This window comes from Spirosoma montaniterrae (genome assembly GCF_001988955.1).
Lineage (GTDB): Bacteria > Bacteroidota > Bacteroidia > Cytophagales > Spirosomataceae > Spirosoma > Spirosoma montaniterrae.
Window position 1 is genome coordinate 3,070,001 of the sequence record NZ_CP014263.1, and the last position, 115,343, is coordinate 3,185,343.

General features: G+C 52.5%; 92 protein-coding genes and 2 pseudogenes (2 of these 94 running past the window's edge). 54 read left to right on the top strand and 40 right to left on the bottom strand.

Features of this window, described 5'->3' with window-relative positions; genetic code table 11:
• The 3 genes from tyrS to AWR27_RS13295 form a co-directional block, all read right to left on the bottom strand.
• Nucleotides 1-519, bottom strand: the 5' portion of a protein-coding gene (tyrS, locus tag AWR27_RS13285; protein ID WP_077131607.1) for a tyrosine--tRNA ligase. It extends 777 nt beyond the left edge of the window; 519 of the gene's 1,296 nt are visible here — the first part of the coding sequence; its start codon is at nt 517-519; the stop codon falls past the left edge of the window.
• Between the two features lie 69 nt (nt 520-588).
• Nucleotides 589-1,824 (bottom strand): S-adenosylmethionine:tRNA ribosyltransferase-isomerase, encoded by a 1,236-nt coding sequence (locus tag AWR27_RS13290; protein WP_077131608.1) that lies wholly within the window; start codon nt 1,822-1,824, stop codon nt 589-591.
• Entirely contained in the window at nt 1,817-2,326 is a 510-nt protein-coding gene (locus AWR27_RS13295) for a hypothetical protein (protein WP_077131609.1), read from the bottom strand. The genes AWR27_RS13290 and AWR27_RS13295 overlap by 8 nt, the downstream gene beginning before the upstream one ends.
• Before the next feature lie 159 nt (nt 2,327-2,485).
• Here AWR27_RS13295 and AWR27_RS13300 point away from each other — a divergent pair, with 159 nt between their 5' ends.
• From AWR27_RS13300 to AWR27_RS13315, 4 genes and pseudogenes are all read left to right on the top strand, one after another.
• On the top strand, nt 2,486-3,037 hold the full coding sequence (locus AWR27_RS13300; RefSeq protein WP_077131610.1) for a cob(I)yrinic acid a,c-diamide adenosyltransferase: 552 nt from the start codon (nt 2,486-2,488) through the stop codon (nt 3,035-3,037).
• 96 nt (nt 3,038-3,133) lie between these two features.
• A pseudogene (locus AWR27_RS13305) lies at nt 3,134-4,203 on the top strand (branched-chain amino acid aminotransferase).
• Between the two features lie 88 nt (nt 4,204-4,291).
• On the top strand, nt 4,292-4,492 hold the full coding sequence (locus AWR27_RS13310) for a hypothetical protein (RefSeq protein WP_077131611.1): 201 nt from the start codon (nt 4,292-4,294) through the stop codon (nt 4,490-4,492).
• Nucleotides 4,470-4,901, top strand: a complete 432-nt coding sequence (locus tag AWR27_RS13315) for a putative toxin-antitoxin system toxin component, PIN family (RefSeq protein ID WP_083732843.1) — start codon at nt 4,470-4,472, stop codon at nt 4,899-4,901. The genes AWR27_RS13310 and AWR27_RS13315 overlap by 23 nt, the downstream gene beginning before the upstream one ends.
• A gap of 6 nt (nt 4,902-4,907) precedes the next feature.
• On the opposite strand, the gene AWR27_RS13320 is transcribed toward AWR27_RS13315, so the two are convergent.
• Entirely contained in the window at nt 4,908-5,474 is a 567-nt protein-coding gene (locus AWR27_RS13320; protein WP_077131613.1) for a hypothetical protein, read from the bottom strand.
• Between the two features lie 142 nt (nt 5,475-5,616).
• Between AWR27_RS13320 and AWR27_RS13325 the strand changes: the two genes are divergently transcribed.
• The 3 genes from AWR27_RS13325 (at nt 5,617) to AWR27_RS13335 (ending at nt 9,574) form a co-directional block, all read left to right on the top strand.
• Entirely contained in the window at nt 5,617-6,951 is a 1,335-nt protein-coding gene (locus tag AWR27_RS13325) for an MFS transporter (RefSeq protein ID WP_077131614.1), read from the top strand.
• A 9-nt stretch (nt 6,952-6,960) separates the two neighbouring features.
• Nucleotides 6,961-7,968 carry a sugar kinase gene (locus AWR27_RS13330; RefSeq protein WP_077131615.1) on the top strand — a complete coding sequence of 336 codons (1,008 nt, stop codon included), beginning with the start codon at nt 6,961-6,963 and terminating at the stop codon, nt 7,966-7,968.
• Between the two features lie 103 nt (nt 7,969-8,071).
• Nucleotides 8,072-9,574: a tagaturonate reductase gene (locus AWR27_RS13335; RefSeq protein ID WP_077131616.1), complete on the top strand. Its 1,503-nt coding sequence runs from the start codon at nt 8,072-8,074 to the stop codon at nt 9,572-9,574.
• A 32-nt stretch (nt 9,575-9,606) separates the two neighbouring features.
• Here AWR27_RS13335 and AWR27_RS13340 read toward each other — a convergent pair whose 3' ends face one another.
• From AWR27_RS13340 to AWR27_RS13370, 7 genes are read right to left on the bottom strand one after another with little or no spacing between them, the layout of a single operon-like run.
• Nucleotides 9,607-11,037: a DUF3526 domain-containing protein gene (locus AWR27_RS13340; RefSeq protein WP_077131617.1), complete on the bottom strand. Its 1,431-nt coding sequence runs from the start codon at nt 11,035-11,037 to the stop codon at nt 9,607-9,609.
• A 4-nt stretch (nt 11,038-11,041) separates the two neighbouring features.
• Complete coding sequence (locus AWR27_RS13345; RefSeq protein WP_077131618.1) at nt 11,042-12,460, bottom strand: DUF3526 domain-containing protein; 1,419 nt, start codon at nt 12,458-12,460, stop codon at nt 11,042-11,044.
• A 5-nt stretch (nt 12,461-12,465) separates the two neighbouring features.
• Complete coding sequence (locus AWR27_RS13350) at nt 12,466-13,182, bottom strand: ABC transporter ATP-binding protein (RefSeq protein ID WP_077131619.1); 717 nt, start codon at nt 13,180-13,182, stop codon at nt 12,466-12,468.
• 54 nt (nt 13,183-13,236) lie between these two features.
• Complete coding sequence (locus AWR27_RS13355) at nt 13,237-15,603, bottom strand: TonB-dependent receptor (protein ID WP_077131620.1); 2,367 nt, start codon at nt 15,601-15,603, stop codon at nt 13,237-13,239.
• Between the two features lie 53 nt (nt 15,604-15,656).
• Nucleotides 15,657-16,949 (bottom strand): tetratricopeptide repeat protein, encoded by a 1,293-nt coding sequence (locus AWR27_RS13360; protein ID WP_077131621.1) that lies wholly within the window; start codon nt 16,947-16,949, stop codon nt 15,657-15,659.
• Between the two features lie 54 nt (nt 16,950-17,003).
• Nucleotides 17,004-19,049, bottom strand: coding sequence for a DUF4331 domain-containing protein (locus AWR27_RS13365; protein WP_077131622.1), 2,046 nt, complete (start codon nt 19,047-19,049; stop codon nt 17,004-17,006).
• A gap of 22 nt (nt 19,050-19,071) precedes the next feature.
• The gene (locus tag AWR27_RS13370) at nt 19,072-20,814 is read right to left on the bottom strand and encodes a DUF4331 domain-containing protein (RefSeq protein ID WP_077131623.1); all 1,743 of its coding nucleotides are present in this window, start codon (nt 20,812-20,814) and stop codon (nt 19,072-19,074) included.
• 466 nt (nt 20,815-21,280) lie between these two features.
• On the opposite strand from AWR27_RS13370, the gene AWR27_RS13375 reads away from it, so the two are divergent.
• The 10 genes and pseudogenes from AWR27_RS13375 to AWR27_RS13420 all read left to right on the top strand — a co-directional run bounded on the left by AWR27_RS13375 (nt 21,281) and on the right by AWR27_RS13420 (nt 34,704).
• The gene (locus tag AWR27_RS13375) at nt 21,281-21,880 is read left to right on the top strand and encodes an RNA polymerase sigma factor (RefSeq protein WP_077131624.1); all 600 of its coding nucleotides are present in this window, start codon (nt 21,281-21,283) and stop codon (nt 21,878-21,880) included.
• 47 nt (nt 21,881-21,927) lie between these two features.
• Nucleotides 21,928-23,013 carry a FecR family protein gene (locus AWR27_RS13380; RefSeq protein ID WP_077131625.1) on the top strand — a complete coding sequence of 362 codons (1,086 nt, stop codon included), beginning with the start codon at nt 21,928-21,930 and terminating at the stop codon, nt 23,011-23,013.
• 106 nt (nt 23,014-23,119) lie between these two features.
• A pseudogene (locus AWR27_RS13385) lies at nt 23,120-26,565 on the top strand (SusC/RagA family TonB-linked outer membrane protein).
• 47 nt (nt 26,566-26,612) lie between these two features.
• A complete protein-coding gene (locus tag AWR27_RS13390; protein ID WP_077131626.1) occupies nt 26,613-28,142 on the top strand; it encodes a SusD/RagB family nutrient-binding outer membrane lipoprotein in 1,530 nt (509 codons plus the stop codon).
• 11 nt (nt 28,143-28,153) lie between these two features.
• Complete coding sequence (locus AWR27_RS13395) at nt 28,154-29,122, top strand: amidohydrolase family protein (RefSeq protein ID WP_077131627.1); 969 nt, start codon at nt 28,154-28,156, stop codon at nt 29,120-29,122.
• The gene (locus tag AWR27_RS13400; protein WP_077131628.1) at nt 29,122-29,892 is read left to right on the top strand and encodes an HpcH/HpaI aldolase family protein; all 771 of its coding nucleotides are present in this window, start codon (nt 29,122-29,124) and stop codon (nt 29,890-29,892) included. The genes AWR27_RS13395 and AWR27_RS13400 overlap by 1 nt, the downstream gene beginning before the upstream one ends.
• Before the next feature lie 52 nt (nt 29,893-29,944).
• Nucleotides 29,945-31,375 (top strand): GntP family permease, encoded by a 1,431-nt coding sequence (locus tag AWR27_RS13405; RefSeq protein WP_077133985.1) that lies wholly within the window; start codon nt 29,945-29,947, stop codon nt 31,373-31,375.
• A 20-nt stretch (nt 31,376-31,395) separates the two neighbouring features.
• A complete protein-coding gene (locus AWR27_RS13410; protein WP_077131629.1) occupies nt 31,396-32,274 on the top strand; it encodes a 2-hydroxy-3-oxopropionate reductase in 879 nt (292 codons plus the stop codon).
• Complete coding sequence (locus tag AWR27_RS13415; protein ID WP_077131630.1) at nt 32,271-33,389, top strand: mannonate dehydratase; 1,119 nt, start codon at nt 32,271-32,273, stop codon at nt 33,387-33,389. Before AWR27_RS13410 ends, AWR27_RS13415 begins: the two co-directional genes overlap by 4 nt.
• Nucleotides 33,376-34,704, top strand: coding sequence for an enolase C-terminal domain-like protein (locus AWR27_RS13420; protein WP_077131631.1), 1,329 nt, complete (start codon nt 33,376-33,378; stop codon nt 34,702-34,704). Before AWR27_RS13415 ends, AWR27_RS13420 begins: the two co-directional genes overlap by 14 nt.
• A gap of 31 nt (nt 34,705-34,735) precedes the next feature.
• Here the strand turns inward: AWR27_RS13420 and AWR27_RS13425 are convergent, their stop codons facing one another.
• Genes AWR27_RS13425 through AWR27_RS13435 form a run of 3 tightly spaced genes read right to left on the bottom strand, consistent with a single transcriptional unit; the run spans nt 34,736 to nt 37,629 of the window.
• On the bottom strand, nt 34,736-35,872 hold the full coding sequence (locus AWR27_RS13425) for an amidohydrolase family protein (protein ID WP_077133986.1): 1,137 nt from the start codon (nt 35,870-35,872) through the stop codon (nt 34,736-34,738).
• A 26-nt stretch (nt 35,873-35,898) separates the two neighbouring features.
• Nucleotides 35,899-36,381, bottom strand: a complete 483-nt coding sequence (gene ispF / locus AWR27_RS13430) for a 2-C-methyl-D-erythritol 2,4-cyclodiphosphate synthase (protein WP_077131632.1) — start codon at nt 36,379-36,381, stop codon at nt 35,899-35,901.
• 9 nt (nt 36,382-36,390) lie between these two features.
• On the bottom strand, nt 36,391-37,629 hold the full coding sequence (locus AWR27_RS13435; protein WP_077131633.1) for a M16 family metallopeptidase: 1,239 nt from the start codon (nt 37,627-37,629) through the stop codon (nt 36,391-36,393).
• A 185-nt stretch (nt 37,630-37,814) separates the two neighbouring features.
• Between AWR27_RS13435 and AWR27_RS13440 the strand changes: the two genes are divergently transcribed.
• The 6 genes from AWR27_RS13440 (at nt 37,815) to AWR27_RS13465 (ending at nt 45,981) form a co-directional block, all read left to right on the top strand.
• Nucleotides 37,815-38,858 carry a hypothetical protein gene (locus tag AWR27_RS13440; protein ID WP_232325829.1) on the top strand — a complete coding sequence of 348 codons (1,044 nt, stop codon included), beginning with the start codon at nt 37,815-37,817 and terminating at the stop codon, nt 38,856-38,858.
• A gap of 2 nt (nt 38,859-38,860) precedes the next feature.
• Entirely contained in the window at nt 38,861-39,859 is a 999-nt protein-coding gene (locus AWR27_RS13445; protein WP_077131635.1) for a phosphotriesterase family protein, read from the top strand.
• Between the two features lie 39 nt (nt 39,860-39,898).
• Entirely contained in the window at nt 39,899-40,489 is a 591-nt protein-coding gene (locus tag AWR27_RS13450) for a hypothetical protein (RefSeq protein ID WP_077131636.1), read from the top strand.
• Between the two features lie 99 nt (nt 40,490-40,588).
• The gene (locus AWR27_RS25510) at nt 40,589-42,670 is read left to right on the top strand and encodes a DUF5723 family protein (RefSeq protein WP_077131637.1); all 2,082 of its coding nucleotides are present in this window, start codon (nt 40,589-40,591) and stop codon (nt 42,668-42,670) included.
• A 134-nt stretch (nt 42,671-42,804) separates the two neighbouring features.
• Nucleotides 42,805-45,132 (top strand): OmpA family protein, encoded by a 2,328-nt coding sequence (locus AWR27_RS13460; protein WP_077131638.1) that lies wholly within the window; start codon nt 42,805-42,807, stop codon nt 45,130-45,132.
• A 189-nt stretch (nt 45,133-45,321) separates the two neighbouring features.
• Nucleotides 45,322-45,981, top strand: coding sequence for a DUF3267 domain-containing protein (locus AWR27_RS13465; RefSeq protein ID WP_077131639.1), 660 nt, complete (start codon nt 45,322-45,324; stop codon nt 45,979-45,981).
• Between the two features lie 142 nt (nt 45,982-46,123).
• Here the strand turns inward: AWR27_RS13465 and AWR27_RS13470 are convergent, their stop codons facing one another.
• Nucleotides 46,124-46,885 carry an NIPSNAP family protein gene (locus AWR27_RS13470; protein ID WP_077131640.1) on the bottom strand — a complete coding sequence of 254 codons (762 nt, stop codon included), beginning with the start codon at nt 46,883-46,885 and terminating at the stop codon, nt 46,124-46,126.
• A gap of 163 nt (nt 46,886-47,048) precedes the next feature.
• On the opposite strand from AWR27_RS13470, the gene AWR27_RS13475 reads away from it, so the two are divergent.
• The 10 genes from AWR27_RS13475 (at nt 47,049) to AWR27_RS25515 (ending at nt 58,504) form a co-directional block, all read left to right on the top strand.
• A complete protein-coding gene (locus AWR27_RS13475) occupies nt 47,049-48,014 on the top strand; it encodes an alpha-E domain-containing protein (protein WP_077131641.1) in 966 nt (321 codons plus the stop codon).
• Nucleotides 48,015-48,161: 147 nt separating this feature from the next.
• Nucleotides 48,162-48,269, top strand: coding sequence for a hypothetical protein (locus tag AWR27_RS13480; protein WP_269466606.1), 108 nt, complete (start codon nt 48,162-48,164; stop codon nt 48,267-48,269).
• 623 nt (nt 48,270-48,892) lie between these two features.
• Nucleotides 48,893-49,480 carry a TIR domain-containing protein gene (locus AWR27_RS13490; protein ID WP_077131643.1) on the top strand — a complete coding sequence of 196 codons (588 nt, stop codon included), beginning with the start codon at nt 48,893-48,895 and terminating at the stop codon, nt 49,478-49,480.
• Nucleotides 49,481-49,490: 10 nt separating this feature from the next.
• Nucleotides 49,491-50,399 carry a DUF4231 domain-containing protein gene (locus tag AWR27_RS13495; RefSeq protein ID WP_077131644.1) on the top strand — a complete coding sequence of 303 codons (909 nt, stop codon included), beginning with the start codon at nt 49,491-49,493 and terminating at the stop codon, nt 50,397-50,399.
• Between the two features lie 314 nt (nt 50,400-50,713).
• On the top strand, nt 50,714-51,883 hold the full coding sequence (locus AWR27_RS13500; RefSeq protein ID WP_077131645.1) for a hypothetical protein: 1,170 nt from the start codon (nt 50,714-50,716) through the stop codon (nt 51,881-51,883).
• 975 nt (nt 51,884-52,858) lie between these two features.
• Entirely contained in the window at nt 52,859-53,524 is a 666-nt protein-coding gene (locus tag AWR27_RS13505; RefSeq protein WP_157579210.1) for a hypothetical protein, read from the top strand.
• A gap of 970 nt (nt 53,525-54,494) precedes the next feature.
• On the top strand, nt 54,495-55,805 hold the full coding sequence (locus AWR27_RS13510) for a hypothetical protein (protein WP_077131647.1): 1,311 nt from the start codon (nt 54,495-54,497) through the stop codon (nt 55,803-55,805).
• 35 nt (nt 55,806-55,840) lie between these two features.
• Nucleotides 55,841-56,587 (top strand): TauD/TfdA family dioxygenase, encoded by a 747-nt coding sequence (locus AWR27_RS13515; protein WP_077131648.1) that lies wholly within the window; start codon nt 55,841-55,843, stop codon nt 56,585-56,587.
• 1,294 nt (nt 56,588-57,881) lie between these two features.
• Nucleotides 57,882-58,328 (top strand): DUF6934 family protein, encoded by a 447-nt coding sequence (locus tag AWR27_RS13525; RefSeq protein ID WP_077131650.1) that lies wholly within the window; start codon nt 57,882-57,884, stop codon nt 58,326-58,328.
• Between the two features lie 11 nt (nt 58,329-58,339).
• Nucleotides 58,340-58,504 carry a hypothetical protein gene (locus AWR27_RS25515; protein ID WP_198044997.1) on the top strand — a complete coding sequence of 55 codons (165 nt, stop codon included), beginning with the start codon at nt 58,340-58,342 and terminating at the stop codon, nt 58,502-58,504.
• A gap of 166 nt (nt 58,505-58,670) precedes the next feature.
• Here AWR27_RS25515 and AWR27_RS13530 read toward each other — a convergent pair whose 3' ends face one another.
• Complete coding sequence (locus AWR27_RS13530) at nt 58,671-59,195, bottom strand: hypothetical protein (protein ID WP_077131651.1); 525 nt, start codon at nt 59,193-59,195, stop codon at nt 58,671-58,673.
• Between the two features lie 645 nt (nt 59,196-59,840).
• Between AWR27_RS13530 and AWR27_RS13535 the strand changes: the two genes are divergently transcribed.
• A complete protein-coding gene (locus AWR27_RS13535) occupies nt 59,841-60,221 on the top strand; it encodes a nuclear transport factor 2 family protein (RefSeq protein ID WP_077131652.1) in 381 nt (126 codons plus the stop codon).
• Between the two features lie 23 nt (nt 60,222-60,244).
• Here the strand turns inward: AWR27_RS13535 and AWR27_RS13540 are convergent, their stop codons facing one another.
• A complete protein-coding gene (locus AWR27_RS13540; protein ID WP_077131653.1) occupies nt 60,245-61,030 on the bottom strand; it encodes a polysaccharide deacetylase family protein in 786 nt (261 codons plus the stop codon).
• Nucleotides 60,982-61,980, bottom strand: a complete 999-nt coding sequence (locus tag AWR27_RS13545) for a glycosyltransferase family 2 protein (RefSeq protein WP_077131654.1) — start codon at nt 61,978-61,980, stop codon at nt 60,982-60,984. Before AWR27_RS13545 ends, AWR27_RS13540 begins: the two co-directional genes overlap by 49 nt.
• Nucleotides 61,981-62,126: 146 nt before the next feature.
• Here AWR27_RS13545 and AWR27_RS13550 point away from each other — a divergent pair, with 146 nt between their 5' ends.
• From AWR27_RS13550 to AWR27_RS13565, 4 genes are all read left to right on the top strand, one after another.
• Complete coding sequence (locus AWR27_RS13550; protein WP_083732846.1) at nt 62,127-63,134, top strand: ion channel; 1,008 nt, start codon at nt 62,127-62,129, stop codon at nt 63,132-63,134.
• Between the two features lie 76 nt (nt 63,135-63,210).
• Nucleotides 63,211-64,128 carry a S66 peptidase family protein gene (locus AWR27_RS13555; protein ID WP_077133988.1) on the top strand — a complete coding sequence of 306 codons (918 nt, stop codon included), beginning with the start codon at nt 63,211-63,213 and terminating at the stop codon, nt 64,126-64,128.
• Nucleotides 64,129-64,222: 94 nt separating this feature from the next.
• Nucleotides 64,223-65,017: an SDR family oxidoreductase gene (locus AWR27_RS13560; protein WP_077131655.1), complete on the top strand. Its 795-nt coding sequence runs from the start codon at nt 64,223-64,225 to the stop codon at nt 65,015-65,017.
• 27 nt (nt 65,018-65,044) lie between these two features.
• A complete protein-coding gene (locus tag AWR27_RS13565) occupies nt 65,045-67,228 on the top strand; it encodes a S9 family peptidase (RefSeq protein ID WP_077131656.1) in 2,184 nt (727 codons plus the stop codon).
• A gap of 98 nt (nt 67,229-67,326) precedes the next feature.
• Here the strand turns inward: AWR27_RS13565 and AWR27_RS13570 are convergent, their stop codons facing one another.
• The 3 genes from AWR27_RS13570 to AWR27_RS13580 form a co-directional block, all read right to left on the bottom strand.
• Nucleotides 67,327-67,731 (bottom strand): Dabb family protein, encoded by a 405-nt coding sequence (locus tag AWR27_RS13570; RefSeq protein ID WP_077131657.1) that lies wholly within the window; start codon nt 67,729-67,731, stop codon nt 67,327-67,329.
• A 162-nt stretch (nt 67,732-67,893) separates the two neighbouring features.
• The gene (locus AWR27_RS13575; RefSeq protein WP_077131658.1) at nt 67,894-68,175 is read right to left on the bottom strand and encodes a hypothetical protein; all 282 of its coding nucleotides are present in this window, start codon (nt 68,173-68,175) and stop codon (nt 67,894-67,896) included.
• 113 nt (nt 68,176-68,288) lie between these two features.
• The gene (locus AWR27_RS13580; protein WP_077131659.1) at nt 68,289-69,506 is read right to left on the bottom strand and encodes an NADP-dependent isocitrate dehydrogenase; all 1,218 of its coding nucleotides are present in this window, start codon (nt 69,504-69,506) and stop codon (nt 68,289-68,291) included.
• 142 nt (nt 69,507-69,648) lie between these two features.
• Here AWR27_RS13580 and AWR27_RS13585 point away from each other — a divergent pair, with 142 nt between their 5' ends.
• Nucleotides 69,649-71,310, top strand: coding sequence for an amidohydrolase (locus AWR27_RS13585; protein ID WP_077131660.1), 1,662 nt, complete (start codon nt 69,649-69,651; stop codon nt 71,308-71,310).
• Between the two features lie 14 nt (nt 71,311-71,324).
• Here the strand turns inward: AWR27_RS13585 and AWR27_RS25295 are convergent, their stop codons facing one another.
• Complete coding sequence (locus AWR27_RS25295; RefSeq protein WP_157579211.1) at nt 71,325-71,543, bottom strand: hypothetical protein; 219 nt, start codon at nt 71,541-71,543, stop codon at nt 71,325-71,327.
• Nucleotides 71,544-72,064: 521 nt separating this feature from the next.
• Here AWR27_RS25295 and AWR27_RS13590 point away from each other — a divergent pair.
• The 4 genes from AWR27_RS13590 (at nt 72,065) to AWR27_RS13605 (ending at nt 76,438) form a co-directional block, all read left to right on the top strand.
• Nucleotides 72,065-72,832, top strand: a complete 768-nt coding sequence (locus AWR27_RS13590; protein ID WP_257788516.1) for an FKBP-type peptidyl-prolyl cis-trans isomerase — start codon at nt 72,065-72,067, stop codon at nt 72,830-72,832.
• A 118-nt stretch (nt 72,833-72,950) separates the two neighbouring features.
• Nucleotides 72,951-75,035 carry a carboxy terminal-processing peptidase gene (locus AWR27_RS13595; RefSeq protein ID WP_077131662.1) on the top strand — a complete coding sequence of 695 codons (2,085 nt, stop codon included), beginning with the start codon at nt 72,951-72,953 and terminating at the stop codon, nt 75,033-75,035.
• Between the two features lie 105 nt (nt 75,036-75,140).
• A complete protein-coding gene (locus AWR27_RS13600; protein WP_077131663.1) occupies nt 75,141-75,380 on the top strand; it encodes a hypothetical protein in 240 nt (79 codons plus the stop codon).
• 212 nt (nt 75,381-75,592) lie between these two features.
• Complete coding sequence (locus AWR27_RS13605; protein ID WP_077131664.1) at nt 75,593-76,438, top strand: helix-turn-helix transcriptional regulator; 846 nt, start codon at nt 75,593-75,595, stop codon at nt 76,436-76,438.
• A 3-nt stretch (nt 76,439-76,441) separates the two neighbouring features.
• On the opposite strand, the gene AWR27_RS13610 is transcribed toward AWR27_RS13605, so the two are convergent.
• Nucleotides 76,442-77,815 (bottom strand): MATE family efflux transporter, encoded by a 1,374-nt coding sequence (locus tag AWR27_RS13610; protein ID WP_077131665.1) that lies wholly within the window; start codon nt 77,813-77,815, stop codon nt 76,442-76,444.
• A 208-nt stretch (nt 77,816-78,023) separates the two neighbouring features.
• Here AWR27_RS13610 and AWR27_RS13615 point away from each other — a divergent pair, with 208 nt between their 5' ends.
• Nucleotides 78,024-78,764 carry a DUF4290 domain-containing protein gene (locus tag AWR27_RS13615; protein WP_077133989.1) on the top strand — a complete coding sequence of 247 codons (741 nt, stop codon included), beginning with the start codon at nt 78,024-78,026 and terminating at the stop codon, nt 78,762-78,764.
• A 128-nt stretch (nt 78,765-78,892) separates the two neighbouring features.
• A complete protein-coding gene (murA, locus tag AWR27_RS13620; protein ID WP_077131666.1) occupies nt 78,893-80,200 on the top strand; it encodes a UDP-N-acetylglucosamine 1-carboxyvinyltransferase in 1,308 nt (435 codons plus the stop codon).
• Between the two features lie 72 nt (nt 80,201-80,272).
• Here the strand turns inward: murA and AWR27_RS13625 are convergent, their stop codons facing one another.
• Complete coding sequence (locus AWR27_RS13625; protein WP_077131667.1) at nt 80,273-80,830, bottom strand: hypothetical protein; 558 nt, start codon at nt 80,828-80,830, stop codon at nt 80,273-80,275.
• 198 nt (nt 80,831-81,028) lie between these two features.
• Between AWR27_RS13625 and recQ the strand changes: the two genes are divergently transcribed.
• From recQ to AWR27_RS13645, 4 genes are all read left to right on the top strand, one after another.
• Nucleotides 81,029-83,182, top strand: coding sequence for a DNA helicase RecQ (gene recQ, locus AWR27_RS13630; RefSeq protein WP_077131668.1), 2,154 nt, complete (start codon nt 81,029-81,031; stop codon nt 83,180-83,182).
• 183 nt (nt 83,183-83,365) lie between these two features.
• Entirely contained in the window at nt 83,366-84,418 is a 1,053-nt protein-coding gene (locus AWR27_RS13635; protein ID WP_077131669.1) for a lytic transglycosylase domain-containing protein, read from the top strand.
• Between the two features lie 164 nt (nt 84,419-84,582).
• Nucleotides 84,583-85,818, top strand: coding sequence for a lytic transglycosylase domain-containing protein (locus AWR27_RS13640; protein WP_077131670.1), 1,236 nt, complete (start codon nt 84,583-84,585; stop codon nt 85,816-85,818).
• Nucleotides 85,819-85,906: 88 nt separating this feature from the next.
• Nucleotides 85,907-87,154, top strand: coding sequence for a lytic transglycosylase domain-containing protein (locus AWR27_RS13645; protein ID WP_077131671.1), 1,248 nt, complete (start codon nt 85,907-85,909; stop codon nt 87,152-87,154).
• 10 nt (nt 87,155-87,164) lie between these two features.
• Here the strand turns inward: AWR27_RS13645 and AWR27_RS13650 are convergent, their stop codons facing one another.
• From AWR27_RS13650 to AWR27_RS13665, 4 genes are all read right to left on the bottom strand, one after another.
• Complete coding sequence (locus AWR27_RS13650; protein WP_077131672.1) at nt 87,165-88,199, bottom strand: DUF4249 domain-containing protein; 1,035 nt, start codon at nt 88,197-88,199, stop codon at nt 87,165-87,167.
• A gap of 3 nt (nt 88,200-88,202) precedes the next feature.
• On the bottom strand, nt 88,203-90,560 hold the full coding sequence (locus AWR27_RS13655; RefSeq protein WP_077133990.1) for a TonB-dependent receptor: 2,358 nt from the start codon (nt 90,558-90,560) through the stop codon (nt 88,203-88,205).
• A 96-nt stretch (nt 90,561-90,656) separates the two neighbouring features.
• Entirely contained in the window at nt 90,657-91,961 is a 1,305-nt protein-coding gene (locus AWR27_RS13660) for a cryptochrome/photolyase family protein (protein ID WP_077131673.1), read from the bottom strand.
• Nucleotides 91,962-92,109: 148 nt separating this feature from the next.
• Nucleotides 92,110-92,454 carry a hypothetical protein gene (locus AWR27_RS13665; protein ID WP_077131674.1) on the bottom strand — a complete coding sequence of 115 codons (345 nt, stop codon included), beginning with the start codon at nt 92,452-92,454 and terminating at the stop codon, nt 92,110-92,112.
• A 394-nt stretch (nt 92,455-92,848) separates the two neighbouring features.
• Between AWR27_RS13665 and AWR27_RS13670 the strand changes: the two genes are divergently transcribed.
• Nucleotides 92,849-94,915, top strand: coding sequence for a penicillin acylase family protein (locus tag AWR27_RS13670; RefSeq protein WP_077131675.1), 2,067 nt, complete (start codon nt 92,849-92,851; stop codon nt 94,913-94,915).
• A 121-nt stretch (nt 94,916-95,036) separates the two neighbouring features.
• On the opposite strand, the gene AWR27_RS13675 is transcribed toward AWR27_RS13670, so the two are convergent.
• The 3 genes from AWR27_RS13675 to AWR27_RS13685 all read right to left on the bottom strand — a co-directional run bounded on the left by AWR27_RS13675 (nt 95,037) and on the right by AWR27_RS13685 (nt 97,397).
• Nucleotides 95,037-95,726, bottom strand: coding sequence for a pirin family protein (locus tag AWR27_RS13675; RefSeq protein WP_077131676.1), 690 nt, complete (start codon nt 95,724-95,726; stop codon nt 95,037-95,039).
• A gap of 2 nt (nt 95,727-95,728) precedes the next feature.
• Entirely contained in the window at nt 95,729-96,466 is a 738-nt protein-coding gene (locus tag AWR27_RS13680) for a dioxygenase family protein (RefSeq protein ID WP_077131677.1), read from the bottom strand.
• A gap of 211 nt (nt 96,467-96,677) precedes the next feature.
• Nucleotides 96,678-97,397, bottom strand: a complete 720-nt coding sequence (locus AWR27_RS13685) for a GNAT family N-acetyltransferase (RefSeq protein ID WP_077133991.1) — start codon at nt 97,395-97,397, stop codon at nt 96,678-96,680.
• 361 nt (nt 97,398-97,758) lie between these two features.
• On the opposite strand from AWR27_RS13685, the gene AWR27_RS13690 reads away from it, so the two are divergent.
• Nucleotides 97,759-99,093: an MFS transporter gene (locus AWR27_RS13690; protein ID WP_077131678.1), complete on the top strand. Its 1,335-nt coding sequence runs from the start codon at nt 97,759-97,761 to the stop codon at nt 99,091-99,093.
• Between the two features lie 38 nt (nt 99,094-99,131).
• Nucleotides 99,132-99,938 (top strand): ion transporter, encoded by an 807-nt coding sequence (locus tag AWR27_RS13695; RefSeq protein ID WP_077131679.1) that lies wholly within the window; start codon nt 99,132-99,134, stop codon nt 99,936-99,938.
• Between the two features lie 145 nt (nt 99,939-100,083).
• On the opposite strand, the gene AWR27_RS13700 is transcribed toward AWR27_RS13695, so the two are convergent.
• The 7 genes from AWR27_RS13700 to AWR27_RS13730 all read right to left on the bottom strand — a co-directional run bounded on the left by AWR27_RS13700 (nt 100,084) and on the right by AWR27_RS13730 (nt 110,669).
• Complete coding sequence (locus tag AWR27_RS13700) at nt 100,084-101,361, bottom strand: glycoside hydrolase family protein (protein WP_077131680.1); 1,278 nt, start codon at nt 101,359-101,361, stop codon at nt 100,084-100,086.
• Nucleotides 101,362-101,507: 146 nt separating this feature from the next.
• A complete protein-coding gene (locus AWR27_RS13705) occupies nt 101,508-102,314 on the bottom strand; it encodes a carbohydrate ABC transporter permease (protein ID WP_232325830.1) in 807 nt (268 codons plus the stop codon).
• 114 nt (nt 102,315-102,428) lie between these two features.
• A complete protein-coding gene (locus AWR27_RS13710; RefSeq protein ID WP_077131682.1) occupies nt 102,429-103,283 on the bottom strand; it encodes a carbohydrate ABC transporter permease in 855 nt (284 codons plus the stop codon).
• Nucleotides 103,284-103,410: 127 nt separating this feature from the next.
• Nucleotides 103,411-104,718 carry an extracellular solute-binding protein gene (locus AWR27_RS13715; RefSeq protein ID WP_232325831.1) on the bottom strand — a complete coding sequence of 436 codons (1,308 nt, stop codon included), beginning with the start codon at nt 104,716-104,718 and terminating at the stop codon, nt 103,411-103,413.
• A 53-nt stretch (nt 104,719-104,771) separates the two neighbouring features.
• Nucleotides 104,772-105,866, bottom strand: a complete 1,095-nt coding sequence (locus AWR27_RS13720) for a LamG domain-containing protein (protein ID WP_077131683.1) — start codon at nt 105,864-105,866, stop codon at nt 104,772-104,774.
• A 63-nt stretch (nt 105,867-105,929) separates the two neighbouring features.
• Nucleotides 105,930-107,432, bottom strand: a complete 1,503-nt coding sequence (locus AWR27_RS13725) for a RagB/SusD family nutrient uptake outer membrane protein (protein ID WP_077131684.1) — start codon at nt 107,430-107,432, stop codon at nt 105,930-105,932.
• A 114-nt stretch (nt 107,433-107,546) separates the two neighbouring features.
• A complete protein-coding gene (locus AWR27_RS13730; RefSeq protein WP_077131685.1) occupies nt 107,547-110,669 on the bottom strand; it encodes a SusC/RagA family TonB-linked outer membrane protein in 3,123 nt (1,040 codons plus the stop codon).
• A 281-nt stretch (nt 110,670-110,950) separates the two neighbouring features.
• Here AWR27_RS13730 and AWR27_RS13735 point away from each other — a divergent pair, with 281 nt between their 5' ends.
• Nucleotides 110,951-112,813: a DNA polymerase III subunit gamma/tau gene (locus AWR27_RS13735; protein WP_077131686.1), complete on the top strand. Its 1,863-nt coding sequence runs from the start codon at nt 110,951-110,953 to the stop codon at nt 112,811-112,813.
• 38 nt (nt 112,814-112,851) lie between these two features.
• On the opposite strand, the gene AWR27_RS13740 is transcribed toward AWR27_RS13735, so the two are convergent.
• The gene (locus AWR27_RS13740) at nt 112,852-113,532 is read right to left on the bottom strand and encodes a hypothetical protein (protein WP_157579212.1); all 681 of its coding nucleotides are present in this window, start codon (nt 113,530-113,532) and stop codon (nt 112,852-112,854) included.
• Nucleotides 113,533-113,570: 38 nt separating this feature from the next.
• Complete coding sequence (locus AWR27_RS13745; RefSeq protein ID WP_077131688.1) at nt 113,571-114,323, bottom strand: SDR family NAD(P)-dependent oxidoreductase; 753 nt, start codon at nt 114,321-114,323, stop codon at nt 113,571-113,573.
• Between the two features lie 161 nt (nt 114,324-114,484).
• On the opposite strand from AWR27_RS13745, the gene AWR27_RS13750 reads away from it, so the two are divergent.
• On the top strand, nt 114,485-115,343 hold the 5' portion of the coding sequence (locus AWR27_RS13750; protein ID WP_077131689.1) for a glycosyltransferase family 2 protein. 131 nt of this gene lie beyond the right edge of the window; only the first 859 of its 990 coding nucleotides appear in the window; its start codon is at nt 114,485-114,487; its stop codon lies off the right edge, out of view.

Sequence of the window (115,343 nt, forward strand, 5' to 3'; positions counted from 1 at the left end):
GTAGCCCTGTAAAAGCTGGTACGAAAATTCGGTGAATGAAATTCCGGTCTCGAGCCGTTTCTTCACGGAATCTTTCGCCATCATATAATTGACAGTGATATGTTTGCCCGCTTCGCGCAGGAAACCAAGAAACGAAATTTCCCTGAACCAGTCGTAATTATTGACCATTTCGGCAGAATTGGGCCCGCAGTCGAAATCCAGAAACTTTTCTAACTGCCGACGAATACCATCCTGATTTCGACGTAGGGTATCTTCCGACAAAAATTCGCGCTCGGCGGCCTTGCCCGACGGGTCGCCAATCATGCCGGTAGCTCCGCCCACGAGCGCGAATGGTTTGTGACCGGCGCGTTGCAGATGCACCAGGAGCATAATGGTAGCAAGATTACCAATGTGCAGCGACGCGGCTGTTGGGTCGAAACCAATATAACCAGCCGTCATTTCTCTGCTTAACTGTTCTTCAGTACCAGGGGTCATGTCGTGGAGCATACCACGCCAGCGGAGTTCGTCAATAAAATTCATAGTAAAAGAGTGAAAGAGTGAAAGAGCGAAAGAGTAAAAGGGTGCAGAACTGACAACAGAACCGCCCTTTCACTCTTTCGCTCTTTCACTCTTTGGAATTAAGAGCGATGAATCGCCGTAGCTTAGAAAACGGTAATTTGTGCGTAGAGCCTCATCGTAAACGGCACGCCAGTTGTTGCCAATCAATGCGCTGATCAGTAGAATCAGGGTTGAGCCGGGCTGGTGGAAATTTGTGATGATGCCTTTACAAAGTTTCATTGCATAACCCGGCGTAATATAAATACCCGTATGCGCTATGATGGTCTCCTGTCGGGTGTTTATCAAGTGCTGCAACACGGCCTGCACCGCTTCTTCGGGCGTTGGCTGATACTCGGCAGGAAGCCAGTAGGCGTATTCCTGATCGAGCAGAAACGGGTTAGCCTCGTCGCGCAGAAGTTTTACCCCCATCCAGTACAAACTCTCCAATGCCCGCATCGAGGTTGTGCCAATCGGGATAATGCGCCCCAGATTAGCTACTATGTTTCGCACGTTCTGCTGCGAATACACCACTTGCTCCGTGTGCATCAGATGCTGCCGAACGTCGTCGGTTTTGATGGGCTGGAATGTTCCTGCCCCAACGTGCAGCGTGAGATAGTCGTGACCGATGCCCCGGCGATTCAGATTATCAAAAACAGCTTCGGTAAAATGCAGCCCGGCAGTGGGCGCGGCTACGGCTCCTTCCTTTTCCGAATAAACGGTCTGGTAGGTGTCGCGGTCGGCGTCGATGGGGTCGCGTTTCAGGTATGGCGGTAATGGAATCTCGCCCGCGTACTGAATCAGTTGCGCGAATGTCAGGTTGGTGGGTTGCCAGCTTAGCCGCACCACCGACTGTTCGGAATCGTGCCAGGCTACGGTCAACACAACGTCGCCGGTTGGCGTCGGGATAACGGTTTCGAGGGTTTCGTCGGGCTTCCAGCGTTTACGGTTGCCGATCATACCCTGCCATATGGCCGAGCCGGTAGCCTCCATTGCCTGCGTAATGGGCTGTTCTGCCGGAAATGGGTTCAGCAAAAACAGTTCGATAATGGCTCCGGTTGCCCGCGTAAAGTGCAGCCGCGCCGGAATCACTTTCGTGTTATTAAAGAACAGAAAGCTATCGGACGGTAGTTGGTCGGGCAGATCATAAAAATGCGCGTGGCTGATTTCTCCGGCGCGATAGACGAGCAGTTTCGACGCGTCGCGCCGGGTGAGTGGGAAACGGGCGATTCGGTCATCGGGCAGGTCGTATTGAAACTGCTGCAACGACAAAATTTGCGTGTCAGTCATCGGCAGTTGGTTTTACGAACAAACGAATCGGCAGTGCAACCAGCACTGTCACCAGAATGACCGTGCTAAGGGGCAGCAGCCAGGCATAATCCATTGCCATCTGACTGCGGTCGGAGCGGTTCAGAAACGAAAGCACCATCAGGCCCAATGCGAGAATGGTGTTCACGGCGGCCATCAGAGCTGTAAACCAGTTGGTTACGTTCTCGTTCAGTTGGTCGCGGTGGTGTATCCAAACAGCCTGATTCGGCACCGGCACCTGCGCTGATGGCAACCGAACGAACAGCCGCGATACTAAGTTGACGAGTGTGTTATTCAACAGGAAAATACCAATTGCGAGGTAGAACAACACTTCGCGGTCAATGTATTGAATGGCATAGCCGATGCTGTCGAACCGAACGGCTACTTCATTCGGATACGATATATAGCTGTTGAAGAGCGAAAATAGAAATCCGAAAATGGACAGTACGCGCCACGTTCGGACAAAAAATGTACCGACTTTCATTGTTGAATTGGTGAATGATTGACTGATTGAATGGTTCTGGCATTCATCACTCTACGAAATCAGGCCGCAAAGGTACGGCTGATTCGGTTGTGTTAGGTAGTTTAGCCGTTTGTTTAGGAAAATGGTTTCGTCTTCGTCAGAACGACATAAAATACTACGATGAAAATATACACGAAAACGGGTGATAAGGGCCAAACCGCCCTCATTGGCGGACGCCGGGTGAGTAAAGCTGATTTGCGAATCGATAGCTACGGCACAGTCGATGAGCTAAATTCCTGGATTGGTCTGGTACGCGATCAGGCCGTAAATAGCAACCGCCGGGATTTGCTGAAGGAAATACAGGATCGGCTTTTTACGGTTGGGGCTGAGCTGGCTACCGACCCTGGAAAAGCACCTAAACAGAAAATGCCCGCCATTGTGTCCAACGATGTGAAACTGCTGGAAAATGCGATGGATACGATGGATGCCGAATTACCCGAACTGCGGGCGTTTGTGCTGCCGGGTGGTCATGAAGCCGTATCATACTGCCACCTCGCCCGCACCGTTTGCCGACGTGCCGAACGGCTGGTAATTACCCTGAACGAATCGTCGCCGGTCGATGAACTCGTATTGCAGTACCTCAACCGGCTATCAGATTATCTGTTTGTGTTAAGCCGTAAAATGGCACAGGAATTGAACGCTGAGGAAGTAGCCTGGCAACCGCGTTTGTAAAAAACTTGTCTTGACAACTATCTTTACTCAATTGAAATCCTTAGCTTTGCCACAGCGCGTACAACACCATATAACGCATTAACCAATAGCCTGATTATGACTACGGACGTCTTGCAAATTGAACTGCGGAGAGCCGAATATTCCCGCATTCACGAGGTCGATTTCAACCATCTGCCTTTCGGAAAACACTTCTCAGACCATATGTTCGTGGCTGATTTCATAGACGGTCAGTGGCAGAATCAGATGGTTGTGCCGTTCGACAATTTTACGATCAGCCCGGCCCTATCGTCGCTGCATTATGGGCAGGCGATTTTTGAGGGCATGAAAGCCTACAAAAACGAAGCAGGCGAAGTGCTGTTGTTCCGGCCTTTCGCCAACTTCGAGCGTATGAACGAGTCGGCCCGGCGGATGTGCATGGCAACGCTGACCGAAGATGTGTTTATGGGTGGGCTGGAGAGCCTGCTCCGTATCGATGCCGATTGGGTGCCTACCACGCCCGACAGTTCGCTGTACATTCGTCCGTATATGTTTGCTACGGATACGTTTCTGGGCGTAGCTCCGTCAAAAACGTATCGGTTCTGCATTTTCACCTGTCCGGTGGGCAAATACTACGCTACCCCACCGAAACTGAAAGTTGAAACCGAATATATTCGGTCGGCTCCGGGGGGTGTTGGCTATGCCAAGTGCGCCGGTAACTACGCCGGTTCGATGTACCCAACGATGCTGGCGCAGCAACAGGGCTACGACCAACTGATCTGGACCGACGCCCGCGAGCACAAATACATCGAAGAATCGGGTACGATGAACATTATGTTCGTAATCGACGGTAAGCTGATTACCCCGCCACGTCTGACTCGATTCTGAAAGGCGTAACGCGCGATAGCATTCTGCAAATTGCCCGCTCGTGGGGCATAACCGTAGAAGAGCGGCCCGTGTCGATTGACGAAGTTATCAACGGCATCGAATCGGGTCGGCTGACCGAAGCGTTTGGCGCAGGTACGGCGGTGGTGGTATCGCCTTATTCATTGATTGGCTACAACGGTCACGATTATATGCTACCCGAACACGCCGACGACAGTTCTTTCTCGACCCGCGTTAAAAATTACCTGACTGACCTTCGCACGGGCAAAATTGCCGACGAATTCGGCTGGATGCATACGGTATAGCATCTTTTTTTAGGAATCTGAAACGCCCGGTAACACATGATATTGGGCGTTTTATTTATATTTATATCCGCAATTTCAGACAAATACTATGACGCGTACTGAGTTCATCAACACATTTAACTCGTTTCCGGCTCGCGACCGGCTACTGATTGCCAAGCAGATCCAAACGGAAATGGCAGATCAGCTATTTGAGGAACTTGATAGCGAGCTACCTGACGAAACCATAAGTATGGCTGATATCATGAAAGAGGTAAAAGCGTATCGGAATGCCCGTAAAAAGAAAGATTAATGTAGTATTGGATGCCAATTGGTTCGTGTCGGCGTGCATAAGCCGCAACTCACGGCGAACGGTATACTATAAAATTCTGCGTAATGATCGATTACGGGCGTATTATTCATCAGAACTCGTAGAAGAGTTTCGGGGAGTTATCAGTCGGCGTAAGTTCGCTAAAAAAATTACGATGGCGCAAGTCAACCGCTTCCAATCATTGGCTCAGCTTTTCATGAGACACATTGATGGATTACCTGTAACGGGTGTGGTTCGTGACAAGAACGATGACTATTTATTAGGGGTATGTAAGGCTTGTCATGCTGATTTTTTAATAACAGGCGATGATGACCTGTTAATAGTGGGTACGTTTGAGCAAACAACTATTCTGAGCATGGGGCAATTCCTGCAAATTCTACCCCTGTTGTAAGCTAAATCATCTCCCTCGAAATTCACCACCTACAATACTGATCTTCAAGCCGTAATCTTTTCCCTTCGACACGTCGCGCAGCGTAACAGTTTTGCCGGAGGCCGACCACGACAGGCCACCGTTGGCGGGTTTAGGCATTCCGTAGCGGCTTGTGAAATAGGCCCGCAAATCGGTTTGGTGAGCCTCTGCCGACTGTTTCGTATTCAGATACAGGTCGGCGTCGATAGCCGAAACGTTTTGATTGGTCTGATAATATAGCACGTCTGCCGATTCGAGGTTGCTGAACTCCACCGTGTAGCCTGCGTGTTCGGCATCGCTCTCGAAGGGTTCGCCTTTTTCTTTGCCTTTCACGGTTGAAAACGCATCGCCAAGGCTGATGCCGCGCCAGTCGCTGTCAGTGGTCAGGCCGAGGTTCGTGAGCCGGTCCGTGAGCTGAACAGCGGTTGGGGGTGCATCGGTGCTGCCGATGCGGGTCGAATCAACGGCGGTGGCGTCGGTGGTTGTTCGGGTCTGGCAGGCTTGCAGCATATAGCAACACAGACTGGCAAAAAATAGAATACGTACAGAAGACATATACAAGAGAAATAGGTTGGGCAAATATCCTGCGGAGACGCGCTATTTCAAACAGCTTTGCGCAATTGTCGGTGGTATTTAATCAAGTAAAATAGCTTGATTACGCGCTTTTCAGAAACCAAGACTCTTTTCGATTCTGCCGATGCCTACTACAACCGGTCGCTTTCGCTGGCGAATTGTTGCGCTGCTTTTTCTGGCGACGACCATTAATTATATCGACCGGCAGGTGCTGTCTTTTACGATGACCGACGACATTTTCCGCAAGGAGATGCTCGATATTGCGCCCAATGCGCCACTGACCAAAGAAGCTATCGACCGATTCAAAATTTTGTACGGCGACGTAAACGCGGCTTTCAATTTCGCCTATGCCATTGGTTTTCTGTTTGTTGGCTGGCTGATCGACCGTATTGGTACGCGCCGGGGGTTTGCGCTGGGCATCCTGGTCTGGAGTACGGCAGCCGTACTAAGTACGTTTGTGCAGAATATGGCCGGGTTGCGCTGGGTGCGCATTCTGCTCGGTTTGGGCGAATCGGCCAACTTTCCGTCGTCGGTGAAAACGGTAGCCGAGTGGTTTCCACGTCGGGAGCGGTCGTTTGCCAATGGGTTATTCAACGCAGGTACTAACGTCGGCATTATTCTAACCGCCTTACTTGTGCCGGTTCTGATTCTCCAGTTTGGCTGGCGCAGTTCATTTTTCGTTACGGGTCTGCTCGGTTTTGGTCTGTTGGTGGTCTGGTGGTTTACGTATAGCAAACCCGAACGCAGCCGCCAACTGTCGGCCAACGAATTGGCGTATATCCGTAGCGACACCGACTCAACACCCCCTGTTAAAGTTTCGTGGGGGCGGCTGCTGGGCTATAAACAGACGTGGGCCTTTGCCATTGGCAAGTTCATGGCCGACCCGATCTGGTGGTTTTACATGTCGTGGCTTCCCGATTTTTTCAACTCTAACGACGCCCTCGACCAGAAACTCGACCTGAAAAGTTTTGGCATCCCATTCCTGATTATCTACGTCGTATCTGACGCGGGCAGCGTGTTTTTCGGCTGGTTCACCACCCAGCTAATGAACCGGGGCTGGTCGGCCAACCGGGCACGAAAAACAACCATGCTCATTTGTGCTCTGTGTATAGTACCCATTTTTTTTGCTGCTCAAACCAGTAGCCTGACCGTTGCTATTGGCCTGATTGCGCTGGCTACGGCGGCCCATCAGGGCTGGTCGGCCAACATGTACACGTTTGCATCTGATTTGTTTCCGCGCACGGTTGTAGCGTCGGTAACGGGTATTGGTGGTATGTTTGGTGCCATTGGCGGCATACTTCTGTCGCTGCTGGCGGGTCGAATCATCACTGCATTTGGTTATGAGCCTATGTTTATTATTGCCAGTTGCACCTACCTGGTAGCTTTGCTGCTCATTCACTGGGTTTTGCCCAAAATGGAGCCGGTAAAAGCCGAAGAATTAATGCACGAATTAGTTTAAGTCCTGCTTATGAGTATCGTAACATTTGGGGAGGTGATGATGCGGCTGAGTCCGCCGGGTGTTGAGCGATTCGCCCAAACCGACACACTGACCATGCATTTTGGCGGCACTGAGGCCAACGTAGCCGTTTCGCTCGCGCAGTTTGGCTTATCGGCCACGCACGTCACGCGCTTTCCCGATCATGCGCTGGGGCGGGCTGCGTCGGGGTATCTACGTCGGTATGGCGTTCAAACCCAGCATGTTCGGCACGGCGACGGGCGCATGGGCCTCTATTTCCTGGAAACCGGCGCCGGAAGCCGCGCAAGCCAGATTGTTTATGATCGCATCGACTCGGCCTTTGCCCGGATCAGGCCCGGCGAGGTCGATTGGGAACACATTTTGCAAGGCTCGCCGGGTGCGCCGGTACGCTGGTTTCACTGGACGGGCATTACCCCCGCCCTATCGCAGGGTGCTGCCGACTGCTTGCTGGATGGCATTCAGACCGCCAATCGGCTCGGCATTCCTGTTTCGGGCGATATTGTTTACCGCTCTAACCTCTGGCAATATGGCCGCACTCCCCAGGAAATTATGCCTGCCCTAACCGAAGGCTGCACGCTGATTCTGGGCGGAAAAGCACTGTTCTCGGAAATTTATGGCGTAGTAGGCAGCACCTTTATCGAAGCAGGGCGGGCTATGATAGACCGTTTCCCACGTCTTCGCTACGTGACCGATACGAAACGAACATCGATCAGCGCGTCGCATAACCAACTGTCGGCCAAGCTATTCGATGGTGAGCAGGTCTACAAATCACGCGTCTATACTATGCAGCCCATCGTAGATCGGATTGGCACGGGCGATGCTTATATGGCCGGGCTGATCTACGGTTTGCTCGAATTCAACGACTCGCAACGGGCCGTTGAATTCGGCGCGGCAGCGTCGGCATTGAAACACACGATTCCGGGCGATGTGAATCTGGCAACGGTGGCTGAGGTGGAAACACTGGCAAACGGCGACGAGTCAGGAAGGCTCAAGCGATAAGCCAATTCCTAAAAAGCTGTTCGCATTCGCCCCATTGTTCGTAATATTGCTTCCGTTTCCCCGGCCTGCCCCGAAACGGAAATACCACTGACTATTAACTCCAATGTCTCAACTGAATCGTTCAACCCATCCGGCACCTGAGTTTCCTGAAAAAATTCTGCAATTTGGTACAGGCGTACTATTGCGCGGTCTGCCCGATTATTTAGTACACAAAGCCAATGCCGCCGGTCGATTCAACGGCTCCATTGTGGTGGTTAAATCGACAGATGGGCAAACCGACGAGTTTCAGGAGCAGGATAACCTGTATACGGTGGCCGTTCGAGGTATTCGGAATGGGCAGTCCGTTTCAGAAACAACGGTTGTGTCGGCCATAAGCCGGGTGTTGGCAGCTCAGACGCAGTGGGAAGACATTCTGCGTCTGGCCCGCAATCCGGCACTGCAAATCGTGATCTCCAATACCACCGAAGTGGGGCTGAATTATGTTGAAGAAAGTATTTTTCAGAAGCCGCCCCAATCGTTTCCGGGTAAGCTGACAGCCTTTCTGTATGAGCGATTTCGCAGCGTAGGCGGTTCCAAAGCCAAAGGATTAGTGGTCGTACCGACTGAACTCGTGACCGACAATGGCCTGGTTCTGCGTGATGCCGTTGAACGATTGTCGACCTACAACGAACTCGGCAAGCTATTTGTCAAATGGCTGAAATTCCATGTCCGTTTCTGCAACACGTTGGTTGATCGGATTGTAACGCGCCCAACTCACGATGCGCAACAGGCTCTTCAGACCGAATTAGGCTATGAAGACAATCTGCTGACCTTCACGGAACCGTATCACCTGTGGGCCATCGAGGGCGACGACCGGGTGCGGCAAACATTATCTTTTGCCGATGCCAGCACGCCCGAAATTATCATCGAAGAAGACATCAATTTTTATAAGGAACGTAAGTTGCGCATTCTCAATGGCACCCACACGCTGACCATGCCGCTGGGCTATTTGCTCGGTCTGGAAACCGTGGCCGACGAGATGAATCAACCCGCCATGAGCCGGTTTATTGAATCGCTGATGCTGGACGAAATTGTGCCAACTGTGCCGGACTATGGCGTTCCGGGTATGGATAAAGCTGCTGTGGCACAATTCGCCCACGACGTGCTCGACCGTTTCCGTAACCCTCATCTCGATCATCTGCTGTTGAAGATTTCGTTTCAGCAAACGGCCAAAATGCAGGCCCGCAACGTGGCAACGCTGCAACGGTACTACGAAAAGTTCAACGCCGTACCGCAACGAATGGCGTTGGGCTTTGCCGCCTACCTGCTGTTTATGCGGGCATTGCGCGAAGAAGAAGGGCAGTTTATCGGCGAGATTTCAGTAAACGATGGCCTGATTTCCTACCCGATTACCGACGAAAAAGCCGCTTATTTCTACGGCGACTGGCAGACCGTGAAGATCGACGATTCGGCTACGGTACAGGCGTTCGTAAAAAGCGTACTGTCGGACGCTACCCTCTGGAAAGCCGACCTCAGCACGTTGCCGGGCTTTGTCGATGCCGTGGCAGGCTACCTTAATTTGTTGTTAACGCAAGGGGCAGAGAAAACGCTGGCCGGGGTGGCGTAACGTGCTCCTCCGGGACAATCCAGCGGCTCCACTCAATATGCCAGCTTTATCTGTCGGATGCGTATGGTTGCCAGCGTGATGCAGCCGAGCGTGGCAACTACCAGATACAGCAGATTCTGCCAGTTGGCGGGTGTAAACAACAATCCGCCGGGAGCAACGTAGCGAAACTTGGGTACTCTGTCGAGGTGGGCAGGCGTGAATTTTTCCATCCGGTACACCAACGGAGCGAAGTAGTTGCGGAAAGCCGCGTGGTAATCCGTTACCTGCCGTTCAAAGTCGGCATAACGGCTCTCGCCCGTACCGGCAACATCGTTGAGCGACTGCTGCATAAACACCGCAGGCGACAAAAATCGGTAGCGGCTCACCATCGCCTGCCGCTCAGCCATTCGTTGGGCAAACTGCTCCAGTACACCTTCCATTGCCAGTTCTACCTCCAGCCTCGACCGCAGCATCTGAACCGTTCGGTCTTTGGGGTCGGGGGCGGTTTTAGGGGTAAATTCAGGATGTTCTTCGTAGAAACGAGCCACAGTTCCTTTGTCTTTAGCCAGTTCGTCGGCGGCATCACGGCTTTGCGTAATCAGGTCGATGCGCGATGGCATGGGATGCACGCTATCGACACACACAGCCAGAACCGTTGGGATGAGTAATACGAAACCTAACCACAACCCTACCAGCAGGGCTGCGTTGTAGCCCGACTCGCGCCCAAAACTGTTGACCAGAAACGACAGCGCGAACCAGAAGGCCGAATAGAGGGCTGTCAGCAACAGCAGGTAAGCTACCTCGCCTACGGCCTGCCCCAGCGGAACGCCAAACAACAGTAATCCGCTCACCACCAGCATACTAAACAGTCCATTGATCAGTACGTAGCGAAACATGTATCGATAGCCCGCCACCTGACTCAGCGGGGCTGTTTCGGTTAGCAGCAGAGCCAGTGTTCCCTGTTCGCGCTCCGACGAAACAAGGTTGTAGGTAAACGCAATGATCAGGAGGGGCAACAGGTATATGATGACAAACGATAGGTCGAACGCGCCGTTGAACAGCACACGCGGATTTTCGAGTTCTTCACTATGATAGAGTGCCTGTCGTTTCGAGAGCGTCAGCTTGTAATAATACGGATACAGATCCCCCTGCCCTACCGACGTCAGAGCCAGCGCATAGGGCGGGAGCGTGGCATACCGGGCACCCATCCGATTACCGAAATAAAACGGATTGGTTGGATCACCAAAATGCCCACCGTCGAAGTGCTGTCCCGGTTTAGCCTGTGCAATTTGCTGCCGGAAGTGGGCATAGTCGGCCCGTTCCTGTTGGGCAATTGCGGCAAGTGTATCGCGCTGGAAGGTTGTGCGTTGCCAGCCCGTCCAGAGCGCAATCAGCACGAAAGCACTTAATAGGCCGGGCACAATCAGGAGCAGCCGGTTCGCACGCAGGGCCAGAAAGTCGTAGCGAGTGATGTGTCGGAACATAGGCTTACAGGTCGAGTCGGATGCGGTAGGCGGTTTGGTTTAGGAGAAAAGCGACCACGAAAATCCAGACAGACAGCGCGGCTAAACTCAATACAAGCTGTTGCAGAACGAACCGGAACGGCGGTGGTTCGTACCGGAACGGTGGCACGGCTTTCCAGAGTGCGGGGCCAACCTGATAAGCAGCCTGCCCCGCGCCATGCTGGATGATGTCGCGGTTCATAGTCTGGGCAATAAGCTGCCGATGCTGCTCGGCCTGTTTGGCAAAGTGTAGCTGTTTGGGCAGGTTGGTTCCGGCCAGCCCCGCCGACAGGCTCTGCATTGCCAGTGCGGGCGACAACCCGTTTATCAGGTCCATCAGTGCATCCTGCCGGGCATAGGTTTCGTGCAATGCCCCGTAGTTGTGGGCATAAATCAATTCGCCATATTCTTCGCCTTCCTGCAACAAAACCCCCTGATAGCCAATCGGTAGCTTCGTGATTGTGTCGACTCCGTAACGGGTCAACAACGAATCATCGAGCCGTTTCCGACGCAGTGATACCGGTGTTTTGCGGTCGATACCCAGTTCATTGTCGAGCCGGACGTTGTGCGAAAACGCGAACGACGACGGAGCCGGATAAACCGTTTTTGCCAGACTACTGCCCAGCCGTGGCACCACAAACGTACCAAACGCCCAAAGGCCCAGCAACGTAACCAAAGCTATTCCCGATCCCGACGCCCGCGCCGATACCAGCAGCGCAACGCCTGTCCACAAGGCAAAATAAACGAGATAGATTGCCAGCATCAGCCCCAGGTTCGGCAGTATGTCGAAAAACGCGTCTGTACCACCCGCCAGCCAGACTGCCATGCCAGCCAACACCAGCATCGGCGCAACCAACGCCAGCACCACCCGATAAAGTGCAACGGCTTTGCCCCACAATATATAACGGGGAGCTACGCCGGCACTGAACAGCAGCCGCAGTGTACCACCCTCGCGCTCTTTGGTGAACAGGTTGAAGCCCAGCAGCACTATTGCCAGCGGCACCAGAAACTGCCACACAAAACCCACTGTCAGCGAACCGAACCTCGCCAGATTGCCCGCATCGTTGGCGTCGCGCTGTTTCACTTCGTTCTGGTTGTGGGCTTCCAGCCAAACGGCCTGACCGAGATAGTTTTCCAGACCCCGATCCAATACCGACAGGGGCGACAGGGGTTTGTAGACATAAAACCCGTAGTGTGCGGCTCCGTGCGGATTTTTAGTACCCTGTGCCAGCCACTGCCGATAGCTTGCGTCCGCTGCATCAGTATGCGTTCGATTCGTGCTTACATACGTCGTATACCCTGATGCCAAAGCCACGGCAAACAGCGCGTAGAGCGTCAGCCCGATCCAGCGTACCCGACGGTCCTGCCCGTAATCGGCCATTTCTTTCTGAACCAGATTCAGCATGGTTGTTACGGGGTCACGGGTTCGTTTGAAACAGCTTTCATATAAATAGCTTCCAACTCGGCGGGGGTTACGTCGGCGGCATCGAGTTCGCAGACCAGAACGCCGTCGCGCATAATACCGATGCGGTCGGCAGCTTCTTTGGCTCGAAACAGATCGTGCGTCACCATCAGAATAGCCACACCATCGTCGCGTATGGATCGAATCAGGTTTGAGAACTCGTTGCTGGCGAGCGGATCGAGACCACTGGTCGGTTCGTCGAGAAACAGGGCTTTGGCCTGTTTGGCTAAAGCCATGGCAATACCCACTTTCTGGCGCATTCCTTTCGAGTAAGTTCCAACGTTCTGTGCATGTGCATCAGTCTGCAAACCAGCCCGGTTCAGCAGATCGCGAAGTTGTGTGTCCGTGTAATTCCGGCCCGATAACCCACTGAAAAAGGCGAGATTTTGCAGACCCGTCAGGTACGGGTACAGCATTACGTTTTCGGGAATGTAGGCTACCAGCGGTTTAGTGGCGGCACCCCCTTCGCGCAGTTCGATGCCATCGATGAATACCTGCCCGGACGTGGGTTCCAGAAAGCCCATGAAGAGGTTGATGGTCGTGCTTTTACCCGCGCCGTTGGCACCCAGCAGTGCGTAAATTTCGCCCGCCTGTACGTGCAGATTCAACTCCCGCAACGCAGTTTTCCGGTCGTATCGTTTCGTGAGGTTTATTGCCTGAAGCATACGCAAGGTAGAGACGGATAAAGAGAATTTAAGTTAGGTAGGGAACCGATTCATTCATTCACGCTTTCGGCCAGTGAACGTGTACATCAGCCCCAGCATGGCCGTGCGTGGCTGACCGGGGTTATATTGGGTGCGGTCGGTAGCGTTGTTGCCCCGGCTGGCCGAATTGGCGTACAGTTCGTTGGTGGCGTTCAACACGTTGACAAACACCTCGGCTCCGCGCCAGACGTAACCCGCACGCAGGTTGAGCAAACTGACGCCCCGACCACCCAGAAAGCCCCGGTCGTCGTAGCGATAGCGGTTAACCTGATCGACATACCACCAGCCAATACGTTGCCACTCCGCCGACAGCCGCAGTCCCTTCGCCCAGCCCGGTTTATAAATAACTTCGGTGTTACCGAGCCAGTTGGGCGACGAAGGCATGTCGAAGCCATCGAGTTTCTGCACAGCGTCGGTAGCGCGGGTAGAGAGCGTAAAGTCAACGAAGCGGTGAATGGCCCGCGTACCGCTGAACCGGATGAGCCAAGCATCGGTAGGCCGGTAGCTCAGACTCCACTCGACGCCCCGGTGTAGGGTCTGCCCGGCACTCTGAAAGTCGGTGTTACCGTCGGGCTGACGGATGCTCAGGATTTCATCGCGGGCATCCATATGGTAATAAGCCAGGTCGATATACAGCCGGTTTTTCAGCAACGACGCCCAGCCGCCCACTTCGCGGTTACTGAACTGTGCTGGTTTCAGGTTGTAATAAAACAAATCCTGACCGGGCTTCGGGTTGGGCCGTGGCCGAAAAATAGCCGACAGGCCCGGTGGGGCAAATCCCCGGCTGTAGTTGGCATATACGCCTACGCCCTGCCCCAAATCGTAGGTCAGACCGAGTTTGGGCGTAAACTGCTGGTAGGTTTTTGTACCGGTAGTTTTGTCGATAAAATTCTGATAATCAAACGCCATTCGGTCGAATCGTCCGCCTGCCGTAAGTTGTAGCCGGTCAAGAGGGCGCACGTCGAGCTGGGCGTATAAGGCTGTATTGAACAGGTTGGCCGCGTAGTTGGACACTTTCAGGTCGGGCCGTTCTTCGAGCAGGCGATACCGCTCCACAGACCGCCCATCGGCCCGCAGGTCGGCGGCTAAGTTGTATCGGTAGGCGTTGTACGACACGGGCGAGTAATCGGCTGAGCCGCCAACGATGAGCTTACTCCGCAGCCCATCGAAGCGTTGGCTATGCTGGGCAAGCAGCCCCCGGCTGGAGAAGGTAGTAATCTGATTTTCAGTCCAGGCAGTGCGTTGTCCAGTGGTCCAGCGCACGGTATGCGTCGGGCTTTGCGGGTAGTAGTTGTCCCGGTAAAACAGTGTTACAAAACTCTCAGAACCTCTTGCCCACTGGTGATTGAGCGTCAATCGGGCACGCATCGAACGAATGTTGCGGTCCATAAAGTCATTGAACACCACATACTGTCGGTTGTAATACGCTACACTGTCGATGCCGCCGTTTACCTGCGAGCGGTAGTTATTGTAGGCCACACTCGCCGTTAGTGTTGTACGATTGGTCAGGTGATAGTCGAGCCGGGCGTTCACCGACGTTTTGTCGTAGTCCATGTGTGGCAGCCAGGTGTCGCGCTGCCGGGCAAAAGAGCCGCCCACAAACACGCCAAGTTTTTTGGTCAGCATACCGCCCGCATTATACTGGACCCGCCGAAACGACCATTGATCGCCCTGTATACCCACGCGCACGGTCGGTATGGCCGTAGGCTGAAAGGTAATCAGGTTGATGGCTCCACCCACGGCTTCCGGCCCATACAGGCTCGATGCCGGGCCACGCACTACCTCGATACTACTGATTGCCAACAGGTTGGTTTCGATCAGCGAATTGTGATTAAACAGGCCCATCGGTCGCAGCGGTACGCCGTCTTCCATATAGAGAAAATAAGCGTTGGTTGAGAGCGGTTGCCGGATCGACATCGAATGCTGCTCATTTTGCAGATTGGGCATCGCTACCCCCGGCACTTTGTTGAGCAGTTCGACCAAGTTCTGCGGGCGCGTTTCCTGAACGAGAGTTGTGTTCAGTTTGGCGATGGCTACGGGAGCTTCGGTGCGCTTTTGCGCTTCGCGGCTCGCCGTTACGACAATGGCTTGCAGGTCTTCGACTGCCGGTTCGAGGGCAATGCGCCACTCGCCGGTGGCGGGTGCCGTCACCAACCGTTCGCGGTAGCCAACAGTTGAAATGCGTAGTTGCCGGGCGTCGGTCGTCAGACTGAACCGCCCGGCCCGGTTAGTGATAGCTCCTGCGGTCGTGCCGGGCACCTGCACCGTAGCCCCGGCGATGGGTTCGTTGCTTTCAGCGTCGTAAACGCAGCCGTTGCGACTGGTTTGAGCGTATGAGAACACACAACCAACCAGCATAAGAAAAAGAGGAAGTAGGCGCATAGGTATCCTGTGCAACTATGTTGCCATGAAAAAATTAACCAGTTTTTAGCTAATTAGAGCAGTTGATTCGGATTGATCTTTTTTGCCATTGCCAGCAGTTTGCCGCCTTCTTCTGAGCGACCACCGGCCATAGCAATAGCACTGGCCCGACGGAGCAATTCGGGGTCTTTATTGCCGGTTCGCATCGCTACGGCCACGTGTTCCTGTGCTTTGGCAATGTTCTTCTGACCGAAATAAACCCAGGCTAACGCGTGGTTCACGTCAATGTTTTTGGGCCGTTTTCTGTATTCTTTCAGCCCATAAACCAATGCCGAATCCAACTGACCAGAGGCCGTATAGAGTTTACACAGTTCCAGGTCAACGGCGTGGCCGGAGCGGGCATCTTCATCGAGCATAGTGGCTACTTCAGCGTATTTCGTCAACGCTTTGGCCTTATCACCCTGCAACGCATACATGTCGGCCATTTCTTCATGGAAGGAGAACTCAGGCATGATCGAGGCCGCCTTGTCGAGCGTAGCTAAAGCGGCTGGATACTGTCGGCGGGCTTTCTGGATGCTGGCTTTTCCGCGCAGGGCGAAGGCATAACTGGGCCGCACTACCAGAATACCATCGTATTCGCGTTCGGCTGCGGCCAACTGCCCCGTGGTTTCGTAGAGATGGCCCAGCGTATTTTTGCTCCAGCAGTAAGGCTCCGAACCGGGCAATCCGGCCTGAACGGCCATTTTCATGGCTTCGATGGCTCCTTTGTAATCACCATAAATTTCGCGAAGGTATGAAGCCCGCGAATACGACTCCAGCGAAGGTTTCAGTTCCTGCATTTTATCGGACATGCTCACGGCCTGTTCGTAGTCGCCCAGTTCTACGTTGGCGTCTACCAGTACCCCATATACGTAAGCGTTGTGCGGGTTGATCTGACGTGCTTTTTCGGCCAATGTTCGCGCTTCGGCAAACTGATGTTGCGACATCTTAACCGACGATTTGAACGTGATAGCTTCAAAGTTTTTCGGGTCGATTGCCAGCACACCGTCCAGAATTTTCAGGATGGCCGGATAATAATACGGATGCTCGCCCGTGATACGCGCTTCGGCGAGGTAGATCATGGCAACCTGTAGCCGGGGTTTTACATCACCGGGATTTTTCCAGATTGCCTGCTGCAACTCTGTTACCTTCTGTTGCGTCCGGGGCCATTCGGGGGTCTTCGCCAGTTCGCCCTGCCGTTGGAACAGCGCAGGCATCGTCGTTGGGTCGTCGGTTGTCTGGGTGGTTTCGGTCGAGGATTTGGACTGGCAACCGACCTGATTGAGCAAAGCCAAACCAACTAAAAATGATATGTATAGCGTGCGCATGGTGGTAGGTTTTGTATTTCCCAACCCTGAGTCAGGGTTGGGGAATGTGAAGGGTCAATGCCGAATAATACGGAGCATGTGTCGGTCGGTGGGCGTGGCTGCTTTCAGCAGATACGCTCCTGGCTGTGTACCCAATTTCAGCGTTCGGCGTTCTACCTCGTCGGCTTCGTTGAGTTTGATCTGACTCACTACCTGCCCCTGCGTGTTTACCACACTCAGTTGTAATGCCTGTTTTGCAGCACCCCGCACTTCAATGGTCACTTCTTCGGCAGTAGTCGGATTTCCTAAAATACGCATGCGTAATCCGGTAGCTTCTTCTTCCAGAGCAGCTACACGAGCCGGCTGATGCGGAGTCGATGTAGGCACAAACGAGTTAGGTCCGGTGTACTCATTACCGATAAAGCCGCGCCAGGGGTCCTGTACGAAGGGGAAGTTTGCCTTGAACGTCGTGTCATTTTTGGTGATGCCCGCGTTGAAGCCCAATACGTTGCCAAGCTGCGGTGTAACGGGACTGGGTGAGGTGCCGGGGGTGAAATCATCGTACCACAAGCCCAGTGCCGCCAGCACCACGCCCCCCACCGCCTGCAACTCAATCGTCGTCACGTCATCCTCCAGCCGACGACCGTTGGGAAAGCCGTCCATGTTGGGAATGAACTGCAAGTTGGGGTTGGTGTAGCGGCTGTCGGTCAGCCCCAGTACGGCTGCCTGCACCAGCCCCAACGACGAAAACTCCGGGGCCGAGCGGGGCGTAGCGGGTACGGCCATGTTCAGCCGCAGCATGTCGCCCAGTGTGGGCAAAAAGTTGTGGACGAAGGGCTTGCCCACGGCTAAGGGGTTGCCGTTCTTGCCCGTTGCCAACTGGTAAGGAGCCAGGTTGGGTACGCCCGTGTAGAAGATGGGCAGCAGGTCGACGGCGCGGGGGCTGGCGTTGTTGGGCAGCAGGACGGCCCCGAAGGCGTTCTCGGCCAGAGCCGTGCCATTGAGGGCGGCATTGCCTTTGAGGGTGAACAGGCCCGGTTTGCCGTTGCGGAAGTCGAAGCTACCCAGCGACCGCGACTGAATCCGTAGCGCGGCTAAACCCGGCACAGCCCCGCCAAACTGCGAATCGTCCATGTAGAGGGCGAGTTCGGGGTTGACAAAGTACTGGGCAAAGCGCAGGTCGTTGTTGTTGTAGGGAGTCAGGGCATTCCAGCGGTCTTTCTGGCCGATGGGGATGACGACCTCGTTGGTCAGGGGCATCCCCAGCCGGGAGACCTGCACGTACTCGCCATCGAAGCCCACGTCGCCCTCGTTGTAGAAAGTGCGGATGCGCTGGCGGGATGCCGAAGCCCAAACGCCAATCACATAGTCAGGGTCGAGAATGTTGGCGGCCTGAGCCACGTTCTTTCTGTCTTTTTGGAGGGTCGATACGGGCACTTCGATAGCAATAGTATGGCAGTTGTACTTTGCCACTGCATCCGGGCCGGGTTGCCGGAAATTACCAACGTCAAACGCTCCGCCCAAATCGACGAAGAACGGGTCATCGACCGGACCGCAGAATATCCGTTCGCCCGTCGACGCGGTCATGATGGCACGGGTAGCCAGTGTATTGTAATTCGGTGCGCCTAAGCCGACTGTCTTATTTTCGATGGAACGCGGGCCGATATTAGCTGGTGGCACAATGCCATTGCTGATAATCGTCTGGAAGGTTCTGCCCCCATCCATGCTACGTTCGCAGGTATACGTTGCCCGCTGGTTTTGCTTGCCCAGCCGAATGTTGAAAAACGTGGTCGGGTCTTCGTTCGTTACCTGAAAAGTAAAGCGGTAGGTGATGTCGTCGCCGGGGGTATCGGCCCGGTTCTTTACGTGAATTTCGTACCGGATTCGTTCGCCAAATGTGTACCAGTTCGGGCCACCTGCAGGGTCTTCAAACGGAATGTAGTTGGCAATCAGAACAATTCGTTCGGCATTGACTGGGCTTTTGAAGGCGTAAACGTCGGTGTTGTCGGCCAGCGGATCGTTCGAAATAAGCGGAGCTTCGCGGTGACTTGAGGCCACTGACGGACTAAATGGCAAGGCGGCTACTACCGTCGCTACCAGCAGAATGAGTAACTTTTTCATGTTGTCAGGAACGGAAGAGGGTTTAAAATTTAACCACTTTTGTATAGTTGAAACCACGCCAGGGCGTCTGCACATACGGGAAGTTGGGCTTCAGTGTCGTGTCGTTTTTGGTGATGCCTGCGCTGAACGTCAACACGTTGAGCAGGTTGTTGGTCACGGGGCTGGGCGAAGTACCGGGGGTGAAATCGTCGTACCACAAGCCCAGTGCCGCCAGCACCACGCCCCCCACCGCCTGCAACTCAATCGTCGTCACGTCATCCTCCAGCCGACGACCGTTGGGAAAGCCGTCCATGTTGGGAATGAACTGCAAGTTAGGGTTGGTGTAACGGCTGTCGGTCAGCCCCAGTACGGCTGCCTGCACCAGCCCCAGCGACGAAAACTCCGGGGCTGAGCGGGGCGTAGCGGGTACGGCCATGTTCAGCCGCAGCATGTCGCCTAAGGTGGGCAGAAAGTTGTGGACGAAGGGCTTGCCCACGGCTAAGGGGTTGCCGTTCTTGCCCGTTGCCAACTGGTAAGGAGCCAGGTTGGGTACGCCCGTGTAGAAGATGGGCAGCAGGTCGACGGCGCGGGGGCTGGCGTTGTTGGGCAGCAGCAGCGCGCCGAAGGCGTTCTCGGCCAGGGCCGTGCCATTGAGGGCGGCATTGCCTTTGAGACCGAACAGGCCCGGTTTGCCATTGCGGAAGTCGAAACTACCCAACGACCGCGACTGAATCCGCAACCCCTTCAGCGACGGTACGGCCCCGCCAAATTGGGCGTCGTCCATATAAAGGGCCAGTTCGGGGTTGACAAAGTACTGAGCAAAGCGCAGGTCGTTGTTGTTGTAGGGAGTCAGGGCATTCCAACGGTCTTTCTGGCCGATGGGGATGACAACCTCGTTGGTCAGGGGCATCCCCAGCCGGGAAACCTGGACATACTCGCCATCGAAGCCCACGTCGCCTTCGTTGTAGAAGGTGCGGATGCGCTGGCGGGATGCCGAAGCCCAAACACCAATCACATAGTTGGGGTCGAGAATATTGGCGGCTTGGGTAATGTTTTTCCCGTCTTTCTGTAACAGATTTACAGGGATTTTTAGCGCAATGGTGTGGCAGTTGTACCGGGCCAGCCCGTCTTTGGAGGGGTTTGTTGCGTTGCCGCTGGGTCGGAAATTGCCAACATCGAACGCACCTGCCAGATCGACGAAGAACGGGTCGTCGGCGGGGCCGCAGAATACCTGCTCGCCGGTCGAGGCCGTAGCAATAGCCCGCTGAATCAGCGAATTATAATCGGTGCCAAGCCCCACCACCGTGTTGTCGATAGAGCGCGGGCCGATATTGGCCGGTGGCACAATGCCGTTGCGAACAATAACCGTAAAGGTCCGTCCGCCATCGGTACTCTTCTCGCAGGTATAGGTCGTCCGTAAGTTTTGTCGGCCCAGCCGGATGTTGAAAAAGGTGGTTGGGTCTTCGTTTACCTTCTGAAAGGTGAAGCGGTAGGTGATGTCGTCGCCGGGGGTATCGGCCCGGTTCTTAACATGGATTTCGTACCGGATTCGTTCGCCAAAATTATAATAGTTCGGACCACCTTCGGGCGATTCAAACGGGATATAATTGGCAATGATCGTAATGGCGTTGGGATCGTCGGGGCTTTTAAAGGCGTAAACGTCAGTGTTATCGGCCAGTGGATCGTTGGAGATGAGCGGGGCTTCGCGGTGGCTCGACGCATAACCGATGGTAGCCACAGTCAGCAGCAATAGCATGCCGCTGAAAAAACGAGAAATACGGTTCATGTAGTAAACGGTTTAAACATGCATAAATGGACAACAATAGACAGTGAGAAAGTGCAGAAGGCAGACCAAACACAGTATTTTCCCGAAAGCCGGAGTCGACCTTCGGCAACGTTGGCAGAAGTACGCGTAGTGCCGGATGAGCAGATACGCACACACATACGTTGCAGACACTCAGCCGGTTTTGTGTGATTGAAGTTTTTTTTCTGGAACTGAGCGAACGGTAAATTCAGCCTGTTGAAGGCCAAGTAATAGTCAACTTACAGCGTATAATTACTTATTGTATCTATGATGCTCAATAGTACTTATAAGGAAGCATGTACTATATGGAAACACGAGTCAAATTACAATTCTATTATTACCACCTGCACCGTATAATCCTCTTGTTTCTACTATTTATACAAAAATTTCCTGAACTAATAGGTTAAGTATTCGCTGCATTTCGCTCATATGGAAAAGATAGGTTCAGATGAGAAAGCGGCTGAGTGCAACGGAAGCAGAGCAACTTTGGCAGGACTACCGGGCCGGTGATATCTATGCACTGGCGAATCTGATGCAGCAGCACTACGCCGATTTGTTTCATTGGGGTATGCGGCTCTGTGCCGACCGGGACTTTGTCAAAGACAGCATTCAGGAGGTGTTTCTTAGTCTGTGGCGAATGCAGGCTACCATTGCGCCGGTTGCCAATGTTCGCGCCTACTTGCTGATGGTCTTGAAAAGCCGGATTTTGCGGGAAATCGCCCGCACAAACGCTGGCTATACAGTCGGGCTTACCGACGACTACGTGTTTTCGGTCGAATTTTCGGCTGACACGCACCTGATCGATGAGGAGAACGAAATTTACCAGCTTCGCACCATCGAGAAACTGATCAACCAGTTACCGGCTCGCCAGAAAGAACTTATCTACCTGCGCTTTTACCAGAATTTAAGTTTTGAACAGATCGCCGAAGTCATGCAACTGGGGCGTCAGTCGGTGTATAATCTGCTGCAAAAGTCGTTGAACAGCCTTCGCCGAAACTGGTCGATTGGCTCCGGTGGGCTGCTGATTATGCTGACCAGTCTATGCTAACCCGGTAGCCCGAAACCGCTTTATTCCAAAAACTCCTTCACGGTGGCATGAAAGACTATACATTTTATACGCTGGTTGATTTTATCCAGGACGACGACTTTCGGGACTGGGTTCGGGGCGAAAGTCGGCAGGAAGTTTTCTGGCTTTCGTTTCTGGACCGTTTTCCTGACAAACGAGACGATTTTTTGCAGGCCGAACGGTTTATTCGGGCAGCTTCGGTACGTACCGACGACATTGGCGAAGCAGAAGTTAGAAAAGAAACACAGCAATTCATGAATCAGGCGATGGCGTATAGGCCCTATCGTCAGAAAAAAAACACACCTGTGTTCCAACGCCCGCGCCCGCTTTGGTCATCGCTGGTGCTGGCAGCTTCCATGCTGGTATTGGTCGGTATAGGTTGGTATTTCAGCCAGGATCGTAAGCCGGTTAACTACATAACAACCAGCCACCCGGCCACGCAGCCGTTGGTTGAAACCTATAATAACACGACTCAACCGTTGCGCGTACCCTTAGACGACGGGTCGGTGGTGTGGCTGAGTCCGAAGAGTCGGCTCCGCTATGCCAATGTATTCGCCCGAACAACGCGGGTTGTGTACCTCAGCGGTGAAGCTACGTTCTCGGTTCAGCGCAGGCAGCAGCCGTTTCTGGTCTATTCGGGCAGGATGATTACGAAAGTGCTCGGAACCCGGTTTGTGGTGCGGGCTTTTGAGCAGGATCGAAAAATGACTGTACAGGTGCTGTCGGGCAAAGTGTCGGTGTACAAGGCCGAATCGGCCCAAATTCCAGCCAATAAAGAAGTGAAAGGGCTGGTGCTGACACCCAATCAGGCCGCTATTTTCGAGAAGAGCGACGGCAACCTGACCAAGACAATTGTGCACAATCCGGCCCTCGTCACGAGTCGGCAGCAATCGCCCACGTTTAAGTATGAAGAAACGCCTATCTCGCAGATTTTACGTGAAATAGAACTAAGCTACGGATTACCGCTTCAGTTCGATGAGCAGGCGTTCAGCCACGTAAAAATCACGGCTGACCTGTCTGACGCGTCGCTTCCTCAAAAGCTTGATATACTCTGCAAAGCGGCTTCATCGACATATGAAATCACTGACGGACAGATTATTGTCAGCCGTCGATAAGTGCAATTCTCTCACGAACCAAACCCTCTCAAAACCTATGAAATACCACTACGCCTGTTTTCGCTGGCCAATGCTCATGAGGTTTTCGCTCACGCTGAGCGTAGTGATGCTATTGCTGGTGGGCATCTCGAACGCGCTGCCGGGCCGTGCGCAGGAATACCTCAACCGCCGACTCACCGTGCGGGCCGACAATCAGGAACTGAAACGGGTGCTGGCCGACATTGAACGGGCCACCGATGTGCAGTTTGTTTACAGCACGGAGGTAATCAACCCGCATCAGCGGGTGAGCCTGACTGCGGTCGACGCCACGCTGGCCGATGTTTTGACCCGCTTGCTTAAACCGTTGACTGTGCGCTATGAGCTGATTGGGCGCAAATTAGTGCTGTCGCCGGGTAAGCTAAGTCAGCTCGACCCGGCCAATGTAACGTTGCCCACCGAACGCATAGCCGATACGGCTCCCAAACGAATCGTATCAGGTCAGGTCCTCGATGAGAGGGGCGCGGGTTTGCCCGGCGTGAGCGTGATTTTAAAGGAATCCGGTTCGACGTTTCGGCAGCGGGGCACCACCACCAACGCCGAAGGCCGGTTTCAGTTAGACATACCTGATACAGGCAATAGCATATTAGTATTCAGTTTTGTTGGTTATGAGCGAAAAGAAGTAAGCGTGGGCAACCAATCGGCTATGCAAGTGTCGCTCAGGCCCGAAAACAAAGCTCTGAGCGAAGTGGTCGTAACGGCGCTCGGCATCAAAAAAGCGGCTAAAAGCTTAGGCTACGCAACGGCCACCGTACCCACGGAAGAGATTACGGTTAACCGCACAGCCAACTTCATGAACGCCCTTCAGGGAAAAATGGCGGGTGTCAACATTACTTCGCTGGGGTCGGGGCCGGCAGGTACGAGCAAGATTCGGATTCGCGGACAGTCGTCGTTTGGCGGTAACAACTCGCCGTTAATTGTGGTCAATGGTGTACCTATCGACAACACCAATAATGCCGCCCGTGGCGACGTGGCCGAGCGTGGCAGCAACCGCACCTCCGACGGGGGCGACGGCCTGAGCAGTATCAATCCCGACGATATAGAAACCCTCAACGTCCTGAAAGGCGCGGCTGCATCGGCACTCTATGGCTCCCGCGCCAAAGACGGGGTAATTATGATTACGACCAAAACGCGGGGTAGCGGCACGGGGATCGGCCTGCAATACAACACCAATTTCATGCACGATACCCCACTGGATTATACGGACTATCAGTACGAATACGGACAGGGAGAGAACGGTGTGCGCCCTACCACGCCCAATCCGACGTCGGGGCAGTGGAGCTTTGGGGAGCGGTTTCAGCCGGGCATGACGCAGGTGCTGTTCGATGGCGTTACCGTTCCTTACGTACCGCAGCGCAATCAGATTACGCAGTACTACCGAACCGGCTCTACGTTCACCAATACGCTCACGCTGTCGTCGGGGGGGAATTTGGCGGCTTCAGCCTGTCGGTATCCAATCTGGAAAATAAAACCATTCTGCCCGGATCGGGCTATACCCGCCGAACCGTGAACCTGGGGTTTACGCAGACACTCGCCAAAAAACTGACCGTATCGGGGAACGTCAACTACTCCAGCGAATACCGCAAAAATCCGCCGAACATTGCCGAGCAGGACTACAGCCCGGTGGTGCTGTATAACATGGCGAACTCGATGCCGATGGACCTGCTCGAAAAATACGCCACCGATGCCAACGGCGACGAGTATCGCTGGTCGCGCTTTACCAACCGAACCAATCCGTATTTCGCGCTCAAACGGTTCGACAATATTTACACCGACCGTATTTTCGGCAATCTGACCGCCCGCTACAACCTGACCGAGTGGCTGTTTGTGCAGGGACGTATCGGGCAGGATTACTACGCCCGCGAGCAGGATTATAACCTCCCCACCGGCAGCCAACGCCAACCGGCGGCCCCTGCTGGCTTTGTGAACGGGCAGTTTGTGCAGGATGCCCGCACGGTTCGCGAACTGAACGCCGATTTCCTGCTGGGAGCCAACCGAACGTTCGGGGTAATTGGACTTAACCTGACGGCAGGCGGCAACCAGATGTACCGGAAAATCAGTCGGCATAATGTGCTGGTGCAGGACTTCTACACGCGTGGGCTGTACTCGATTGGCAACGGTCGGCAGCGCGACCCCGTTTACGACATCTCGCAGCGACGGGTCAACTCACTCTACGGCTCGGCAGAGGTATCTTTTCGCGACTATCTGTTTGTTAACGGCACGGTTCGCAACGACTGGTTCTCTACGCTCTCGCCCGCCAACCGCAGCATCCTGTACCCGTCGGTTACGGCCAGTTTTGTTTTCTCGCAGGCATTGGCCAACGAACTCCCCGACTGGCTATCGTTCGGTAAACTCCGGGTAGCCTACGGTGAAGTCGGCAGCGATACCGACGTATCGCCCTATGCCAACAACCTGTTCTATGTTATCAACGCTCAGCCGTTCACTACGCCGGGTGGGGCCGCCCAGCCGTTAGCCAATATCAGCGGCTCCACCGTGCCGAACGCCAACCTGCGCCCGATGCGGGTATCGGAAAAAGAAATAGGGCTGGAACTCAAGCTGTTCAACAACGCCGTTTCGCTCGATATGGCCTATTACGACAAGCTGTCGTCAGACCAGATTCTGCGGGCGCAGACCTCCGATGCGGGTGGTTATCTGAACCAGCTTATCAACGTAGGACGCAGCCAGAACCGGGGACTTGAGATGCTGCTGACGCTATCGCCCATCCGGCAATCCAACTTTTCGTGGACAAGCAGCGTCAACGCGGCTTACAACAAAACCAAAGTGCTGGATTTGGGCAGCAGCATCAGCGACAATATGATTACGGTAGGTACGGGCGACTTTACGGGCGAATTGCGGCAGGTGGTTGGGCAACCAATGGGGCAGCTCTACGGCTTTGGCTACCTCCGCGACGCGCAGGGCCGACAGGTGTTCGACGCGGGCAATGGTCGTCCGCTCCGCACGCCCACCCAAATCAGTTTCGGCAGTGCGCTTCCGCTCTGGGTAGGTGGTTTCACCAATAGCTTCACGTACAAAGGCATCAGCCTGTCGGTGCTGATCGATTTCAAACTGGGCCACAACATGATCTCCGGCACCAACCATAATGCCTGGCGACATGGTCTGCACAAAGCTACGCTGGTGGGCCGGGAAGAAGGTTTCGTGATTGGTGAGGGCGTGAACCCCAACGGCGAAGTCAACAAAACCAGGTCGGGTGTGCAGGCGTACTACGAAACGGTCCGGTCGCAGAACATTGCCGAGGAGTTTGTGTATAACGCCGGGCTGTGGCAGCTTCGGCAGATTACGCTCGGCTACGACTTCACCCGGTTTTTGCCCGTTCGTTTTTTTATAAAAGGCATCCGGCTCAACGCCGTAGCCAACAACGTAGCGGTGCTGAAGAAGTGGGTGCCCAACATTCATCCCGAACAGTTTGGCTTCGCATCCGATAACCTGATCGGGCTGGAAGCCACCGGTCTGCCCATTACGAGGGGCGTGGGTTTTAACCTGAACGTCCGCTTCTAAACGTCTGAACCACTGTATCTAACGACCCAATCAACCCGCTTATGCTCATGACTCGACCGCTACTTATGCTACGGGGGAGCGTACTGCTCCTGCTGTTGCTCACCGCCTGCGATAAAGGGTTCGACGAACTGAATGTCAACCCAATCGCGCTCAGTTCCGTCGATCCGGCGTTTCAACTCAATACAGCCATCGTTTCGGGGGCGCATGGTTACAACAACCTCCAGTATGAAGCCATCATTGTCAAACAGATGATCAACCCCTTCAGCGGGGTGGGCGCGGCTGGTCAGTATAACCAGGACAACCGAAGCGTTACGGCGGCCAACTGGCAGCGTGGCTACCGCGAGGTAATCCGGGAACTGACCGACGTACTGGCGAAGACCAAAGACGTACCGGCCCGCTCGAACCTCTACAACATGGCGCGAATCTGGCGGGCGTACTATTTTATGTTTCTGACCGATACGTATGGCGATATTCCGTACACGCAGGCCGGCAAAAGCTATCTCGAAGGCATTGTAACGCCGGTCTATGACCCGCAACAGGCCATCTATACCGACCTCATCAACGAACTGGAAACCGCATCAGCCGCACTCGATGCCGCCAAAGCCCGCATTACGTCAGACGTGCTCTACGGAGGAGATATTACCAAATGGAAACGGCTGGGCTACTCGCTGCTGCTCCGGGCCGGTATGCGGCTCTCTAAAGTTGACCCCGCCAAAGCCGCTGCTACGGTAGCGAAAGCCGTGGCGGGCGGGCTGATGCAGGCCAACGCCGACAATGCCGTGATTCAGCATACGGCCAGCTTCCCGAATCCGGTGGGGGCGCAGCTCAACGGCGGACAGGCCGATTTCTTTTACTTAGCCGAAGATTTCGTGACGTACCTGAAAGCCAACAACGACCCCCGACTGGCGTCGATAGCCGTGCGCTACGTTGGGGCCAGAAGCACCGCCGATCAGCGCGAAACCCGCGCCGACCGCTCACCGGCAGTGCAGATTGGTATGCCGCAGGGATACGATAATACCACCGTTTCGGCGGCTGTCACCCGCGATAAACTTGCCAGTTTGTACGACTACAGCCAGCTCGACCGCACCCGGATGGCGGGGCTTCAATCGCCCACGTTTTATGTGACATACGCCCAAACCCAGCTCCTGCTGGCCGAGGCCGTACATCGGCAATGGACAACGGGCAACGTAGCCACACTCTACGCCAGTGGCATTCGGGCACACATGCAGCAATTGGCGCTCTACGGTGCCAGTACCGCCATCGCCGAAGCGGCCATTACGGGCTATGTACAGGCCAATCCGCTTACACCGGGCAAAGAACTGGAGTTGATAAACACACAATATTGGGTAGCGTCGTTTCTGAACGGCCCCGAAGCCTGGGCCAATTTTCGCCGGTCGGACTTTCCAACGCTGAAGCCCAATCCATTTCCGGGTAGCGATCTGAAAACGGAGCCTTTTATACGCAGACTTACCTACACCGATGCCGAACTGAACGTCAACAAAATCAACGTTCAGCAGGCCATTGCCCGGCAAGGACCGAACCTGCTCGACACCCGTATCTGGTGGGACAAAAAGTAGCGACCGACGGTATGAGAAGCGCGAAAAACAAGAGTCTCAACAGTCAAAAAACGGACAGCCAACTGCCCCGGCGCGATCTTTTTCGGATGGTTGCGGGCGCATTGGCCGTGAGTGCTGCCCGCGCCGGTTCGGCATTGGCCGATTCTCACGCAGCTTCTGCGCTGGTGAACAATGACTGGGTGATCGAATGGAATGCGCACATCTTCAGTCCTGACACAAACCGGTTTCCAATTCACCAGCAGGCCGTTTACAAACCCGACCTGTCCAAACACCCTGCCGACCCGCTGGCGGCTTACTTGGACCGGCTTCGCGAACAGCGCATCGACCGGGCCGTGATTGTGCAGCCCGAACCCTACGGCGACGACCACCGGCTGGTACTCGATTGCCTCCGGCGCGAACCTGACCGGCTCCGGGGAACCAGTTTGTTTTACCCCCGCGATGCCCGCGCCCCGCAGAAACTGGCCGAATTGGTCAGGCAGGAGCCGCGTATCGTTTCTACCCGGTTTCATGCCCATCGGGGCAAAGAAAATTACCTCGATAGTTTTGCCGACGCGGGTGTTCGGGCACTCTGGAAACAGGCCGTTAACCTCAATCTAATTGTCGAACTGCACATTGGCCCCAACTATGCCGGGCAGGTTGGCAAGCTCATGCGCGACTTCCCAGCCAGCAAAGTGCTGATCGATCATTTAGCCGAACCGCATCTCGGATCGGCGGTTGAATTTGCCGACGTGCTCGATTTGGCAACCTTCACGAACGTGTACATGAAGCTGTCGGGGCTGGGCCATTTTGCTACCGACGCACCTTATTACGATAGTGCCCGGTCGTTTACGCGCCGGGTGGTGCAGGCGTTTGGCCCCAACCGCATGGTGTGGGGAAGTGGCCCGCCCGACATTGTTGATCGGCATTTAGCTGACTATTCCGACGCCGACCGCCGAAAGGTGAAAGGCACCAACCTTCGTAACCTGCTGAACTGGACCTGATGAAGAATCTCAAAAAACGCCTGCAACAGGGCGAAACGCTGAATGGCTGCTGGCTGAATCTCGGAAGCCCCATCACCGCCGAAATTGTAGGGCTGGCCGGGTTCGACTGGGTGTTGATCGATCTTGAACACGGTGCCGGTTCTGAGCGCGATGTAGTGTTTCAGCTTCAGGCACTCGAACATACCCCTACGGCGGCTCTTGTGCGGGTCGAAAGCAGCGAACCCCAGCGCATCCATCGCATCCTCGATATGGGAGCCGAAGGAATTATGTGTCCGAAAATCACCGACGCAGCCGGGGCGCAGCGGGTCGTTAATGGCCTGCATTACCCGCCCCACGGCAACCGGGGTGTAGCCAAGATGGTGCGGGCAACTGGCTTCGGGCAGCACTTCGATAGCTACTATCAGCAAGCCCGCGAGACGGTGTTGGGCGTCGTGCAAATCGAGACGGTGGCCGTACTCGACCACCTCGATGAGGTAGCAGCTATCGAGGGGGTCGACGTGCTGTTCATCGGCCCCGCCGACCTGTCGATGGAACTCGGCATTTTCGGGCAGTTTGACCATCCGCGTTTCAAAGAGGCTTTGCAGGAAACTGTCAATGCGGCTCAGAAGGCGGGTAAAGCGACCGGCATTCTATTTTTCAATCCCGCCGACTACCAACGCTACCATGACCTCGGCATCCGGCTCATTGCCTGCGGAGCCGACGCTACGTTTGTTGCCGACGGTGCGCGGTCGCTGGCTAAAACACTGGCCGGGTTTCGCAGTAAACTCTGATTCTTACCCTAATAACCTCACCCATTTTCTCTTTTTCTCACGACCGATGCTTCTGAACGACCCCCTTTTCATTCTCCTCGTTGGCGTAATTATCGTCGTTGGCGGCATCATTGGCTTAAAGCTGCATCCGTTTCTGGCTCTTTTGCTGGGTGCTTTTGTGGTTGCCCTGCTTACGCCCGCTTCGGTTATCGAGCAAATGGCGATAGCCAAAGGAACCGCCCCGGCAGCAGCAGCGGCTCTCGCCAAAAAAAGCATTGGCGAACGAATTGCCACCGAGTTTGGGAATACCTGCGCCAAAATTGGCATTCTGATCGCGATGGCGGCCATTATCGGAAAGTGTATGCTCGAAAGCGGTGCTGCCGAACGAATTATCCGGTCGATGCTGCGGCTAACGGGTATCGGCAAAGCCCCCGTTGCGTTTCTGGTCAGCAGCTTTTTTCTGGGCATTCCGGTGTTTTTCGATACGGTGCTGTTTCTGATGATGCCCCTGGCAAAAGCCATGACGCTACGTATCGGTAAAAATTACCTGCTGCTGGTGTTGTGCATTATGGCGGGAGCGGCTATGGCTAACTCCCTCGTTCCTCCCGCACCCGGTCCGTTGTTTTTGGTTGGCGAGATGAATATCCCGATTGGGCTGATGATGGTAGCGGGTACTATCGTGGGCCTGTTTACGATTACGGCGGGCTACTTCTTCGCGCTCTGGGCCAACAATAAAATGCCCATTCCGCTGCGCGATTCGCTCGATGCCCGGCTCGAAGACATTCAGGCTATTGCGGCTAAAGACGATAAGCAACTGCCCCCGCTTGGCGTATCGCTGTTGCCCGTGCTGATTCCGCTGGTGTTTATCTGTATCGACACCGCACTCGATGCCCGCGCCACGCCCGGTCAGACGAGTAGTTTTTTCAGTCTGTTGCAGTTTCTGGGCGATAAAAACATTGCTATTGTGCTGGGTGGCGTTGCGGCCCTGTTGCTGGTGGTTTATCAGCGAAAAGATCAGAACAAACCCGAAGGACTGACGCCTTTTGTGCAGGCCGCGCTCATGAGCGGGGGCGGCATCATTCTCATTACGGCGGCTGGGGGCGCGTTTGGTGGTATGTTGCAGCAAACCGGCATCAGCACCCGCATTGCCGATCTGACCAAAGACTACCAGATGGCCCTTATTCCGCTGGCTTTCCTGATTGCCGCTGTTGTTCGCACGGCGCAGGGGTCGGCAACGGTCGCACTCATCACGGCTTCGGGCATTTTGTCGGGTATGGCTAATAACGCCAGCCTGTCGTTTCACCCGGTGTATATCGGTCTGGCGATTGGCTGCGGCTCCAAATTGGTGCCGTGGATGAACGACGCCGGCTTCTGGATTATCTGCAAACTCAGTAACCTCACCGAGCAGGAAGCGCTCAAGACTATTTCGCCCCTGCTGGTGGTGATGGGGCTGGCGGGCCTGATTGTCATCATGATTGGTGCTCAACTATTTCCTTTGGTTTAATTCAGCCGTCAGGCAAGCGCATGGAAAAAATAGGATTTATCGGCCTCGGCATCATGGGCAAACCAATGGCCCTCAACCTGCTCAAAGCGGGCTACCCGGTGCGGGTACTGACGCAGAGCAAAGCAGCGTCGAGCCTAACCGAAGCCGGGGCCACCGAAGCACCGACCGCACGGGCGTTAGCTGAACAATGCGATCTGATTATCACGATGCTGCCCGACTCGCCCCAGGTAATCGACGTAGTGACTGGGTCAGATGGCGTGTTGGCCGGTATTCGGCCCGGAGCCGTGTTCATCGACATGTCGACTATTGCCCCGGCTACGGCCCGCCACGTTCACGAGTTGATGCAGGCCAAAGGGGTCGAAGCACTCGATGCGCCCGTATCGGGTGGGCAGGCAGGTGCCGAAAGTGCCAGCCTGTCGATTATGGCGGGCGGCAGCGAGGCCGCGTTCGAGCGCGTGTTGCCGGTATTCCGGGCTATGGGTAAAAACATTGTTCATATCGGCACACCGGGTGCGGGTCAAACCACCAAAGCCTGCAATCAGCTTATTGTTGGGCAAACGATTCAGGCTGTGGCCGAAGCGTTTGCGTTAGCGGATAAAGCGGGCGTCGATCTGAAGAAAATGCGGAACGTTCTGCTCGGTGGGTTCGCTCAAAGCCGTATCCTCGACCTGCACGGCAAACGCATGATCGAGCGCAATTTCGCGCCGGGCTTTAAACTCAAACTACATCACAAAGACCTGACCATTGCCCTGCAAACCGGCGAATCGCTGGGGGTAGCGTTAACTGGTACGGCCCTCGTTGCCCAACAGATGCAGCGTGCCCTGTCGGTAGGCAATGGCGAATTAGACCACAGTGCCTTGCTGTTACTCCTCGAAACCGAAAATCAACCAAAGCCATGAAACGTAGTCAGTTTTTAAAGACGGTTGCCGTAGGCTCTGCCGGAACGGCACTGGGGCAACCGAATACCACGCCTGCGGAGGGGCAACGCGTTCCTAAAAAGCCGGTGCGGATGGTGGTCGGCTGTCAGGCGGGCGGAACCACCATCGAAAACTTAGAGTTCAAAGCCCGACACGGTGTGTTCAACCTCGACGGCGGATCGCCCAAAACTATTCCGGGAAAAGGCTGGGACCTCACCGATTCACTTGCCAAACGCGAAGCCTGCGAAAAATACGGCATTGCCCTTGACGCTTACCATTTTCCGCTTACGTCGGCGGGCATCGACAAGGTAGAATACCCGAATATCATGCTCGGCAAAAGCCCCGAACGCGACCGGGAGATCGAGCTATTGCAGCAGATGATTCAGGTAGCGGGCAAAACGGGCATTAAAGTACTCAACTACAATACCACCATTCTCCCTGTGCTTCGCACGGGCAAAACCGTTGACCCTAAGCGCGGTAATGCCATTTACAGCACCTGGAATTACGAAGAAGCTCTCCGGCAAAACCATCCGAAAACCATTGCCGGCGACGTATCCATCGATCAGATGTTCGAGCGGATCACCTATCTCCTCGACCGGCTGCTGCCAGTGGCGGCTGAATACAAAGTAAAGCTGGCTAACCACATTGCCGACCCGCCTACGCCCGTCGGTTATCGGGGCATCACGCGCTGGAACAGCCCCGACGTGTTTGCGGGCATCAAGCGGTTCGCCCAACTCTATAACAGCCCCTGGCATGGATTCAATTTTTGCATAGGCTCGATTGCCGAAGGATTGAAGGACCCTAAAACCGAGATCATGCCCATTATTAAGTGGGTGGGTGAGCGTAATCAGATTTTCAATGTACACCTGCGTAACATCAAAGGCGGCTGGAATAACTTCATGGAGGTATATCCCGATAACGGCGACATGAACTTTCTGCATGTTGTTCGTGCCCTTCGCGACGTGGGTTACGCTGGCATGGTTATGCCCGACCACGTGCCGCACCACGCGCTTAAAGAAGCTGATTTGCAGGCTTTTTCGTTTGCATACGGGTATATTAAAGCACTTCTCCAGTCTGTCGCCGATGACGTTGCCTAACACCCGCACCGGTCCGTGCATCCGGGAAGTACGTATCACGCCCATCGCCATCGTAGACCCGCCCCTGCTCAACGCGGCTGGTCTGCACGCGCCCTACGCCCTGCGAACCATCGTCGAACTGGTGACGGAGGACGGCATCTCAGGAATCAGCGAAATTCCCGGCAACGTAGCAACCAACGACGCCCTGGCTTCCGCGACCCATCTGCTGACGGGCCGCGACGTATTCCAGCAAAACACCATTCGGCAGGTGCTAACGGAGCATTTCGGCACTGAAAACGCGGCCCAGCGGGGACTCACACCCTGGGATCAGCGAAAATTAGTACATATTTTCAGTGCCGTAGAAGTAGCCTGTCTCGACATTGTGGGCAAAGTGACCAACCGACCCGTGGTTGACTTGCTGGGTGGGAAACTGCGCGATCAGGTGCCGTTTTCGGCGTATCTGTTCTACAAATATGAAGGAGCCGGGGGCGAATTGGGCTTCGGTTCCGATCCGGCAGCGCAGGGCTGGTCGGCTGCCCGGCAAGCCGCTGCCCTCGACCCGGCAGGCATTGTGGCCCAGGCCCAGGCCATGTGTGCGGAGTTTGGTTTTCAGTCGATTAAACTGAAAGGTGGCGTATTCGACCCATCGGACGAAGTGGCGGCTATGTTCGCCCTGCGCGATGCCTTTGGCCCTGACCGGCCCGGCGGTGCGTTACCGCTACGCATCGACCCAAACGCACTCTGGACCGTGGAAACCGCCATTCGGTACGGGCGGCAACTGGAGCCGATTCTGGAGTACTTAGAAGACCCCGTTCGTGGACAGGCCAACATGGCTACGGTGCGGAAGGCACTGAAAACACCGTTGGCAACCAACATGTGTACCACCTCGTTTGACGACATTCCGGCCAGCATCGCGCTTGGCTCCGAAGACATTATTCTGAGCGATCACCATTTTTGGGGTGGTCTCCGGGCTTCCATGACACTCGCCGGTATCTGCGATACGTTCGGGCGCGGGCTGTCGATGCATTCCAACAGCCACCTCGGCATTTCGCTGGCAGCTATGGTTCACCTCGGCGCGGCCCTGCCCAACCTGACTTACGCGCTCGACACGCACTATCCGTGGCAGTCAGACGAAGTCATCAAGGGTGGACGATTCCGGTTTGACGATGGCGCGGTAGCTGTACCTACAGAGCCGGGGCTTGGCGTTGAACTGGACCACGAAGCCTTAGCCCGGCTGCACCAGAATTATCTGACATGCGGACTCACCGAACGCAACGATGAGATAGAAATGCAGAAAGTGAATCCCGGCTGGCAATTTCAGGCTACGCGCTGGTAGGTTTATAGTGTGAAAACAATCGTTAGTAGTTTCATTTCGGAAACTGGTTTTTGTCTAATCCTGGAATAATCCGCAGCGCATTCTTGTAGTACACTTTTTTCAGAATATCGTCGGGCAGTCCCATGCCATACATACGCCAGAAAGCGTGGTATTTTTTGTGGTAGGGGAAATATTCATCCTCGGTTTCCAGCACCCGGAAGTAGGTGCTGTATTCGCTCGGCACCCAACTGTCTTTGCCAAACAGAATGCGATCCTGGTATTTCTCGAAAAACTTCCGCGACGCCCGTGGCTGACGGCCCAACTCAGCGATAACGGCCCCAATCTCGACCACCGTATTCGGAAACGCCTGCATCAAACTGTCAAGCTTAACGAGGTCGTTTGGATACCAGCCCATGTGGGCGTTAATGAACGTAGTTTTCGGATGCTTCCGAAACACGTTATGCTGCTCGGCCAGCAGCTTCTCCCACGGCACCGGATTAGTGGCATCACGCTTGCGGCCCGCATGAAGTTTGAGTTCGAGCCAGCGTTCGTTGTAGCGGTCCATCGGGTCCCAGAACGATTTTGGGTCGGCGGTATGAATCAATACCGGCACCCCCAGTTCGCCACATTTGGCCCAGATTGGGTCAAGGCGTGGGTCATCGACCCGAACACGCTGCCCGGTTTCGTCTTTCACGCTAAAGCCAAGACTTTTGTATATCTTCAATCCCTTCGCTCCGGCTTTTACGTCAGCTTCGAGCGTTTGTACGGCCTGCTCGATCCAACCTGCTTTGCCTATGTCATCGAAATTGATGTTTGAGAACAAAATCAGGCGTTTTGGGTTTGTCTGCTGAATATTGGCAACTGCCGATTTAAAAAACCGTGTGTTTTCGGCTACGCTACCCCAGCCACGTCCGCTCAGATTGACCATCACCTGCATGTTCAGGCTGTCCATCTGCGCCAGCAGCGGGCGCAGGTCGGCATCGTCCATCTGAAACTGATGGTTATGGACATCGATAAATGGAAACTTAGCCCGCTTCAGTTTATGTTCGGGTACTTTCAGGGTCGAAACGGGGTCATATTCTTCAAAACCCAGCGGCATATCAGCGGGTTTTTGGGCCAGTGAATTAACCGCAGAGACAAGAGAGATCACGCAGAGGGCGCAAAGAACCTGTAGACAGTTGTAGTTCATAATCCTGTTAATCGTAAAAATCAAGGTTAATTCTGGTTCAGAATAAGTGCTACGCAGTGAGCCGCAATGCCTTCCTGCCTGCCCACAAAGCCCAAATGTTCGGACGTAGTGGCTTTGATGGAAATATCGTCTTCGGCAATGTTCATAACACCAGCCAGACAGGTTTTCATAGCCGGAATGTGCGGGTTTAGCTTCGGTTCCTGCAACACTACCGTCACGTCAACGTTGCCCACTTCCCACCCCGCTTCGCGAATCATGCGCATGACCTCCGCCAGCAGCACTTTGCTGTCGACGCCTTTCCAGCGCGGGTCTTTATCCGAAAAATGGTAGCCGATGTTCCGCATGTTGGCAGCACCCAGCAGCGCATCGCACAGCACATGACACACCACGTCGGCATCGGAGTGGCCGAATGCGCCGTGCGTATGCGGAATCTGAATGCCCCCAAGCCAGAACGGATGTCCTGCCACAAGCTTATGAACGTCGTAGCCCTGTCCAACGCGTATTTTCATGATCAGGGGTCAGTTGTCGCGCCGGTAATATAAAGTCGAACTATTGTCCGGGCGCAGTATTTTCCGGGCGGCTGCCTGAATGGATTCGGGCGTAACGGCCTGGATATGGGCTGCTTCTTCGTTTACGAAGTTGGGGTTCCCACCGTTGGCAGCGAATGCTAAGTTCATGGCCCGATTCAGCAGTTCGACTTCCGAGAACGCCAGCGTGGCCTCAGCCTGATTCTTGACTTTCGCCAGTTCTTCTTCTGCAACGGCCTGTTCAATAAATTCCTGCACAACAACTTCTACGGCGGCATCGGCCTCTTCGGGCGTAATTCCCTCGTTCAGCGTACCCTGCACAATCAGCAGGCCGGGGTCAATCGATGCTGTCGTATAGGCACCAACGTTACTGAACAGCGGGGTATCCCGCAACAATTTCTGGTACAGCCGCGACGATTTGCTGCGCCCCAGCATATCGCTCAGCAGGTCGGCGGCATGGTATTCGGCGTCGAACCGGCCCGGCATGTGCCAGGTTTTGTAGAGTGCGTTGAGTGGCACGTTCGCGCTGGTTTCAAGTTGTCGGGCCTGGGTCTGTTTCGGCTCTTTCGGCAAATTCCGCACGTAGGGCACACCTGCCGGAATGGGCGCGAACCACTTGGCACAGAGTTGCTTAACCTGCTCAACCGTAACGTTGCCCGCTACTACCAGAATGGCGTTGTTGGGCAGGTAATACTTGAAGAAAAAGCCGCGCACGTCGTCGAGTGTGGCGTTTTCGATGTGGCTGATGTCTTTACCGATAGTGGCCCAGCGATACGGATGTTGCAGGTAGGCGAGCGGGCGCAGTTTTAGCCATACATCGCCGTAGGGCTGGTTCAGATAGCGTTGCTTAAACTCTTCGATTACTACTTTCTGCTGCACGTCGAGCACCTGCGGATCGAACGACAGGCTCAGCATCCGGTCTGATTCGAGCCAGAAAGCCGTTTCTAAATTGGCCGCTGGAAGCGTAATGTAATAGTTGGTGATGTCGGGGCTGGTGAAGGCGTTGTTTTCGCCCCCCACGCGCTGTAGTGGCTCGTCGTAGCTTGGAATATGCTTTGAGCCGCCAAACATCAGGTGCTCAAATAAATGCGCGAAGCCTGTACGGTCGGGGTCTTCGTCGCGTGAGCCAACGTTATACAGAATATTAACAGCCGCCATCGGGGTGGAAGCGTCTTCGTGAACAAATACCCGCAGGCCATTGTCCAGCACAAATTCGTCGTAATGAATCATGAATAAAACTTTTGAAGCCTGCCACTCGTTGAAAAGCGACACTGACTTGCTCAGTAAACAAAAGTACAGTGCCAGTCGTGCAGAATCAAACGCTTATGTTCACCCGCTCAATGTTATTACCCCTGATACAACGTTTCTGGTTTGTTATCTGTCTGTGTCTGCCGCCCGGTGCGGGTGCTCAGGTTATGAACGACCCCGTTCTGCAACAAACCATTCAGCATACGTTAGACGATATTTATAATCTTGATTTTGTTGCCGCCGACGCCCAGATCAGGCAATTGCGCAGCCGCTACCCGCAGCATCCTGTCGGACCAATTTTGCTGGCAACCAAACTGGAATTGCAACACCTGCCTGTTCACGAAAACAAAGCCGCTACGGTACAGTTCACGCAGGCTGTCGATCAGTCGCTTACGCTGGCAAAGCGAATGCTCGATAACGACAAAAACGACCCTGAAGGCATCTTTTTTGCTCTCACCGCCCATAGCTATCTGGCGTCGTTGTATAACAATCAGGGCGAATCTATCAAGGCCGTAAGCGAATCGAAGCGGGCTTATGGCTATCTGAAAGATGGCTTCCATCTGACGACCAAAAGCCCGGATTTTTACTTTACAACGGGCTTGTACAATTATTACGTCGAACGTTATCCGGTCGACCACCCGGTGGTTCGTCCGTTCATGTTTTTCTTTGCCGATGGCAATATGGCGCAGGGAATAAAACAGATGGACATAGCGACCAAGCGGGCATTGTTTATGCGTCCGGTAGCCAATTATTTCTTGGCGCACGTACTGATTAAACACGAAATGCAGCCGGGTCGGGCCACTGCATACACGAAATATTTAGCCGATAAATACCCCAATAACCCTCTGTTCGGCATGATCAACGCCGAAGCGTTGCTGTTGGCGGGGCGGTATGCCGAAGCCCGGCCCTACGTGCAGCGGCTGAAACAGTTACGTAGCAAACTGATTCCGCTGGCGGTCAGCGCATTTGAGGGAATGCTGGCTGAACATGCCGACAAAGACGATCTGGCAGCTTCCGACTTGTATCAGGCCGCCCTCAGGCACTATGTCAATGGAGCGTATACGAAAGAATATCAGGCATTTGCCTACGCCGGACTCGCCCGTATTGCCACCCGCGCCAATGACCGCAACCGCGCTCGTCTGCATTATAAAAAAGCTCTTGCCATAGCCGAGTATAAAAGCGTAATTCGGGAAGCCAAAGCGTTTAAATAAGTATGCTTTCTCGTCGTCAATTTCTGCGCTCATCCATTGCCGGTTTCTTTTTTCGGGATAAGCCGCGCTCGTATATTCAGACTGTAACCGGCCCAATCGATGGATCGAAAATGGGCCTTACACTCATTCACGAGCATATTCTGGTCGATTTTATCGGTGCCGACAAAACCAGCCCCGAGCGTTGGAATCGGGCCGACGTGCTGGCGAAAATGTTGCCCTATTTGCAGGAACTCCGGCGGTTGGGCGTACAAACGCTGCTCGATTGTACGCCCGCTTACCTCGGCAAAGACCCGGAGTTACTGCGCGAATTATCCGAAAAATCGGGTGTGCAGCTTCTGACCAACACGGGCTATTACGGCGCGGTCGATAACAAATACCTGCCTGCTCATGCGTTTACCGAAACCGCCGACCAACTCGCCGACCGCTGGGTAGCCGATTTTCAGGATGGTATTGGCACAACCGGCATTCGGCCCGGCTTTATGAAAATCAGCGTCAACCCCGGCCCGCTGTCCGATATGCACCGCAAGCTGATTACGGCAGCCGCCCGCACGCACAAACGCACGGGCCTTACCATCTGCTCACACACCGGCCCGTATGGCCCCGCGTTTGAGCAAATCGATGTACTAAAGCAGGAAGGTGTTGACCCAAAGGCATTTGTATGGGTTCATGCGCAGGGCAATAGTATGGTGCATTACGCCCGTGCCGTGCGCGACGGCGCGTGGGTGAGTCTCGATGGATTAGATAACGGCAACGTAGCCCAATACGCCGATACGCTGCTGCTGATGAAAGAGAACCAGTTTTTACACCGAACGCTGCTCTCGCACGATGCAGGCTGGTATGACCCCGACAAACCCGGTGGTGGCCCCATCAGCCGCGACTATACCGTGCTATTCAAACGACTTATGCCCGAACTAAATCGGCGCGGCTTCACCCGCAGGAACTGGCAGCAATTGCTGGTCGAAAACCCGGTCGAAGCGTTTGCCCTGAAAAACAGTAGGTAGCACACGGCCATGCCTTACCACAGAAACCGCCTGTCAACCATGAAACGAACGCTACTTCTGGCTATCCTTTGCGCATCTATAACGGGCGCATTAGCCCAGACACCCGCCATCATTGCACCCGACGTTCAGATAAAAACGGCAGTTATGGCTGCCCCCGCCGACAAACGCGACGGAGCAACTGTTTATGGGTATTCGCCTAAAAATGAGTTTGTTATCCTGCGAAAAGGCACCAACGAGTTTATTTGTCTGGCCGACGACCCGACGCAGAAAGGGCTGAGCGTATCGTGCTACCATCGCGACCTGGAGCCGTTTATGGCGCGAGGTCGGGAGCTAAAAAAAGCCGGTAAAAAACCCGACGAGATTCTGAAAATCAGGGAAGATGAGGTGAAAGCGAAAAAATGGACCATGCCCTCGGCCCCGTCGACACTGTTTGCGTATTCGGCTCCCGACAGCAGCTACAATGTGCAGACGGGTGAGGTAAAAAATGGCTACCTGCGTTACGTGGTCTACATTCCCTATGCTACTGCCGAAAGCACGGGGCTACCCCTCAAACCCGAAGCTCCCGGTATGCCGTGGATTATGGACCCCGGCACCCACCGCGCCCATATCATGATAAATCCGCCAAAGTAGTTAAGTAGTGATTGCCTTTAAGTAAATAGCCGGGGAACGCTATAGGACGAGTGATGGCTATGTGGCATTTTTGTCTGAATTGCCATCATCTCCCCTCCTATGACACTACGATTACTCGTTTTATCGGGTTGTCTGTTGCTGGCTGCCGGTGTTCGGGCGCAGCGCATGACAGCGGCACAACTTAGTAATTTCGCCGGTATCAACGGTCTATATCTCAACCCCTCGTCTATTGCCGATTCGCGCTGGGGAACGCACATCAACCTAACTACGGTGTCGATGCAGGCCAACGCCCAGCCACGTTTGCCCGCGTCGATTGTGCCGTTTGCCGAAGCTGGTCTGAAACTGCGCGGGCAGGAAATGGCACTCAAAGCCATTGACCTGCGCGGGCCTGGCCTGATGGTGCAACTACGCGGCAGTCAGGCGTTTGCAATTACGACCCGCTACCGGGCTGATGTCAATCTGGCGGGCAATTATGATCTGATCAACTGGTTTCGGGGCGACAAAACCCCGTTGCCCAACACCACACGCTCGGAGCAAATCAACGCCGACGCGTTTGGTGAAATTGCCGTTTCCTATGCCATGCCCGTATTGAACTGGCAGCAGCATTTTGTGAAAGCGGGTGGCACAGTCAAGTACCTGCGCGGGCTGCACAGTTCAAGTTTATCTGTCGACGGTCAGTTTGGTGCACCCGCGGGGCAACTCAGTTACAGCATCGACCGACTACAAACGACCTATTCAGACCTGACAACGCTGAGCGACCTGACCTTTGGCGACGCCCTTGCGGGTCAGGTGCCGGGCAACGGCACAGGCTTCGATCTGGGTTTTACGTATGAGTTTCGCCCACAGGCCGACTCGTATCGGTACACAATGGACGGCAAAACACTGTCCGACGTTACGGTAAACAAATACCGCGTTCGGCTGGGTGTCTCGCTGCTCGACATCGGCACCATTCGCTATCAGAATGCCAGCAACTGGAGCGTGCCGGCCCGAACCGGAACGCTCCAGCAGTCAGCCGTACAGCCACCCGCCCGGCCCTGGCAAATCCGCGACGCCATCGCGCAATCGCTCGGTATTGTACCCGAAGGCTCGGTAGGCGACTTGAACGTGGCTCTCCCCCGTACACTATCGGTGCAGGCCGACGTAGCCCTGACAAATGGCTGGTTTGTAGGTGCCGCCTGGTGGAAACCGTCGCAACCGCTGGCGTCGGCACAACACCGGTCGGCATTGCTCTCGTTTGGCCCGCGCTACGAATCGAAAGACACCGAGTTGAGCCTGACGGGGAACTACTGGCAAACGCTCGGTAAATTCTCGGTAGGGGCGCACCTGCGGGCCGGTATCTTTACCGTCGGCACGGATAACATCGTCGGTTTCTTTTCCGATAACGGCCTGACAGCGCATGTATTTGCGGGTATTACGCTACCATTCGGAGCCAAACGACCCCGCGATACAGATGGCGACTATGTATCGAACAAGGTAGACCGCTGCCCCGATGTGGCGGGCGTTTGGGCGTTTCGTGGTTGCCCCGATACCGACGCCGATGGCATCGAAGATAAAAACGACAACTGCCCGCAAGACGCCGGACCAACGGCCACCAATGGCTGTCCCGACGCTGACAACGACGGTATTTTCGACAAAAACGATGCCTGCCCCAACCAGTCTGGCAGTACCCGGTTTAGTGGTTGCCCCGACACCGACGCCGACAACATTCCTGATAAAGACGACGAATGCCCGACCGTGGCCGGTATGCCCGCGCTGGGTGGTTGCCCCGATGCCGATGCCGACGGTCTGCGCGACAGTCAGGATGCCTGCCCCAACGAAGCGGGTTTAAAAGAACTGGACGGTTGTGCGCTAAAAGCCATAGCGACGCCTGCTGTTGCCACGTCGGCAGTGCCAGCGTTATCGGCTACGGAAACTGCGTTGCTCGAGCAGCTAAACCGCAGCTTTTTACGTGGCCCGATGGCTGATGAAACCGCACTGGCCGGGCTGAAAACGTACCTTGAATCAACGCCGGGCCGGTTACTCTCCTTTGAATTTTCGGGCAGCAATCAGGAGCAGTTAGTGCGCGTAGCTACGCTGTTCAAAGATGAACTGGCTACGTATTTTGGCAATACCGACCGCTTTCGGTTTACGGTTGTACCCAAAGCCGGACAAGCGGCAGGAATAAGGGTGAGTGTGCAGTGAAAAATGAAAAGTGAAAAATGGAGCCGCTGAGAACCCCACGCGTAGCTATAGCTGTAATGGCTTACCTGATTACATTTTTAATTTTTCACTTTTCATTTTTCACTACTGAAAGCGCAGCGCAATCCCGCAGACGGATGCCGGAACCGCTCAACCTGCGCGACCACGTTGAGTATGCCCCCTCGGTCAGTGCCGATGGGCGAACGCTTATTTTTCAGTCCGACCGCTATGGCGTGTTTGTAAATGCGTATAAGAAAGTGCCGCGCATCAACGCCGAGGGCGATCAGCAACTAATTGACGACAAGCTGAGTACGCAATTTTTTGGCGTTTACGAAGCGCGGCTGCACCCCAGCGGGCAGTGGATGAAACCCGAACCAATCCAGGCCATCAATCGCTACGATTCGGATAGTATGACGCCCCTTATTGGTGGGCCAGGCATCAGCTACGATGGCAACTACCTGTTTTTCTTCGCCAATTTTCCGACCAAACCCGGTTTTGGCCGCGAAGATATTTACTACTGCGTTCGGCAGCGCAACGGTTGGGGGCCACCCGTAAATATTGGCCCGGCTATCAATACGGCTGGTTATGAGGGCTTCCCGAGTATTTCGGCAGATGGACGACAGTTGTATTTCGTGCGCGAAAACCTGACCCACCGCTCGCACGAAGGGCAGACTTGCTATAGGATTATGGTAGCCGAAAAAGGCCGCGATGGGCAATGGAAACGCCCCATTGAACTGCCCGCGCCGGTGAATATGGACTGCGAAAAAGCCCCGCGTATTCTGGCCGACAGCCGAACGCTCGTCTACTCATCTATCAAAGCCAAAGGCGACGGTGATTTCGATCTATACATGAGCGTATTGCAAGCCGATGGTAGTTGGTCGGCACCGAAAAATCTGCACTACGTCAATACCAAACGATCCGATCAATCGGTCGCGATTAGTGCGTGTGGCGATCTGATGTACTACGTTAGCGACGGCGACATGTACACGACGCCGATTCCCGACGAACTGCGCCCGTTTAAACTGGCAACGGTGCAGGGCTTCGTAACAGATTCGCTATCGGGCTTGCCAGTGTCGGCGCGGGTGGTGGTGAACGATGTCGGCACAGGGCAACTTGTAACAACGGTTGAGACGAATCCCGCCGATGGTCGTTATACGGTGCTGCTGCCCAGTACGAGCGCGTACCGCCTGACAGTGAACGAACGCGATTTCCGAACCGCAAGCCGATTGATTACGTGGGCCGCCTACGTCACCTGCGACGTAATTCCGACTGATTTTCGGCTGAAGCCCATCCGTACTGAAACAGCCGCCCGACCCGATGCTACTCTCAGTCGCAAAGCTGATGATATTGTGATTGTAGCGGCTCCGGTTGTAGAACGCGTAACGGCGGCTCAGGTGGCCGACAAGCGAACGGAAGAAGTAACGTTGGTCGATTCGGTTCGGCAACCGAAACCCTCGCCACTGATTGTAGTGCAGGTTCGGGTGGTTGATTCGGAAACAGGCGCGGCTATACCGAATGCTCAACTGACTATAACGGACGAAAAAACCCAGAAACCGCTGACTGCTTCGCCCGATAGCACGGGGCAGGGTTTCGCGCTGTCGGTAATGCCCGGCACATCGCTGGGTTTCCGCACAACGGCACCAGATTATTTGATTACCAACGCTAAGCTCAACAACATAACGGCCCCGCAGCGGCTAACGCTCAAGCTATTGCGTCAAAAACCCAGCGTACTGACCATTCGGGCGTTTGCCATGACCATCCGGCAACCGCTTACATCGGCGGTAGCGTCGATTACGTCGAAAAGCATCGGTCAGACTGAGCGGTTCGACATGCCGGGCGGGCGGCTCGAACGCACCTTCGTCAACCCCGACGACCTGACGATTCAGATCAGCGCACCCGGTTACACGTCGGTTACGAGACAGCTCACCATCGACGTGCCACCGGGCGGAAAATTCTACGAGTTCGATGCTGAATTAGATGCTATCGTCACGATGGTTGCTAAGCCGCCTGTTGCCGCACCACCACCTGCCCCCATCGCGACAACGCCCGAACCAGCAACCGTGGCTGAAACCGTGACAGCATCGGTGTCTGCTGTGACAACAAAAGCGTTTGGCGTGGTTGAAAAAGGCAAAAGCATCCGGCTCAACCGGCTCTATTTCGACCAGAGCAGCCCCGTTCTACGACCCGAATCCTACACCGAACTCGACCAGCTTTTCGACCTGCTCACGCAATATCCAACCATGCGCATCGAGATTCGGGGGCATACCGACAATCAGGGCGATTTCGACGCTAACGTGCAGCTTTCCCGCGACCGCTGTCAGGCAGTAGTGGATTATCTGGCGGGGAAAGGCATTCGCAAAACCCGTTTGAAAGCCGTTGGTCGCGGCCCCACCGAACCCGTTGCCCCCAACAACAGCGAGGAAAACCGGAAAAAAAACCGGCGCGTTGAGTTTGTAGTTATCTGAACCAGGATTAGCCGGGATTTACAGGATTAAACAGGATGCTACGCTGCGCTTATTCGATTTACTGAATTTTTCCCGATTACCAATCCCGCTAACTCGGCGAATCAACTAAGCGCAGCATCTTGAAATAATTTTGCAAATCCTTGCTAATCCTGCCAGGTCAGCGTTCTGGTTCTGATAATCCATTATTTTATGCGCCCCACTGTCGATGAGTTGTATCAGTCTGGCCGTTATCGCCTGATCGAGTCGTTCAAAATTGATGAGATGAATCAGTTCATCATGCGCGAACTGGGCACGAAACTCCCCGAACAGCAACCAGAAAAGCATAGCGGGAAACGTTGGCTTCCCCTGTTTGGTATGGGTATCGCAGGTGGCCTGATTGGCTTTTTGAGTGCCTACGGTTTCTTCACCTACGTCGACAAACCCGATGGTCCGTCGTTCTTGTGGCAACTGATCGGTGTTGCGGTGGGGTTCTTCGTTTTGCTACCCATTCATGAATTCATTCACGGGCTGGCATTCCGCCGAATTGGTGCGCCCAACGTCGGTTACGGTTATTCGCTGAAAAATCTGATGGTGTATGCCTACAGCCAGAATTTTCCGGCTACCACGCGCGAGATCGCCTTCGTGGCCGTAATGCCGTTTCTGGTCATTACGATTGCGTTGATTATCGGGTGGGTTTTGCTGCCCGTTTGCGCCGTATTCTGGGCGGGCCTGCTCCTCCTCCACACCAGTGCCTGCATCGGCGACTTTGTACTGATCAACTATCACCGCAAGAATCAGCACCGCACCGTTTATACCTACGACGACGTAGACGGTGCCCGCATGACGTATTTTTTTGAGGAAGTCATCTGAACCATCTGAACCAGGATTAGCCGGGATTTACAAGATTACCGCAAGATTCTGCGCTTCGCTTGTTTATGAACCCGAGTAAGCGTAGCGTAGAATCCTGTTTAATCTTGTAAATCCTGGCTAATCCTGGTTCAGATGGTTCAGACTACTTAATCATCGAATAATCGGTTGGTTTCAGATACACCGACTCTACTTTTTCGGTGAGTTTGCCGTTGGCTTCGGAAGCGTCGCGGGCTTTGATCCAGTCGGGGTCGTTGCGGAAGGCATCGAAATGCTTTTTGCCTTCGGCTTCGCTGGGGTGGGCCAGCATATAAATCAGTTTGGGCTGAGTGCCATTGGCTTCGGTTGTAATCCAGTAGCCGACGTGTGTCATGCCATGCTTGCTGAACAGGTTGATCGTATGATCGCGGAAGCGGGCCAGTAAATTGGTCAGTTTACCCCGCGTGGCTGTGTAGGTCCGCAGTTCAAACGTTCGTTCAGGATTTTTGACGCCCGTTTTGATGGTCGGCGATAGCTGCGATTCCATCATAAAAATCTGGTCGATATGGTCGATCAGTTTGCCGTTGGCTTCGGTTTTGGCGACGACGGCTTTCCAGTCGGGGTCGTTGATGAACGCCTGCCACGATGCCTCGCGGGCCTCGCGGTCGGGGTAAGCCAGGATGTAAATCAGTTCTTTACGGGCCGTATCGGTGGGGGTCCAGTAGCCAATGTTTTCCATGCCGTGTTTGGCAAACAGTTTTGTCGTGTATTGCCGAAACCGGTCGACAATCTCGGCATATTTGCCGGGCGTGGGGTAGTAGATACGAATCTCATACAACTTCCCCGATGGTTTACCGGGATATGGCTTAGCTACAGCAAATGAGTTGACTACCAGCAAAATAGCAATAAGAGAATACAAGTGGCGCATCGGCGTATCGATTGAGAAAAAAGTGCTGAGCAGTAAAGTCATCAACCAAATAAAATCTACCTCTGCGTACTCCGCGTAATCTCCGTTCCTCTGCGTTTGTCCTTAAAAACTTGCAAAACAGCCGCCACCTCCTATTTTTGTTGAATACCCTTCTTTACGTACCATGCTGAGCCGCGTTGCCAACTCCGTTTACTGGATGCACCGTTATATTGAGCGGGCCGAAAACTACGCCCGTTTCATAAGCGTAAACTTCAACCTTGCCCTCGATCTGCCGCCCAACGTCGACCAGCAATGGGAGCCGCTTCTGATTGCCACCGCCGATAATTCCCTGTTCTACGAGCACTATCGGTATCCTACCCGCGAGAACGTAATTCAGTTCATGACATTCGACAAACGGAATCCCAATTCAACCGTGTCGTGTCTGAGCAACGCCCGCGAAAACGCCCGTACCATTCGGGAGGTGATCTCAAAAGAGATGTGGGAACACCTCAACGAGTTTTATCTGCACGTGCGCGACAAGGCCCCGCAGGCTCAATACTGGGATCAAAGCCAGACGCAGCACTTTTTCATTGACATTCGCAATAGCATCCAGCTTTTTTACGGCATCATCGACGCCACTATCACCCGCAACGAAGCCTGGCACTTCGGGCGGCTGGGCCGTTTTCTCGAACGCGCCGACAAAACCTCGCGCTTTCTCGACGTAAAATATTTCACGCTTCTACCTGAAGTCGATGCCGTTGGCACCACCATCGACCTGATGATCTGGTCGGCGGTATTGAAATCGGTCAGTGCCTATAATATGCATCGACAACAGCATCGGTCGCTGACGCCCACCAGCATTGTGGATTTTCTGATTCTCGACAAGATGTTTCCGCGTGCCGTAGCGCATTGCATCCGGCAGGCCGAACTTTCGCTCTACGAAATATCGGGCAATAACCCCGCGCAGGGCTTCGGCAATGCCGCCGAACGCGCCCTCTCAAAACTCCGCACCGAGATAGAATTCACCGAAACCAGCGACATTTTCCGAACGGGGCTGCACCAGTACTTAGACAACTTTCAGACGCGCACCAATGAAATCGGCACCGCCATTTTCGAGACCTATTTCGACCTGAAACCCGTTGAAGCGTAATGTACCCCCAACCCCCTGAAGGGGGCTACTCCGAGCCTAAAGGGAGTTTAGGTAGCCCTTTTCAGGGGGTGGAAATGAAGCTGCGTAAACGGCATTCACAGCCTTCGCCACAGTTTCGCCACCCACCTGCTCGAATCGGGCTTTGATATCCGTTACATGTATCAACTGCTGGGCCACGAGAGCATCCTGACCACAATGCGCTATACCCACGTCACGGCTGATAAAATCAGCACCCTTAAAAGTCAAGTCCATTAGAAGATCTGTAAACGCAGCGTCTCACCACGGCAACGGCCCCGGCTCGTGCCGACGTAGCAGCGGGCGCAGTTGTGCCAAACTGAAAAACTTCCGTTTCAAAATGAGCCCTGCGTGGTTCCAATAACTACGCGTTTATTGCGCTTTATACGACCTTGCGTATCAAAACGGTACAGGTGTTTGTCTTTACCGAAAAAGTAGTTTGGCCGGGCCGCCGTTGCGGTATCCCTCTATGTCCCGCCACCGTATAATAAATTCGGACTGAATTAGGGGGCCTTTTTTGTCCATTATCTTGTGTTTTCGTTGGCGATATGTACTCTTGTTATCAGTTATGTAGGCCAACGTTTTGTAAGCGCAAATCTACCCATACGCTTAATATCAACCAACGCATTATCAGCGAATTGATATTAAGCGGGTTTACGTACAATAACACGTTGGGTGGTCCATACAGCGAAGGCGTGTAGGCTAGCGTCGGGTCGACAGAGCGCACTCGATTGACAGATAGGCTTTTTTGCGTTCATTGTCAGGCGTCGGTCCACAGATTGCACTCCCCGATAGATCAACCAACAGCAGAAACAGACTGTTATCTATTCAAAGTTTAATCGTTGTAAAACCATTATTTGAGCATGGCAAGAAAATGTTATATATCCTTTAAAACAGAAGATATTGCTTATAAGAATTATATACAAACATATCTAAACGTTGATATGATTGATAAATCACTGAATGAGCCTGTTAATTCATACGATGAAGATTACATAATGCGAGTCATAAGGCAATACTATCTATCAGACTCAACTGTAACAATTCACTTGATTGGCCTTTATGGAGCTGAAAACCGAGGTCAGCACGAGCAAAGATTCATCAAAAGAGAATTACAAGCATCACTCTTTCACGGAATAGGTAATACGCAAAATGGCATATTAGGTGTAGTTTTACCCGATATGTACAATACGGTGTATGGTGGTTCAGGAATTTGCTCAACCTGTGGAGGTTCACACAACTATGTATATATTGATGACTCTACAACAATAAAAGAATTCAGTTATAATTATTATATTCCAAAAGAAAACAAATGTTCGTGGGCAGAGGAAGATAGATTCTGTGTGCTTGTTAAATGGAGTGATTTTATAAATAGTCCTGAATATTATATTGAACGAGCTTTTCAAAAGCGCAATTCTTTAATCGCTGACTATACTCGGGTAAGACCTTAAAAATTACAACATGGCAGTAAATAGTTTACCAAAAATCACGGAGAAGGATTTTACAAGCTTATACATTGCTTCTGATGAAGCTTCGAAAAAAGCCCAATCTGATTATGTGCTAATCATAGCTATTGACCTAATTGCAATGTTGGTAGCTTCTGCGGTAGCTACTTATAATTATCAGACGGAATATTCTAAAAGAATTTTGTACATAATTTCAGGAGTACTACTCTTGCTTAGTCTTATATTAACTATTGTTTTGTTAACTAAAAAATACGAAGACATATGGTATCAAGGCAGAGCGTTGGCAGAGTCTTGTAAAACCTTGACTTGGCGGTTTATGACACGTTCTGAGTTGTTTGAGACTTCGATTCCAGATGACGAAGCAAAACAAAAGTTCATACATCGAGTGCAAGAATTGAGTAAGGAATTCTTGGAGCTAAATAAAGTATTGAATGCAGAATTATTAAACAAACCTGTTATCACTCAGGTCATGCTTAATGTGAGAGCGTTACCCTTAACAGAAAGAAAAGAGTTTTACATAGAGAACCGCATAGAAAATCAAAAAAAGTGGTATTCAACTAAAGCGAAATTCAATAAAGGTAGGTACAATTTTTGGTTTACTATTATAATTGTGGCTCAATCAATTTCTCTAATCAGTGTGTCATATTTAATAAGTCAACCAAACTCCGATTGGAACCTTATTGGTTTTTTTACTACTATTTCTGCATCAGCAATTAGTTGGTTACAACTAAAAAGACACCAAGAATTGAAACAGGCATATACTACAGCTTCTCAGGAATTGAATTTGATAGTTTCCCTGTCTCACGAAATTATTGGCGAAAGTGAATTTTCAAAATTCGTTTTAGATTCGGAAAATGCGGTATCTAGAGAGCATACGCTCTGGCTAGCACAGAGAAGAAAATAGATTACTAAATCATATTTTGTGCTCAATTCTAGCAGATTGTGCGGTGTCATCGCTCTGTGCGGTGTCGCTTCCGGGTGACAGGGGGCAGGCCGAAAGGGCAAGCGATGCAGCCCAACCGCAGGGGGTGTAAAAGTCCGAGGTACGTATGTTCAGATGAGTTGTGTGCTTGCCCATTAACCCCCTGGGTCGTTGGGGGATTCTCAAAGCAGCTGCTCGTGTGCCAGCATCTGGTCGACAAGCCAAACGCCCCGATATTGTATATTAGACGAAGGCAAACTTTTAGTTGTCACTATTTAAAACAAGTTGCTATTAGCATGGACTCAATAATGGCTCGAAACTTGTTGGGTGGTTTTTCTGGATATTCCCCAGTTCTATCTCCGGCAATTAATGGGATGATACTTCAACTTTATTTAGCTGCCCGAGATCCTGCAAGACCACGGTTAGGAATAGAGCGTGATACACTAGAATTAAATTACTCTACTTCACTTTACACACTTCATCAATATTTTCAAAGTGAAACGCATCAGAAAGCCGTTGAATTATTGCAAAAATCTATCTTTCATAATAAACCATTTGGGCTTTACTTGCGCAGTTTTGCTTTTGGCGCATCTGTTGACCCACCTCAATTAGACTTAAATACGATTGATACACATGTTCAAATGCAAGATGAGCATTTTCAATTTTGGTTAACTAGATATATTGTACCAAAAGTGCCATTTTTAGCTATTGAAAACCCTGCTCTTGAACTTCGCACCAATAATAGTTTACCGAAAATTGCCCTTGTTGATGATTCTTGGCAAAGCGTTGTCAAATCGATAATCCCAGTAGCAACAGTAATCGTACTTTATTTCGGAGTGATTACTGATGGAGTTAAGATAGAAATAGAAGCTATACGTTTCGCAAATCGACAAGATTCAACAATTTTATTTCATAGTGAGCCAATCGTTGATATTGATATATCAGATTTTCCTAATGTCTTCTCTTGGAAAGAAGAAAATTTTGATGCTACTGCAATACTTTCAATATTACAAACTTTACCTGTTTGTAATAAAGATCTGTGCGAATATGTAATTTTGCCTGTGAAGCCTGCGCCACCATCTATTTTAAAAGATTATACAGATGGGATTACTAACATGGGTTTATTAGCTGGTCATCATATGCTAAAAAATAGTATGTATGTGGATGCTGTAGATGCATTTGTTGCGTCTATAGCATCTTCTTTCTGGAGCCAAAATGAATACGCTCGTGCCTTTGCTTACAGATATTTAGCATGTTCTTTTTCTAAGCTTAATAAGCTCCAACTGGCTATTGACATTCTTGAGTATAGCTTAGATTTATTTGAAAAATTTGCTCATGAAAACCCCTCCTCTGTTGCTGAAGCATTGCAAAATGTTAATGAGTTTGACAACATATTTCAACAATTTAGTACAATTAGTCGTGTCGATCATTTGCAAAAGCGATTGTCAATTTTACAGCTTAAATAAAAAAATAAATACTAGTTTTCCGTTGATAGTATGCTCACTGTTTAGGTAGGTTTTCAGCCCAACAAAAACGGGGATGTAAAGGTGGAAGTTATTGTCGTTCAGTATATTTGCTCGTTCACCATAAGCCCTTGTGGGCGTTGGGTGGCGGGTCCATGAAGTGCTTGTGTGCCAGCGTCTTGGCGACAGCGCGAACGCCCCGGTAAGGCAAGTTTAGGCTTTCATTTCCGGGTTCCGGTCGACAGGTCGCGCGGCTCAGAGGTCAGGCTTTTGGCTTCCACGTCCCAGCGTCTCGGCGACAGGACAAACGCCCCGGTAAGGCAAACGATGGGCTTCGCGCTCTGTTTGACAGCAGTAGAATTGGCTTCGCGTTCGGCTTAACCATCCGGTCAGGCTTCGCGCTCGGTCTCATCGGTTAGTGCGTTGTGTTTCGCTGTGCGTGGGCGCGTTCTCCGGCGACAGGTTGCTCGCCCCCGAAGGAGAGGTTCAGCCCAACCGTCAGGGGGTGTAAAGGTTTAGGTTGTTTGCGTTCAGTTGAGTAACTCGCTCACCATCAGCCCCCTGGGTCGTTGGGTGGCCCGTCCATAAAGTGCTTGTTCGGCGGGTCGCGGGCGACAGGTTGCAGGCCACAGAGGTCAGGTTTTTTGCTCGTTGGGCGGATCGCTGCCTCGCAAGCCAAACGCCCCGACAGGTCAGGTTTTGGCTTGCGAGGCAGCGTCTCGGCGACAGGCCAACCGCACCGATAGGCAAGTTTGACAAGGAGCGGTGTAAAATCAGGTTATTGGAAATTATAATATGGGTATAAACAGAAGCTGGCTATCTACGCTTTCCTTTAGAAAACTACGAGAGAAAACCCATGATTTATCAAGGGTATACTGGACGCAGCAGATGGCAAGCGATTGTTTACAGGAACAACTTGACACAAAGAACCCAACAGCAATATCTGCGGAGGAGATAAACTGTTCGTTTGATTCAAGGATGCATCCTCAAACCGTTTCTGAAACTTTAAGTTGGCTACCAACTTTTATGGAAAGGAATAGGTTGCATTTATTGGTTATTTATACCGCTTTTCTTGAGACATATTTGAAGGAAATCACCTTTTTCTATACAGCCTCTCAAGGTCATGTAAACAATACACATGATAAAACATATCCAATAAAATTGACAAAAGTTGGCGAAGCTTACGCATCTCCGATTTTAAAATCTTCCACTGTGCCAGATATGTTAAAATATGCGGCAGAGTTGTTCGATATAAATTTTGGCAGGAACGCTACTGAATGGGTAAAAATATATAAAGTTCGTTGTGCTGCTGCTCACAATGGAGGTATAGCTACACCCAAGTTTTTGCAAGACATTAGTGGTATGCCTTTGAGCCTTAATCCAAGAGAATATGAGAACATTGGATTGACATGGGATGAATTACGGGCAGCGATGCGATACGCAGATGAAATAGCAGCGTTAATTGATTCCAAAGTTTCTAATTACGACATTAGAATATTAGAAACAGAGCAAATATTGAGAGAACAGAATGGCAAGGGTATATTGCCAAACAAAAATAAGTTATGGCAATTTTTACATGATGAATACAGCTTATTTCCAATAAAACGTCCTGATAAAAATAGGCTGTTAAGCAAATTCTATTAAGAATGCGTATAGTCGGATTTGCGTATTCTTAATTTCATCCTTCATCCTGTCGTGCGACAGGATGCTCGCCGGTCAGGACGCTATGCAACTCAACCGGGCAGGGGTGTAAATGTGCGCTACGCGCCATCACCCCCTGCGGTCGTTGGGTGACCCGTCCATCGCTGGGCTTGTGCGTGTTCCGTTTGGCGTGCGACAGATCGCACGGCTCTGGTTGCCGTCGGGTGGTTCGTTAGGGTGCTTCGGCTTACAAGCCTCACGACTGAGTGAGTCAAGCTGAGGGCTTCCAAGTCCGTCTGTCGGCTGACAGTGCGCACGTCCGTTGAAGGCAAGTAATTGTTAGTCAAGTGGTTTTTAGTTCGATCCTTTTCGGGGCAGCCCCGGTCGACAAGTCAAACACTCCCGAAAGGCGACTTTTTATTGGCTCAGAGAAATTGGTTTTGTAAGTTTGTTGGGCTTCGCGCTCGGCGTGGGTAAATGAGGTTGCGTGATCGCTCCGGTACTGGAGCCGGGTCTTGTGCGACAACAGGCACGCCTGTTGTCGAGTTTGAACGAATTCCCATCCTTGTGGAGGTGTTCGTTCAACAATAGATTGAGTTTCACGGTAGTTCTCGCTGACAGGTTTTACATACTGAAGTCGTCGGGCGGTCCGTCAGGTTGGTTTCGCGCGACAGTACGAACGACCCATGAAGGTGAGTTGTGTGGTTGCATTTCTGGGTTTCGCGTGACAAAGGACACACCCCTGAAAAGATAGTTTAGTTTTTTGTCTCGGCGGGCTGTCTAACAGCAGTATCTTATTTTACACTGAATCCCATTTTAATTGGTATTTTAATCATTCACCCTCCTGAACTATGATAGTTCTCGCTTTACTAATAGAGGAACCGGTCGGAAATGAATTGATAAAGAAATTCAGGCAATAATCACATAAAATAACTATGTCATATGACAGCCAACCCCAAACCATATAAGACCAATGACTAACACCATACAAATCTTTCTCGCAATGTTTAAATATATATTTTTCATTTTAAATCCTATAAAGGGTGTTGTATTCATAGTGTTATTGTTTTTGTTTGTCATGAGCGTAGCAAGTTATTTCTTTGATCCTAATAATATTGACTTATTTAAGTACATTGCTATCGTATCTATCATTGTCTCTTTTATACAGCTTTTCCAAGAGCTGTTTAATTACGATGATTTAGAAGTAAGGCATAATGAAAGCCTCATCAATTCATTCGTAGATATTTTGCCATCGTCCGAAGAACAGAAAGACGGCTTTTTGACTATATCGAATCCAAATATTGAGAACTCAACTATACTATTTTCAACTATTTTCAACGAATTTATCATCCAAAAAGAGAATGATTTTCACTTAATTATAAGTGAATCTAATAAAAAAGTATTTTATCATTCTATTAAAAATCAGAACAAGCCTTTATCTACAATAATACAATGGAAATGTTTCTCCTCAATAAAGCAAGAGCAAGTGTTTAATAATGAAAATAAAGTTGCTTTGTGTTCTCCCATTAGAACGAATGTAAAAGATATTAAGATTTTTAAAGTAGACTATTATTCATCTTATTTAACGAATGAAATATCTGCGACGAAAATAGTAAGCAAAATAAGGGGAAAGGGATACGTAGGTTTTGATCCCTCAATTACATTCCCCCAAGACAATATTTTTGGCGAAAGAAGAATAAAGGAATTTGGAGAATATCTTTATGGTAATCACCTCGGTACAAGCACACTTGCTATTTCATCGAACAAATACCTCTGCATTTGGCGTCAAAACGTTAAAGCTCAACAATCATCAAATCTGCTGGTCCCAACAGGTTCCGGGTCAACGGATTGGAAGGACTTAAAAAATACTGCTTCGCTCAAAAATCTTGTTGTTAAAACTATAAATCGTGAACTTTATGAGGAATCTTTAAAAAGAGGATCTAACCTTAAGCCAAAAGACGTAGAAGAAACCATTCTTATAGGGTATTTCCGTAGATTTATAAGAGGTGGCAAATCTGAATTTTTAGGTATTTCAAGGCTGTCAGTGCCGCATATATCCCTTGCACCTAATGAAGAAGAAGTAGAAGACACAACAGGATTAGGAGATCAGATGTATTATCCAGTAAAGACTTTTACCGATCTCGAAAAAACTGTTACATCTCTTCTTGAATCTGCTCATTATCAACAGAAAATATCTACTTCTCTTTGGGCAAGTTTACTTGCGCTAAATGATGCAATTAAGAAGAATCCTTTGATAATAAAGAGATTTTTTAGATATTCTTGATAATTTACCCGTTCAGCTTAAATCGCAGATACGATATGAGTACTTTTTTTAGAGAACACATTATTGATATTGCTAGGGTTAGCAGCCAAACTGTCGTAGACACTTTAAATGTGCATGGAGTTATAACTTTCGAGCATATTTATGAGACAAGCCATTTTTTGAAATTATGTAATAAAATTGGGACTGTTTATAGCCATCCAGACGCTGACTATAAAGGCATAACGTCTATTGAATACAAACCAACGCCTATTGCTAAGCCCGGTTTGTTAGGTTTTACAAAGAAAAATTTAATACCGCATACAGACAGAGCAACTGTAATAAATCCGCCCTTCTACACATCTTTATTATGTATAAAACCAGCCATAGACGGTGGAGATACCATTTTGGTAGATGGAAAAAAGATTTACAATGAAATGAAAATGAATTTTACTGAAGAATTGAGTATTTTAGAAAAGCCAGATATAGCAATTTTTGGTAGAGGTAAAGATCAGTTGGTCAGTGCCATATTTGCTGAAGTAGATTTACTACATTCTAATAAATTTTTAAGGTTTCGTTATGACGATGTTTCCTATTTTTCAGCAGAAGCGATTGAGTCGATAAATATATTTTTGTCATTGGTTTATAAATACAAACACGAGTTTAGATTGGAGTACGGTCAGGGGTATATCGTTCAGAACGGTAGGTGGTTACACGGTAGAAGTGCCTTTGATGGTGAAAGATTGATGTATAGAGTTTTAATTAATTCTAGTTCTGCAAATAGTGATTTTGGGTTTAGTTTTTAGTTAGTTATGGCATTGGTTTAGATTAAACCTTTGCCGTTATTGAAAGGCCAATGAAAAGCAAATCAAGCTAGTTATACCAATAAAACTGATTTGATGATATGAGGTACATACTGCCCCACAGTGTGTCTTTGTATTCACTCGGCAAAATCGGTTTCGTGTTTGTTGGGCTTCGCGCTCGGCAAGGTAAGTTGCGCGGTTTGACTCCAGTGCTGGGGCCGTGTCGCGGGCGACAACAGGCACGCCTGTTGTCGAAGTTGAGGGCATCCCAACGTGGGCAGGGGTGTAAAGGCTCGCTTCGCTCACCATCACCCCCTGCGGGTGTTGGGTGGGGCCAGCCAGAAAAGGGCTTGGGCGTATGCCATTGCTCGTGTGACAGAAAGCGCGGCTCTGGAGCCGTCGGGCGGTGCGTCAGGGCAGTTCGTGTGACAAACAGCGCGCCGGAGTTAGGCAAGTCTGGGTCTTCATTTTCAGATTTCGAGCGACAAATAGTGCGCCCTGATTAGGCAAGCATCTGCTCGTTAGGCGCGTTGTGGCTGACAGGCCAAACGCCCCGACAAGTCAGGTTTTGATTTGCCGGGCAACGTTCTGGCGACAGGTTGCCCGTCTCGACAAGGCAAGTTTTGGGCTTCGCGCTCGGTACAAATTTTAACTACTAAATTTTCTAAAATATGTTCGGTATATTTTCCAACAAGCCTTTGTCTCAACTGAGTTTGGAAGAACTAAAGAGCCAAGAACAGTCAACCCGAACATTTGTTCGATGGTTAGGTTTCCTGTTCGTGGTACTGGTTGTACTCATTTTTATTTGGACGTTCATGAAGGGCTATCACTTGAGCAACATAATGCTCTTAGTGGGGCTTGCCTTTTTGAATGCTGTTGCGGCTGCTCAACTGAAGAAAATTAGATCTGAGATAAACTCACGAGTGCAGTAAAATCGCTTCGCGCTGCCGTCCATCTGTTGACAGGTTGCTCGCCTGCAAAGTGAAGTTGTGGGCATCCCAACGGAACGGGGGTGTAAAGGCTCGTTCCTCGCCATCAACACATGGGGGCGTTGGGTGAACATCAAAGCCGTACTTCTGTTTCGGGGTCTCGTGTGACAAGTTGCACATCTCGCGGGGGTAGCTACGGGCTTCCATTTTCGGGTTTCGGGTAACATAGGAAACGCCCCGGTTGGGCAGGTTTTTGTTCCCATTCTGGGGTTCCGGCTGACAGGGTAAACGCCCCGACAGACCACACTATGACAAATTCCTGAGTTTAGGTATGTGAGAAAAATGCTTCTTTCCTACCTTCACGAAGTATGAAGATTGACAAGTATGCGCTCAAAGCGGAAAGCAGCCTAACCGTTTTTGAGTTTGTGAGCGAAGGGACAAATGGCCTCATCCGTAAACTCATCCAATTTCAAAAAACCAATCAGCCAGATGTATATAACCTCGCTTTTGGCGACAAAAATGCAGATACAGGCGAAATTGACGATTTAGTCGTCTCCAATAATGGGGATACCGGCAAAGTATTGGCTACCGTTGTTGCGGCTTTATATGCTTTCTTCGACAAGCATCCCGACGCATTCGTCTATGCCACTGGCAGCACTAAAGCGCGAACCAGATTATATCGAATGGGTATCACCCGGTTCTACCAGGAAATGATTCAGGATTTTGAGCTTTACGGGCAAATTGGAGACGAATTCTATGCTTTTGAGGTTGGTAAGGAATACACGGGCTTTTTAGCCCAACGGAAATTTGCTTAACTTTAAACACGATGAGAACAGTTCAGGAACTCAATAATAGCAAAGCTCCTATTGTGCGGATTGATCCCGCACTGGAGCAGTATCGTGACAAAGTACTCTTCCCGGAAAAATTGGCAAAAGCCAATGAAATGCTAAAAACGGCGAAGTTGCCAAGTCGGAAACGAGTTGCTGATTAAATTTCAGCTTCTCGGCGACAGGCCGCACGTCCCGTGACAGGGCGGTCTATGCTCATTAGGCGGCTCCCGTTGACAAGCCAGCCGCCCCGACAGTCGGGCCTTGACAAGTTCGGCAGCTTTCTTGCGACAGAGGAAACGCCCCGGTTAGGTGACAAATCGCGTAATACTACTGCTTTTCCAGGATGCTCTGTTCTATAACTTGTCTTATTTCTGTTGCGTATGGGTTGCCAGATCTAAAAATACACGAACAGTAGAGTTGACCATAAAGACTATAGTCGATTTTTTCGACAGGCATTACGTCCGTCTGTTGCCATTCACTATAGCGTTCTGCGAAAATTTCACTTCGCTTCTTGGCGTAACGTGCATGCCTATGCTCTGGTCCTGGATTCCAGACACTTTCATCACTACAGACATATAACAAAACCATGAGAGGATGCTTGTTCATATAAAAGTACAAAACCTCGAAAATAGCCGTCCACACATGAGGGTCATTAGGTAAACGTTTACCTTCCTCAAATGTGCCCTTTATTGGGGTGAAGCCTAACATTTTAGTGTTAGAAGCAAAAGAAGCGGATGGTACGTAACCATCCGCTTCTGTAAAATAAACAAGATACTCTATACCATGGGCTGTGACGAACGAAAAGTCATTACCGCCCGCTCGTTCGTTTATTGAATATCCCTGTTGGTTCAATGATTATAGTTCCACTCAATTCACTCGTTTTACCTGCGTTTGCTTTCTGTTCCCTGATTATAACCGCGTCTTCAACCATCCTACGCACATTAATGCCGCAGGACGAACCGAATGCGCTTTGCACAGTAGCAGGTTTGCCCGAATTTTGTGCGGCAACTGGTACATAAACAGCCTTAGCTGACTGAACAGTCGACTGTTGCGGGCTGATAATGCTCCATCTTGTCGTGTTCATTTTTGCTTTGTTCATATCTCAGTTCGATAGAGTTATGACTTTATCAACCTTTGATTAGCCTGTGGCTATCTTTTGGCTAACCCATCACTAACTGTTGATTAACTTTTCAAATAACGGAATATTTGACAATATAGTTGATAATCATATTGCAAATATTTTTGCACATTGCACGGGTTCAACAATCTGATTAAAGTACGTTCGGCGGCTTACCGGTGACAGGCAGCAGGCCGCGAGGTCAATGTTTACAGCCCAACCGTCCATGTGTGTAAAGGCTCCTGCGTCGCCATCAGCGCATGGAGATGTTGGGTGGATAGGCCGAGCCGCTTGGTAGTAAGCGTAATGTTAGAAGAAACGTCGGCTCTGTGTTGATTCTCACATCCGGCAAATTTTCATGTGTCGGAAAGAGCCAAGCAATGAATAAAACAGAAATTACTAAAGAAGATGTTGTTGACGCTGAAAACAAACTCTTTGTGGCTCAACTTGCGAGCAATGTGGACGTTCTCGACCAACTTTTGCACGATGATTTAGTAGCAGTCGCACCAACAGGGCAAGTCCTGACTAAAGAAATGGATTTAAACGCCCATAGAGCAAAAACAATGGTTATCGAAGACGCATCAACTGAAATTGAAGAAATCAAACTAATAGGCGACACTGCCGTTTCAATTGTATCAATGAAAGCCAAAGGGAAAATGATGGATACACCCATGGAAGGACATTTCAGATACCTCAGAGTTTGGAAACGCTTTGGTGACACATTGAAAATTATTGGTGCAAGTTTCATACAACTATCCTGACAAGATAAAAGCCAGACAATCTGTTAGAGCCCCGCTACAAACTCGTTCATCGTTTGAAAATCACCTTCCTGTTTCAAAAATCTAAGTAGTTTCTCAACCCGGTCGAGGAGTTCGTCGCGGGAATGACGACGGACATAAGCGGGGATTTTTTCGTAGGTCGACAGGTCCGTAAATTCCCAGGGGTGTACGTACAGGTTCAGGAAACCGTCGGCACGGAGGGTTCGGCGGCACAGTTGTTTGTAGTAGCCGAACGGAAAGTTTTTCAGGCTCAGCCAGAACAGCGGCAACCGCAGCGTGGGCGTTACCGAAGCCGGAATCTGCCAGACACCTGCTTCACGAAACGGATGCCGGGGTTCGCCCCAGTGGTTGTACCGACCGGGTAGCCAGGTTGGGTGCAGCGACGAATTGTATTGATAACCAGCCTGTTGCACATCATTCGGATCGACGTAGCCCATCCGTGCCCGCCGGAAACCCGTAACGGGCTTCTCCAGCAGTTCTTCCAACGCCACTCGTGACTTGTGCAAATCAACGGGTTCAAAAGTCGTGTGGTAGTAGCCGTGCGATGCTATTTCGTGCGTTTGGGCGAGGTGTTTGATTAAGTCAGGTTCGTGCAGGGCGTAATTGGCGGTTGTAAACAGCGTTGAGCGAACGCCTACAGTCTCAAAACGGTCGGCGAGCAGGCGCAGGCCGCGCGTCGAAACCGCAATTTGTTCGCTCAACGGAATGGTATGACCAAATTCAACGGCGGTATCGAACTCTTCTACGTCAACGGTGAATAAAACAGATCGGGTTGGGCGTCGGCCTTCCATGTTGTTACGGTCTCGTCAATGTCGCTCGTATCGCCAATAATATAGGCGGGGCGTTGTTTAACTTCTACGAACGTTTTGCCCAAATATACGCCGATAATGCCGATCATGATAAACTGCACTCCACCAATGAGTGCCATCAACACGACGAGCGTTGTCCAGCCTGACACGGTGGCATTCGTGAAAAAGTACTCATACAACACCTCCATACCAAACAGCGTGGCAAACGCCGACATACAAAAGCCGAGCATCACCGACAGATACAATGGGCGGGTCGAAAACGACGTAATACCCATAGCAGCCAGTTGCATCATCTTCCGAAACGAGTATTTCGACCGACCGGCGTAGCGGGCAGCGGGCTGGTATAAAATCCGGCACTGCTGAAAACCCACCCACGAAATGGCACCGCGCAGAAACAGATCATTTTCTTTGAACTGCCGAAGTGTATCGACTACCTTTCGGTCGAGCAATCGGAAATCAGCCGCGCCGTCTTCAATGTTTAGTTTTGAAACCGACCGCAGCATACTGTAAAACTGTTTCGAGGTAGCACGCTTGAACCACGACAGCGACGGGTCGGGCTGGCGCACGGTATAAACTACATCGTAGCCTTCCTGCCATTTTTCGATCAGCGTCGGAATCAGTTCGGGCGGGTGTTGTAAGTCGGCATCAAGGCAGATTACAGCGTCGCCCCGGGCGTGGTCATACCCGGCGCGGAGAGCCATCTGGTGGCCGAAATTGCGGGAGAAAGAAAGAAACCGAATTACCGGATAGGCTTTGCAAAGTTGCCGAAGCACATAGCGGGTCTGGTCGGTGCTACCGTCGTCAATGATTAAAATTTCATACTCAGCGTATGCACTCAGTACCGACATGAGCCGATGAACCAGTACGGGCAGGTTTTCTTCTTCGTTAAAAGCAGGCACAATGACGCTAATCATGCCGGGGTGCGGTTTCATATAGAGAGTTATTAGATAGGTACGGCGGTACGCGCAAATATTGGGCGAATTTAAGTAGTTCTACTCAATCTCAAATTCGTCATGAATTAAAGTTGCAGAAAAGTTGTCGTTCAATAAATAAATGGGCTTAATCCTTCATTTTTTCCGTGAGAACAAGGCGTACGAATACCGTTGCCCAACCCGCAGAAAATCTGCGCGGAACTGACAGTCAATTGGTTCGGCAGGAAGAACAGCGGCAGGACCTGGGCTTTGGCACAAAAATCAACTCAGGCTTTGGCCGGCTTATCAACAAAGACGGCAGCTTTAACATCAATCGACGCAACGAGTCGTTCTGGGATCGACTCAACCTGTATAACCGGCTGATTACCATGAGTTGGCCGCAGTTTTTTGGTTGGGTGCTGCTGTTTTACCTTACGGCCAATCTGTTCTTCGCCAGTATTTATCTGCTGGCCGGGGCCGATGGACTGAAAGGCACTACTGACGTCGATAATTTCGGTCTGTTCTGGAAAGCCTATTTCTTTAGCTCGCAGACTATGACCACGGTCGGCTACGGCCATATTGCCCCCAACACATTCACGGCCAGCTTAATAGCCTCGTTCGAATCAGTAATTGGGCTGCTGGCTTTCGCGCTGGCAACGGGTTTGCTGTATGGGCGTTTTTCTCGCCCCGTAGCCCATATACGCTTCACCAAGAAATCGGTGCTTGCTCCATATTTAGACGTGAATGCCTGGATGTTTCGGATTATTAACGCCCGCGCCAATCAACTCATCGACGTACAGATAGAAGTGTCATTGTCGATGCTCGAAACAAAACCCGATGGAACACTGACGCGCCGGTATTCCAGCCTGAAATTAGAGCGGCAACAGGTCAATTTTTTCCCGACCAACTGGACGCTCGTGCATCCGATTACTGAAGACAGCCCTTTGCACGGCTGCACCCCCGAAGACCTGGCCCGATCAGACGCCGAGTTCCTGATTTTGCTTCGGGCCACCGACGATACCTTCTCGCAGATTGTGCATAGCCGCCACTCATACCGCTACGACGAGGTGCTTTGGGGCCGCAAGTTCAAGCCCATGTTCGACAGCAGTCGGCAGGGTTTAGTGAGCGTTGACCTCAACGCGCTCGACGATACATACGTGGCCGCTCTGAATTAAATGCGGGAGAAGTGGCTTAAAAGTGGCGATCAACGAGTACTTTTATTTCACTAACATTCATCATTACTTTTATTTTATGCTTCTTCCTCCTTTCCTGCGCCCTGGCGATACCGTAGGCGTAGTATCGCCTGCGAGCTGGTTTCCGTATGACGAACTAAAAGAGGGTCTACGTATTCTGCGCGACGACTGGAAACTGAACGTTATCGAGGGTACAAGCTTGCAGGCTCAGGATGGCCCTTTTGCCGGTTCCGACGAACTGCGCCGGGCTGATTTACAACAGTTATTCGATAATCCTGACGTTCGGGCGGTGTTTGCCGCGCGAGGTGGTTACGGCTGCTACCGGCTGGTCGATGGCCTGGATCTGGGTGGTTTGCTGGCACACCCAAAATGGCTCGTCGGTTTCAGCGACGTTACGGTGCTGCTGAGTTTGCTGTATGCCAATGGCATTGGTAGTCTGCATGGTCTGATGCCCCGGCAATATGGCCTTTCTGACCGGGCCGAGTCGCTCGAAACGGTTCGGCAGTGGCTCTTTGGCGAACCGCCTGCTATGTACACCGTGCCGACGCACCCACTCAACCGACCGGGGCAGGCTACCGGACCGCTGGTAGGCGGCAACCTGACCATGCTCGTCAATTCACTCTCGACCCCGACCGACATTGCTTTTGACAACAGCGTGCTGTTCATTGAAGACATAGACGAAACCTTGTTTTCACTCGACCGCATGATGCGGCAACTCCACCGGGCTGGTCGGCTTTCAAACCTGGCCGGGCTGGTTGTGGGGCAGTTCACCGACATGCGCGATAACAAATCACTTCCTTTCGGCGACGATGCTTTTGGTATTATTTCGGGAGCCGTGTCGGGCTATGATTACCCCGTCATGTTCGATTTCCCGGTGGGTCACGTCCCGCAAAACCTCGCTATGCCCGTTGGTGCCAACGTCAGGCTGGAGGTGGGGAATGATGGGGGAAAAGTGGTTTTTAATATTGAATTCTGAATGTTGAATTAATGCTTACCGCAAGTTCTCCACCTAACCCGCTGCCCTCCATTCAACATTCGCTATTCAACATTCAACATTCAATAGTACCTCTTTGTCTTCCTTCCAAAACTCCATCATCTGGATTACCGGCGCATCGTCGGGCATTGGCGAAGCCATTGCACTCGAACTGGCCCGGTATCGGCCCAAACTGATTCTGTCGGCCCGGCGCGAAGCTGAGCTGCAACGCGTGGCCCGGCAAACCGGATTACCGGCGTCCGACGTGCTGGTGCTGCCGCTCGACATGGCCGATACGGCCCGGCTTCCCGCGCAGGTCGAGGTGGTACGGCAGCGGTTTGGGCGCGTTGATTATCTGTTTCAAAATGCAGGGATCACACAGCGCAGTGCCGTTGTCGATACTGATTTTTCGGTGTATCAGCGGCTGATGGACGTTAATTTTTTCGGCGTTGTGGCCTTGACCAAAGCCGTGCTGCCGCTGATGCTGGCGCAGGGCAGTGGTCATTTCGTTGTTACGAGCAGTGTAGCAGGCAAGATTGGCACAAAACAACGGTCGGGCTATTGCGCGAGCAAACACGCCCTGCACGGTTTTTTCGACGCGCTCCGGGCCGAAACCCACGATGCGGGGCTGCACGTTACGCTGGTATGCCCCGGCTACATCCAAACGCCTATTTCACTCCACGCCCTCGGCCCCGATGGGCGCGTACACGGCAAAATGGACGAGAATCAGCAGCAGGGAATGCCCGCCGACGACTTTGCCCGTCGGCTGCTGCGGGCCGTAACACGCAAACGTGAAGAGGTCTTCATCGGCGGCAAAGAAGTAGCCGGTGTTTACCTAAAACGGTTTTTACCGGGTCTGCTGTCGCGCATTGTTCGGGCAATGAAGTCGTAATTTTTGGCAACTGTTTAGTACATTCCCATGAAAATCAACCGCTTTCTTTTTGTTTTTTTAACCCTTCCTGCTTTTGCTCAACTTAAAAAGCCGGTTACGCTCGATGACGTTTGGGGGCGTAGCGCGGGGGTATTCAGTCAACGCACCGTTGAAGCCGTCAATTGGATGAAGGCGGGTGGTTTTTACACCACGCTCGACGGCGGCAAAATCAGCAAATTCGACATCACTACCGGCAACGTGGCCGAAGTACTCTTCGATGCCAGTCAACAAACAGCGGCAGGCCCGCGATTGGGTATTGATGGGTATCAGCTTTCTGCCGATGAACGTAAACTGCTGTTAACCACGCAGGAAGAACCCATTTATCGCCGGTCGAGCCGGGCCGCGTATTTCGTGTACGACCTGACGACAAAGCGATTGACGCCCCTTAGTCAGCAGGGCAAGCAGATGTATGCCACGTTCTCGCCCGACGGTAAACGGGTGGCGTTCGTTCGTGACAATAATTTGTTTGTCGTTGATCTGGCAACGGGGAAGGAAACGCAGCTAACCACAGACGGCAAGCCAAACGCTGTTATTAATGGGGCGGCAGACTGGGTGTATGAAGAAGAATTCAGCATGTCGCGGGCGTTCGAGTGGTCGTCCGATAGCCGCCGGATTGCCTGGATTCGATTCGACGAACGGCGCGTTCCCGAATACAACATGCAGGTTTGGGGGCCGCTTTATCCGAGTGATTATCGCTACAAATACCCAAAAGCAGGCGAAGCCAATTCCGTTGTGTCGGTATGGATGGTCGATGTAGTTTCGGGCAGGAAGATTCTGGCTCAAACCGGGGCAGAAACAGACATCTATCTGCCACGTATTCAGTGGACAAAGAACCCAAATCTGCTGTCGGTACGGCGCATGAACCGGTTGCAAAACCAACTCGATCTGCTGCACGTCAACGCCACAACCGGCGCGGCTACCACCGTTCTGACTGAACAAAGCAGTACCTACGTTGATCTTGAATTAACCGACGACCTGACGTATCTGCCCGACGGCAAATCGTTTCTGTGGACGAGCGAACGGAGCGGTTTCAAACACCTGTATCGGTATGACCTCAGCGGCAAACTGATGCAGGCCATCACATCGGGTAATTTTGAGGTGGGTACGATTGCCGGTGTCGATGAAAAAAACGCGCAGGTTTATTTCACCTCGACGGAAGTTTCGGCGTTGGAGCGTCACCTCTACCGCATCGGTATCGACGGTCAGAATAAGCAACGTCTGACCAATCAGCCCGGCACCTACACGGCTACGTTCAGCCCCGATTTTTCGTACTACCTACTGTATCACAGTTCGGCCACTTCGCCCATGCGCGTGACCCTGCGCGATACCAAAACTACCGACGACCGGCGGGTACTGGAAGCCAACGATGCCCTCAAAACCCGGCTGGCAACGTATCAGATCAGTCAAAAACAATTTTTCCAGACCAAAGCCGCCGATGGAACCCCGCTTAACGGCTGGATGATTCGCCCGGCTGACTTCGACAGTTCCGCTACGAAAAAGTACCCCGTTTTGATGTTCGTGTATGGCGGGCCGGGGTCGCAGACAGTGAAAAACGATTGGGACAGCCGCGACTTTTTCTGGTATCAGACGCTGGCTCAGAAAGGCTACGTAATTGTGTCGGTCGATGGGCGCGGCACGGGCGGGCGCGGTCATGCGTTCCGGGCGGCTACCTATGCGCAGTTGGGCAAACTCGAAACCGAAGACCAGCTTTTCGTGGCGCGGTCGCTGAAGACGCTGCCCTGGGTTGATGCCAACCGCGTAGGTATTTGGGGCTGGAGTTACGGCGGCTATATGACGGCTCTTTGCATGACGCTTGGTGCCGATGTTTTCAAGGCGGGCATCTCCGTTGCGCCCGTTACCAACTGGCGATTCTACGACACCATTTATACCGAACGCTACCTGAAACGCCCACAGGACAATCCCGGCGGCTACGATAACAATAGCCCCGTTACGCACGCGGCCAAACTACGCGGCCCATTTCTGCTGGTTCACGGCACCGGCGACGATAACGTGCATTTTCAGAACTCTGTGGAGTTTGTGAATGCGCTGGTAGCGGCTGGGCGTCCGTTTCAGTCGTTTTATTACCCCAATCGCAACCACGGCATTTACGGCGGCAACACCCGCCTGCATCTATACACGATGATGACCGAGTTTCTGGAGAAGAATCTTTGAGGTTTTTTTAAACGCAGAGAGCGCGGAGCCTTCCGCAGAGAACACTCAGAAAACTCTGTATCTCTGCGGAAAACTCCGCGCTCTCTGCGTTTAAAGAACTACTTTGCCTGATTCACGAAATCCACAACCGTCAAATCAGCCAGCCAGGGGCCAACGATCTTGCCAAACTCTTTATGAGCGGGGTGTGGCAGATAAGCATCGCGGTCTTTGGCGTTGTCGAACGTCAGGATAAAGGCATGGGTCAGGCCCTTGTCGTGTTTTTCGGGGCTGTTGTTGGTGCCCCACTGGAATCCTTTAATCTCCTTGATTTTCGACGGTAACGCTTCAAAAGCCGCAACAATTTCGGTCACTTTTTCGGGCGTCGCTTCGGGCTTGAACTTAAACAATACGACATGTTGTAGCTGTCCGGTTTTCATGGGTTTCTTCGGCTTACGGGTCGGCTCGTTACCTGCGTAAGTGGTTAAGGCCATTAGCGTGAGTAGACTGATTAATAGGTATTTCATGCGTTTGTAAAGGGTTATTGTTGCTGATTTTTTTGCTGCCAGACACGCCGTAACTCGGTAATACGTGCGTCGATTTCCTCACGGGTAATGAGCGGCTTTGCACCGCTGAAACGCTCAGCCAGCTCCCTTGCTACTTCATCCCGGTCTCGCCCAGTCGCAGTTTTAGCGACAATTTGGTCGACAGTATAGGTCGTTAATCTCTTTTCCATCCGCTATGTAAATTTCGTCAATGATAACGCTATTTTGTTCAAATGCAAAGGTGAACAGGACGCGTAGCATCTTCATCCCTGTGTAGCCAATAACGAAGCCTCCATCTCCTTCCAGATACACAACCCGGTATTCGCCGTAAAATAACCGCTCAATTTCACCATCAATAATCTTAAGCCGATTCAATTCTTCCAGCGTGAACGCATCGCCGAATACAATATCAAAACTGTCGAACATAAAGAGTGAGTACGTCTAAAAATACCTGTGCCACGACCAAAGCCGTGGCACAGCGTATAAATCCTGTTTAATCTTGATAATCCCGGCTAATCCTGCCGGGCCAGCGTTCTGGTTCAGGATAGTTTCGCCTGCAACGCTTCGTCCAACGCTTCGAGGAAGTCTTCCGTGTACAGGTAATGTTCGCCCGCTACGAGATTCTTCACGTCGGGGAAGGCCGACAGCGCAAGGTCTTTCGTCATTTTACCACTTTCGACCACCTCTACGCACACCTGTTCGAGTGCGTTGGCAAAATCAATAAGCGGTTGATTACCATCGAGTTTCCCTCTAAAGGCCAGGCCGCGCGTCCAGGCGTAGATGCTGGCAATGGGGTTGGTGCTGGTTTTGTTGCCTTTCTGGTATTCGCGGTAGTGGCGCGTTACGGTTCCGTGAGCGGCTTCGGCCTCCATCGTGTTGCCATCGGGCGTGAGCAGCACCGAGGTCATCAGGCCCAGCGAACCGAAGCCTTGCGCTACGGTGTCCGACTGCACGTCGCCGTCGTAGTTTTTGCAGGCCCATACAAAGTTGCCTTCCCATTTCAGAGCCGAGGCCACCATATCATCGATCAGGCGGTGTTCGTACTGCACTTTTCCGGCAAACTCGGCGTCGTAGATTTCCTGGAAAATGTCTTTAAACCGACCGTCGTATTTTTTCAGGATTGTATTCTTAGTAGAGAGGTAAAGCGGCCAGCCTTTTTGCATTGCCACGTTGAAGCACGACCGGGCAAAGCCACGAATCGATTCATCAACGTTATACATACCCATTGCCACGCCCGGTGCTTTGAAATTGAAGACTTCATACTCCATCACGGTGCCGTCTTCGCCTTCAAATTTCATGGTCAGCTTGCCCTTGCCCGGCACCAGAAAATCAGTAGCGCGGTACTGATCGCCAAACGCGTGACGACCCACAATGATCGGGGCTTTCCAGTTGATGACCAAGCGCGGTACGTTGCTCATCACGATGGGTTCACGGAACACCGTACCATCGAGAATATTGCGGATGGTGCCGTTGGGCGACTTCCACATCTGCTTGAGGTTGAACTCCTTTACGCGGGCTTCGTCGGGCGTGATGGTGGCGCATTTGATACCAACGCCGTATTCTTTGATGGCATTGGCCGCGTCGACAGTTACCTGATCGTTTGTTTCGTCGCGGTATTCGATGCCGAGGTCGAAGTATTTAATATCAACGTCAACGTAGGGTAGAATCAGTTTGTCTTTGATGAATTTCCAGATGATGCGGGTCATTTCGTCGCCATCCAGTTCGACAACCGGATTTGCCACTTTAATTTTCTCCATTGTGTAAGGTATAAACGATTAAAAACGATTTAGAAAATTTGGGGGCAAAGGTACAGAAAATGGCTACATCATTCGACATCTTGGGTAAATGACTTGCACCGGGTTTCAACCGAATGTATCTTTAACCAAAACCGTCCCAGCCATGAAACAAATCTTCTTTCTGTTACTCACTTTGCCCTTGCTCACCGTAGCTCAGCGCAGAGCCAAACCCCTTACCGACCCGCTCGACCGGCTCAAAGCGGAAGCCGTTGCTGCCGTCGAAAGCCGCGCAACGCAGGCCCAGCAAATCAACGACATGCTCTTCAGCTTTTCGGAATTGGGGTTTCAGGAAGTTGAAACGTTTAATTACCTGACTTCGCTGCTGGAGAAAGAAGGCTTCACCATACAGAAGGGCATTTCGGGAATGCCGACGGCCTGGATTGCCACCTGGGGCAGCGGCAAACCCGTTATCGCCATCGGTTCCGATGTAGATTGTATTCCTAAAGCCAGCCAAAAACCGGGCGTGGCCTATAAAGACCCGATTGTTGAGGGAGCACCGGGTCACGGCGAAGGGCATAACTCCGGGCAGGCACTGAACATTGTAGCCGCGCTGGCCGTGAAGCAGTTAATGGAGAAAAATAAACTCTCCGGTACGCTGATGCTGTGGCCGGGCGTGGCCGAAGAACTCGTTGGCGCAAAGGCGTTTTACATCCGCGATGGTTACTTCAAAAACGTTGATGCCTGTATTTTTACGCACGTTGGCGATAACCTCGTTACGTCGTATGGCGACGCGGGCAACAACGGGCTGGTTTCCGTAAAGTTCACGTTTGAAGGTTCGGCGGCCCACGCAGCCGGGGCACCCTGGCGCGGGCGCAGTGCGCTCGATGCCGTTGAGTTGATGAATATCGGCTGGAACTTCCGGCGCGAACACCTCGAACTCACGCAACGCTCGCATTACGTAATCTCCGACGGGGGCGATCAGCCGAACGTCGTGCCCTCGAAAGCGGCAGTCTGGTACTATTTTCGCGAACGTAGCTACCCAAAAATCAAGAAGTTATTTGAAACGGGAATAGCAATGGCCGAAGGAGCCGCCAAAATGACCGACACGAAGTTTACGTATGAGATTCTGGGATCGGCCTGGCCGGGGCATTTTAACAAGCCCATTGCCGAAGCCATGTATCAGAATATCAGGAAAGTAGGGTTGCCCACCTGGTCGTCCGACGATCAGATGCTGGCAAAAGCAACGCAGAAAGAATTGCAGGCCCGCAAAACCGAAGGGCTGGCCGTGAAGTTAGACAGCATCGGCCTACCCGCCGGAACGGCCCCAACGATGATGATGGGCGGGCAAACCTACGTACCGCTTACGGGCGGCTCCGACGACATCGCCGATATTTCATGGTCGCTGCCTACGATTGTACTGCGCTATCCAAGCAACATTCCCGATTTGCCCGGCCACCACTGGAGTAATGCTATTTCGATGGCAACGCCCATTGCCCACAAAGGAATCGTAGCCGGAGCCAAAGCCGAAGCCATGACCCTGCTCGATTTGCTGCTGAAGCCGGAAATCATAAAAAACGCCTGGGCCTATTACAACGATGAGCAAACGAAAGAGCAGAAGTATACGCCCCTGATTTCGCCGAAAGAGTTTCCGGCTATTTATCTGAACCAGAAGATTATGGCCGACTTCAAGCCAAAGTTGCAGAAATACTACTATGACCCGGCGAAGTATAAAACCTATCTGGAGCAGTTAGGCATCAAGTACCCAACCCTGCGCGACGACCAGCGAGCCGAACTCGAAAAGGCCAAAGAGTCGAAAGGCAAGTAAGCTGCGTGTCGGCGTTACCGCTTGTGGTGCGCGTGTGTGATTTCCCGAATGGATTCGATCAGGCTTTTCCAGTGATGTGCCGCTTTTTTGTGGGGTGATTTAGCCGATGCAGGTTGCCCGGCTGTTGGTTCAGTTTTCTCAGCCGAGGCAACGGGCGTTGACGTATTACGCGCCAGCACTACATGTCGGGTCGGCTTACCCGGCTCGGCTTTCGGCGCAGGTTGTTCGTGCACTGGTAAGCCAGTTAACGCAGTGGCTTTCGCTATTGCCGGATGGACGTCACACACCGATAGAGCAACCGATGCGACGCAGACAACGTATGTTGCCAAAGAATTGGGTAAGAAATTCATACGTTAGAATTACATAGTGAGTGTCGCGTCGGCTAATCCATGTATACATGAACAAACTTTCACGAATATAACGACATCGTTCAACTTGTAGTACAATTGTGTATAATTAGGTCATAAGATAGCATCTTTTCACGTTGACTTCACATTGTCTCGTTGTGCGTTCACTAACAAACACCTTGCCAAGTTTAACCGCCCGCCCCACTCTCCGACCGTTTGTACGGAAATGTCTCACTTACAGTGCCATTCAATTGTAGAATAGGCAAGAAACCTGTATATTTATCGTTTATCAGAGAAGCTGCAGACGGGTTAAATTTTATTAATAAGGAGTTTGGCCAAACTTTTCAATTGCCCGTTCATGTTTTATCGGTAAACCTTTTTTGTACATTATCAATTAGTTTTTTCGCATGAAGTTCAACCAATGGATGGTAGCCGGTGCGGTATCGGCCCTGTTTGTAACAGGCTCAGCCACGGCACAAGTAAAGAAATCAAGTCCCAAACCCGCAGGTGCAAAACCAGCCGCTACCACTAAACCCGCTGCCAGCGCATCATTAGCCACCCCCCGCGATTCGATAAGCTATAGCATTGGCCTGTATATGGCGCAAAACCTGAAGCAGAATGGCATGAACGACCTTAACACAACTGTGTTGATTCGTGGGTTGGAAGACGCGCTGAAAGGGCAGAAAACCCAACTTTCGCAGGAGCAGGCCGGGCAGATTCTGAACGCGTTCGGGCAAAAGAAGATGGCAGCACAGCAGGCCGAAGCCATGAAAGCCTCGGCAGAGAACAAGCAAATCGGCAACGCATTCCTGACCGAGAACAAAGCGAAAGCGGGCGTAACGACTACCACCAGTGGTTTGCAGTATTCTGTGCAAAAAGAAGGCACAGGGGCGAAACCAACCGCCACAGATCGAGTTAAAGTACACTATACGGGTAAACTGCTCGACGGCAAAGTGTTTGATAGTTCGGTAGAACGGGGGCAACCGGCAGAATTTGGCGTAAGCGAAGTTATCAAAGGCTGGACCGAAGCACTGCAATTGATGCCTGTAGGCTCGAAATGGACACTCTACATCCCATCTGATCTCGCTTATGGCGACCGGGGGGCGGGTGCCGACATTAAACCCGGTTCGACACTGGTGTTCGACGTTGAGTTGCTCGATATTGTGAAACAGTAAATAGTTTATTGTACTCATGAATAGTGAATGCGAACTCCTGATTAACAAAGTAATACCGGCGTCAGCCTAATTTGTTGGTCATAGTTAATATTCACTATTCGATATTTTTTCATACTACATGAACAAGTATCTGGTAACCCTTGTACCCGTGCTGATGCTGAGCTTTCAGCCGGATTCGCCTTCGGGCGCGTTTACTCCAGGGACTGCGCTTCGGTCGGCCCAGGCAACAACCGGCGATGAGTTGAAACCATCCGTTTCGCAGGAAAAAGTGCAGACGCTGGTCGCCAAATTGCTGACTACCTACCATTATCGGAAGGTTCGGCTCAACGATTCATTGTCGTCGGTCGTTTGGGATAACTACCTGAAGGAGGTCGATGGCAACAAAACGTACCTGCTGGCATCAGACGTAACCGCGTTTGAGAAATATCGTTACCAGATCGACGATGCGCTGATCAACGGGGATCTGACGGCAGCTTATGAACTGTATAACGTGTTCCGCAAACGGTATCAGGAGCGGAGTGCGTTCATCAAAGAGCAGATCAAAAAGCCGTTTGCGTTTACTGCCGACGAGACATTCAATACAGACCGGGAGAAGGCAGCCTGGCCCAAAAACCAGGAAGAGCAGGAAGACCTGTGGCGGAAAATTCTTAAGAATCAGGCTCTTGAGCTGAAACTTGGCAATCGGTCCGACAGTGCCGTGGCGGCTTTGATGACGCAACGATATAACAACCTGGACCGGGCAATTAACCGAATTAAAGGTGGCGATGTGTTTCAGTTGTACATGAACTCGTTCGCCGAAGCCCTCGACCCGCACACCAACTATCTTTCGCCCAGCAACGCCGACCGGTTCAATCAGGAAATGAGTCAGTCGCTGGAAGGCATAGGAGCTATGTTGCAGGAAGATGGCGATTACATCAAAATCACGAGCGTATTGCCCGGTGGCCCTGCTTTCAAGTCGAATCAGTTGAAAACCAACGACAAAATTGCGGGCGTAGCACAGGGCGACAACGGCGCGATGGTCAACACCATGAACTGGCAGGTCGATGAGGTGGTAAAGCTTATCAAAGGCCCGAAAGGAACGGTGGTGCGGTTGCAGGTGCTATCGCCCGACGCCCTTGCGGGTGCTCCGCCGAAAGAGATTCGGCTTGTTCGCGAAAAAATCAAGCTCGAAGAGCAACGCGCCAAGAAAGAAATTATCGACGTAGTTGACAATGGCAAGTCGTTCAAGATCGGTGTTATCAACGTGCCGATGTTTTACCGCGATTTTGAGGGCGCGCGTCGGCGGGAAGAAGGCTTCAGCAGCACAACCAACGACGTAAAGAAATTCATCGACGAACTGAAGGTTGACAAAGTAGATGGCATTGTAATCGACCTGCGCGATAACGGCGGTGGTTCGCTCACGGAGGCTATTAACCTGACGGGCTTGTTTATTCCAAAAGGTCCGGTAGTGCAGGTTCGTGAGTCGACGGGTGAAACCGAAGTGTATACCGACCCCGATCCATCGGTGCTGTACGATGGACCGCTGGCCGTGCTGGTAAATCGGTTTAGCGCATCGGCATCGGAGATTTTCGCGGCTGCGATTCAGGATTATCGGCGTGGTGTTATCGTAGGTGGTCAGACGTTCGGGAAAGGCACCGTACAGACGCTCATCGACCTGAACCAGTGGTTGCCCAAAGAGCCGGAAAAGGTTGGTCAGGTAAAAATGACCATTCAGAAGTTTTACCGCATTAATGGCAGCAGTACCCAACACCGGGGCGTAACGCCTGATATTGAGTTGCCATCGGCATTCTCGGCAGAAGAATACGGCGAAAGTTCACAGCCAAGTGCCTTGCCGTGGGATCAGATCAACTCAACACGTTACGAACAGGGCCGTGCCATTGACGATAAGATTCTGACCCGCCTGCGCGACCGCTTCGATCAGCGTCTGAAATCAGATCCTGAACTAAAGCAACTGGCACAGGATTTAGCCGACTTCCGGAAAGCGAAAGAAAATACAGTGGTTTCGTTGCAGGAAAGTAAACGCCGGAAAGAGCGCGAAGAAGCCGAGCGCAAACGGGCAGCAGCCAACAAAGTGTCGCACATTACGGCCCCCGTTGACGAAACCGGTACGCCTTCGCCTACTACTCCGAAGAAAAAGAAAGATCTGTATCTCAACGAAGCAGGTCTGGTATTGGCCGATTACATCCTTGCAGTTAACAAATAAACGACGTCCGCTACTGGGCTATGAAAAACCGCGCAGCGAACCGTTGCGCGGTTTTTAGTTAACCAATCATTTATAATACATCGATTACATAGCATTAAACATCCTGTGTGGTACTTCCTTATCCGACACGACTCCGTCAGCACAGCGCAGTATCAAAATCTGCAACAACGAGCTTCACTGACCGAAGTCGAACTATTTAGCGAACCATACATAAACTGGTATGTCTTTTCGGTCGAGAAGCAACACTATATTGCTTTTATGAATTATCTTGACGGTGAAGGTATTAGCTACGACCTGACCGCTGACCGACCTTCCCGCGACGACCTGCTGGCTGCCATGCGTTAAAATTGGCCCACCGATAATCGGTGGGCCATACACAATGCTTTACAGAAAGGAACTGGGATAGAAGAAAGAGACGACCGCAAGTTCGGTACGTGAGGCTGTCAAAAAAATACCTATGATAAGGATATAATTTGGCAAGTAACTTTAGAGTAAATAAGGCAACTTGCCTGGCTTTGCCAAATTGGTTAGTATACTCACGTTACTCTCTCTCCGTTATGAGCACTCGAAAACAGCCCGACCCGGTTGATCAGGAATATCAGCGTATCGAGTCATTTATCAATGATCTGTTCCCGCCTGTTGAACAGCTCATTTATGTGGTGCCACCTGAAGTGCAACAAGCTGAATTAGACACGCTGCGCTTAGGTCGCCGGGCCGAGCAATTGTATTTCGTGGTTGACCTGACCAGTATGTCGATTATAGCAGCGGGCGGTTTGCAGGAAATTGGCTATAACTCCGACTCATTTACGTTCCGCCATTATTTGTCAACTATTCCCTCGCAGGGCATGTTGCAGCTTATTACGTTGCTGGGTAAGCTGACGTTTATGATGTCGGCGGCATCAGATAAGCCATTGGTATCGTTTTTAAATCCGAAGTTCATTGCCAACGTACCTATTACCCGCGCCGATGGGCAGGTTGTTCTGGTAAAACGTACCATTTCGCCCTGGCAATACACGCAGGAAGGATATATTACGGCCTACCTGTCGGAGATGACTATTCTGAAACCGTTTGAAAACGAGCCGGTTATGCCCCGGTTTATTAATATTCCGCCGAATGTAGAAGCCGAATTCAATAGTATGATGGCGAAACTGTTCGCCAATTTACCGGCTAAAGTAAACCTGTTTTCCCCCAAGCAGATGGTTCTGCTGAGATTGTACGTTGAAAACGAAGACGAATTATCGGCCAAAGAATTAGCTTCACTGGCGGGCATTACCGTTCATACGGCCCATACGCACAACCGCAATATTCTGATGAAAGCGAAAACCATGTTCGGCAAGAGCCTACAGGCCAAAACCGCCCGCGACGTGGCTATCTTTCTGAAACGATGTGGTATGCTGGGCTGATAATCAGGCTCGTTCGGCCCGTTCAACAGCACTCGTCTGTATGCGTCGATTAAGCCGGAAAAATCGCCATGTCAGCAACACAGCCGCCAGCGACAGCCCCGCCAGCAACCCAATCCAGACGCCCACAGCATCGAGCTTGAGCGGAAATGCCAGCACATAACTCAGCGGCAGTGCCATGCCCCAGTAAGCAATCAGCGTAATCACGGTTGGCACGTTCACGTCTGATAAACCGCGCAGACAACCGAGCGCAACCACCTGAATGCCATCGGAAAGCTGGAAGAAACCAGCCACCGACATCAACGTTACGGCAATGCTCGACACCGCCGGATTATCGCGGATATACAGAGCTACCAACCAGTTATTGGCCGTTAGAAACAGCAGTGCGGCTAAACTCATAAAGACTGCCGACAGCAGAAAAGCTGCCACACCCGCTCGCCGGACACCCTCGCGACTGCCTGACCCCACAGCCGCACCCACCCGAATAGCCGCAGCCGACGAAATACCCGTAGCCATCATGTATGTTACCGACGCCATATTGATGGCAATCTGATGAGCCGCCAGCCGATCTTCGCCAAGCCACCCCACAATAACGACCGCCAGCGAGAACGTAGCAACCTCAAAAAAGAACGTCAGCCCGCCCGGAATGCCCAGCCGCAAAATGGTTTCAGCTTCAGCGCGGATCGGTTGCAGCACTAATGAACGCGATAAAAATCGTTTAAACCGGCCTGCCCCGTAAACATACGCCAGCATAGCCCCGGCCATGTATAGCCGCGACAGTAGCGTGGCCGTTGCCGACCCCATCAGGCCCATTTCAGGAAATGGCCCCACACCTTTAATGAGCAGGTAGTTGAACAATGCGTTTACGACTAATGCCGACAGCGTAATTGCCATTGCCACGCGGGGTTGTCGCAACCCATCAGCCAATTGGCGGGTTGCCACAAAAATCAGCAGCGGCAGCAGCGACGCGCTCAGAATCAACATAAAATCGCGGGCCAGCCGCGTTACTTCCGCCGATTGGTCGAACAAGTCAAAGTTATAAGCCAGCAGAGCCGACAATCCGCCCAGTGCAATACTCAGCCCCACGGCCACGCGTAACCCTGCCCGAAACAACCGGTTTACCGCAGCCGTATCCTGTTGGCTATTGGCCTTCGACACCAGCGCGGCCACTACCGACAGCCCTCCCACGCCAATACTCGACATTAAAAACGACAGCGAATTTGCCAGTCCGGCGGCTCCGAGCGGCACAGCCCCCAACAATCGGCCCACAAACAGATTATCCGTTACACCCATCAGCACCACGCCTAACTGAGCAATCACAATCGGAACACTCAATCGAAGCGTATCGGCAATTTCGGGGCGATATATGCGGAAGTTCATGCAACAGGCAGTTCTCGGTAAATAGTTGGCAGTCTTCAGCTAATACAACTCAATTACAATTAGCCCGAATGGCAACAAAGGTACTTCTTTCTCCCTGCATGGCTACCCGTTACGCCATGTACTGAAAACTCTTTACTGCCAACCGAAGGCTGAAAACTGCCAACTGTTTTTCGTACTTTTGTTTCTTTACACGAACTCAGTAATTCCTTTGAAAGAATACGGCAGCAGTATCCAAAAACTGGTTGACAACATGGTCAACATCGAAGATCGGGAGAAGCGAACCCGTTATGCGCACATCCTGGTCGAATTGATGCGGCAGATTCATCCCAATATGAAAGATGGGCAGGATTACTACAACAAGTTGTGGGACGACCTCTATATCATATCAGGATTTACGCTCGACGTCGATAGCCCCTACCCGCCCCCGTCGGAGGAGGCACTTGGCAAAAAGCCACAGCACGTTCCATATAATACGCATCCGCTCAAATTCAAGCACTTTGGTCAGAACGTTAACCTTCTGGCAGCCAAAGCCGTAGCACTTGAAGATGCCGACGAACGCCGGGCGTTTGTGTCGTATCTGGTTCGGCTGATGCGCAGCTTTTACCAGATATGGAACAAAGAATCCGTTGAGGAAGAAACTATTTATCAAAGCCTGATCGACATCTCGAACGGTAAGCTTGCCGATGATATTCAACTGATTCGCGAGCAGGGTTTGGTAGAATCGACCCCACGCGAACGGGCGGGCGAGGCCGTACAACCGCAGCGGCTCGGCAGCGGTAACTTCAACCGCCCAAATCAGGGCAACCGCACGAATCAGGGCAACAACCGCAATTTCCGCAACAACAATCAGGGTAATCGCAACAATCAGGGCAACAACCGCAATTTCCGCAACGGCGGTGGGCAGGGTAATTCGGGCAATAACCGCAACAATGACCGCCGGAGACGGTAATTTTTAAGTGATGAGCGATGAACGATGAGTGATGAGTTTGCTGACGCCAGTGTATTTCCTTTTGCGTCAGCAAACTCATCACTCATCGTTCATCGCTCATCACTAACAAATATTCATCATTTACAAGAATGGCTTCTTTCAAAATTACAGGTGGGCGTCGGCTCAAGGGTGAATTAATTCCACAGGGGGCAAAAAACGAAGCTCTCCAGATTCTTTGCGCCGTATTGCTGACCAAAGAACCCGTCACAATCCACAACATTCCAAACATTCGCGATGTCAATCAACTAATTGACCTGCTGGGCGACCTGGGTGTTTGGGTTACGAAAATTGGCGAAAGTTCGTACCGATTTCAGGCCAGTGATGTCAATTTAGACTACCTCGAAACCGATACCTACAAGCGCAAAGCTGCTGCCCTGCGCGGGTCGGTTATGTTGCTGGGGCCGATGCTGGCGCGGTTCAAAAAAGGCCGTATTCCACGTCCCGGTGGCGATAAAATCGGGCGTCGGCGGTTAGATACGCACTTCCTGGGTTTCGAGAAACTCGGTGCTCAGTTCAACTACGACCCCAACGACGGCGGTTATTATCAGGTTGATGCCAGCAATCTGCGCGGCACCTACATGCTGCTCGATGAAGCGTCGGTAACGGGTACGGCCAACGTGTTGATGGCCGCCGTAATGGCCGACGGAACCACCACCATTTACAATGCCGCCTGCGAGCCGTATCTGCAACAATTGAGCAAAATGCTGAATAGCATGGGCGCGAAAATTACCGGCGTCGGCTCAAATCTCCTCACCATCGAAGGCGTGTCGGAACTGAACGGCACCGAGCACACCATGCTGCCCGACATGATCGAGATCGGCTCGTTTATTGGCATGGCGGCTATGACACAGTCGGAGATTACGATCAAAAACTGCCGCATTCCTGAACTGGGCATCATTCCCGATCAGTTTCGGCGGTTGGGAATACAAATGGAGTTTCGGGGCGACGATATTCACATCCCGGCGCAGGAGCATTATCAGATCGAGAGCTTCCTAGACGGCGGTATGATGACCGTAGCCGACGCGCCCTGGCCCGGCTTCACGCCCGACCTGCTTAGCATTGTGCTTGTGACCGCCGTGCAGGCGCAGGGTACGCTGCTGATTCACCAGAAAATGTTTGAAAGCCGACTGTTCTTTGTCGACAAGCTTATCGACATGGGTGCGCAAATTATTCTCTGCGACCCGCACCGCGCTACGGTCGTGGGCCTGAACCGGCAGATTCCGCTAAAAGGCATCCGCATGTCATCGCCCGATATTCGGGCCGGGGTGGCTCTGCTCATCGCGGCAATGTCGGCGCAGGGCACAAGCATTATCGACAACATCGAGCAAATCGACCGGGGCTACCAGAACATCGACACCCGGCTCAACGCCATCGGTGCCGAGATTGTGCGGTTGTAATATATAGCCTGATGTTGTATTCCGCCCCATCCCGGTCAGCAATAAAAGTGCGACCGGGACGGGTACATTGCATCACTTCAAGCTGCTCAGATACGTCTTGTTGCCGTTTTTATTGATGTAGTACTTGCCACCACGCGGGCCGGTGTAAACGGTTTCGCCATTGGGTCCTTTGCTGCTGCGATCAACCGGAGCTTTGTAGTCGGCGGGCGTAGCTTTTTCCTCCTTCATGGCCGAAGATACTTTGGACACTTTTTTCACGGCCTTATCTGCCTTAACCACTTTATCCACCTTGTCTTCTGCCCTGGCAACCCGACTGCTTAATTTGTCGTCTTTCAAGTCAGTTCCGGCGTCTTTGGCTTTCTTGTCGGCTTTTGCCGCTTTCTTATCGGCCTTATCAGTTGCATCTTTTCCATCGGCTCTGGCGGATTTGATTGCTTCTTTCGCTGCTTTCTTAGCCAATTTAGCTTCGGCTTTGGCTACAAGATCGTCGGTGTTCTTAGCCTTCGCGTCTTTCTTCTCGGCTTTTTCCTTCGTAGCCTTCTCTTTCTTCGGCTTTTCGTCCTGGGCTGCGCCGTTGAGGGCAATCAGCAGGCCAAGCACAAGGCTTAGCAAGGCAAGGGTCTTTTTCATAGATCACGGTGTTTAGTTGAATGGATTTAATTTCAGGCGAAATATAGCAGGATGGAACACGGATTGTACGGATGTTACAGATGAACACCGATAAATTCTACAAAAACATCCGTGTCAATCTGTGACATCCGTGCAATCTGTGTTCCATCCCAACCGGAAAATTCGTATTTTTGATAGTCAGACGCTTATCCCACTACCATGACAGTAACCGACCAATCGCCCGCCGACTTTCTTAAACGTTATTACGGTTATGACCGCTTCCGACCCATGCAGGAAGCAATTATCCGGTCGGTGCTGGGCGGGCGCGATACGGTGGTACTGATGCCTACCGGGGGCGGCAAATCGGTGTGTTTTCAGATTCCGGCCCTCATGCTGCCCGGCCTTACGGTGGTGGTTTCACCACTGATTGCCTTGATGAAAGATCAGGTTGGTGCGTTGCACATGAACGGCATTCCGGCAGCTTTTTACAATAGCACCCAAACCGCCCGCGAACAGCGCGATATTGAAGCCGACTGCGTTCGGGGCAAGCTGAAACTGCTCTATGTTTCGCCCGAGAAACTCCTCAGCGAATCATTTTTTGCCTTTCTTGACCGGATCAGCGTCTCGCTGTTTGCCATCGACGAAGCGCACTGTATCTCGTCGTGGGGCCACGATTTCCGGCCCGAATACACGCAGTTGGGCATCCTGAAACAACGCTACCCGAACATACCCACCATAGCCCTGACCGCCACCGCCGACAAGCTGACCCGGCAGGATATTGCCCAGCGGCTTGGTATGAACGACCCCGCCATTTTTACGGCCTCGTTCAACCGCGCCAACCTCAGTTTGCAGGTGCTGCCCGGCCAGAATCGCATAGGGCAAATTGTGCGACTCTTGCAGCGAAAGCCCGACACGTCGGGAATTATCTATTGCCTGAGCCGCAAATCGTGCGAGTCGATAGCGGGTAAGTTACAGGAGAAAGGCTTTAGCGCGGCTTTCTACCACGCCGGCATGCCCTCCGACGAACGTTCGCGCACGCAGGAAGCCTTTCTACGCGACGACGTGCGGATTATCTGTGCTACCATTGCGTTCGGCATGGGCATCGACAAGAGTAACGTGCGCTGGGTGATTCATTACAATATGCCCAAAAATATCGAGGGCTTTTACCAGGAAATTGGCCGGGCCGGGCGCGACGGAGCTGCTGCGCAAACGGTGCTGTTCTATAGCTTCGCCGATGTGGTGACGTACAAGGACATGCTGACCGAGAATAACCCGCCCAACCTCGGTTTGCAGTTAGCCAAACTGGAGCGGATGCAGCAATATGCCGACGCTCACACCTGCCGCCGTCAGATTTTGCTGTCTTACTTTTCGGAAGACCTGCCCGAACCTTGTGGCAACTGCGACGTATGCCGCGACCCGCGCGTAACCTTCGACGGCACCGTGCTGGCCCAGAAAGCCCTATCGGCTATTGTGCGGTCGGGCGAACGCGTACCGATGAACCTGCTTATCGACATTCTGCGCGGTTCGCGATCACAGGCGGTGATGCAGGGTGGCTACGACCAGATCAAAACCTACGGCGCGGGCCGCGATTTGCGATTTGAGGAGTGGCGGAGTTACCTCCACCAGCTTATCAACATCGGCGTTATTGAAATTGCCTACGACCAGCATTATGCCCTGCACCGGGGAATTCTGGCCGATCAGGTGCTGTTTGGTGGCCGAAAAATTGAACTGGTACGGCCCGACGATGCGCCGAAGCCAGTGGTCGAAAAAGCGAAAGCCAAACCCGAAGGTGTGCGCGACGAATTATTTGAGCAGTTGCGGGTGTTGCGCAAACAACTCGCCGACGAGCAGAACGTGCCGCCTTACGTTATTTTTACCGACTCAACGCTCGAAGACATGGCCCGGCAACGGCCCACCTCGCCCGACGCGCTACGCAATGTAAGCGGAGTCGGCGAACGCAAGCTCGACCTGTTCGGACCGCAGTTTCTGAGCGTTATCCGGGCTTACGTGGGCGAAGATGGCCCCATGCCCGACGCTACACCCCGCTCCGCCCGAAAACCAAAAGGCTCAACCCAGTTAGCCACCCTCGACCTGTTTAATCGGGGCATGACAATTGACGAGATTGCCGCCGAGCGACAACTTACGACCGGGTCAATTGCCGGGCATTTAGTGCAGTTGGCAAAAGCGGGCCAGCCGCTTGATCTGAAAGAAATTTTACGGAGCTACGTATCGCGTCATGAGCAGGCCGAAATTGAGCAGGCTATCGCCGAAGTAGGCGTGTCCGACGGTCGTTTAAAGGCTGTTTTCGACCATTTGGACGGTCGCTACGATTATGGTAAACTGACATTAGTAGCAGGGGTGCTGAATCGATAAAATCCTACTTTTTGGCAGACCGTTGGATAATTCTTAGACACTTAGCTTGGTAAGTACATTGCTTTTACCTAATTTCGTAATTGTATACTCAACAAACCCGCGCCATCAGGCCGGGTTTCGTTGTCTGATGTCTCACCAAAAATACCTTGTATTTTGATAAGAGAGCTAAGTTTATCCTTACTGATGGCCGCTGTGAAACCCGCTGTCAATGCTCCATTTTCAGGGGCAGACACCAGCCGGGTTGGGCCGTTAGACACCCCATCGCTATTAGTCGTTGATTCGTCAAAACGTGTATTTCCTATTTATTTCTGCGGTGAAGAAGTGCCGGTCGATGACCCGCGCGTAGCCCGCCGGTGGGTGCAAACGTTACGCACGTATGGGGCACAACAGGAATGCCTGTTCGACATGCGGCACCGCGCTTCTACCTTCTTCCCGATCATCGACCCTATTCTGCGTAAGTACAAAATTCCGCGCGATTTCCGGTTTATGCCATTGGCCGAAAGTGCTCTCATCAACGATTGTGTGTCACCAAAGGGCGCGTCGGGCTACTGGCAACTGATGCCCGGCACCGCCCGCGAACTCGGCCTGCGCGTAAACGGGAACGTAGACGAACGTCACGATCTTGAAAAGGCCACGGTGGCGGTGTGTCGGTATCTGCACCAGCTTTACCGCGAACTGGGATCGTGGACACTCGTGGCGGCTGCTTACAATGGCGGCATTACGCACGTGCAGAACCGCATGGAACAGCAGGGCCACTCCAACTATTACCGGTTGCGGCTACACCGCGAAACCAGCCACTACCTCTTCCGCATTCTGGCCTACAAAGAGCTGCTCAGTAACCCGCGCCAATACGCTTTACTGCTGCGTGGCTCTACCGTTGCCGAACTAACCCGGCCTTTGCCAAGCTGGAATAAACCGCTGGCCTTGCCGAAGAAAATCAAAGATGCGCCCGTGGTTGAACTGGTTGATGAAGGCTACACCGACCTGACATGGGGGCCTCGCCCAAACAACGCGCTGACCAAAACGCCGTCGGATACAGAACAACTGATTGCCAAAGCAACAGCCGGGAAAAAGTTGCCGGGCGGCCCCTCGTCCGACGTAGAAGAGCAGGGAATGCGATTGCCTATCCAGAATCTAATGATGGGCCTGACCGTACTGCGCTTCCGTCGGCCCCGCTTCCTGCAATGGAAAAAAGGCGAAGGCATTCGCCCGCTGCATTTCTGGGACTGGATTTAGTTTTTGACTTCATTCATTAATAAGGAGGTGTCGATGGAAACATTGGCACCTCTTTTGATTTGTCCAAAAAGAATTCTTTGTTAAAAAGCCTTTACTATACTGTTACTATAGAGCTATTTCGTAGTCAAAAGAATGTACCCATAAAATAGCGTATCCGCCGTTTGATGAACTTGTTATCTTGCCTCATCCTGACTTCCGGGTTGACGGTGGCAAGCGTCTCGACCAACGTGTCGCTGCTTTCCTCTTCAACACCAGATTACCGACTCACCGTAACTTCTGATCGTTCATTTGAGCCAAATCTGACCCCAATGCTGCCACCGGTTTATTTCTGTGGCGAATCGGTGCCGTTACACGAAGAAGCGGTTGCCCGTCGGTTAGTGTCGGCACTGGTGCGAAATACGTCGCGTAGTCAGATGCTGTATCGAATGCGGCAGCGGGCCGCTGTTTTTTTCCCGGTTATCGAACCCATTCTGGCAAAACACCGCGTTCCGCTCGACTTTAAATACCTGCCGCTGGTGGAGAGTGCATTAACAGGCTTTGCCGTATCGCCGAAAGGAGCCGTTGGCTATTGGCAGTTTATGCCCGAAACGGCCCGCGAACTGGGCCTGAGCATACGCCCCGGCCACGACGACCGGCAGCATTTGATTAAGTCGACTGAAGCCGCCTGCCGCTATTTAAATTTTCTGCACCATCGGCTGGGGTCGTGGACATTGGCCGCAGCAGCCTACAACAACGGCATTGGCGCCTTATTAAGTAACATTCGGCGGCAGCGGCAGCGCGATTATTACTACCTGCGCCTAAACGCCGAAACCGGTAAATATTTGTACCGGATTCTGGCCTTCAAGGAGTTGTTCTCCAACTACCGCAGCTACGAACACATTATTCCGGGCCGGATGCTGGCATATCTGCAACAGCCTCTTTCGCCCGAAACTGAAGCCGAAACCGACGATGTGTTAATCCCCGAAATTATTGTCAGCGAAGCAACGCAGGCAGCAGTCAATGAACCGGTAGAGGCACTATCACAGTTGGGCACTGACCGCGACATAGATGTTCCACTGCCGAATGCCGCCGACGTATTTCGGGGCGGTATCAAAGCCCGTCTGACCGAAATGGCAGGACTGCAACGCGGCCAAATATGGACATTCAACCTCACTCGCAACGGCATGGCCGATGGCAAATCCGTCGATGAAGGTGATGTGCTGTACGCTATCGTTGAAGATATCGATGTCAAAACCAACCGGGTTTACCTCCGTGCCGACCGCATTTATTCAATTACGGAAAAGCACACATACAACCTAACTTTAGCCGCTGTTGATGCATCGACCGGGCGCATTGGCATAAAAATGCCCGATGTCGATCAGGTAAAAGCAGGCTGGATTCTGACCTGGAAGGCATTGTAACGTCTCAAGTCGGGTGCGCAGGCTAACTCGCTGAACTAAACCTGCTCCCTGCTTCGTTGTCCAACCGTCTGACCATCTGCTGATTGTTTTGACTTTATCCATTCGATACTTCACATTGCTGACAGCCAGCGTTTTGCTTTTGCAAACGGCAGGGCTGGCCCAAAAAAAGAGCCAATCGGGAAAACCCGTTCGGGGCCGTCTCCCGATGGCACAGCCCCGAACAATGGCGGGAGCGGGGCGGCTGCATTTTTGCGGTGAAATTGTACCCGTCCAACAGGGCGATGTTTCGTCAAAGCTGGCTTTTGCCCTGGCAAACAGTTCGGGTTATGCCCGGCATGTAAATGGACTGAAAGCCCGTTCAGCTCCCTTTTTTGCCATCATCGAGCCTATTCTGGCTAAACACGGTATTCCAAACGACTTAAAATACCTGCCACTGATTGAGAGTGCGTGGCATGCCAATGCGGTGTCATCGGCGGGGGCCGTAGGGTACTGGCAATTTATGGACGACACGGCGCAGGATATGGGCCTACGCATCGACCCTGGTCACGATGAGCGCACCGATCTGCGCAAATCGACCGAAGCAGCCTGTAAATACCTGAAATTTCTGCACCGCAAACTCGGCTCCTGGACACTCGTAGCGGCTGCTTATAACGGGGGCATTGGCATGGTACAGCGCAAGATTGGCAAAACAGGCCACCGCGATTATTACAACATGACCATGAACGCCGAAACCGGTTATTACCTGTACCGGATTCTGGCTATGAAAGAATTGTTCACTAACCCAGCCTATGGGTTTGGTTCAGTGGGTATGATGCTGGCCTCAAATGCAGGAGGTGATGCCTACGAAGCCGAACGCGAACAGGCCCGGCGCATGGGCTGGCTCAACGACAACGAACCCGATCCTGTTGGTACGCCTGTTGACGCTGAACCGGCCTACAGCTCGCCTATGTCGACTAATAACGTTGCGCTGATGGACAGCGTGTTGGCCGAAATCCTGAAGAAACAGCCAGCTACAACAACCGTTTTCACGGGCGATATTTCGGCTAAATTAGTACGGGCGGGTTTGCCCAAACGCGGTCAAAGCTGGGCGTTTACCCTGAGCGAAGACGTGCTGATCGGCGAAGATGAACTCCACACTGGCGACGTGCTATATGCACTCGTTGATGACATAGATGAACGGGGCACGCTGTTTCTTCGGGCTACGAAAGTTATTTCAGCAGAAACCAAAGCTACTATTCCACTCACGCTGATAGCAATTAATCCGGCCACCGGTTTAGCGGGTATTCCCAGGCCAAAAGTGCTCAAACCCGGCTGGCTTGTGCAGTGGAAACTGTAGCCTTCGCGGGCTACGGCCAGCCAGCAGGCAGCGTTACTGGCACCGGGCCGTATGTGTTCCGGCAATCGCCCTGCGGTACGGGCTGCGTACTGATAAATCCAAAAACGGCAGCACTGCTACGTGCCTCCCGCGCATCGTTTCGGATACGCAACCGAGATACCGACGTAACAGCAAAGTAGCCACGGGCCACATCGGTGGCATCCTCGGTATTGGCTAAGTTGCCCACCACGGGCGCGGGCAATGGGTCGAAAATGCTTCCGGTTCGGGCGCGTTGCTGCTGATACAATTTCCAGAACTGATAGTTTGTCTGCGTGATGCCATACTGCTGTACTTCCACAAACTGCGGCCAAACGGCGTATACGGGCAACTGAAACACGGCCCGGTTCCGAATGGGATTTCCGTTTACAGCAATATCACTGAACACGTTAACCTCATTAGTCGATTCGGTGGTGTAGCAATTATCCAAACAGATAGCAGAGCTACCCAGACTGCACGGCACCCCTGTCGATTTTCGAACAGTCAAACCAAAGGCAGTCCATCGGTAAAAGTTACGATCAGCCGCCGGGTCGCGGGTCGAGACCGAGTATGCGTATCGGTAAGGCGTGTTGAAGTTATTGACCTGAACCAGCCGTGCCGACACGCTGTCAACGGGCGGTACGTTGGGCATTTGTTCGGGTTTGGTTTCGTAGCGTTTGCCATCGGCCAGCACTACCGTAAGTTTATAGGTGCGGCCCACTTCGCCCCGAAAATTCATATCTGTTGTTTGATACTCACCCCCGGTTCGGTCAAAAAAACGTACTACCCGGCCCCGGTCGTCGGTTACTGTTACCTGTGCACCCGACGCTACAAGCGTAGCCGGTCGTTGATCGCCCGTCAGGCCAAAGGGGCCGGTGTACGTGAGTCGAATCGTGTACGGCGGAGCTTCGTTGGTTATCTGCCCATCGATAACCAAACGCGGTTCCTCCTGCCGAATGGGTAACTCAACCCGGTCGATACAGGCAGTTAATCCACAGATTATGAGCGAAGTAACGATGAGCGAACGCATGAATTAAAAATAAAAATTGTAGGCTATGGATGGAATTAACGTACCGAAAACGGCCAGCCGGTAAGCTTCAGTACGCTGATTGGTTCGGGTGAAATAGATCGAATACGGATTCTTCCGGGCATACAGATTGTATATACCAAGCGTCCAGATACCGTAGCGTTTCTGCGCTTTATTGAAACGGGTGTCTTTCGAGAACGCCACGTCGAGCCGGTGATAGTCGGGAATGCGGTCGGCGTTGCGTCGGGAGAAATCCTGTACGGGTTCGCCATTGAAAATAAACAGCCCATCGGGGTACGTGGCCGGAACGCCAGTATAATACACGAAGTTGGTCGAGAACGTCCAGTTGTGCGGCAATGTCCAGCGAGCCTGTAGGTTGAGCGTATGGGGCCGGTCGATGTACGAGGGGTAGTACTGCCCCCCGTTAACGCGCAGTTCATCGAACGGTGTTTGCACGGCAATCAGCGAACGGGCGTAGGTGTAGTTAAGCTGACCCGTTAGCCGACCAGCGTTTTTACCAATGCCAAACTCTACGCCATAAGCCCGCCCGGCAGCCTGCAACAGTACCCGTTCGAGCGCGGGGTTCAGCACTAAATCAGCTCCAAAACGATAATCGAGCTGGTTTTGCAGTCGTTTATAATAACCCTCTATACTCAGCTCGAACATATTATCACGCAGGTTCTGGAATAAGCCGACCGATACCTGATCGGCAATTTGGGGCGGTACGTAGCGGTCGCTGAGTTTCCAGAAATCGAGGGGCGTAATGGCCGTGGTGTTCGAGATGAGGTTAACATACTGCCGGGTTCGGCCCGCACTGGCTTTCAGCGACGTAGCTTTGGCAACCTGAATGCGTAAAGCCAGCCGGGGTTCCAGTCCGCCGTATGCCTGCACGGTCTGCCCGGCTCCATAACGGGTGGAATCCGTAACGGTTTCGGCAGAAATGGGAATATTCTCGGCATATTGATACACCGTGCGCGGCCCCAGATACGCATAAGCCGAGTAGCGCAGCCCCGCCTGCAACGTAATCTGCGGAGTCAGTTCCCATTCAGTGTTCAGATACGCACCCAGTTCGCGGCCTTGTTCAGGCTCGTTTCGCCGGGGATTTATGCTCGAATTTTGGCCCGTTGGTTCGGCTTCACCGGTCTGAATACGGTATAAGATTGCGTTCGTACCTACCTGAATTTTGTGTTTTTGATTCAGGGTGTAAAACAGATCCGCTTTGCCCTCCCGCTGTTCAATAAACGATGAAAACCGGAATGTGAGGCCGGGTGTAATACCATCGACGTTTAGCCGGTAATCGCTGTATAGGCCCGTCAGGTTCAGTTGCAGATTAGGTCGAACAAGGTAACTCCAGCGACCCGTCAGTACGTTCGATTGCCAGCCGTAGAGCGTATCGCCCGGAAACTTGAAATCGTCCTGACTCCGGTAGGCCGAGAGCGAAATGGTGTTTTGTTCGTTAGGCGTATAGGTCAGTTTCAGATTGGCATCGTAAAAAAAAGCCCGGCTATTCTTCACGCTCTGCACCGGGAATGCCCGCAGCAGATAGTTCGGAAAGGCCACGCGTCCGCCCGCCAGCAGGGTCAGCTTTTTGCTGATTGGCCCGTCGACCAGCACCCGCGCACTCACCGGACTCACCCCACCCGACAGCCGCCAGCCGTCGCGGTTGCCATTGCGCGTACTCATCAGCAACAGGCTCGACACCCGCCCACCATACTGCGCTGAAAACGCGCCCTTGCTGAGGTTCACATCCTGTACCATGTCGGGATTGACGTTGCTGTAGAAGCCCAGCAGGTGATTGGTGTTGAACAACGGTGCCCCATCGAGCAGCACCAGATTCTGATCGGCCCGGCCTCCGCGCACATTGAAGCCCCCCGCCCCTTCGCCCGCTGTTGTCACGCCTGCCTGTAGAGTCAGGGCTTTCAGAATATCGGGTTCGCCCAGCACCACCGGCATTCGTTTCAGTTCGGGCATACTCAACTGAATCTGCCCCATCTGTACGCTGCGCACGTTGGCATCTTCACGAACCGCCTTTACGTCAACTTCATCCAGATTGGTAGAGCGCGGTTGCAGCATGTATTCAACCTGCTTGTTGTTGGTACTCAGCACGGTCGTTTGTCGGTTGCGCAGGTAGCCCACGCAGGAGATGTAAACCGTCAGTGTTCCGGGTGGATGGCTTAGTAGAATAACCCCCAAACTGTCGGCCCGCGCCCCAAGTTGCGTTTCGGCTACCAGCAAACTGGCACCCGGCAACGGTTTTTTCGTAACGGCATCGCGCACGGTGGCAATCAGGCGAAGCCGTTGTTGGGCATGTGACTGGATAATAAAGAGCAGGAACAGAATAACAAGCGGAGAACGTTTGGGCATAGCGTTGAAGCGGGCATACGGCATCGACCCGCAATCTACGGAAACGGTTGGTTTTTTGACTCGTCTTTTGATGAGCGGGCCGTTTGGGCCATGAGTTTACTTTGCCAGCCCACGTTTATAGGTATCAATGGCTCGCTGCCGCGCAAACGCATGATCGACCATTGGGGGCGGATAGCCAAAATTGTTGAACTCCGGCACCCATTTGCGGATGTATTCGCCCTGCGGATCAAACTTCTGCGCCTGCAATGTTGGGTTAAACACCCGAAAATAGGGAGCCGCGTCGGTGCCGGAACCAGCCGCCCATTGCCACCCACCGTTGTTGGCCGCCAAGTCGAAATCGCGGAGTTTTTTGGCGAAATACGCTTCGCCCAGCCGCCAGTCGATGAGCAGGTGCTTGATGCAGAAACTTGCCACAATCATCCGAACCCGGTTGTGCATCCAGCCGGTTTGGTTGAGTTGCCGCATCCCGGCGTCTACAATCGGGTAGCCGGTTTCGCCCGCGCACCAGCGGTCAAATTCAGCTTCGTTGTTGCGAAACGGAATGTTGTCGTACTCGCGTCGGAAGGCGTGTTTTTCGACGTGGGGAAAATGATCGAGCACCTGAAAGTAGAAATCACGCCAGGCCAGTTCTTTCAGAAACGTCGGTGATGTTTCTTTAGCCTGCCGCGCCAGGTCGCGAATGCTGATCGTGCCGAACCGCAGGTGAATACCCAATTCGCTTGTGCCGGTGCGGGCCGGATAATCGCGCATTTTCTGGTAGTTCTGTAACAACTCCGCCGATACGATTGGCTCCGGGTATGACTCGCCTACGGGCTGAAAATTCATCTCGGCCAGCGTTGGAATGGGGCCGGGCGTGGTCTTGTAAAAGTGGTTGAAATAGGCTTCGGTTGGATACGATTTTAACTGAAAATCACCGAGTTTACTGAGCCAGTTGTTGCTGTAGGGCGTGAACACGGTGTAGGGCGAACCGCTGCCGCTCAGCACTTCGTCGCGGTCGAGCAAAGTATGGTCTTTGCTGGTATGGAAGCCAATACCCCGCTCGGCCAGCATAGCTTTTACGACCGCATCGCGTTCTTTAGCATACACTTCGTAGTCGTAGTTCGTGTATACGTCGGCAACGGTATACTCCTCTGTTAGTTGCTTCACCACGTCGATGGGCCGACCGTAACGGGCTATCATACCCGACCCCAGCCGGGTCAGTTCGTCGTTAAGCTGGTGAATGTGTTTGTGAATGAATTCCACGCGCCGGTCGCGCCGATCTTCGAGAATGTCGAGAATAAGCCGGTCAAAGATAAACAGGACCAGTACCGGACGACCACTTTTAAGCGCGTGATACAACGCTGCGTTGTCGTGCAGCCGCAAATCGCGACGGAGCCAGACAACGGAAACAGGTTCAGCCATTTCGATAAGTTTGATTCAAGGCTAACCGACCGTTTCTGCGAAATGTTTGCTCATAATGTAACGCGGCTGGAAAGCCGCCGATGCACCAGCGGAGTAGCCCTACTGGATTACAAGGGCGGCTTTCCAGCCGCGTTACGTTATGTTCACGCTATTCTGGCTGGAAGCGCAACCGAACGGTGTATACTTCACCAGTGTCGCTGCCGTAGCCAACCAGCTTTTTGCCAGTCAGTTGCTGCTTCAGCGCGTTGTTTAATTGTTGGTTTTGACTAAAGACCTCCAACTGACTGAGTTCGTTTTCGGCGTTCACCCTGAACTGGATGACGACCACCCCGGCCTTGTGCGTTTGCAGCACGTCGGGGTATGAAACGTATTTCGCTAACTGTTGCTCCAGTTTGGCTTTAGGAGCTTTGGTTTTGCGGGTTTTTGTCGGCGTAGCGTAGGCTTGCGTCGCCAGGAAGCCTACCAGCGTAAGAAGAAAAAGGGACTTTTTCATGACTTCGTTTATGTTAAAAATGAACAATGCCCACTCGCCCGAATCTCTCTGTCGAGTCGTAAGGACTAATGTGATTGTAATATTACGCAAATATTAAGTAAATGTTAAGTTTTTATGAAAATATATTTTTCAGACATACGTGATTATCTGTTTACACTATGGTCATAAGCACATTTCATATGTCTTACCCCCGCGTTATTGCTATTAAAATTGTATTTTATCTGTTTTAGCAAAATTTCCTTTTTCGACTCAATATTAAATTAATGTTAAGAGTAGAGAAGTTAAGCGCAAACGGCCCTGATAAAATTTACGTTGCCGTATAAACAAATCCTCATAAACAAAATACTAAAACAAACGCTACTTGTATCTTTCCAACTCCTAATTACAAACCCGAATGAAGCCTTACCGTCTACTTGCTTTTCTGTTGTTATTGACTCAATCGCTACATGCTCAAATTAACCCCGCCAGCGTAACTATTGCCCGCGATACGTTCGGCGTACCGCATATCTTCGCTAAAGCCGACGCTGAAGTGGCCTACGGGCTGGCCTGGGCACACGCCGAAGATAATTTTCGCACCATTCAACTCTTGGTTATGCCCGCAAAAGGGCTGCTGGGGCGGCAATTAGGCAAAACCGGGGCCGCTGCCGATTATGTGGTCGAACTCCTGCACGCGCCGGAGTTGGTGGCCGCTGAAGGTGACAAAGCACTCTCGCCCGATTTCCGGGCGGTGCTGGAAGGCTATTTGCAGGGCCTGAACGACTACGCCCGCACGCACCCCGCCGACGTGATCAACAAACGGCTATTTCCGCTCACAGTGGCCGATTATCTGAAAACGTCGGTATTATCGCTGTCGGTCATTTCGGGCGTCGAACGGGCGTTGAAAGCGATTTATGATGGAAAAGTATCGGGCATCGATGGACTAAAACCGGCAGGGTCGAACGCGATTGCAGTGCATCGGAATAAGACCGTGGAAGACGAAACAATGCTGGCGATCAACTCGCATCAGCCGCTCGAAGGGCCGGTGGCGTGGTACGAAGCGCACCTGTGCAGCGAACAGGGCTGGAACGCGCTGGGCGGGCTGTTTCCGGGTGGAGCTACCATCTTCCACGGCGTAAACGAACACCTCGCCTGGGCACACACGGTAAATTACCAGGACAAAATCGATACGTATCAACTGCAAACCGACAACGCCCATCCGAATGAATATTTGTTTGACAACCAGTGGCTTACGCTCGATCAAAAGCGTGTTCGGCTGCGGGTGAAAGGCATTCCGTTTGCCATTGGCCGGAAAGCCTACTGGAGTAAATACGGGCCAACCATCAAGACTAAGCGCGGCTGGTTCGCGCTCCGAACAGGGTCGTTTATGGAACTGCGTGGTATGGAACAGTGGTATCGGATGAACAAGGCGCGGTCGTTTTCGGAGTTTCGGCAGGCGTTGCAAATGACGGCTATTCCGGGCTTCAACATCATCTATGCCGACCGCGACACCATCTTCTACGTCAGCAACGGTAAGATACCCTACCGCGACCCCGCCTACGACTGGAGTGGCACGCTGCCCGGCAACACGGCTAAAACACTTTGGACCAAATTCCGTCCTTTGTCCGACTTTCCGCAATATGTGAATCCGCCAAGTGGTTATCTGTTCAACATGAACCATACGCCGTTCAACGCTACTGGCTCCGCCGATAACCTGCGCCCCGAACAGTTCGACAAAACGATGGGCTATGAACGCTGGAACACCAATCGGAGTCTGCGGTTCATGGAACTCATCGGCCAATACGACAAGCTCAGTTACGCCGATTTCAAGCGGATCAAATACGACCTGCAACTGCCCAAAACCCTCTCCTACGCGCAAGGTCCCGACGCCAACGCACTCTTCACGCTCCGTCCCGATACTCATCCTGACATTCGCGAACAAATCGAAATGCTGACAAACTGGAACCGTCAGGCCACCACCGACAGCCGGGGCGCGACTACGTTTCTGGTATTTTATCACTACTGGCAGGATAAATTGCAGCACGAAGGGCGGCAATCGAACGCCACGCGGATGCTTACCGCCGACGAGTGCGCCGAGGGCTTGCGGCACGTGAAAACGTACTTACAGAAGTATTTTGGCCGTACCGACGTTGCGCTGGGCGATTACCAGAAGCACGTTCGCGGCCCGAAAGAACTGCCTGTCTGGGGTATTCCCGACGTACTGGCGTCCATTTATGCCAAACCCTACCGCAACGGCCTGGTTCGAAGCGACGCGGGCGAGTCATATATTGAGTTGGTGCGGTTCCCAAAAACGGGATTGCCCATCATCGAAAGCATCAACTGTTTCGGAGCCAGTGCCCACCCCGACAGCCCGCACTATACCGACCAGATGGAGTTGTTCGTGCAGATGAAAACCAAACCGATGACGCTCGACAAGGCCGCCGTGTTGCAAACGGCAAAGCGGATATATCATCCGGGAGAGTGATTGGGGGAGCAGGTTGTTACGCAGAGATACGCCGAGCAAAAGAGGTACACCGAGATTCAGTTAAATAGCCTCTGCGTATCTTCCTGATTGCTCTGCGAAACTCTGTGCAACAACCTAATTATTACACAGCAATCACCAGCAGAACGGCCTCATTCGATAAGGCTTCAAAGTCCAGTTCGGCAGCTTGTTGGTAGCGAAGGGCTAAGCCGTCGCGGGCGTGGAGCAAGCGATTTGCAACTTCAAACACACCACTCAGCACAAACACGAAAACGTTTTGGCCCGCACCAACCACAAACGCACCTTCTTCGCGACCGTCGTAGCGGCCAATATACCCTCGTCTGCCTGTTTCGGTAGTATCCAAGAAAGACAGCAGCGTGTTTTTTTGCGAAAGGTCGAATGTTGACACGTTCACGGCAGGTGCGAACGCCGTTTCCCCGTGTATAAGCCAGATTTGGAGGAAGTTGATAAATTCCGTTTCATAGGGATTACCAACGGTGTACGCCATGCCCGCGCCCAACGACAACACAACCGACTGACCCGGTTCGAGAAAGTCGGTGGTTTGCTCGGTGCGGTATTCCAGACCGCCCGTTATGGGCAACAGCACCACCGACGTGGGTTCGTCGACCCCCAGGCTCAGGCTGGCACCGGCCTGCAGTATATCATCGTTCAGCAGACACAACGCGCCGAACGGTTCGCGGCCTTCGGCGCGGTATGGCCCGAAATTGAACGTATGATAGCTATGCAGGTCGGGCGTCTGCGACGCGCCACGCTGCTCGGCCAGAAAAATCCGGGCTTCGGTTTGCGAAGTCATACTTACGCGCTGACAACAATGGTATGCGTCAGCGTATAGCCGCCCGACAGACTGCCCGATACGGTAGCCAATTCGGTGGTGAAGCCATCCCGGAACACGTTATCCGATTCATTTCTCGTATCCTGCGCCCCTTTCGTGTAGCCGTATGATTGCCCCGTGGTGTACACCGTATTCGCCACGTCGTATGGAAACGCAATCTGCGTAATCAACAGCGACCGGCCTGCCGAGTTGTAAATATGTACGTGAATGTGTGGCGCACGGCCCGAATACCAGCCGGGGAAAATAGTGGTAAAGCTGACCAGTCCGTTGCTGTCTGTAGTCTGGCGACCGCGCAAAAAGTCAACACTCTGCAAATTAACGCTTTGCATACCCGTTCCACCGTATTCGGAGTAATATCCATCTTTGTCGCAGTGCCACACGTCGACCAGCGCACCGGCCAGTGCGGCACAACTGGCGTTGGCATTTTTAATGGTGATGTTCATGGTCGTTGCTACGCCTGTGCGGTCGTCGCGAATGTCTTTACGAACAAAATTGGCGGGTTGCTTCGTCGGGAACGGCCCTTCTGTTTCGGTAGGCGTTACGGCGCAATTGGTCGATGAACTACCGTTGGTCGAACCGGTAGTGGTGGTGGCAGTGGTTGGTTCTACTTCGGTCTGCGAACAGGCACCCAACATAGGGCCGATGGCGGCAAGGCCGAGTAGGCTATTAAAACCGCGCTTCAAAAATTCTTTACGTTCCATATCTGCACTATGCTTTGAGGGGTTATCCGTCGTTGAGTGAATAACGCGCAGCAGGCGGGCGTCGTTGCAGACAAAATCGGCTCAGTCGGCCAAGTAGGGCAATGTGTCGATGAACGAACGGTATGTGTCGGCGTGGTTATGCATGAAAAAGCCGCACCCATTGGGCGCGGCTCTGCATAGTCTTAACGTAGCAACGTGGTAGTTGGAAGAATCAGGCTGTTTCCAGTTCACGCTCCCGGCGAGACACGCGCGAACGCGGGCGGTCGCTTTGCAACCGCAGCAGAATGCGTTCTTTGATACGCATCCAGCGTTCGTAGAGTTTCGACTCTTTCAGGAAATTCCACTTCGTCTCTTTCTCCTCTTCGGGTTTCTTATGTTCGTCGGGATCGTAGAGCATGCCCGTGCAAAGGCAGTGCTTGCGGTTGGTACGGGTCAGAATATCGAAGTTGGCGCAGGTTTGGCACCCTTTCCAGAATGCTTCGTCGCCGGGCAGTTCACTGAGCGTAACGGGCTGATAACCCAGATCTGAGTTAATCTTCATCACCGCTAAGCTTGTAGTGATTCCGATAATTTTAGCCGTCGGAAACATCTTGCGCGACAGTTCAAAGGCTTTTGCTTTGATGCGCGTGGCAATGCCGCTTTTGCGGTGGTCGGGCCGTACAATCAGGCCGGAGTTCGCTACAAACTTACCGTGTTCCCACGTTTCGATGTAACAGAATCCAACCCATTCACCTGCCAGTGTGGTTGCTACGATGGCTTTGCCTTCGAGCATTTTTTCCATGATATAAATGGGCGAGCGTTTGGCAATGCCGGTTCCCCGTGCTTTCGCGCTTTCTTCCATTTCGCGGCAGATTGTTTCGGCCAGCGTCAGGTGGTTTTCATTAGCCACCTGAACCATGTATTGGTCATTAACTACTTCTGGAGTAATCATCGTCATTTATAGGGCAGAACGGCCCATGAATCGGAGACGGTGTGATCCGTGCTGTTGAGAAAAAGGTGAACTGAAAGAATCGATGAGAGAAGGCATCGGCCACGTAGGCCAACTAAATTATATAGTCCTTTCGGACCTAAACCGAAATGGCGTAGTATGCAGGAAGGCCGGTATGACAACGAGCTGTACCATCGGTTTGAGCTGAAAACGCGGACAATGTTCGGTATATTATCCGGGTCGTGCAATAGATAAACGGATTTTTTTAGCTATAGTTCGCAAACGGCAAAAACATATTCATTCGTCAGCGAGTACACCCCGTGCGTCTGGTTTAAGAGACGGTCTTTTGTACGCAACGTCACGAATGATTTCGGCCCTTCCTTCACCTGCCTATCCGCTTACGCTCAGCCAAAGCCGCCCGCTGCGATACGCTGTTTTTCTGTACCTCTACGTCATGCAGGGCATCCCGGCTGGCTTTTACACCACTGCGCTGACCAATTACTTCACCGCCGAAGGTGTTCGCCCAAAGGCTGTGGGTGCTTTTGTGGCCGTTATCGGTCTGCCGTGGGCGTTTCAGTTCATCTGGGGACCGCTCATCGACCGGTTTCAGGCGTCGTCGATGGGCCGCCGAAAACCGTGGGTAGTTGGATCGCAGCTTATGACCGTGCTGGCCTCGGTTGTGCTGCTTTGGGTGCGTGACCCGGTAGCGCAAATCACCACGCTGGGCTGGTTATTCTGCTTGCGCAGTTTGTTTGCGGCCATTCAGGATGCAAGTGTCGACGCGATGGCGATTACCATAATTCCCGAAGACGAGCGTGGACGGGTCAATGCTTTTATGCGGGCAGGTTTTCTGATTGGTACGGGCGTAGGAGCGGCTGTGTTTGCCGTGCTGCTGCGTAAATATGGTTTTCACGGCGCGGCTTTAGCTCAGATTGGTTGCCTGCTCACGGGCGTTGTGGTGATGTTTTTCGTGCGCGAACAACCCAATGACCGCCTGTTGCCTTCGTTGGGGCGACGTAATGGCTTCGTGTCGGCTGGTGGCTCTATGAACCCCAAAATACGACCGGAACGGCCATTTGTCGAACACAATTTCCGTTGGCTGTTTACCGAACTGTTTCGGGGGATATTCGCCCGGCAGAGTTTGCTGTTATTCAGTGCCATTTTACTCGTCTACGCCTGTAATGCGCTGTTTATGCGGGCGTACAACCATCACCTGATCGACGTGATTGGCTGGCGCGACGAAGACCTGTCGGTGCTAACGGGTACGTATGGCATGGTTGCGGCCACACTCATTGCGCTCACAGGCGGTTATTTAGCCGACCGGTTCGGGGCGCGTCGGCTGCTGCTGGTTATGATGAGCATAGTAGCGGTTTACCTGCTGGGTTTCAATTTAGCGTCAGACGCCTGGGCGCAGCACAAGGTAGCACAAACGGGCCTGGTCGCCCTCTATTTTATGGACCCCGCCGTTAGTGCAGCCGCTATGCCCGTGCTGATGGGTATCTGCCGACCGGGTGTTGAAGGGTCGCAGTTCACGACTTATATGGCGTTTGTCAATCTCTGCGACATTGCCGGTACGTATGTGGCCGGAACCGCGCTGGAATACATAGCCGCTCCGTACATTGGGCTAACAGCGGGTGCGCTGGCCGCTGTGGCTACGGCTGTAACAATGTTGGTAGTGCGGCATTATCGAACTCACTAATCAATGGCTAACTTGCAGCACTGCCAATTCCCTGTGCCATGCTGCATTTTCGCAAAACCCTCTTTCGGATTCTGGAAACTTCGGCGGGCAACCGCCGGGGCATTAGCCTTCTGTTCAACGTTGTGCTGATCACGATCATCACGCTTAATGCCATCGCTATTGTACTGAATACGGTTCCGGCTTATAATCAACGATTTGCCCGCCTGTTTTATGACCTGGAATTATTTTCAGTTATGTTTTTCACGATTGAGTACATAGCCCGCTTATGGGTTTGTGTGGAGCAGGAGCGGTATCAGCACTGGTTTTGGGGGCGATTACGATACATGCTCTCTACGCCCGCCATTATTGATTTCTTAGCTATTTTCCCTTTCTATTTTACGCTGTTCGCTACCGATCTGGCAGTTGTGCGGATTCTGCGGCTATTCCGTATTTTCAGACTGTTCCGTATCTCCAAATACTCACACGCCGTTCGGGTGATTCGGGCGGTTGTCGACAACACAAAAGAGGAGTTGATTCTGGTGCTGGTATTCGTGGTATTCATGCTTATCATTATTTCGAGCGTCGTCTACTACATCGAACACCCGGTTCAGCCCGACAAATTCAGTAGCATTCCGGCTACCATGTGGTGGGGTACGAGTGCCATGACCACCGTTGGTTACGGCGACCTTCACCCGATTACACCCCTCGGCAAATTTATTGGTGGATTGGCTTCGATATTAGGCATCATGCTATTCGCCCTGCCAACGAGTATTCTGGTATCCGGCTTCAACGAATACATGCGTACACACCGGAAATCGCCCACCACCCGCCAATGCCCGCACTGTGGGAAGGTGTTGAATGATTGAGTGATGGAGTGATAGAATGATAGAATGATAGAATGATAGAATGATAGAATGGAGCGCAGTGGTCTGATTCGATAATTCAACCATTCAACCATTCAATCATTCAATCATTCAATCATTCAATCACTCAATCACTCAATCTTTTCCATCATTCAACCTTTTTCATTACTTCGGGGTAGGTTCCCAAACGCTGAAACGCCCACAGGCTTTCGATGGTCGATTCAGCCCCGGAATTGCGGTTTACTACGCCATTTGGCCCGATGCCATCGTAGCCCCGGCCCGTAGTACGATCATACATGGGGGTGCTGGCCGGGTTTTTGCCCATGAACCAGCCTGCCAACTGCGCGGCCAAGTCGGCGTAACGCGGCTCTTTGGTTTGATCATACGCTTCGAGCGTGGCCCAGATCATAGGGCGAATGCCATACGCGATTTGCGAAAACTGGCTCTCGTTCAGCAACTTCACGGCACTTCCCGACTGCTCGACCGCAAACGATTCCAGATAATTCCTTTGAATAAGGTACGGGTAAAAGTTATCGATTTCGCGCCGGGCGGCTGCTTGCCACGCGGGCTTATTCAACACCTTGCCTGCCCGTAGCAGTGCATAAGCCTGATCACTCGCGTAGGCGTGCCAGTTGTTCTCAAAACTCAGAAACGCGCTGTGTGGAAACTGATTGGCATCGCCGAATTGCATCGCCAGAATTCCCTCGGCCAATTGCTCCATCAGCCGTAGCCCCTCCGCCGAGGGCGTTTGCTGATAGCGATTGAGCAACCCCAGCAGCATTACAGCCGCCTGATCGCTGCCCGACCCGAACGGCAACCACTTCGGCACCGACACGCCCCGAATAAATGTAAAATCGCGCGGTTTGCCGCCAAAATCGCGAAGCATCGCGGTTAGCAGCCGTTGGTTGGCCTGCTCGATGCGCGTTGCCAGTGCGGGGTCCGTTTTCTGGAAATATGGCTGCACCTCCGTCAGGTGCCAAAATGCCCGCCACGACCAGAAGTTTGGTTCGGCCACACTGGTTTTGAAGGTTTTGTTAATCGTTCGGTCGGGCCACAGAAAGTTATAGAAGTACCCGTTTTCGGCCTGCAATTGCAGCACAAACTCGGTCATCTGGCGTAGTTTGGTCTGCTTGTCGGCGTTGGTGGCAAGGTCGGGTTCGTTAACCAGTAATATAGCGGCCCGCGAAACATCGTCAACGCAGGTAAATCCCTCGTCGGCATCGGTTACGAGCCGGTAGTCGGGGGCTTCGCTGTAGATGGCAACAGTGCCGACGTCGGCTCCGTTGGGCAGTTTTACGGTTTGATACAGCCGGTCGAGATGGCTCAGATTGACGTACCGATTGGCCGGTGTGGTGGTCTGCGCTGCGGGTTGGTCTTTCCGGCAGGAGAGCGAGAAAATGATAATAAAAACGCTGAGTAGTCGCATAAATGGAACACAGATTAAACGGATGCTACGGATAAACACGGATTTTGATGAAACGCGGATTGTACGGATGAACACAGTTTATTTGAAAAATGGAAATCTGTGTTCATCCGTAGCATCTGTATCATCCGTGTTCCTCTTATAAATTTTCAATCTTTCAACCCCGAAGACGCCATGCTGCGGATGAAGTGTTTCTGAAAAAATAGGTACAGCAAAATGATTGGTAATGCCAGCATCACGGCAGCGGCAATCTTCACGCCCAACTGCCCCTCGGCGCGGCCACCAACCGAAAACAGCGTTACCAACTGCGGCAGGGTCATAGTCGGTTCGTCGCGGATGACGATGAGCGGCCAGAGTGCTTCGTTCCACAAGCCCATGAATGTCAGGATGGTGATTGTTAGAGCCGTAGGTAGCACATTAGGCACCAGAATCTGAAAGATGATGCGCAACTCCCCCGCCCCATCGATGCGTGCCGCGTCGATCAGGGCCTGCGGCAAACTCTGAAACGCCTGCCGGAACAGCAAAATCGACAGTGAGTTGAGCGCGAACGGCACAATCAGCGCAAAATACGTATCGACCCAGCCAAGTTTCACCATCGTAATGTAGTTGGGAATGAGCGTAATCTGAAACGGCAGCGTCATCGTGAAAATGATGAGGTAAAAAATCAGATTGCGCCCCGCAAACTGCATCCGGGCGAGCGCGTAGCCGACCATCGCGCCCGAAATCAACACTAAACCTGTGGTCAGCACAGCCACGAACGCACTGTTTAAAAATGCCCGGCCCAGCGGAATTTTGGTAAATACTGTCTCGTAGTTAGCCCACGTAAAGCCCTGCGGCAGCAGAACCAGATCGCCCAGCCCACTCTCCGACGACAGCGACGCGCTCACCATCCAGATAAACGGATAGATGAACGACAGAGCCGCGAGCGTGAGGAGGGTGTAGCGAAGGAGTCTCATGATTTTGAGTGGTTGAATGATTGAATGAGTGAGTGGTTGAATGATAGAATGGTTGAATGGATGCGTTACCTGACTACTTCATTCAATCATTTAACCACTCACTCATTCAATCATTCAACCATTTTCCTGTTCCACATACCGTTTTTGAATCACTACCACGAACAGAATAATCAGCGCGAAGCAAAAACCGAGCGTGGCCGAATAACCCATGTGGTAGTATTGAAATGCCTGTTTGTAAATATACATCACTGCCGAAAGGGTGCTGTTGAGCGGCCCGCCCTCGGTCATGATATACGGTTCGATGAACAGCGAAAACCCGCCAATGGTCGATAGCACCACAACCGTGAAAATGGTTGGGTTGATAATCGGTAACGTAATGTGCCGGAACTTTTGCCATTCGGTTGCGCCCTCTAAATCAGCCGCTTCGTAGTAGGCCACCGGCACCGATTGCAAGCCCACTAAAAACAGAATCACGTATAAACCCACGTTTTTCCAGGTCGCCATGAGCGCGATGGAGTACATCGCCACGTCGGGATCGTCGAGCCACGACACGCGCGGCAGGGCCAGCGATACCAGCACCCGGTTAATCAGTCCCGCGTTGAAGCCCAGCAATTGCTGCCACAAAATCGTGACGACCACGCCCGACACAATCACGGGCAGAAAGAAAGCCGCCCGGAAAAAACTCGCCCCCCGAATCGTTCGGTTCAGCAACTCGGCCAGCAGCAATGCCACCGCAATTTGCAGTGGAATATGCACGACCAGAAACCGCAGCGTGTTCAGAATGGCCTGCCAGAACAGCCGATCTTTCAGCACCCGCTCGTAGTTTGCCAGCCCCACCCAGCGCATCGGGGCAATGATGTTCCAGTCGTGGAAGGTCAGCACCACCGAAAACACCACTGGAAACGCCACAAACAGGCCAAAATGCAGCAAATACGGGCTGGCGAGGAGGTAGGGCGTGAGCTTCTTCATATTGAATGACTGAATGACTGAATGATTGAATGATAGAGTGGTTGAATGGTTGAATGATAGAGTGGTTGAATATTCCTTCTATTCCATTCAATCATTCTATCATTCAACCATTCAACCACTCTATCATTCAACCCCCCAATAGCACGTCTACTGCCTTTGCTGCGTCGGCAATGGCGGCTTCGGGCGTTTTTTTGTTGAAAATCACGCAGGCTTCGTACTCCTGCGAAATGATGTCGAAAACCTCCACAATCACCTCGCAGTTGTCGACGCCTTTGATGTAGCGCGTTTGTTCGGCGAAGGGTTTCAGGCGCGGGTTGCGTTGCAGAAACGGCGTAAAAAATGGGTCGGTGTCCAACTGTTTCCGACGCGGAAACTGCCCCGTTAGCTCCAGCAGCCGTAAATCGCCCGGCTGATCGATGAGTGTTTTGATAAACGCCCACGCGGTTGTAGGGTCGCGGCAGGTGTTGAATACCACAATGTTTTTCGGATCGCCGTAGGTGTATGTCGGACCAGTGTGACCATCGGGAACAGGCATCGGGTAGAAGTTATACGCCAGCCCCGACTCTTTGTATTTCTCAAGATAGCTCACCTGCCACGGCCCGGTAAACTGGGTAGCGATGCGGCCATCGAGAAACGGGTCGCGGGTGGCCGACAGCCGTTCGCGGGCGAAGTAGTTTTTCCGATACAATTCCTGCAAAAACCGAAAGACGCCAATCGCGTGCTGGTTATTGAAAGCCGCCCGATTGTTCTGAACGAGCGGTGCCCCGTTCGACGCAGCCAGATATAACGGATAGAAATTGAACAGCCGCTGATACCAGATTGCCTTCACTTCGGTATAGCCTAACCACCGGTCTACATAGCCGTCGCTATCGCGGTCTTGCTTCACGGCCTCGCCTGCCCGCAGGTAACGCCCGTAGGTGTACGGTGGCCCTTCGCCCGTGCCGGGTCTGACTATATTCGTGTTGCAGAGCGTCATAATCGGGTTCACTTTCCACGGCACCTGATAGATATGCCCATCAGACGAGGTGATTTCGCGCAGTACGGCACTGTCGCAGCGGGCCGTTATGAATGCCCGGAAGCCCGGAATCGTGTCGAGCGGCACCAGCACACCGGCTTTGGCGTACATTTCTACGCTGCCCTGCCACATGTTGGCGTAGATGTCGGGCGTGGTTTTGCCCACCACCGACGCCAGAATTATCTCCTCGCTCGATTGGCCTTCCGGGATAGGCTGATAACGCAGCGGCTTATCGGGCCGGGTGCGTTGCCAACGGTCGGCAAACTCTTTGGTAAAGGCAATTTCAGGTCCGTTGTTTGAGCACCAGAACGTCATTGGCCGCGCATCAGTGGTGTCGTTGCGCTGACAGGCGGAGAAGAAAAGGTTATTACACAGAGATACACCGAGATAGCACAGAGACACACCGAGTTTTTTTAGCATTCTCTGTGCATCTCTTCTTTTCTCTGCGTATCTCTGTGTCATAGCCCTTCTCATTACGGTTTCTCGGCGTTATAAATCGACCGAATCTGCGTACCGCCAAGCACTACGTTGTACATCCGAACTTCGTCAATATCGCCAGTGAAGAAGCCGCCCCATGGCCCGTGAAAATTGTTCCCGTCGGCATCGTTTTTTTCGTTAAACTGATACAAACCAGTCGGCAGGTCCTGCCCAATGGTCAGGTTGATGGTACTTTTCACGGCAAACGGATCGCCCGTTACGTCGGTCCAGGTTTTCACGGGTGTACCGTTAATGTAAAAGACCATCTCGCCCGATTTATAGGTCACAGCGGCATGATACCATTTGTTCAGGTCGAGCGTAGGCGATTCGTTGTCTCTATCAAAAATTTTGTCAGGTGCGGTTTTCACGGTCATAAACACCTTGTTGACACTCTGAAGCTGGAATTTATAACCGTTCCAGCGGTTCAGCGAAACGATGTAATTGCTTTCGTTCACTTTTGTTGGCCGTACCCAGGCAGCAATGGTCAGTTCTTTACTGGGGTTCAGCACCGAGTTATACGGCACTTCAATGTTCGCGCCTTTATCGAAACTATAGGCCCGGTTGTCGTTGCCGTATCGGTCTTTCGTGGCAACGGGTAGATTTGTACTGGTGCCGCCCCAGCCGGTCCAGCTACCTACGCCCGTGGCACCGGGTTTCAGCGTACCGTTCAGCCCTTTGCCCGATGCGTCGTTGGCGTTTCCGTCCATTTTCAGGAACAACACTAAGTTAGCCGGGGCAATCTCCTGCACCTGCTTGCTGGCAAAAGTTGTCTGCGCCTGTCCTAAATTCACATAAGCGTTGTTCACTTCCGACTGCGTTGCACCGGCGTTGGTGTTTACCGTCGTTGCTGCGTCGATGGCGGTTTTGAACACAGCCCGCGAACCAACCTCATACTGACCTACCTGTACGCCTTCCTGCGCGGCAGTGTAGGTAGCAGTGGCACTGTCTAACCGGGCTTTCAATCGGGTTTTATCGACCGGGGGCGTTACCGGGCCATCGTCTTTGCTACACGCCTGAAACAGCACCGCCAGCAGTACCATAGCGAACAGGCTCGACAGAAGTGAACGGAGTGAAATTTGTGCGTTTTTCATATGGAGTACTTGATTTATTGGTTGCTTGATTGTGATTCTGGCGCGAGCATGTGCGCGTACCAGTTAAAACCGCAGGGCTTTGTTGGTATCCCGTTCGCTTTGCGGGATGGGGAAATAGCGGGTCGTTTCGTACCTGAACTGCGGTTTGTCGCGCAGAGCGGCCTGGGCGTAGTCGCGACCGTAGCGCATGACGTCGAAGTAGCGGTGGAACTCGAAGCCGAGTTCTACGCGCCGTTCATGGCGGATGGCCTCGCGCAGTGCCGATTGGCTCACGTTCGCTACGTTGGGCAGCAGGCCGGGCGGCACGGCGGGCGTTGCGCTTAGGCTACGGTCGTTGAGGTAGCTTTCGCGGGCGCGTCTGCGAACCTGATTCAACAGCGGCAAGGCTTCGGCAGTGCGTCCCAGTTCGTTGAGTGCTTCGGCCTGAATCAGCAGGACTTCAGCATAGCGTAGGGTTACGTAGTTCAGATTTCCATCGCCTTTGGTAGCTACCGACACCTCGGCCAGCGGCTGTACGTGCTTTTTGTTCAGATACCCCGTTGGCGACCACGACGGATCGAACGCTTCGCCGTTGACCCACAGACGCCCGGCCCGGCCCACCGTGTAATCTAACCGTGGATCGACCACACCCGCCGACGTCTTCTCGAACTCATCGACAAAATTTTGCGTCGGCACGTTGAAGAAATAGCCATTTTCGCCGGGCCGTGGGGCAAACCACTGGTTCAGCCGATTGCCCGTAAACGGCACCTGCGCGGTGAGGTGTTGCACCGAAAAAATAGCTTCGGCACTGTTCTTGGCATCCTGACTGAAATTCTGTGAATACACCGGCAGCAGCGCGTAATTGCCAAGAGCCTGCACCTGCCCGGCGGTAGTAGCGGCCTGCTGCCATTTTTGCTGGAACAGATACGCCTTTGCCAGCAGGGCGGTGGCGGCTCCTTTGGTGGCCCGGCCTATGTTGCCGCCCGTATGACTGGCGGGCAGATTTTTGATAGCCTCCTGCAAATCCGGCTCGATACCCTGCTCATAGATTATGTTGACCGGCGACTGCGGAATCTGCAACTGATCGGCATTTTTCGTCTCCAGCAGCAGCGGCACAGGGCCGTAGATGTTTACCAAATAGAAGTAGTACAACGCCCGCAGAAACCGCGCTTCGCCCAAAATCCGGGTCTGCACGGCGGGTGTAATGTTACTAATTTTCGGTACGCGGGCCAGCACCTGATTGCAGCGGGCAATACCTTCATACAACTCCCCCCACTGCGACTCGATGACGCCGTTGCTCGGAAAAATCTGGAAATTATCGACCAGCCCAATATCGGCCTGATCGCCGGGGTCGCCCCCTTTGGCCGCATCGTCGGAAGCTACGTCGCCGAATACCCACAACCGGTTTCGGTCGCTCGAAAACGTCAGGGGCGTGTAGGCCGCGTTGATTGCCAGCACAGCCTGGGCCTCGTTCTGGTAGAATGTGCCGTCGGAATATGTGCCGAGCAATTGCTCATCCAGATAGTTGCGGCATCCCGCTGCGGTGAGCAGGGTAAGTAGTATTGTGGTGGATATAATGTGTCTCATAACGTTATTGTTTACCCCACCCCCGTCCCCTCCCCGTTAGGGAGGGGTGAAGCCTGAAAAGCTTCGCGTTATGCACCCCTCCCTAACGGGGAGGGGACGGGGGTGGGGTGATTTTCAAAATCCTACATTCAGTCCGAACATATATGTTCTTGCTGCGGGGTACGTGCCCCAGTCGATGCCAACGGCTACGTCGCCCCGAAACTGTTCGCCATTGACATTGTCGCTGGTATGCTGTTCGGGGTCTAAGCCGGGGTATTTTGTGAACGTCAGCAGGTTTTGCCCGGCCACGTACATCCGCACACTCGACGCGCCAAACTTCTGACTCAGCTTGCCCGGCAGCGTATAACCCACTTGCAGGTTTCGCAGACGCGTGTAAGCACCGCTTTCCAGAAAACGGGTAGACGGCTGCTTGTTGTTGGCAGCCCCCCGCCACGACACCCTCGGCTGTGTGCTGCTGGTGCCTTCGCCCCGCCAACGCTCCTCCACAACCCGCTGCGTAACATTAAACGAGCGATAAAACCCTTCGATATCCGTGGCGACCTGATAAAAAACCGAGTTGCCCGACACGCCCTGAAAAAACACCGACAGGTCGAAGTTGCGCCACTGGGCGTTGGCAGTCAGGCCGTAGGTGAGCGTTGGAATCGGGCTGCCAACATGAGCGCGGTCGTCCTGCGTAATGCGGCCATCTCCGTTGGTATCGGCAAACTTCACGTCGCCGGGGCGAACGTCGTTGCTCTGGAACGCGCTTGTGAAAATCTCGCTGGCGTTCTGGAAAATACCCGCCTGTTGCAGCAGGTAAAAGGACCCAATGGGGTGGCCCGGCTCGGTCAGTGTGGCAAATATACCATTGTCGACGCGCCCGCCCGGAATGGGCCGACCATCGCTGAGCGACAGTACTTTGTTGCGAATAAACGCGCCATTGGCCGTAATGTCGTAACTGACGGCACCTTTGCGGTCGCGGTAGATAAGGTCAAGTTCCAGCCCCCGGTTTTCGACCCGACCGGCGTTTACGAATGGTACGCCCGACGTACCGCCCGAACGTGGCAGCGGCACCGGCACCAGAATATCAGACGTCGTTTTAATGAAATAATCGGCGGTTAGCTGGATACGGTTGCGCAGAAAGCTGGCATCGATACCCACGTCGGTTTGGGTCGATGATTCCCAGCGCACATTGCTGTTACCCCGGCCCACGATAGCGTAGCCGTTCTGCGTTTGCTGCGGGTTGCCAAGCGGATAATTGAACCCGCTACCCACAACAGACGCATACGGATAATTACCGATGTCCTGATTGCCCAACTGCCCCGCACTGACCCGCAGTTTCAGGGCCGAGACGACATTCGTGAATCGCTGGAAAAACTGTTCCTGATCGATGTTCCAGCCCACCGAACCCGACAGGAACGTGGCGTACCGATTCTGGGGTGAAAACCGCGACGAACCATCGCGCCGGACGTTGGCCGTGACCAAATAGCGATTCTGGTAGGCGTAGTTGACCCGCGCAAACTGCGAAAACAGTTTCCACCGCTGATCGCCTTCCGACGCCTGCCGACCGAGCGGATCATTGCCTACACCGAGAAAGCGCAGGTTTGGCGACTGGTCGATGAAATTACGGTCGGAGCCAACCAAATCGCGGCCAATGTTCTGAATGGCCTCGGTGCCGACCAACACCGATACGTCGTGCTTGCCACCAAATGTGCGGGTGTAGGTCAGCGTATTGTTCCAGTTCAGGTTACTGAGTGTACTGATGCGGTTGCTGAGCGTGGCCGGGCTGTTGATACGGCTATTAGTACCCCAGTTTTCGTTGAATCGTTTCTGATTAACGAACTGTAGATCAAGCCCGCCATCGGTACGAAACCGTAATCCTTCCAGAATCTGCCACTCGCCGAAGAGGTTGCCGAATGCCCGGTATTGCCGCTCTTTATTGTCCTGTTTCAACGCTAATGCAACAGGGTTGTAGCCATCGCCATAGAGATCAGGGCGGGCGGGGAGATCGATGTAGTCGCCGGTGGCGGGGTCAGTAATGGCAATAGCCGGTGCGCGAAACAGCGCGTAGCGAACAATGCTGCCACCGTTGCCACCAAATCCATCGCCCGAACTGCCCACGATGTTGCGCGTCGAAAACGTAAGATTCAGGTTTGTACCCACTTTCACCTTTCCGCCCATGTCGGTATCAACGCTGGTGCGGAGGGCGTAGCGTTTGTAGCCGGAGTTGAGCACAATACCCTGCTGCTCGAAATAATTACCCGAAATCAGGTAATGCGACCGCTCGGTGCCGCCACTGAAACTAAGCTGGTAGTTCTGAATGGGTGCCGTGCGGAAAATGGCCCGTTGCCAGTCGGTGTTGGGCAGTTGGCTGGGGTCGTCGGTAATAAGTTTACGGAACAGCGTTGGGTCGGCGAGCTCGGCGTTATCGGTATTGGCGGCTTCGTTGTAAATTTCAACGTACTGCGCCGTGTTCGCCATCGGGATCAGTCGGCTTGCCTGTTGCAGCCCGGTATAACTATTGAATGTGATGCGCGGTGCGCCCGTTTGCCCGCGCTTGGTGGTAACAACAATTACACCGTTGGCGGCCCGCGCTCCGTAGATAGCCGCCGACGACGCATCTTTCAGCACCGACATGGTTTCAATATCGGCGGGTGTCAGAATGCTGAACGCGTCCTTGGTTGGAACGCCATCGACAATGAACAAGGGACTGTTGTCATTAATCGTACCAACGCCCCGGATGCGTACAGCCACGCCTTCGCCTGGCGCGCCCGACGATTGCGTCACGCGTACGCCAGCGGCTTTACCCTGCAACGCCTGATCGATACCTGCCAGCGGCAACCGGCCAATATCTTTTGCCGTTACGGTTGAAACGGCCCCCGTGAGGTCGCTTTTTTTCTGGGTGCCATAACCAATTACTACTACTTCATTGAGCGATTTACTGTCTTCGACCAGCGTGATGGTTAGTTCGGAACGATTGCCTACGGCCACCTCCTGAGTGACGTAGCCGATATACGAAACCTGGAGGATGCTACTCTGATCGGGTACGGTGATCTGGAAACGTCCGTTCGGGTCGGTGGTGGTGCCGCGCTGCGTCCCTTTGATCACAACACTAACGCCCGGCAATGGCTGGTTTTTTTCGTCGCGCACTACGCCCGAAACGGGTACGTCGGCCAGCGCGGTGAGGGTAGTGAGAAAAAATAGCAGGAAGCCGACGATTGGTTTCCCACGCAGGCAGGACGGTATCGGTTTTTTCATAAATCGTTGAGTAAAATGGCACCCCACCCCAACCCCTCCCCGTTAGGGAGGGGCTTATTAAGCCGGATGGTTTTAGTCCCTCCCTAACGGGGAGGGGTTGGGGTGGGGTATGTGATAAAAAAAGCAATTTAATTTCATTGTATAGTTCTATAACGTCGCAAATCCGACATTGTTACAAATTGATAAAGCTTGTAAACACGGCTACCTACTCTATTGTAAGCAAATAAATAAACCCACCCGGCTTCGTTTGCCTTTCCGGGCCTGACCCGCTAACTTGCGGTATGGAAAATTTCGTGGTTTCGGCCCGCAAGTACCGCCCTGCTACGTTCGACACGGTTGTTGGGCAGGAACATATTACGACTACGCTTAAGAACGCTATCAAAACCAATCACTTAGCGTCGGCGTTTTTGTTTTGTGGGCCGCGCGGAGTCGGAAAAACCACCTGCGCCCGGATTCTGGCGAAGACGATCAACTGCCAAAACCTGACACCCGATGGCGAAGCCTGCGACCAATGTGAGTCGTGTGTAAGTTTCAGTCAGAATGCATCGTTCAATATTCATGAACTCGATGCGGCTTCCAACAACTCGGTCGAAGACATCCGAAACCTGATTGATCAGGTGCGCTACCCGCCCCAGTCGGGCAAATACAAGATTTATATTATCGACGAGGTGCATATGCTCTCGTCGGCAGCTTTCAACGCCTTTCTGAAAACGCTGGAAGAACCGCCCAGTTACGCCATTTTTATTCTGGCGACCACTGAGAAGCACAAAATTCTGCCTACGATTCTGTCACGTTGCCAGATTTTCGACTTCAACCGGATTCAGCCGGGGCATATTGCGGGCCATTTGGCTAAAATTGCTCAGAACGAAGGCATTACCGCCGAAACCGAAGCCCTCGACCTCATTGCTCAGAAAGCCGACGGCGGGCTGCGCGACGCGCTCAGCATGTTCGACCTGAACGTGACTTTTGCCACCGACCGGGTGCTACGATACAAGGAAGTGCTGGATAATCTGCATATTCTCGACTACGATTATTACTTTAAACTGACCGACCTACTGCTGGCGGGCAACCTGCCACAAAGCCTGCTGACGGTCGACGAGATTCTGCGCAAAGGCTTCGACGGGCACCAGTTTGTGGTGGGTCTTTGCCGCCATTTTCGCGATTTGCTGGTCTGTAAAGATGCTGCAACGGTGCAGTTGTTGCAGGTAACAGAGAACGTTCGGCGGCAATACCTCGACCAATCGGCGCGGGCACCGATGTCGTTTTTGTTATCGGCTCTTAGTTTGGGCGGTCAGTGCGACATGAACTACAAGCAGGCAAAAGACCAGCGGCTGCATACCGAACTGTGGCTGATGAAAGTAGCCAGCCTGCGTAACCTGCTCGACTGGGAAAATCTGCCCAACACGCTGCCGCTCAACGGCATCCACAGTACTGATGGTAATGTTCACGGGGAGGTGGCCGAAAAAAAAAAGCCATCGCCCGATAACGGCCTGACTGAGCAGCACTTTGTAACGAGCGAACCCGCAGCCGGGTATCAGCCAACGTCTGTCGCCAGGAATGGGAATGGACACCTCCCAACCCCGGCCACCAACGGCCACCCAACGAATGGCACTGCTACGGTGGTTGCGACCGTACCCGTTGCCGCACCACCATCAAAAGCCGCCCCGCCTACGCGCCCGGCCAGTAGCCGCCTACGCTCAACGGTTTCGCTACATGCAGGTTCTACGCAGTCTATTGCCGAGATTGTTGAGGAAGTAGCCGCTCCTGCCCGGCCCGACAAATCGTTCAGCTTCGAGCAGTTACAGACAGCATGGGTTGAATTTGCCCGACTACGGCAACAGCAGACCGATTCGGCCAGTGAGCAGTTGATTCTGAACCGCGACCTTGTACTGAACGGTACTACGGTATTTCTGACGCTTGACAACACGCTGCAACCCGGTATTTTGACTGAGTTTAAGGTCGAGTTGGTGGGGTATCTGCGCAATCAGTTGCAGAATAGCCAGATTCAGGTCGAACACGAGGTGCGGCTACAGGAGGTGAAGAAAATGATTTACAGCCCGCAGGATAAATACAATTATCTGGCCGAAAAAAACCCGGCCCTGCACGAACTCCGTAAAGTGCTGAATCTGGAGGTCGATTATTAGTGCGTGCCCCTGCATACCTATCCGACGTTTGCGGGTAATCAATTCAGGTTCAGCCCGAACAGCACGCCGAACCACGGCTGACGCTGGTACAGCCAGACCCGGCGGTTGGGGTCCATCAGATTATCGACGCCCACGGCCAGGCCAATGTTGAAGATGTGCGCGTCGTAGATGGCAGCAATACCAACATCAAGAATTACCCCTTCATAGGTGTAGTTGATTTGCTTATTTGTTACCAGTTCGTTGATGGTTGCCGAACCAATACCGGCAAACAGGCCATAGCCGAAGCCCTGACTACGAAGTTTGCGAACGCCGAACGAAGGTGTAACGGGCTGATAGGTGTACCGATGAAAATCGAGCCGCCGACCAGCATACAGGGCCGCGTTGAAATTTGAGTTTAGCTGGGGCGGCAAACCCGACCGCGCCGGACGAACCTTAAACGGCAGCGTAAACACGTCGATGTCGATTTTGGGGCTGTAAAAGGCCCAGTTCTGTGCTGCTTTTGCCGAAACGATACGCTGTTGGCCCGTTCCGGGTATCAACAGTTTCAGGCTGTCGGCAGTGTCGATAACATATACGCGCCGGGGCAAATCTGATTCTGGCGAACGTAGTACTCGATAGTATCCCGGATTGAGCGTACTCGTCGGCGACGATACCCGGCACCCCGACAGTAGCAGCAGCATTGCCAGACAGATCACCAGGAAATGGTAGCTGTTTCTCATTGTTAACACACGGTAGATGCCACATTCGGCATCACGCTCTATTTCCGAACAATGGTTGTTGCAGCAGCCTGTGCGCTGGCTAAGATCGTCAGGTCGGCAATGGTAACATGGGCGGGGGCCGTCACGGCATACACGATGGCATCGGCAATGTCGGTGGCTTCGAGTGGCGTAAAGCCTTCGTAGACTTTGGCGGCCCGCTCAGTATCGCCTTTGAAACGCACCGCCGAAAACTCGGTTTCGACCGCGCCGGGTGCAATATTCGTCACTTTAATGCCGTGCTGGGTGAGGTCGAGCCGCATACCGGTGCTGAGTGCTTCTACGGCGGCTTTACTGGCGCAGTACACAGCCCCGTTGGCGTAGGTTTGTTTGCCAGCTATCGAACTGATGTTTATAATATGCCCGCGCTGCCGCGCCACCATGCCCGCTATCACAGCCCTCGAAACATACAGCAACCCCTGCACATTGCCGTCGATCATCTGATCCCAGTCGGCCACGTCGCCATCCTGAATCGCGCTCAGGCCGTGAGCATTACCGGCGTTATTGACCAGAATATCAATTGTTTGCCAGTCGGCAGGCAGCGAATTAATAGCTGTTTCAACGGCTTCGCGGTCACGCACGTCGAACAGGAGTGTGGTAACGGCAGTTTTCGTGCCAAGCTTCTGTTGTAGTTCCTGAAGCCGGTCTTCCCGACGACCACAGAGGATAAGACGGTACTCCATATCGGCAAAAGCATCGGCGGTGGCCCGTCCAATACCCGACGTAGCTCCGGTAATTAATGCGGTACGAAACATGATAGGCGTTAATACGTTTGCAAATGTATAGTGACTTTGGACGACAAAACTGGCTCCAAAACGGCCATCTGAAAGATTTTTCCTGATTTTTCAGATGATGCGTAACGTTGGCGCAAGTTTTGCCAACGAATTACGCATAAATGCCTTTACCAACTTCCACTATGATACCAGAATTTTCGGTCGTGATTCCAACGTATCAGCGACCGGCTCTACTCCTCAAATGTTTGGATGCGCTGGGACGGCAGCTTCTTGCCCGCGACCAGTTTGAAATTATTGTGGTTGACGACGCCCACTCGCCCGAAACCGAGACGGCGGTGCAGTTATTTGCGCGTCAGATTGCCCGGTCGGGTAGCCCGCTCGAAGTACGCTACCTCGGTCAGCCTACCCGACGTGGCCCGGCTGCGGCCCGAAACCGGGGCTGGCGGGCCGCTCGCGGGCGGGTGGTAGCCTTTACTGATGACGACTGCCTGCCACAACCGAACTGGCTTCCATCGGCATTGGTTTGTTTTCAGCGCGGGGCACAGGTTGTGACCGGCCAACTGCGTTTTAATAACCCCAGCGATACCCCCATTCACGACCGCACGCTGGCGTTGCTCGAAACAGCGGAGTTTGTTACCGCCAATTGTTTCTGCCGCAAATCGGTGCTGGAGCGCGTGGGTGGTTTTGAGGAAGCCTTCGATGTAGCCTGGGACGACGACAACGATTTTCGATTTAAGCTGATTCAGGCGGGTATTCCGGTTGGCAAGTGCCCCGAAGCCGTGGTGCTGCACCCCATTCCCGAAAGCCCCTGGTACGCGCCTATTTATGCCGAACGCCGAAATAGCTACGATGCCCTGCTCTACAAGCGTCATCCCGATCTGTTCCGGGAACGAATGCCCAACTACCGGGGATTGGTTCTACAATATTATGTCTGCGTACTGAGTGTGCTGATGGCTTTGATAGGTTTGTTGGCGGGCTCTGTACCGGCCATAACGCTTGGGGTAGGCACGTGGGCAACCTTATCAGCCGACCTGATTCTGC

Excerpts from the sequence above, each read along its gene's own strand:
- AWR27_RS13290 (WP_077131608.1), bottom strand. The coding sequence starts at position 1,824 with ATGACTGACACGCAAATTTTGTCGTTGCAGCAGTTTCAATACGACCTG.
- AWR27_RS13295 (WP_077131609.1), bottom strand. The coding sequence starts at position 2,326 with ATGAAAGTCGGTACATTTTTTGTCCGAACGTGGCGCGTACTGTCCATT.
- AWR27_RS13300 (WP_077131610.1), top strand. The coding sequence starts at position 2,486 with ATGAAAATATACACGAAAACGGGTGATAAGGGCCAAACCGCCCTCATT.
- AWR27_RS13310 (WP_077131611.1), top strand. The coding sequence starts at position 4,292 with ATGACGCGTACTGAGTTCATCAACACATTTAACTCGTTTCCGGCTCGC.
- AWR27_RS13315 (WP_083732843.1), top strand. The coding sequence starts at position 4,470 with ATGCCCGTAAAAAGAAAGATTAATGTAGTATTGGATGCCAATTGGTTC.
- AWR27_RS13320 (WP_077131613.1), bottom strand. The coding sequence starts at position 5,474 with ATGTCTTCTGTACGTATTCTATTTTTTGCCAGTCTGTGTTGCTATATG.
- AWR27_RS13325 (WP_077131614.1), top strand. The coding sequence starts at position 5,617 with ATGCCTACTACAACCGGTCGCTTTCGCTGGCGAATTGTTGCGCTGCTT.
- AWR27_RS13330 (WP_077131615.1), top strand. The coding sequence starts at position 6,961 with ATGAGTATCGTAACATTTGGGGAGGTGATGATGCGGCTGAGTCCGCCG.
- AWR27_RS13335 (WP_077131616.1), top strand. The coding sequence starts at position 8,072 with ATGTCTCAACTGAATCGTTCAACCCATCCGGCACCTGAGTTTCCTGAA.
- AWR27_RS13340 (WP_077131617.1), bottom strand. The coding sequence starts at position 11,037 with ATGTTCCGACACATCACTCGCTACGACTTTCTGGCCCTGCGTGCGAAC.
- AWR27_RS13345 (WP_077131618.1), bottom strand. The coding sequence starts at position 12,460 with ATGCTGAATCTGGTTCAGAAAGAAATGGCCGATTACGGGCAGGACCGT.
- AWR27_RS13350 (WP_077131619.1), bottom strand. The coding sequence starts at position 13,182 with ATGCTTCAGGCAATAAACCTCACGAAACGATACGACCGGAAAACTGCG.
- AWR27_RS13355 (WP_077131620.1), bottom strand. The coding sequence starts at position 15,603 with ATGCGCCTACTTCCTCTTTTTCTTATGCTGGTTGGTTGTGTGTTCTCA.
- AWR27_RS13360 (WP_077131621.1), bottom strand. The coding sequence starts at position 16,949 with ATGCGCACGCTATACATATCATTTTTAGTTGGTTTGGCTTTGCTCAAT.
- AWR27_RS13365 (WP_077131622.1), bottom strand. The coding sequence starts at position 19,049 with ATGAAAAAGTTACTCATTCTGCTGGTAGCGACGGTAGTAGCCGCCTTG.
- AWR27_RS13370 (WP_077131623.1), bottom strand. The coding sequence starts at position 20,814 with ATGAACCGTATTTCTCGTTTTTTCAGCGGCATGCTATTGCTGCTGACT.
- AWR27_RS13375 (WP_077131624.1), top strand. The coding sequence starts at position 21,281 with ATGAGAAAGCGGCTGAGTGCAACGGAAGCAGAGCAACTTTGGCAGGAC.
- AWR27_RS13380 (WP_077131625.1), top strand. The coding sequence starts at position 21,928 with ATGAAAGACTATACATTTTATACGCTGGTTGATTTTATCCAGGACGAC.
- AWR27_RS13390 (WP_077131626.1), top strand. The coding sequence starts at position 26,613 with ATGACTCGACCGCTACTTATGCTACGGGGGAGCGTACTGCTCCTGCTG.
- AWR27_RS13395 (WP_077131627.1), top strand. The coding sequence starts at position 28,154 with ATGAGAAGCGCGAAAAACAAGAGTCTCAACAGTCAAAAAACGGACAGC.
- AWR27_RS13400 (WP_077131628.1), top strand. The coding sequence starts at position 29,122 with ATGAAGAATCTCAAAAAACGCCTGCAACAGGGCGAAACGCTGAATGGC.
- AWR27_RS13410 (WP_077131629.1), top strand. The coding sequence starts at position 31,396 with ATGGAAAAAATAGGATTTATCGGCCTCGGCATCATGGGCAAACCAATG.
- AWR27_RS13415 (WP_077131630.1), top strand. The coding sequence starts at position 32,271 with ATGAAACGTAGTCAGTTTTTAAAGACGGTTGCCGTAGGCTCTGCCGGA.
- AWR27_RS13420 (WP_077131631.1), top strand. The coding sequence starts at position 33,376 with ATGACGTTGCCTAACACCCGCACCGGTCCGTGCATCCGGGAAGTACGT.
- AWR27_RS13425 (WP_077133986.1), bottom strand. The coding sequence starts at position 35,872 with ATGAACTACAACTGTCTACAGGTTCTTTGCGCCCTCTGCGTGATCTCT.
- ispF (WP_077131632.1), bottom strand. The coding sequence starts at position 36,381 with ATGAAAATACGCGTTGGACAGGGCTACGACGTTCATAAGCTTGTGGCA.
- AWR27_RS13435 (WP_077131633.1), bottom strand. The coding sequence starts at position 37,629 with ATGATTCATTACGACGAATTTGTGCTGGACAATGGCCTGCGGGTATTT.
- AWR27_RS13440 (WP_232325829.1), top strand. The coding sequence starts at position 37,815 with ATGAACGACCCCGTTCTGCAACAAACCATTCAGCATACGTTAGACGAT.
- AWR27_RS13445 (WP_077131635.1), top strand. The coding sequence starts at position 38,861 with ATGCTTTCTCGTCGTCAATTTCTGCGCTCATCCATTGCCGGTTTCTTT.
- AWR27_RS13450 (WP_077131636.1), top strand. The coding sequence starts at position 39,899 with ATGAAACGAACGCTACTTCTGGCTATCCTTTGCGCATCTATAACGGGC.
- AWR27_RS25510 (WP_077131637.1), top strand. The coding sequence starts at position 40,589 with ATGACACTACGATTACTCGTTTTATCGGGTTGTCTGTTGCTGGCTGCC.
- AWR27_RS13460 (WP_077131638.1), top strand. The coding sequence starts at position 42,805 with ATGCCGGAACCGCTCAACCTGCGCGACCACGTTGAGTATGCCCCCTCG.
- AWR27_RS13465 (WP_077131639.1), top strand. The coding sequence starts at position 45,322 with ATGCGCCCCACTGTCGATGAGTTGTATCAGTCTGGCCGTTATCGCCTG.
- AWR27_RS13470 (WP_077131640.1), bottom strand. The coding sequence starts at position 46,885 with ATGCGCCACTTGTATTCTCTTATTGCTATTTTGCTGGTAGTCAACTCA.
- AWR27_RS13475 (WP_077131641.1), top strand. The coding sequence starts at position 47,049 with ATGCTGAGCCGCGTTGCCAACTCCGTTTACTGGATGCACCGTTATATT.
- AWR27_RS13490 (WP_077131643.1), top strand. The coding sequence starts at position 48,893 with ATGGCAAGAAAATGTTATATATCCTTTAAAACAGAAGATATTGCTTAT.
- AWR27_RS13495 (WP_077131644.1), top strand. The coding sequence starts at position 49,491 with ATGGCAGTAAATAGTTTACCAAAAATCACGGAGAAGGATTTTACAAGC.
- AWR27_RS13500 (WP_077131645.1), top strand. The coding sequence starts at position 50,714 with ATGGACTCAATAATGGCTCGAAACTTGTTGGGTGGTTTTTCTGGATAT.
- AWR27_RS13505 (WP_157579210.1), top strand. The coding sequence starts at position 52,859 with ATGCATCCTCAAACCGTTTCTGAAACTTTAAGTTGGCTACCAACTTTT.
- AWR27_RS13510 (WP_077131647.1), top strand. The coding sequence starts at position 54,495 with ATGACTAACACCATACAAATCTTTCTCGCAATGTTTAAATATATATTT.
- AWR27_RS13515 (WP_077131648.1), top strand. The coding sequence starts at position 55,841 with ATGAGTACTTTTTTTAGAGAACACATTATTGATATTGCTAGGGTTAGC.
- AWR27_RS13525 (WP_077131650.1), top strand. The coding sequence starts at position 57,882 with ATGAAGATTGACAAGTATGCGCTCAAAGCGGAAAGCAGCCTAACCGTT.
- AWR27_RS25515 (WP_198044997.1), top strand. The coding sequence starts at position 58,340 with ATGAGAACAGTTCAGGAACTCAATAATAGCAAAGCTCCTATTGTGCGG.
- AWR27_RS13535 (WP_077131652.1), top strand. The coding sequence starts at position 59,841 with ATGAATAAAACAGAAATTACTAAAGAAGATGTTGTTGACGCTGAAAAC.
- AWR27_RS13540 (WP_077131653.1), bottom strand. The coding sequence starts at position 61,030 with ATGGAAGGCCGACGCCCAACCCGATCTGTTTTATTCACCGTTGACGTA.
- AWR27_RS13545 (WP_077131654.1), bottom strand. The coding sequence starts at position 61,980 with ATGAAACCGCACCCCGGCATGATTAGCGTCATTGTGCCTGCTTTTAAC.
- AWR27_RS13555 (WP_077133988.1), top strand. The coding sequence starts at position 63,211 with ATGCTTCTTCCTCCTTTCCTGCGCCCTGGCGATACCGTAGGCGTAGTA.
- AWR27_RS13565 (WP_077131656.1), top strand. The coding sequence starts at position 65,045 with ATGAAAATCAACCGCTTTCTTTTTGTTTTTTTAACCCTTCCTGCTTTT.
- AWR27_RS13570 (WP_077131657.1), bottom strand. The coding sequence starts at position 67,731 with ATGAAATACCTATTAATCAGTCTACTCACGCTAATGGCCTTAACCACT.
- AWR27_RS13575 (WP_077131658.1), bottom strand. The coding sequence starts at position 68,175 with ATGTTCGACAGTTTTGATATTGTATTCGGCGATGCGTTCACGCTGGAA.
- AWR27_RS13580 (WP_077131659.1), bottom strand. The coding sequence starts at position 69,506 with ATGGAGAAAATTAAAGTGGCAAATCCGGTTGTCGAACTGGATGGCGAC.
- AWR27_RS13585 (WP_077131660.1), top strand. The coding sequence starts at position 69,649 with ATGAAACAAATCTTCTTTCTGTTACTCACTTTGCCCTTGCTCACCGTA.
- AWR27_RS13590 (WP_257788516.1), top strand. The coding sequence starts at position 72,065 with ATGAAGTTCAACCAATGGATGGTAGCCGGTGCGGTATCGGCCCTGTTT.
- AWR27_RS13595 (WP_077131662.1), top strand. The coding sequence starts at position 72,951 with ATGAACAAGTATCTGGTAACCCTTGTACCCGTGCTGATGCTGAGCTTT.
- AWR27_RS13605 (WP_077131664.1), top strand. The coding sequence starts at position 75,593 with ATGAGCACTCGAAAACAGCCCGACCCGGTTGATCAGGAATATCAGCGT.
- AWR27_RS13610 (WP_077131665.1), bottom strand. The coding sequence starts at position 77,815 with ATGAACTTCCGCATATATCGCCCCGAAATTGCCGATACGCTTCGATTG.
- murA (WP_077131666.1), top strand. The coding sequence starts at position 78,893 with ATGGCTTCTTTCAAAATTACAGGTGGGCGTCGGCTCAAGGGTGAATTA.
- AWR27_RS13625 (WP_077131667.1), bottom strand. The coding sequence starts at position 80,830 with ATGAAAAAGACCCTTGCCTTGCTAAGCCTTGTGCTTGGCCTGCTGATT.
- recQ (WP_077131668.1), top strand. The coding sequence starts at position 81,029 with ATGACAGTAACCGACCAATCGCCCGCCGACTTTCTTAAACGTTATTAC.
- AWR27_RS13635 (WP_077131669.1), top strand. The coding sequence starts at position 83,366 with ATGGCCGCTGTGAAACCCGCTGTCAATGCTCCATTTTCAGGGGCAGAC.
- AWR27_RS13640 (WP_077131670.1), top strand. The coding sequence starts at position 84,583 with ATGAACTTGTTATCTTGCCTCATCCTGACTTCCGGGTTGACGGTGGCA.
- AWR27_RS13650 (WP_077131672.1), bottom strand. The coding sequence starts at position 88,199 with ATGCGTTCGCTCATCGTTACTTCGCTCATAATCTGTGGATTAACTGCC.
- AWR27_RS13655 (WP_077133990.1), bottom strand. The coding sequence starts at position 90,560 with ATGCCCAAACGTTCTCCGCTTGTTATTCTGTTCCTGCTCTTTATTATC.
- AWR27_RS13660 (WP_077131673.1), bottom strand. The coding sequence starts at position 91,961 with ATGGCTGAACCTGTTTCCGTTGTCTGGCTCCGTCGCGATTTGCGGCTG.
- AWR27_RS13665 (WP_077131674.1), bottom strand. The coding sequence starts at position 92,454 with ATGAAAAAGTCCCTTTTTCTTCTTACGCTGGTAGGCTTCCTGGCGACG.
- AWR27_RS13670 (WP_077131675.1), top strand. The coding sequence starts at position 92,849 with ATGAAGCCTTACCGTCTACTTGCTTTTCTGTTGTTATTGACTCAATCG.
- AWR27_RS13675 (WP_077131676.1), bottom strand. The coding sequence starts at position 95,726 with ATGACTTCGCAAACCGAAGCCCGGATTTTTCTGGCCGAGCAGCGTGGC.
- AWR27_RS13680 (WP_077131677.1), bottom strand. The coding sequence starts at position 96,466 with ATGGAACGTAAAGAATTTTTGAAGCGCGGTTTTAATAGCCTACTCGGC.
- AWR27_RS13685 (WP_077133991.1), bottom strand. The coding sequence starts at position 97,397 with ATGATTACTCCAGAAGTAGTTAATGACCAATACATGGTTCAGGTGGCT.
- AWR27_RS13690 (WP_077131678.1), top strand. The coding sequence starts at position 97,759 with ATGATTTCGGCCCTTCCTTCACCTGCCTATCCGCTTACGCTCAGCCAA.
- AWR27_RS13695 (WP_077131679.1), top strand. The coding sequence starts at position 99,132 with ATGCTGCATTTTCGCAAAACCCTCTTTCGGATTCTGGAAACTTCGGCG.
- AWR27_RS13700 (WP_077131680.1), bottom strand. The coding sequence starts at position 101,361 with ATGCGACTACTCAGCGTTTTTATTATCATTTTCTCGCTCTCCTGCCGG.
- AWR27_RS13705 (WP_232325830.1), bottom strand. The coding sequence starts at position 102,314 with ATGAGACTCCTTCGCTACACCCTCCTCACGCTCGCGGCTCTGTCGTTC.
- AWR27_RS13710 (WP_077131682.1), bottom strand. The coding sequence starts at position 103,283 with ATGAAGAAGCTCACGCCCTACCTCCTCGCCAGCCCGTATTTGCTGCAT.
- AWR27_RS13715 (WP_232325831.1), bottom strand. The coding sequence starts at position 104,718 with ATGCTAAAAAAACTCGGTGTGTCTCTGTGCTATCTCGGTGTATCTCTG.
- AWR27_RS13720 (WP_077131683.1), bottom strand. The coding sequence starts at position 105,866 with ATGAAAAACGCACAAATTTCACTCCGTTCACTTCTGTCGAGCCTGTTC.
- AWR27_RS13725 (WP_077131684.1), bottom strand. The coding sequence starts at position 107,432 with ATGAGACACATTATATCCACCACAATACTACTTACCCTGCTCACCGCA.
- AWR27_RS13730 (WP_077131685.1), bottom strand. The coding sequence starts at position 110,669 with ATGAAAAAACCGATACCGTCCTGCCTGCGTGGGAAACCAATCGTCGGC.
- AWR27_RS13735 (WP_077131686.1), top strand. The coding sequence starts at position 110,951 with ATGGAAAATTTCGTGGTTTCGGCCCGCAAGTACCGCCCTGCTACGTTC.
- AWR27_RS13740 (WP_157579212.1), bottom strand. The coding sequence starts at position 113,532 with ATGAGAAACAGCTACCATTTCCTGGTGATCTGTCTGGCAATGCTGCTG.
- AWR27_RS13745 (WP_077131688.1), bottom strand. The coding sequence starts at position 114,323 with ATGTTTCGTACCGCATTAATTACCGGAGCTACGTCGGGTATTGGACGG.